Consider the following 113,941-nt stretch of genomic DNA (forward strand, 5'->3'; position numbering starts at 1 on the left):
TGCCATCGTCGCGGAGTCGACGGCGGGTCACTTCGAGGTACGGAACACGCGTATCGGGGTCGACCCCGACGGGGTTCGGGCCGTACTGGGCAAGGAGCCCGACGGCGGCGCGTACGAACCGCCGGCCGAGCCCCACTCGGCCGTCTTCCGGAACGTGAGCATCACCGGCGACGCCAGCAGTAACGGCGCGATCAAACTCGTCGACCGACCGGACTCCCTCGTCGATGGGTGTTGCATCCGTCAGGACGGCTCCGACCGCGATGGGGTCGTCGTCGTGAACTCCGACGGCTGCCGGGTGAGAAACAGCACCATCGACGTGACGAGTCGGCAGGTCGTCGAGGACGGTTCGTCCGTGTCACAATCCAATCTCTCGGACAGCGGTTCGTGCCCGGCACCCAATGACGCTGCAGGTGACGACCTTCCACGCCAGCTCACGTTCACGAGCGACGGCGGCGAGTTCAGCTACTCGTTCACGGTGAGTGGCGACCTCGTGAAGTCCACCGCACGTGGCGCGAGCATCGACCCGAACGACACGGTCTCCGGGAGCAGCGCAACGGGGCAAGGTAACGGCGGCACCGATAGTTACGGTTTCTCGGGCGACCTGCTCGGTATGAACTTCGACGGTGATGCGACGGTCTATCTCGACGGCACCGTTATCGACCCCGACGACTACGCAGCACCTGGTAACGACCTCCCGCACAAACTTTCGTTCGTGAGCGACGGCGGCGAGTTCGAGTACTCGTTCACGGTGAGCGGCGACCTCGGAAAATCCACCGCCCGCGGCGCGACCATCGACGACAAGGACACCATTTCGGGGGACACGGCGACTGGACAAGGGGGTGGCGGGGGCGTCGATAGCTACGGATTCTCGGGCGAGATCGAGTCGCTCGACTTCGAAGGTGACGCCACGGTCTACCTCGACGACGACGTTATCGACCCCGACGGCTTCGCACAGGATACGCTCACCATCGCGAGCAACGGCGGTCGGTTCTCGTACACGGTTTCAGTGAGCGGCGACCTCACGAAATCGAGCGCGAACGGCGCGAGCATCGACCCCAACGACACGATCTCGGGAAGTACGGCGACCGGGCAGGGTGGCGGCGGAGGCGTCGACAGCTACGGGTTCTCGGACGAGATCGAGTCGTTCGATCTCGATGGTGACGCTACCGTTACGTTGAATGGCGACCGGATAAATCCGGCTGATTACCCGGATAAGGTCCTTTCGTTTACCGGAAACGGCGATTTCAACTATAGGGTTTCGGTTAGCGGGAATCTCGCGAAAAGTACAGCTAACGGGGGAAGCATCAACGACGAGGACACCATTTCCGGCAGCACTGCCACTGGCAACGGGATCGAGGACGGTGTCGATAGCTACACCTTTACTGGCGAGATTCGCCGACTCGATCTCGACGGTGACGCTACCATTACACTGAATGGTGAGACCATCGAGCCGGACGAACGCTCACAAAACGTGATTTCGTTCGTGGGGAACGGTGACTTCGAGTATACGCTCGCAACGGGCGGTGCTCTCGAAAAGAGCACAGCAAACGGGGGGAGCATCAACGATGACGACACCATTTCCGGCAGTACTGCCACCGGTAACGGGATCGCGGACGGTGTGGATAGCTACGTTTACTCCGGTGACATCGAAGTCCTCGACCTTGAGGGTGACGCTACCGTCACGTTGAACGGCAACGAGGTCGATCCGGATGCGTATCCGGACAACGTCCTTTCGTTCATTGGGAACGGCGACTTCAACTACGAGGTCTCCGTTGGCGGGAGCCTCGCGAAAAGTACGGCCAATGGAGGGAGCATCAACGACGAGGACACCGTTTCCGGCAGCACTGCTACCGGCAACGGGATCGAAGACGGTGTCGATAGCTACGCTTACTCCGGAGACATCGAAGCCCTCGACCTTGAGGGTGACGCTACCATCACACTGAACGGCGACCGGGTAGACCCGGATGATTACACAGTACCTGGTAATGACCTTTCACATCAACTCTCGATCGTGAGCGAGGGTGGGGAATCCACCTACTCGTTGACTGTGAGTGGTGACCTCGAAAAATCCACGGCACGCGGTGCAAGTATTGATGACAACGATGTCATCTCGGGAAGTACAGCGAATGGACGGACTAACGGGGGAACCGACAGCTACGGATTCTCAGACGAGCTTCTTGTACTATCCGTCGACGGCAATGCCGAGGTCTATCTGGACGGCAACGGTATTGACCCAAGCGACTACACGGACAGTGTAATTTCGTTCGTGGGGAACGGTGACTTCGAGTATACGCTCGCAACGAGCGGCGCTCTCGAAAAGAGCACAGCAAACGGGGGGAGTATCAACGATGACGACATCGTTTCCGGCAGCACTGCCACCGGCAACGGGATCGCGGACGGTGTGGATAGCTACGTTTACTCCGGTGACATCGAAGTCCTCGACCTTGAGGGTGACGCTACCGTCACGTTGAACGGCAGCGAGGTCGATCCGGATGCGTATCCGGACAACGTCCTTTCGTTCATTGGGAACGGCGACTTCAACTACGAGGTCTCCGTTAGCGGGAGCCTCGCGAAAAGTACGGCCAATGGAGGGAGCATCAACGACGAGGACACCGTTTCCGGCAGCACTGCTACCGGCAACGGGATCGAAGACGGTGTCGATAGCTACACCTTTACTGGCGAGATTCGCCGACTTGACCTCGACGGTGACGCCACTGTCTCGATAAACGGCCAACGGCTCAATACGGTTTGATCGCAATATCCGGTCCCGAGCTAGTCCCTGTCGATGTACACGTGTTTGGTGGATGTGTTATACAGAGTCGCTTCGGTGCTTGGAGCCCGCTGGCCTCCAATCTTGCTAGCGATGTTTTAGCTTGACTAGCGACTGGTCCGATACGGTCATACATGAAATATATAAACATGATTCAGATAGCGGCGAACACCTGATTTCAAACGATGCATACCTGATCAAGGCATACAGTGCGTTGTCTAGCTGTATTCCGAGTGCTCAAATACACTAATGAATATCCCGTTTGAGAACGTCTCTGCGCTCGATTCTCTGCAAACCAACCGTCGAATTGATGACACCGTCGCTAAGCCAGTGTTGCAGAGATCTCTGATGTGTTCTTGCCTCCTCACCTATCTAGCTAACCCACGGAGATACTGCTCGTAGAGCCCACCGGCGGCACGGGCGAGTTTGCTGAGGTAACCGATCCCGTAGAGCCCGACCGTCTCACGAGCGGTCGGCGTCGTCGCGTCGGTCAGTCGGCCGTAGAACGTCCGTGGACGGAGCGGGAGGAACTTCCGTGGGTCGAGTGGGTGTGAACTCCCGGCCCGTTCGGGATGGTAGCGCCGTCGCTGGATCGACCCGCGGCCGACCCGGAACTGCTTTCGAAGCCACGCCCCGAGCGTCGTCCGTGCCGGATGGTAGACGGTGATATCCGGCTCGAAGTACTGCGTGAGCCCCGCGTCGTGGACACGCTCGCCGAACTCCCCATCGCCGCCGGAGATCAGGCGCGAGTCGAATCCCCCGACGTGGTCGAAGACGGACCGCCTGACGGTCAAGCAGGCGGTGACGGTGAAGTGCGCCTCTTCGAGGTACCGTCGGACCGTGAACCCCAGGGCGCGGTCGTAGGTCGCCGTCAATGACCCCTCGCCTACGACGTACGTCTCGATGTCACAGCCCATGTAGTCCCAGTCGTTGGCCTCGGCCGAGGCGACGATCGACTCGGCCCAGGTCGGCTCGACGGTCATATCCGCATCGATGAACGAGACGAGGGAGCCACGGACGTGCTCGATGCCTCTGTTTCGAGCGGCGTAGGAACTCTGGATCTCGTCCTCGACCAACAGGGTGACGAGCTCCGGGTACCGCTCACAGTACTCCCGCACGACCGCCCGCGTGTCGTCGTCGGAGCCGTTGTCCACGACGACGACCTCGTAGCGGGCGGTCGGGTAGGTCTGTGCGACCAGTGATTCGAGCGTCGTCCGGATCCCATCCGGGTCGTTGTAGACCGGCACGATGACGGAGAGCCGTGGCGAATCCGCCGTGTGTCGGGACGAGGAAGACATGATATTCGGTTGTCGACCAGGGGCGACTTAAGTGGTCGAGAACGCCACCGGGTTCGAACGGACCGGAGTAGTGGGTCGTGGAATATCGTTCAACACCGCTGAAAATTTATACGATGATTACGTCTCACACTACGGTGTTTAAATAATGGACGATATGGGTGTGCGTGAAAGGGACGAATCCGAGGGGACGGACCAGGTCGTTTCTCGGCATCCGACCAGACGGCGCGAGTACCTGAAGCTAGCAAGCACCGCTGCGGTGTCGGCGGTGGGGCTCGCGGCGACGTCCGGACAGGCCAGCGCCGCGACGACGGTCGGCGGCGTCCGGTTCGGGAACACGGTGAACATGGTGAACGAGGCGGGGTGTAACCCGAACGGGAGGGGGTCGTGCCACGACGAGGTCATGGAGTACGCCGACGACGACACCCTGTTGGTGTTCCCCGAGGGAACCTATCGGCTCGATACGGGGCCGAACACCCGAATCGACCTCCAGGGCTACGACAAGTTCGGCATGATCGGGAAGGGCGGCGGTGCGACGTTCGAGTTCACCAGCAACACCGACGGTTACAAGGACATCAATGTCGACGACGTCGGGCAGTTCGTCCACCGGAACATCGATTGGGACATCACGGCGAACAACTGTGCACCGGGGTTCGCCGTCAGGGCACGCGACCGGCTCTTCATCAAAGATTGGAACGTCAACGGGCGGCAGGACAAGGACGGCGGGTTCACGCTTCAGCCCGGTATCGCGAACCCCGACGGGGTCGGTATCATCAGACAGTTCGATGCGAGGGACGGGTGTGAGATCGGCAGCGTCGAGCGCAACGGCGTGCTCGTGGCGTCCGGACGAAACAACGGCACCCTCCGGTTCATCGACTGCCACCTCGAGGAGTTCTCGAACAACGGGATCTACGCCGCCGCCTCCGGCGGCCCGATCCAGGTCGAAGGCGGCACGTTCCGGAATTCGGAGCCCTCCCAGCTTCGGTTCTCGGGCGAGGGGAGCTACGTCGACGGTGCGACCGTCGAACTCGACATCTCGAAGATGCCACGGGAGTACGGCGAGCAGATCGAGAACGCCCGCGGGATCTGGTGGGAGACCAAGAACACGACGCCCCTCCGCAGCGGCGGCGAGATCCGGAACACGGACGTTATGATGCGAAACGCCGGGCCGCCGCCTCTCGAGGAGACCTCGCCGAACTCCTCGGCAGGCATCCTGATCCCCTCCGGTGGCGTCACCATCAGGGACTCTACGGTTCGGGTGGATATTACGCCCCGTCCGGCGATACACGCCCAGGGACCGCTCCAGTCGAACCTTCCCGAGCCCTATCGGGTCGTGATGGACAACGTGACCGTCGAGGGATCCGCCAACGACTGGGCGGCCGTCCAGATCGAGGAGCGACCGGGGTCGGTGATCCGGGGGTGTGAGTTCGACATCGGCTATCGGAACGGGGTCGTGCTCGCCGAATGCGACGGCTCGACGGTGAAGAACACGACCATCAACTCGCGGTACGGTGGGGGTCGGCCGATAGTGCTCTGGGGCACGGAGGCCAGTATCGATAACGTCTCCACGAATAGCAGCAATCCGCTGCCCAGTGGGGGCGACGGCGACGAGATCTATGGACCGAGTCCAATCAACAATGACTCTGACTCGGACGAAAATCAAAAGAATATGGTCTCAATAGAAGGAAACGGTGACTTCAGCTATCATCTGTCGGTAAGCGATAACCTCGAAAAGAGCACGGCAAATGGGGGAAGTATCAACGACGACGACATCGTCTCTGGCAGCACTGTTACTGGCAACGGTATCGAAGATGGTGTCGATAGTTACACTTTCTCTGGAGGACTCGAATCATTCTCCCTTACTGGTACGGCCACGGTGACGCTGAACGGGAAACAGGTCGATCCGGACGAATACCCAAACAATGTGGTCTCGATCGTTGGGAACGGCGATTTCGAGTATATGCTTGCAACGAGCGCCGACCTCGAGAAGAGTACCGCCAATAGTGGAAGTATCAACGACGGTGATACGATCTCTGGTAGCACTGCTATTGGTGATGGCATCGAAAACGGGGTTGATAGCTACGTTTTCTCTGGCGAGCTCGAAGCCTTCCAAATTCATGGCGACGCTATCGTAATGCTGAATGGTGAGACTATCGACCCGGATGAGTATCCCAGTAACGTAATCTCGATAATTGGGAATGGCGACTTCGACTATCGGCTCTCAGTAAACGGTGCCATCGCAAAGAGCACGGCAAACGGGGGAAGTATCAACGACGAGGACACCATCTCCGGCAGCACTGCTACCGGAAATGGAATCAAGAACGGCGTCGATAGCTACGTTTACTTCGGTGACCTCGAAGCTCTCAATATCAACGGTGCCGCGACTGTCATGAGAAACGGTCGACAGAGAAATGATCGATGAAAACCCAAGCGTCTCATAGACTATACGTGGGATCTCCCTTGCACTGTTCAGATCGCAGTATACATCCCACGCTACTCTCTCCAAGTCAAAAAAGTTCACTGTGCCAGTTTGTAGGCCGTTTGTAACCGTTTCACTTTGCCTGCAAAGACTTGCTTTACGTTATTTCTGGTAGGACTCGATCGTGTTCTCGAACGCTGTTACTATGCTGTCACCAGCAGCCTCGAGACTGAAATTCTGCTGGACCGTTTCCCGAGCACGATGTCCCATGGTCTCTCGCATATCATCATCGGATAATAGCTTCGAAACCCCATCGGCCAAAGCAACGGAATCACGGGGTTCAACAAGCAGTCCGTTCTTTTCGTGTTCGATCAGCTCTGGGATGGCAGATACAGTGGTTGACACACAGGGCGTTTCCATTGCCATTGCCTCTTTAAGAACAACCGGCATCGCGTCCCTGTCCCCATCTGAGGCGATGACGCAAGGAAGAACAAATACTGAAGCCTCATCGAGTTCTTGATGCAGACGGCTATCGTCTACATGTCCAAGAAAGACAACTCGGTCCTCAACCCCTAGATCGCGTACTTGATTTCGGAGTGCTTCTTTTTGCTCACCTGTACCAACGATGTGATATTCGACATCTGGATATGTTTCCGAAAGCTGTCCCAATGCCTCGATAGCATATTCGATCCCCTTTTTTTCCACCAATCGAGCGATAGTCAGGATTCGACCGGGTATCTCTTGGTGCGTTGGGTCGTACTTCGATACACGGGTGGTTGCTGGAACTACCTCAATAGGTAGTTTCACCTGAAGTTGCTTACGAAGGTACTCGCGGTTGTACTGGGAGGGGGCAATAACTCGATCCATCCGGTTGAGAAGGGCGTTGAGTAAACGGATGTCCGGGTTCCTAAATATCTCGTAAGCGTGGGCTGCTACCGTACACGGAATTTCGAAGTACTTTGCTGTATAGGTTGCAGGAAATTTGTTTGGGTGTGCAAAGTGGCAGTGGATTATGTCCGGCTCCCAATCTAAGTTCCTGATGTATTCGATGCACTGTCGGGTCAAATGGAGATATCTCGCGTGATTTTTGGGAGTCGTACGATAGAGTACCTGACGGAGTACACGAGCGTTCAGTATCACAGGGTCCAACAAGTCCGGGAGATCCCTTGGAGTTGGCTGTGCCGCATATCGTACAGGGATCTCAAGTTGGCTATACTCTTGATGCTGAATCTCCTCACCTGGGTTCTGACGAGCAAATACTGCGACATTATGGCCGCGACGGTCGAGTTCAACGATTTCATTCAACACAAAACTCTGTGAGAGCTTGGGATAGTTTTTTAGATAATACAGAATGTTCATACCACCCATCTATCGTCTCCGTGGCCTTGAAACAACCGGATCGGACCTATTCATCTGCATTGCGTTGGTCTCCGGGATGAATGCCTACCTTTACAAAGAAGTTCGCTGCTTGGCAAGTACGACCCGGTTCACGTAATTTCAATGCACTCAGACATAGCTGCTCAACTGAGATGTTCGTCCACGTGTGTTTCGAATGGACCATCCATGCTTCGTACAATGGAGAAAATTGCCACAAATGACGCTATACACTCGTATATACACGCACCTGATGAACTCTGCTCTCCAAGTAGGAGTTGTGTGGTGTCCGAAAAACCAATTTTTGCATATACCCCTGTCACCTAGAGGGAGACCGGATTTTAGCCCAGCAGCATAGCAATCAGATGGAAAAACTCATACTGGTCTCAAAACGACCAATGCTGAATGGCTGACAGACCTGAGTCGGGGATCTCTGCTGCACTTCGGTCGGTTGTACGTGGCGCAGGCGCACAAGTCATTGGGTTAGGTGTCGCGCGAGTTCTTGGATTCATTGCAACATATCTCCTAACCCGTAGTCTGGGAGCAACGGCTTATGGCATCTATTCATACGGAAAAGTATTGCTCTCAATAACGAGCACCATCTCAAATTTTGGAACAGACCAATCGATTGTTCGTTTCGTTCCGAAATACACAAATGACAGAGCAGCACAAAACCGTACGATTGGACTAGCTATTGTCACGTCGCTTGTTGGGGGCATTATTGTTGGACTTACGCTATACTGGGTGGCACCAGTGATCTCGGAGTACACGCTCGATCGTCAATTGTTGGTGTCGATCCTCCGGTTGTTCGCAATCGCTCTTCCTGCAATGACTCTCATTGGCTGTATCTCCAGTGTCTTCCGGAGTTTGGAACTCCCCGGCTACCAGATACTTTCTGGAAATATCATTCGCCTTGTTTTCCGTGTTTTGGCTATTGGAGTAATTGTTGCAATTGGTGCTAGTTTGGTCGGTGTTGTCGTTGCGGAAGTTATTGCAACAGTTCTCGCCCTCCTCTTTGGAATCTATTTATTTGTCAGAAAAACTGATTTTTGGCCCAACCTCCACAGCACCAGCCCTGGATACCGAGAGTTTTACAACTTCTCTGTCCCACTCACGATGACCGACACCGGGCGGTTATTGCAGAGTCGTATTGATATTTTGATGGTCGGTATCTTTCTCCCCGGGAGTGCGGTTGGTATCTATAATCTCTCATCGGTGCTGTCGCAGGTTCTCGACATTCCCTCTGTTGCGCTCAACACAATTTACCCTTCTATCGCTTCCCGAATGTATAGCAATAACGAACGGGGAGCGTTGGAAGCACTATTTACCCGGGTTACTCGTTGGACGTTCACACTAGCGCTTCTACCGGCAGTTGGTCTTTTCATTTATTCGAGTCAAGTTCTTTCGATTTTTGGAGAGGGTTTTAGAGCAGGGATGGCGGTCCTTTCTCTGTTCGTACTTTCGTCACTCTTGAATTCCGCGACCGGGCCTACCGAATACACACTCATGATGACCGACCATCAATACCTATTGCTAGCGAATAGATGGGGTGGGGGAATATCCAACGTCATCCTCAATTATCTATTTATCACCCGATACGGTCTCATTGGTGCCGTGTCCGCTACCGTCATTATCTCCGCCATTGTTGACATCGCCAGCCTTATTGAGGTCTGGTACACCGAAGGACTCTTTCCTTACTCGCTAACGTTTCTTAAGCCGATCACCGCCGGTCTTGCCTGCGGAGCAGCCTTGAAAGGGTGGGAAACACTCTCATTGGTGTCGGGATTCCCGCTTTTAATTATCGGTGCTGTCATTGGTACGGTCACTTATATAATATCCTTGTTGGTATTGGGTATTGAAGAAGAGGACCGTGAGTTCCTCACAGACATACGGTCAAATATAACTTAGCTGCCTATATCGGTATCATAGTGGTATCCATACGGCTGGTAGGAAAAATAATACACATATATGATACGTTGTGGTACTCGGGTGGGGCGTGGCTACCCTAGTCCCAAGATACACCTTCTTCGATGACCCTCGCAGGTGCCCCAGCAACAAGCGTTTTCGGTGGTATGTCTCTGGTAACGACGCTCTCGCTCGCGATAACAGCACCTTCGCCCACTACCACTCCCTTTTTAATACGGGTGCCGGAACCGATCCAAACGTTGTCGTTGATCGTAATCGGGGCTGTTGTTGGTTTCGTTTCTTCGTCCGTAAAGAGGCTATGTCGGTCGGTGTCGCTGAGGGCAACATCCCATGCGATCGAACATCGGTCTCCGATCTCGATACGATCTTCACAGAGCAATCGAAACTCTGAATTAACGAACGAATTGCCAATCGAGAAATCCCCCTCTATTCGCAGCACTGAGCCGTGCCCGATCCTCGGCAGTCCTCCACCAGCGTGTATCGTCGCATCTGATGCAACAGACAGCTTGGTTGGTGAAAAGGCGCGAGATGATGCGGGTTCGATCGAACCTACGAAAAACACGTTATCGATCTCTATATCTGAAGAATCAGCAAGGTCGACAGCCGCTTTCGAATTGAGAATTATCGACAGGGGGTCGTTCCCCGTTCGTTTGGAATAGTAGACGGTCTTTGCGAGCCCAAGAGGACCGATGCGGCGTAGGATATCTGTGTGGGTTCCTACTGTGTTTGGAGGCATGAGTTGCTATGTTCAGAGATATCCAAGAGCTTCGAGCATTTCTTGTTGGCTTTTATCATTCGATTCGACTTCTATATCTGGATGGTGCGATTCTGTGTCCTTCGCTGATGTGACGAGCCATGGGACACGCCGAACCTTCGGGTGCAGCATTCCAACACGGTGCTTATAGCCCTTTTTTCCAAGAAACCGCTCGCCGAATGCCTCACCATGGTCAGCTGTGATCGCGACTTTCTCTGCTTCATAGTTCGACAACAAGGTATCTATGGCATCTATTCCTAACTGTAGTTCTTCGAGGTACCGGTTCCAGAGGTTTCGCCTCGATAGCGTTCCATCTCGAAGCTGATTGAATGGAAACCGCTGCCAGTCCTCTAATTCTGCTTGTTCACCCGACTCAACGGCACTATAGTATGGATAATGGGGTTGAATATAGTGAACGATCATCTTCTCCGGGTTCTCGGTGCGTCCCTGCTGAATAGCCAAATCGGTGACTAATTCTGCAGAAGGGTGAGGTCGGTCAACATGCCCTCCGGAAGGTGTTCTTGCGTCCCGCAGACTTCCTACAGAAACGAATTCGTGGAGTGCCTTTTTCGGAAGGAAATCCCATTTAGTTGGACTCCAGCTAGCGTTATCGACATCCTCTGGCAGCTTTTTTCCGTCGAGCACTTGCTCAACTAATAAATTTCCTGCGATGTAATCTGTTCTGTTGATCTGAGCCGAGTAAGGTGCTCGAAACGTTTGTGCAGTCCATTCGAGAGTTGACCCGCCCACAGACAGACGAGACTGCAAGGAGGCATCTCCCAACCAGCTATACCTATTTCTGTTCCTCATCTCCAACAAACCATCCAGTCGGCAGGTATCCAAAAGTATCAGCAAATCCCAATCGTCGTCGAATACATTATCCCCTATGGGATATCTAGAAAATGCGGCAGCCTCAAACCCGGAAATTAGCGATGGGGCTCTTGATGTGACATATTCCCGAACCATCTCCGGATTGCGTATTCCCTTAGCGATCTTGTGAGATATCGAACTCAACATGGCCACTGACCTCATCTCGCTGCCGCCGCTGATAAAGCTTGATATCAGGTTCGATTGCCAATAGTTCTCTGTTGGATCTCGCATTTGACTTGATGCGAAATAGAAGAACTTTGTTCAGTCACAAATACGACAAATGGTGAGATACAAAGATTGGCATTTTGACAACAGTGAAAAACAAGTAGAAAAAGTGATACGAAGGGGGTAAGGGTGCTCACTCCGATGATTGAAACTGTGTTGAATACTATCTCGAAGGGAAACAGAACGGTGTTCAAGCGATTGTTGCGGACCAACAAGCATGTCTGGGGCTGGTACTGGTGACGACCGGTATCTGGCTCGTCGGCGCGCACGGTAACGTCGCCACGACCGCGATGGTGGGCGCACGCGCCATCGCGCACGGCGTGACCGGCACCGAAGGAATGGTGACCGAGCGCCCGCCGTGCGACGCGCTCGATCTTCCCGATGTGGATTCGTTGGTCTTCGGTGGGCACGACGTCCAGTCCGGGAGCGTCGTCGAGACGGCCGAGGCTCTTCACGAACGGAACGGCGTACCCGGCCGTGCGGCGCTCGACGCGGTTCGCGACGACCTCGCCGCCATCGACGACCGGATCGAGGTCGGGACGGCGCGGAACTGCGGGACGACGGTCGAGCGCCTCGCCGACGAGGCCGCGGACGAGGGGGGTTCTTTGCGAACGGTCACCGAGGAGATCCGGGCCGACTACGAGGCGTTTGCCGAGGCCAACGGGTTCGACCGGGTCGTGGTGGTGAACGTCGCCTCCTCGGAACCGATCCCGCACGACCCCGCACGGTACGACACCGTCGAGGCGATCGAAACCGCCCTCGACGATGACGACCCACTCCCGGCGAGCTCGCTCTACGCCTACGCCGCGCTCAGTGGTGGGTACCCGTTCGTGAACTTCACGCCGAACGCCGCGAACGCGCTCCCCGGGCTCCGCGAACTCGCCAAGCGCGAGAACGTCCCGCACATGGGGCGCGACGGGAAGACCGGCGAGACCCTCATGAAGTCCGCGCTCGCGCCGATGTTCGCCGACCGCAACCTCCGGGTGGAGTCCTGGGAGGGCCACAATATCTTGGGGAACGGCGACGGCGAGGTCCTCGAGGACGAGGAGAACAAGGCCGGAAAGCTCGACAGCAAGGGCGGCGTGCTCGACGGGATCCTCGACGAGGACTTCCACAACCGCGTCCGGATCGACTACACGCCCGCGCTCGCCGACTGGAAAACCGCCTGGGACGACATCCGGTTCCGTGGCTTCCTGGACACACAGATGAAACTCCAGTTCACCTGGGAGGGCTCCGATTCGGCGCTCGCCGCCCCGCTCGTGCTCGACCTCGCACGGCTGGTGGCCTACGCCGATAGGCAGGGTGAGGGGGGGCTCCAGCCCCACCTCGCCTCGTTCTTCAAGGCCCCGCTCGGCGTCGACGAACACCGTCTGGCCGCACAGTTCGACATGCTCGCCGACTACGTGGCGCGCCACACTGCCGAAACTGACGGCGGCGCGGACGCGGAGGGGGGCGTATGACCGACACGGGTCGAGCGGTGGTGCTCGACGTGATCGGGCTCGAACGCGAGCACGTCGACGCGGGGCTCGCACCGAACATCGCCGAGCTGGTTCCCGAGCCCGCGCGTGCGGACCTCGAGATGCCCTTCCCGGCGGTGACCCTGCCAGCCCAGTCGACCCTCGCCACCGGCCGATCTCCGAAAAATCACGGCGACGTCGCGAACGGCGAGTACGACCGCGACACCGACTCGGTGGCGCTCTGGGAACGCGACCGCGAGGGTCGGAACCGGCTCTGGGAGATGGCGAGCGAAGCCGGACTCACCACGGGCGTGTTCTGCTTCCAGCACCTCATCGGGACGAGTGCCGACGTGGCGCTCACGCCGTCGCCGATCGAGGACGAGGACAACAACATCCTCGAGATGAACTGCTGGACGAACCCTGACGGCTTCTACGACGAACTCGAAGCCGAGTACGGCCACTTCCCCCTTCACACCTACTGGGGACCCGGTGCGAACGAGACCTCCTCCGAGTGGATCCTGAACGCCGCCCGTGAGTCGGTCGAACGCTACGACCCCGACCTGCTCTGGGTCTACATCCCCCACCTCGACTACGCCGGCCTCGCCCACGGCCCGAGCAGCGACGAACTGGCGGACGCCATCGGGGTGGTCGACGACCTCGTGGGAGGGTTCCTCGACTCGCTCCGTGGCGACGACCGCTGGGACGAGACCGCGGTCCACGTCGCGAGCGAGTACGGCTTCCACGACGTCGACACCCCGATCTATCCGAACCGTGCGCTCCGCGAGGCAGGGCTTCTAGAAGTCCAAGACGACGGCGAGGGCGGCGAGGAAGTCGACTTGGAGGGATCGAACGCGTTCGCGATGGTCGATCACCAGGTCACACACGTCTACGCCGACGAGGGCGCGGTCGACGACGCCCGTGAGGCCCTCTCGGACCTGGATGGCGTCGAGCACGTGCTCGGCGAGAGTGGTAAAGAGGAGTGGGGCGTCGCCCATCCCAACGCGGGGGATCTCGTGCTCGTCGCCGAACCCTCGGCGTGGTTCCAGTACTACTGGTGGCACGAGGACGAGGACGCGCCGTTCTACGCCCGCGACATGGACATCCACGCGAAACCGGGCTTCGATCCCGTCGAACTCTTCTTCGGCGACGAGGGACTGGTCTCGCTCGACGCCACGAAGGTCGGCGGGTCACACGGCCGCGGGGACGTCGACGGATTCTACGGGATCGGTGGTCCGGCGGCCGACGCGTCGATCCCGGACACCGTCGACGCGCGGGCCGTCACGCCCACGCTTGCCGACCGTCTCGGGGTCGACGTCGAGATGGACTTCGAGCGCGACCCGCTCTGAGCCGGTTTCGATGGGTTACTCGACGGTGTTTGTGAGGGTTCCGACGCCCTCGTAGGTGATCGCGATCTCGTCGCCGGGTTCGATGAGGCCGGGATTCGCCGGGCTGCCGAAGGCTATCACGTCGCCCGGTGCGAAGGTGAACCGCTCCGAGAGGAACGAGACCACCTCGTGGGGGTCGAACAACATCTGCTCCGTCGTGGCCTCCTGGCGCACCTCGTCGTTGATCACGGTCTCCATCTCGATTTCTGAAGGGTCCACATCGGTCTCGATCCACGGGCCGAGCGGCGCGGAGCCGTCGAAGGCCTTCCGCGCGGTGCGGCCGTCCTGGTCGAGCGCGTCGAGGTCGTTCATGACCGTGTAGCCGCGCACCACGTCCGTGACCTCCTCGGGCGTGAGGTTGGTACACGGCTCGTCGATGACGGCCGCGAGTTCGCCCGCGTAGGTGAGTTCGTCCGTGAATTCGGGGTACTCGATCGGACGGTCGGGCGGATGGCGCGAGACGGGCGGTTTGATGAAGAAGTCCGGTCGGTCGGGTTTGTCGTAGCCCATCTGGTCGATCGTGGCCGCGAAGTTCCGGCCCACACAGAAGAAGGCGGACGGCTCGCAGGGGGCGAGGAGTTCGACGTCGGGCGCGTCGAGTGGGTAGCTCGTGCCGTTCGCCATCACTGCGCCGCCGTCGTGTTCGCCGGCGACGACCCCGTCGGTCGTCCGAGCGCGTGCGAGTCGCATAACGGACTCCCCTCACGAGGCGAACATAGCGCTTTCCCTCGCTCGATCCGCGGCTGGGTTCGGAACGGATCAGGCCGGTGCGGGGTCGACGAGGGCGGGCGAATCGTTCGCGGGGTTGTTGACCGCCGTCGAGACGGGGTAGGCGTCCATCGCGCCCTCGTAGGGGTGGAGCACGTCGGTGCCGCCCTCCGCGAGCCACCGCTCCTCGTCCGCCGGGTCGAGCACGACCGCCATCCGGTGATGAAGGTCGCTCACGACCTCGTTCGGCTCGGTGGTGACGATGGTGAACGTCTCGACGGTGTCGGTCTCGCGGCTCGGCTCGTCGTCACCGCCGAACTCCGCGAGCCCGGTCTGTTTCTGCGGGGGCTGCCAGCGCTCGTAGAGGCCCGCCATCGCGAACGGGGCGTCGTCCTCGAGCCGCACGCGGTAGGGCCGTTTGCCGTCGTCGGTTTCCGTCCACTCGTAGAAGCCGTCGGCGAGCACGAGACATCGCCGGGACTTGTAGGCACCACGAAAACTCCGTTTCTCGTCGATCGTCTCGGCCCGGGCGTTGATGAGGCGATTCCCGATCGACTCGTCGTCGGCCCAGCTCGGCACGAGCCCCCAGCGGAACTCCTGGATGGCCTCGGGCGCGTCGTTCGTGACCACGGGCAGGTGCTGGCCGGGTGCGGCGTTGTATCGGGGCTCGGGCGAGCGCTCGAATCGCGCGCCGAAGCGGTCTTCGAGGTCCTCGGGCGGCGTGAAGAGGGTGTAGCGTCCGCACATGGGAGAGAGTGGGTTGCGACGGGAATAACCCCGTCGGCCGTGCCTCTCGGCGATGCAGTAGCGGTCGGTGGTGAGCGTACTACGATCGAAGCTCGAGACGAACGAAGTACGCACCACGAACGCCCGACTGTTTAAATCGGATCGGGACGAAAAAGCGGATATGAGTCTGATCGCCGATGATTTCGCCGAGTTCGTTCCGGACGGGGACGATGACGACGACCGTCCGCTCGGCGACGCCCTCGCGTCCCTCGCGATAGATATCGACCTCGATTCGGTCGAGGTGGTCCGGGACCTCCGCGAGCGACCGTGAACTGTTTCGTCGATACGAACGTCCTCGTTGCCGTCGTGACCGCCGAGGACGGGCGTGCCGAGACCGCAGTCGCGGTGCTGAACGAACACGAAACCTGCACGTCCGTCCTGAACCTCATGGAACTCCGAAGCGTCCTCTCGAAGAAGAAACGCTTCGAGCGCGACCGTATCGAGGCGATCGAAGACCGGATCGTCGACCACGCTACGATCTCGGTTCTCGACGCATCCGACGTCCTCGCTGCAAACCGCCTCCAGCGCGAGACGTATCTCTACCCGATGGATGCACTGATACTCGCTGCAGCCGAGGCCGCCGATGCAACGCTCGTCTCGTTCGATGCGGAGCTGCGGGAACACGGGGCGAAATCACCGGAGACGGTACTGTAACTGGCGGGGACGACGGTGGTCGGGTGACGAACGGATTCACTGATCTCGTCATGGCGACGACCGGGATGGTTCGCTCCCGTCCGTCGTCGGCCAAAGTATAAAGCTCTGAACGCCGTATTTCGGCCCGTCAGTCGCTATGTCCAACGACCCCTCCTTTTCGATCCCTCGTCGTCCGGAACGGCGCTACTCGCGCCACGCGGGGCTCGAATACGAGGGTACCACGGTCTTCTCGCTGTCGCCCGCCGTCGACCACACCGACGACGACCTCGACGGCCTTCTCAGAGGAGTGTTCGACGACGGGCCCTACACCTACGGCGACTGGTTCGACCTCCCGATGGCGCTCTACCTCGTCCACGACACCGAGACGGGCGACGTCTTCCGGGTGTCGGTCCGCGACGGCCGGGTCGAGTTCCACGTCCTCCCCGAGACCGACCCGGCGGGGCTCCGGAACCTCTATCACCGGCTGTGCGAGCGGACGGACCACCGCTGGACCGTCGAGCGCCACGTCGAGGGCTGACCGGACCCACAATCGACTTATTCACCCCCAGGTATGGATGGGTATGACTGTCTCACGCGAGGTCGAGCTCTCGGGGCACATCATCGACTCGGGGATGATGCAGTCCTGTTTCGTCGCGATCATGGATCTCGGTGGATCCTTCGAGGTCGAGGAGTTCCGTGTGGGCCGCACCGAAGTCGAGTCGTCCTACGCCCGGCTGACGGTGCTCGCCGACACGGAGGAGGACCTCCGGTCGATCGTCCACGAACTCCACCAGAACGGCGCGAACCCCTCCCATCCCGTCGACGCGAGCCTCGACCCCGCGCCCGACGACCAGGTCGTCCCCCCCGACTTCTACTCCACCACCAACCACCCGACCGACATCCGCCACGAGGGCGAGTGGGTCACGGTCGAGCGCATCGAGATGGACTGTGCGGTGGTGGTGGAGAACGAGTCGCGGAGCGACTCGACGGCGAGCGGGGAGCGAAGCGAGCCGCGAGCGGCGGACGATTCGGACGGCGTTCGGGCGTACACGAAGGTCCTGAACGCCATCGAGGAGGGAGATCGAGTCGTGACCGGTGAAACCGGTATCAGGGTCCGGCCACCCGAACGACCGCGGGGCAGGGAGGGCGCGTTCGGCTTCATGCAGGGCGGGGTCTCCTCCGAGCGCCCCTCGAAGTCAACCATCAGCAAAGTCGCCGACGCCATCGCCGAGACCAAGCGCGAGGGCGGCTCCGTGCTCGCGGTCTGTGGCCCCGCCCTCATCCACTCCGGAGCTAGAGAAGCGCTCGCACGGCTGGTTCGCGAGGGGTACGTCGACATGCTCTCGGCGGGCAACGGCTTCGCGGTCCACGACCTCGAACGCGACGTCTACGGCACCTCGCTCGGGATGGACACCGAGACCCTCGACCACCCCCGGAAAGGCCACAAACACCACATCTACACCATCAGCCAGGTCATTCGTGCGGGCTCGATCGGTGACGCGGTCGAACAGGGACTGGTCGAATCCGGCGTGATGTACGAGTGCGTGACCAACGACCGGCCGTTCGTGCTCGCGGGCTCGATCCGGGACGACGGCCCGCTTCCCGACACCATGACCGACGCGGTCGAAGCCCAGAACGCGATCCGCGAGCAGGCCCACGAGGCCGACATGGTGTTGATGCTCTCGACCCTGCTCCACTCCGTCGCGGTCGGCAACTGTCTGCCCTCCTCGACCCGGGTGATCTGCGTCGACATCAACCCCGCCACCGTGACCCAGCTCCTCGACCGTGGCTCCGCGCAGGCCGTCGGGATGGTCACCGATGTGGGGACGTTCGTGCCGATCCTCGCCGAACAGCTGCTCGACGAATAGCCCGAATCCGACCCGACGTCGGTTCGCCGGCGTGCGAAAATCCTCGCCGGATAAGATGACGTATGAATTATAATTCTTGCTTAGATGTTACAACGTACAAACACATAAGTCGCTCTCGCCCGAACGGAACACAACGACATGGTTGACGGAACCCAGCTCGCCGAAAGCAAGGCGATCCATCGGCGGACGGGGACGACGTTCTACGTCGCGACGCGGCTCCTCCCCGAGCGCGTTCGCCACGCCACCTACGTCCTCTACGCCTTCTTCCGGGTCGCCGACGAGGTGGTCGACGACCCCGACGGCCCGCCGCCCGACGAACAGCGCGACCGGCTCGAAGCCATCCGCCGTGCCGCGCTCGACGGGGAGACCGACGACAGCGTGCTCGCGGCCTTCAGCGAGCTTCGCGACCGGTACGGCATCCCAGAGGCCGCCGTCGACGAGTTCGTCGACGCGATGGCGACCGACATCACGAAACGCCGCTACGCCGACCACGACGAGCTCGACACCTACATGGGTGGCTCCGCGGCCGCGGTCGGCGAGATGATGACCGCGGTGATGGACCCGGACGACGCCGACACCGCCCGCCCCCACGCCCGCACGCTCGGCGAGGCCTTCCAGCTCACCAACTTCCTGCGCGACGTTCGCGAGGACGTGATCGAGCGCGACCGGATCTACCTTCCGCAGACCGTCCTCGACAAACACGGCGTCACCGAGACCCAGATCGAGCGCTTCGAGATGGACGACGACTTCGCGACGCTGATGGCGAGCGAGCTCCGGCGCACGGAGGAACGCTACCGCGAGGGCGTCGCGGGCATCAAGTACCTCCCGCAGGACTGCCAGTTCCCGGTCCTGCTCGCCGCCGTCCTCTACGCCGACCACCACCGGCTGATCCGCGAGCGCGATTACGACGTGCTCTCGGCGACACCCGAACTGAGCACGGCGCGGAAGCTCTCCTTGCTCGCCCGCACCCGGTGGCACTGGCTCTGGAACAAGGACCCCGACGCCGTCTTCGCGAAGGTCAGCACGGTCGCACACGTCCCGACGCGCCACCACGGACCCGAGGGTGCGGCCCCGATGCGCTGACGACGAGGCTTCGTTTTTCTACCTCCCGGTCCTCGAACGGACCGGAACGTCGAACCGGTCGGTGACCACGAGACCCGCCCCGAGGGCGAGGGCGACCAACAGGGGGACCCAGTTGGCGAAGACGGCGTTGACCGTCCCCCAGAGCACCACGAAGCTCACGAGGTCGTCGAGCATGAACCCACAGTCTTCGAGCCGGCGGGTGAGGCGGGTGCGGTCGAACGAGAGGTCGAGCACGACGACCGAGACCGTCGCCGAGAGCACCCAGCCGAGGTAGTTCGAGACCGGGACGCCGTAGAAGGCCCCGCCGGAGTAGCTCCAGAAGCCGACCGCGACCGCGCCGGGGTCGAGCACCACGTCGACGAGCAGCACCGTGACGATGACCGCGACGAGCCGGACGGCCCGGTTCCGCGCCCGCTCGCCGAGCAGGAGCAGACAGAGGAGGTAGCTGTTGAGCACCAGCGGGAGGAAGAAGACCGGGAGGCCGAGCGGTACCTCCCCGAACAGCATCGGGCCGAGCTCGATCAGGTACTCGAACTCGCCGTAGGGCCAGCCGGTCGTCACGCCGATGAGCTCGATACCGAAGGCGTAGGCCACGAGCACACCGATCCCGACGGCGGCTCGGCGGTCGACCAGCGGCGCGACCCCCGCCACCAGTGGCAAGCGCATCACGACCGTTCCGAGGAGGATGAGGCCGGGGTTGAACTGGAGCGGCGGGCCGACGAGGTCCGCGGCGCTCGCGAGCAGGAGGACCGCGCCGACGGCCGGGAACACCACCGCGATGGTGAACCGGTTCTCGGCCACGAGTCGGTCGAGCCGAGCCTCGATGCGCTCCCGGGTCGTGACCGTCCCGAGGGACGGCTCAGCCACCGACCACCAACACCCAGACGCCGCCGAGGGTCAGTACCATTCCCACTACCGTGTTCACGATCGGATACCACCAGTAGGCGCGTTCGACGTCGACCGCCGAGCGCGCGATGGCGGCCACCAACACGGGATACGCGAGCAGGAGCGCCCCGAGCAGGACGTGGACGACCCCGAACGCGAGCGCCGCCGCGAGCCAGCACGCCCCACAGTAGGCGTAGGTCCGGCGCTCGCCGAGCGCGGTGGCCGTCGTCCGGATCCCCGCTCGTCTGTCCGGTTCGATGTCGGGGATCGCGGAGAAGGTGTGCATCCCCATCGCCCAGAGCCAGCCCCCGAGGATGGCGGCGAGCGGCGGGAGTTCACCCGCGAGTGCGGCGTAGGCCACGACACCGGGCAGGATGTAGAGCCCGTTCGAGACCGAATCGAGCAGCGGCGTCGTCTTGAACCGGAAGGGCGGGGCGCTGTACTCGACCGCGAGGAACGCGAAGCCCGCGAGCGCGACGAGCGCGGGGAAGGGGAGGATGGGCACGAACCCGAGCATCAACAGACCGCTCACCGCGACGGCGGCGAGCACGGTCCGGCTTCCCGTATAGCGCACCTCGCGCCCCTCCTTCTTCGGGTTCTCGGCGTCGATGTCGGCGTCGAAGACGTCGTTGACGCCGTAGAGGAAGACGTTCGCGGGGACCAGGAAGTAGGCGAACAGCGCGAGGGCAGTCGGCGAGAGGAGGTCGGCGGGCGCGGACGCGGCGTAGACCGCGCCGACGGCCACCGGCCCGGCCAGGTAGAGCCAGAAGCGCGGGCGCGAGAGTCGGAGGAGATACCCCACGAACGAGTCGGGTGGCACGGTTCGCCCGAGGCGACTCACCCCCCGGCGGACGCGCTCCGCGACGCTCATCGGGCGTGGTCGTCGATCACGGCCTCGGCGGCGTGCTCGCCGCTCACGAGACACATCGGCACGCCGATCCCCGGCGTCGTGTACCCGCCCGCGAAGTAGAGTCCGGGCACCGCCTCCGACTTGTGGGGCGGGCGGAACAGCGCGGTCTGACGGAGAGTGTGGGCGAGCCCCAGCGCCGTCCCCCGGAGGCTGTTGTAGCGCTCGGCGAAGTCGTCGACCGAGAAGGTCTCCTCGACGACGATCCGGTCAGCGAGCTCGACGCCGGTGTTCTCCGCGATGTCGTCGAGAACCTTCTCGCGGTACTCCTCGCGGATCTCGGGGGTGTCGTCGAGGCCGGGCGCGATCGGGACGAGCGCGAAGAGGTTCGAGTGGCCCTCGGGGGCTACCGTGTCGTCGGTCTGCGATGGGACACAGAGGTAATATGCGGGATCCTCGGGCCACGCCGGTCGCTCGAAGATCTCCTCGAAGTGGCCGTCCCAGTCGGTGGGCAGTACGAGAGTGTGGTGGGCGAGCGGGTCGACGTCGCCCTCGACGCCGAGGTAGAGCAGGAAGGCCGAGGGCGCGAGGGTTCGCTTCTCCCAGTACTCCGCCGAGTACTGGCGCTCGTGCTCGGGGAGGAGGTCCTGTTCGGTGTGGGCGTAGTCGGCGTCCGAGACCACGAGGTCGGTCGCGTGGTCGCCAGCGGCGGTGTCGAGGACGAACCCGTCGCGCTTGCTGGTGATCTCCGCGACCTCCGCACCCGTCTCGAAGGTCACTCCGAGTTCGCGCGCGAGGTCGGTGATGCCGTCCACAACCCCCCCATATCCGCCCTCGGGGTAGTAGACGCCGAGGTTGAAGTCCACGTGGCTCATCATAGTGTAGAGCGCGGGCGTGTTCTTCGGGGACCCACCCAGAAAGACGAGGGTGTACTGGGTGATCTGCTGGAGCTTCGGGTCGTCGAAGTACCGCGAGACGTGGGACTCCATCGAGCGCAGCAGACTCAACCCGATGGGGGCCGAGCGCATCACGTCAGGATCGACCCAGTCGCGCGCCCGAGGGCGGTCGGTGTAGACGAATCGCTCCAGGGCGGTTTCGTAGGTTCGTTCGCTCCGTTCGAGGTAGTCGTCGAAGGCCGCCGCGCCACCCTCCTCGTACGATTCGAAGACCGCCCGGACTTGGTCGCGGTCGGGCGTGAGGTCGACCCGGTCGCCGTCCTTGAAGAAGATACGGTAGTGGGGGTCGAGGCGGGTGAGGCCGTAGTAGTCCGTCGGCTGTTTGCCGAACGCACCGAAGAAGCGCTCGAAGACATCGGGCATCAGGTACCACGAGGGGCCCATGTCGAACCGGAAGCCGTCCCGTTCGAGTTGCGAGGCACGTCCTCCGACCTGGTCGTTCTTTTCGAGCACGGTGACCGCGGCCCCCGCATCGGCGAGGTAGCACGCCGCCGACAGCCCGCCGAACCCACCGCCGACGACTGCGACGTCCCGTCCCGCGAGCGACCGACCCCGCCGCTGCCCCGAAGGCGATTCCATGGACCGAATCGGGTCGCCGTTGGTAAAAACGAACTGACCGGGGACGGCCTACCGAGTGGGAGCCCGCCGTCGACCTCCCGGTTACGCCGCGGTTTCCGCGGCGGCCGTCGCGGTTGCGGTCGCCGTCTCAGTGGCCGTCGCGGTTGCGGTCGCCGTGGCCGTTTCGGTTACGGTCGCCGTAGCGGTCTCGGTGGCCGTCGCGGTTGCGGTCGGCGTCTCGGTGGTGTCCGACACCGCTTCCGCCGAGGCGGCCGCGACGGCGGTCGCCGTCGGTGTCGGTGTCGGTGTCGAGGAGTCGACCGCGACACTCGCTTGCGCGGCTTGCTCCGCCGTTTCGGTCTCGGTGGCCGTTTCGGTCTCAGTAGCCGTTTCGGTTTCCGTTGGCGTCGCGGTCTCGGTTGGGGTGTCGGTCGCCGTGTCCGTGGCCGTCTCGGTCGTCGTCGCGGTGTCGGTATCGGTTGCCGTCGCAGTTTCGGTGTCTGTCTCGGTGGCTGTCGGGGTTGCCGTTTCAGTATCGTCGTCGGTCTCGGTGTCGTCGTCAGCGTCGGCATCGCTATCAGTTTCGGTATCGTCGTCAACCTCGGTATCGGCCTCAGTCTCGTCGTCAGCGTCGGTATTGTCGTCGGCTTCGGTATCGGCATCACCTCCAGTATCGCCCTCCGTATCGGGACCGGCGTCGGCTCCAGTGCCGGAGTCGGTCCCACTATCGGAATCGTCCTCAGTACCTGACTCCGCCCCGGTACTGTCGTCCGCTCCGGTGTCGGAATCGGCCCCAGTGTCGGAACTGGCGTCGGCTCCGGTGCCGGTGTTGTCACCAGCTTCGGTGTCGGCGTCCGCTTCGGTGTTCGCGTCCGCTTCGGTGTTCGCGTCCGCTTCGGTGTTCGCGTCCGCTCCGGTATCGGAGCCGGCGGCTGCTGGGCTATCGGTGGTCGGCTCCGTGGCGTTCGTGGCCTCCGTCGTGGTCGGTGTCGTCGTAGCTGCTGCAGTCGAGTTCCCCGTCGCTGACGTCGTCGCGACCGCCGTCACGGTCTCGTTCGTCGCCACGCCGCGCGTCGTCGGGATATCGCTCGCCGTCGAGGTACCGTTCCCGGCCGCGACACCGACGCCGTTCGACTGGTCGGCACCCGCGCTCGCGGAGTCCTCCCCGAGGTAGTCCGTGAGGAGGAAGCCGACGCTGAACAGGAGGACGAGCACCACGGCGACGCCGACGGCTGGAGCCAGCCACTTCTCGACGGCGGACAACCGCCCGTCGTCGGGAAGAACTGAGTTCGAGTCCGGCTCCGGTTCGATCACGATTGAGGTCCGTACGGTCCGTTGCCTTATCTGTCTTGTCCGGGGGTCGATAGCGAGGCCGGCTAAAATCAACCGTCGGGCGAACGAACGCCCCGACCGACACCTACCGACGGCGACCCGAAGGGATTTGTGGTCCTCGGGGGTACGTGAGCCATGCCCACGGACATCGAGCGGTATCTCAACGTCCGCAGCGCCTACGGCGGGTCGTTCTCGCCCGCGGGCGAACTCGCCTTCCTCCTCGACGCCACCGGCACCCCGCAGGTCTGGTCGCTCCGCAAACCGGGTGCGTGGCCCGAACAGCGTACCTTCTTCGACGAGCGCGTCACGTTCGTCTCACACTCCCCCGAACGCGAGGAACTGGTCTTCGGGATGGACGACGGGGGCAACGAGCGCGCCCAGCTCTTCCTCCTCAACGGCGGCACCGTAACGCCGCTCACCGACACCCCCGCAGCCAAACACCGCTGGGGCGGCTGGAGCCACGACGGCGAGCGGTTCGCCTTCGCGGCGAACCGACGCGACGACTCGGTGTTCGACATCTACGTCCAGGAACGCACCGAGACGGGCGACGAGGCGACCCTCGTCCACGAGGGAGAGGGCTGGCTCACCCTCGGCGGCTTCTCGCCCGACGACGATCGACTGATCGTGAGCCAGGCCCATTCGAGCTTCGACCAGGACCTCTCGGTGCTCGACGTCGAGAGCGGCGGGATCGAACACGTCACACCACACGAGGGCGACGTGCGGTTCCTGAACGCCGCCTGGGGGCCACGGGGCGAGGCGCTCTACGTCGTGACCGACCACGATTCCGACACCCTCTATCTCGCCCGGCTCGACCTCGCGACGCACGGGATCGAGCCGGTGGTCGACGGCGGCGACTGGAACGTCGAGGGGTTCGCGCTTCACGAGGATACGAGAAGAATCGTCTACGCCCGCAACGTCGACGGCTACACCGAGCTCACCGCTGGCCGGCTCGTGGGCGAGACCGAGATCGAGTCCTTCCCCGACCCCGACTTCCCCGACGGCGTCGCGGGCGGGATCGCCTTCGACGACCAGGCGGAGCGGTTCGCGGTGACGGTCACGGGGCCACGCGAGAACACCAACGTCCACGTCGTCGAGGTCGAAACCGGTGCGGCCGAGCGGTGGACCCGCGCCGCGACCGCCGGGTTCGCGCGCGAGGACTTCCGTGAGCCCGACCTCGTTCGGTACGAGACCTTCGACGGCCGGGAGATACCCGCGTTCTTCTCGGTTCCCGTGGACGCGGCCGAGGGCGATACACCTGTCGTGGTCGACATTCACGGCGGGCCCGAAGGCCAGCGCCGGCCGTCGTTCAGCCCGGTCACGCAGTACCTCTGCGAGGCGGGCTACGCGGTGTTCGAACCCAATGTGAGGGGATCGGTGGGCTACGGCAAGGCCTACACCCACCTCGACGACGTGGAGAAACGGATGGACTCGGTGGCCGACATCGAGCGCGGCGCGGCGTGGCTCGCGGACCACCCGCTCGTCGACCCCGACCGGATCGCGGTGATGGGCGGTTCCTACGGCGGGTTCATGATGCTCGCCTCGCTCACCGAGTATCCCGACCTGTGGGCGGCGGGGGTCGACATCGTGGGTATCGCGAGCTTCGTGACCTTCCTCGAGAACACCGGGTCGTGGCGGCGCGCGCTCCGCGAGGCCGAGTACGGCTCGTTGGACGAGGACCGCGAACTCCTCGAATCCATCAGTCCGCTCACGCACATCGAGAACATCGACGCGCCGCTGTTCGTCCTCCACGGCGCGAACGACCCCCGAGTCCCGGTCGGCGAGGCCGACCAGGTCGCCGAGCGCGTCCGTGACCAGGGCGTCCCGGTCGAGAAGCTGGTCTTCGACGATGAAGGTCACGGGATCGTCAAGCGTGACAACCGGATCGAGGCCTACACCCGGATCGCACGATTCCTCGACGAACACGTGTAAATACAGCTCATTTCTTGAGAAAATCCCGGCGTGAAACGTCTGAAAGGATAAAATGGGGTGAATCGGCGGCCGGTCGGCGGTGAACGATACACCGGATTTATACTGTCGACCGATGTGGTGATGCCATGAGCGTTTCCGAGCGGTCGGAGGGCTGGGTCACCGACCAGCTCTCGCGACTGACGGACGAGTACGGCTCCGCGCCGGTCCACCAGGTGAGCTGGTCGGTCTCGGGACCTCGGTACGAGGAGGCCGCCGCGGTCGACACCGCCGAGCACGCCGCGGCGGGCGTGCGGGTCACCAACGACGCCGACGAGACCCTGCTCGTGCGCGACCGCCACAACGAGTGGGCACCGCCCCGCGGTGCGGTCGACGCCGACGAGTCGCTCGAAGCCGGGGCGAGACGGAACGTCCGCGAGGCGACCGGGGTCGACTGCGAGGTCGAGGGCGTCGAACGGATCACGATCGTGAGCATCGGCGACGAGTCCGACCGCGACCGCCCGCCGATCTACTGTCTCGTCGTGTTGTTCGTCGGCTCCTGTGGCTCGGACCAGACCGTCCAGTGCACGGAGAGCCCGGTTCGCTGGCGACACAGCCGACCGGGCGACAGCCTCGACCCGGGCGTTCTCGCCATCTGACACGGTCTTTCCGGCCCGACGGACAGATACATAGCTATCCGACGAGAACCACCGGTAGATGTTTCGCTGGCTCGTCGGTGCGGTCGGCTGGGTCGTCTCGACCGTTCTGCGGCTCGCGTTCGTGGTCTGCGTGGTCGCGCTCGCCGCCGGCTTCGCGTTCGGTGGACTCCCGAGCCAGCCGTCCGACCTCGGTGGGATGGTCGAGAACGCGACCGGCCTCGACCCGTTCGAGGACGTGGACGAACTCGCGGACGTCGGCACGGTCGGTGTGAGCGATGTCGCGGGCGACACCGGATCCGTGGCCGATCCGGGGACGAACGCGTCGGTCCCGAGTTCGAACGCCGGCGAACTCAACGGCACGCGCCTCGAGTATCTCGTCCACGAGGGGATCAACGAACGGCGTGCCGACCGCGGGCTCTCGAACCTCAGCTTCGACACCGGGCTCCGGTCGGTGGCGCGCTATCACAGCGCCGACATGGCGAACCGGAGCTACTTCGCCCACGTCGGCCCCGACGGCGAGACCGTCGCCGACCGCTACGAGAAGTTCGGCTACCAGTGTCGCGTCCCGATGGACGGTCTCCGGTACGCCACCGGCGGCGAGAACATCCTCTACACCTACTACGACGCTCCCGTTCGGATGGAGAACCGAACCGTGGAGTACGACACCCAGGAGGAACTCGCCCGCGGCATCGTCAACGGCTGGATGAACTCGACCGACCACCGCGAGAACCTCCTCAAACCCTACTGGGAGAACGAGGGGATCGGGGTCTACATCCAGGAGGTCGACGGCCAGACCAGGGTGTTCGCGAGCCAGGAGTTCTGCTGACTTCCTCACCCGACCACAAAGGGTATCCGACCGGACCAGCGAGGGCGCGCATGGTCCAAAAGTCCACGCTGTTGATCCTTGCCGGTGTCGTACTGCTCTTCCTCCCGGTTCCGCCGATCATGAGCGCCATCGCGGGTCTCGCGGTGATCGCCCTCGGCGTCGCGCTCCGGTTCGTCGGCGACGACTGACCGCCCCTTCCACGCCGGCACGCACCGGACTGATGACTGATTCGTACGAGCCGATTCGATTTCACAGCTGTGAGCACGAGGGATTCCCGACCGCTCAATAGCGGTCGTTATTCTATGGATATGATACTTCCAGTCGAAACCAGGGGCCGACCGGCCGCCGTGCGTATCGAATGTGACGGGGCTAATTTCTGGATGTGAGAATACGCACAAAGCTTATTGCGAACTGGCATCGAGGATCGGGTAGGACCAGCGGGGGAATCCGTTGCCTGGCATCACTCGTAACTACTCCCCCTCGGTCCTGTCCTTCCCCCGTTTTCGACTCGAAGAGCGCGCCCACCGTCGGTTTTCGCGCTCGTCGGAACCGCGACTACGACCGGTTACCGGTCCCGACAGTGATAACAGATCCCGTCGTTGATGTAGGGGTTCGGCATCCCCTTCCGACACCGCTGGCAGGTTCGTACGTGCCCACTCTCCCGGTCGACTCCGTTGTTCCCTTGCATGGCATCACCCAGCGGGGGACAGTACAGGCACGCACATAAACGTGACCGATCACTCGGATCGGATTCGAGCGAACCGGTTCGGAGGGGGTCGCGCGCTCCATCCGTCGGTCCGGGGGCCACCGGGGATACTCCAAGTGGCCGCGACCGTCGAGAAAACATCAACTGGCCAAAAGGACCATAACGTGCGCACCGAAACGCCCACTCGCCGAGTAGGTTCGATCCAGTCACCCCCCACATCCGTCGTCTGTCGACCCGTTCCCCTGCTCGGCTGGTCACGAGAACGTGGGCCCGGGCCATCCCCCGGCCCGTCGGCCCACGACCGTCTCAGCGGCTGTATCAGTGCTCTCTTCCGTGAAACCCGTCGGTGTGTTCTCTACCCACCGAACTCGGGGTGCTCGGTGCCGAATCGGTCGACGACCGTCTCCACGAACATCGGCGTCAGCGTCACGAACTCCTCGCGCTCGGCGTCGGGGAGGCAGTCGGCGACCGACCGGGGCGCGTCGGGCGTGTAGCGTTCGTCGACGAAGGCCCTGACACCGACCTCCTCGGGGCCGCGGATGACGCGGCCGATGGCCTGGCGCGCCCGCCGGACCGCGGGCACCGTGAGCGCGTACCGGAACGCCTTCGATTCGTCGAAGGCAGCCCCGTAGGCCCGTCGAACCGCCCGGATCCGGGGTGAAGCCACGTTGACGAGCGGCACCCCGACCACCGCACACGTCCCGAGCTTGTCGCCGTCGTAGTCCACGCCCTCCGTGAGGGTTCCCCGCGTCGAGGTCACGAGGACCTTGCCCTCGCCCGCGAAGAACTCGCGTTTGAGTGCCTCGGTCGCCGCGTCGCTCGACGGTTCGTCGACGAGTACGGGTTTGTCGAGCGCCCCCGCGAGGCGCTCGCCCGCCCACGCTGCCTCGCGATAGCTCGGGAGACAGAGCAGGACGTTGCCGGGGTTCCTGGCGAGCTCGCGGAGCGCGTAGGCGTAGGTCTCGCGAACGCCGTTGTCCTCCGCCGGCGGGCCGCGGTTCCGGGCGGTGAACGCCGGCGCGTCGACCACCCAGCTCGCCCGGTTCTCCGGGGGGAACGTCAGGTCGTAGGTCCGCTCGACCACCGGGCGGGGCTCGGCCGCTTCCTCCTCCGTCCCTTCGTCCGCCCCGTCCCCCTCCTCGACCGCGACCCCGTCGAGCCCCACACACTCACGGAAGACGTCGATAGGTTCGAGCGTCGCGCTCATCAGTACGCCCCCCCCGAGGTTCGAAAAGCGCTCCTTCAGGTCCTCGGCGGGCAGACAGTCGTAGCAGAACAGCGCGGCGGTGTAGTGGCGTTCCCACCCCTCCAGATGGTCGCGGTCGGTGCTCGTGAGCGTGACTTCTCTGAAATACGAGGCGTGGTCGCGGGTCCACCACCGCGCGACGAGCCGGCCGACGTCGCCGCAGACGCACGACCGCTCGGGCGCGACGGTTCCCAGAACGTCCTCGACCGCCGCACCGACCGAGTGGAGCGACTTGCAGAACGAGGCCGAGTAACCCGCCTCGCGTGCCCACGCCGAGAACTCGTCGCGTTCCTCGACCTCGGGGTCGCGAAGCGGGATCTCGACCGTCTCGGGGAGGTCGTCGGCCGCTCGGTCGAGATTGCCGAACTCGTTCGCGAGGTAGCGATCGACCCGCGAGTCGACCCAGTCGATGGCCTCGTCGAAGAACTCCTCGACGCGTTCGAGCGAGTCGGTGCCGACCTCGTGGGGGTCGAGCAGCTCGGCCACCTGGGCGCGGTGTTCGCGCGACTGACCCGCCCGCGTACGGAGGTACTGGACGTCGTTGCGCGCCCGCCGGAGCGAGTGGATCCCCACTCGGTCGCTCAGCATCTCCCTGACTCTGCCCTCCAACCTGTGGGCTTCGTCGACGATGACGAAGGTCCGGTCGTCGACCGCGCCGTCGGTGAGCGCCCGGGTCCGAGGATCGAAGAGGTGGGTGTAGTTGCCCACGACGACCTCGGCGTCGTCGAGCAGCGTGCCCATCGACCGATGGGGGCAGGTGCCCGCCGGGACCGACCCCGTGAGGAGCTCGTCGGTCGTGACGACGTTCCCCTCGCCGGCGTCGAAGCTCACGGGGACCGACTTGTCCCGCGCGTACCAGTCGGCCTCGAACGGGCAGAAGGTGGGTGCGTGGTCGCCCTCGGCCAGCGAGTCGGGCGCGGTCGGGCGGGCGGTGGGGTACGGGGCGGTGTGATCCCCCACGGAGAGGTTGTCGTCGAGCGTGTTCCACGAATCGGCGTCGACGCGGGCCGAGGAGACGAGTTCGCCGGCGCGCGCCGAGTCCCACCAGACGTCGCCCTCGCCGCCGCCGTCGCCGTGCGCGACCAGCCCCGAGGTGTGGTCTCGGAGCTCCTCACAGGCCTCCTGTGTACTCTCCTCGAACGCGCCGGCGCGCTCGTAGGGACAGAGGTCGGCCTTGCCGACCAGCGCCAGCCCGTCGAAGGGGTCGTCGATCCGCTCGTTGATGGCTCTGAGGTCCTCGATGAACTGTTGGCGCTGCTGTTTGACCGGCGTCACCACGAGCACGTTGTCGTAGCGGTCGGTCTCGCGGAGCAGGGTGCCCGCGGCCGTGAGCGCCGCCATCGTCTTGCCGGTCCCGCAGGCCCCCTCCATCACGAGGTAGCCGCCCCGTTCGCCCGTCTCGATCGCGGTCTCGATCGCGTCGGCCTGGTTGTCGTAGGGCTCGTCGTAGCCGAACACGTCGCGCCAGTTCGGCGGGGCCGAGTTAGCGTCCGGGCTCTCGCTGGGCTCGCCGGTCGTGGTGGCCGTCTCGCTGCTGGCTCCCTCGCCGCTCATCGTTCGTGTGCTCGGTTCGTGCGCCCTCGGGTATAGGGCTTCGCTCGCGGGGGTCGGTCGGTTCGGTGGCGGTGACCGCCGGGGAATCCCGGTGAGCGGGTCACGCCAGCCCGTAGTGACCGGGTTCGTCGTCGGCGGCGGGGTCGGCGAAGCAGAGTTCCTCGGCGTTCGTCACCATCCACGGGATCGCCCAGTCGAGCAGGACGTCCTCGGTCTCGATGTCGAGTTCGGTCTCGGGGTCGAGCCCCTGGAGCAGCCGAGCGATCTCGTAGACGGTGTACATCGTGTCGTCGTCGAGCACGTCGCTCGGTTCGCGGAACTGGAACGGGCGGAGTCGGTCGAACGAGGACTTCGGTCGGGGCATACGTGGGATAGAGACGACCGAAGTAAATCCTCGGCGGTGTCGTCACGAGGTCCGGAAATATGGTGCGGTATCGGTACGCTATTGACGGTGCGACCGAAGGGGCGAACATGGACTACGAGGACGTTCGGCACACGGACCCGGCGGTCGCGGACGCGCTCGACGGCGAACTCGACCGGCAGCGCTCGACGCTCTCGATGATCGCGAGCGAGAACCACGTCTCCCCTGCAGTCATGGACGCCCAGAGCAGCGCGCTCACCAACAAGTACGCCGAGGGCTACCCCGGCGAGCGCTACTACGGCGGCTGCGAGTACGCCGACGAGGTCGAACAGCTGGCCATCGACCGCGCGAAGGAGCTCTGGGGGGCCGAGTACGTCAACGTCCAGCCCCACTCCGGCTCCCAGGCCAACATGGCGGTCTACCTCGCCGCGCTCGAACCCGGCGACAAGATCCTCTCGATGGACCTCACCAACGGCGGCCACCTCTCGCACGGCTTCAAGGCGAACTTCGCCGGGAAGGTGTACGAGGTCGAACACTACGGGGTCGACCCCGAGAGCGGACGACTCGACTACGAGGCCATCGAGGAACACGCGAACGAGTTCGAGCCCGACATGATCATCTCGGGCTACTCGGCCTACCCGCGCGAGGTCGACTGGGAGCGCTTTCAGGAAATCGCCGAGGGCGTCGACGCCTACCAGCTCGCCGACATCGCTCACATCACGGGCCTCGTCGCGGCGGGTGTCCACTCTTCGCCGGTGGGTATCGCGGACTTCGTCACCGGGAGCACTCACAAGACCATCCGCTCGGGCCGCGGCGGGATGATCCTCTCGGGCGAGGCGCACGCCGACGCCATCGACGCGGCGATCATCCCCGGAATGCAGGGCGGGCCGTTGATGCACAACATCGCCGGGAAGGCGGTGGGCTTCGGCGAGGCGCTCGAACCCGAGTTCGAGGCGTACGCCGAACAGGTGGTCGAGAACGCGACGGCGCTCGGCGACCGAATGCAGGAGCACGGCCTCGGGCTGGTTTCGGGCGGCACGGATACCCACCTCGTGCTCTGTGACCTCCGGGAGTCCCACCCCGATACCACAGGAAAAGAGGTCGAGGAAGCCCTCGAAGGAACGGGTATCGTGCTCAACGCGAACACGGTCCCCGGTGAAACCCGCTCGAACTTCGTCGCCAGCGGGATCCGAGCGGGCACGCCCGCGCTCACGACCCGCGGCTTCGACGCCGATGCCTGCCGCGAGGTCGCCGACTGTATCGCGCGCGTCGTGGACGCCCCCGACGACGGGAGCGTCGTCGAGGAGGTTGCAGCCGACGTCGACGCGCTCTGCGAGCGGTTCCCGCTCTACGAGTAAACTCGGTGGGGTCCGACCACTTCCCGGACCGGGGCATTGATTAGCACGGCTCCCAGTGGTCTCCGTATGACCGACGTCATCGACGGCAACGCCGTCGCCGACGACATCCGCTCGGACCTCGAGGACTGCATCGCGACGTTCGAGGACGCCGGCGTCACGCCCGGCCTGGCCACCGTTCTCGTCGGGGACGACCCCGCGAGCGAGACCTACGTCTCGATGAAACAGCGCGACTGCGAGGAGGTCGGGATCAACGGCGTCCACGTCGAACTCCCCGCCGACGCCTCGCAGGCCGACCTCAACTCGACCATCGACGAACTCAACGACGACCCCGATATTCATGGGTATCTCGTCCAGGACCCGACCCCCGACCAGATCGACTATCGGGAGGTCATCCGCCGGATCGACCCCGCGAAGGACGTCGACGGCTTCCACCCCGAGAACGTCGGCCGCCTCGTCGCGGGCGACGCGCGATTCAAACCCTGTACGCCGCACGGGGTCCAGAAGCTCCTCGCGTCGGCGGCCGTCGACACCGAGGGCAAGGACGTCACCATCGTCGGGCGCTCGCGCATCGTGGGCAAACCGCTCGCGAACCTCCTGCTCCAGAAGGCCGACGACGGCAACGCGACGGTCACCGTCTGTCACTCCCGAACGCAGGACCTGGCCGAGAAGACGCGGAGCGCCGACGTCGTGGTCGCGGCGGTCGGCGCACCCGAACTCCTCGACGGCTCGATGATCGGCGAGGGTGCAGTGGTGATCGACGTCGGGGTCAACCGGGTGGACGCGGACACCGAGAAGGGCTACGAACTCGTCGGCGACGTCGAGTTCGAGTCGGCGAAGGAGAAGGCGAGCGCCATCACGCCCGTCCCGGGTGGTGTCGGCCCGATGACGCGCGCGATGCTGCTCTACAACACCGTGAAAGCCGCGAGCCAGCAGGAGGACGTCGACGTCGAGCTTCCGTGAGTCGGGACGACCGCTTTCTCGCACCCGACGACCTCGCGGCGCGCTACGGAGACGTGCTCCGCCGGTCGGCCACGAGCGACCTGCCCGCCGACGAGTGGGAGGACGCGCGTTCGCGTGCCGCTGAGAGCGCGTGGGGTGTCGGCGGGTTCGTCACGCAGGGTAGTCGAGTGTTGTTGATCCGGCAGGGGCGGCGCTGGAGTGGATCCAAGCCGTGGATCGCGCCCGGCGGGATGCTCGAAGTCGGCGAGACCCACGCGGAGGGTGCGGCCCGCGAAGTCCGGGAGGAGACCGGTCTCGGGGTCGAGATCGACGGGCTCGCGGCGATCCAGGAACGGACCTTCGTTCACGAGGAGGAGAGTCGAGAATTCGAGTTCCGGTTCGCGATGTTCGACGCGACGCCGACGACGGCGGAGCTCGCGACGGACCCGGGATTCGACGACGAGGATATTCTCGCTGTGGAGTGGTTCGAGGCGCTGCCCGAGAAGACCTACGAACGTGACTTGCTCACGGCGCTCAAAAAACGGTGATCGGGAACGCCCTCAGTCGAAACTCGGCAGGACCTCGTTCTCGTAGAGGTCGAGCAGTGCGTCCTGGTCGTCGCCGATCTGGTGCATGTAGACGTGGCTGTAGCCCGCGTCGAACGCGTTCTGGATGTTCTCGATGTGGGCGTCGGCGCTGGGTTCGGTGAGGATCGACCCCTCGCGGATGTCCTCCTTCGTGACCATCTGACTCGCTTGCTCGAAGTGGGTCGTGGTCGGCAGTTCGGCGGCGAGTTCCCCTGGGAGCCCGGAGTTGGGCCAGACGCGGTGGGCGGTCTCGACGGCTTCGTCCTCCGAATCGGCGTAGCAGGCGTGGAGCTGGCAGTACGACGGGTCCGAACCACCGGCCTCCTCGTAGGTATCGAGGAGATCGCCCTGCGGGCCGACACACCAGAAGGCGTCGCCGATCTCGCCCGCGCTGGTCGCGGCGCGCTCGCCGAAGGCCGAGACCACGATCGGCGGGAGCTCGTCGGGGAGGGTGAACAGCCGCGCGTTCTCGACGGTGTAGTGCTTCCCGTAGTGGCTGGTTTGCCCGCCCTCCCAGAGCTTGCGGATGACCTCGACGGCCTCTTCGAGCATTTCGAGCCGTACGGGCTGGGAGGGCCAGTGCTCGCCCACGACGTGTTCGTTGAGGAGTTCGCCGGTGCCGACACCGAAGAAGAAGCGCCCCTCCAGCATCTCGGCGGCGGTCGCGGCGGCGTGGGCCACCACGGCGGGGTGGATCCGCATGATGGGACAGTTGACACCCACACCGACGTCGATCTCGTCGGTGGCCTCGGCGACCCCACCCAGCACGGGCCAGACGAAGGGCGCTTCGCCCTGCTCGCTGGTCCAGGGATGGTAGTGGTCCGAGCTCGACACGAAATCGAAGCCGACCTCCTCGGCGCGCTCGGCCTGGCGGACGAGCTCGTTCGGGCCGAACTCCTCGGTCGAGAGGGTGTAGCCGATATCCGTCATGGGGTCTCACCGGTAGTCGTCGACATACGGCCGGCTTCGACGGTCGGTGGCTAAGGTCTGGTGCCGACGTGTGCCGGGTGTGCCGTGGACCCAGCGGGCGTCTGTCCGTTCTCAGCAACCGTGAAACACTGCCGACCGAGTGATCCGTCGAACGTCACGACGCAAACACGAACGAGAACCGCAGGCCACACCCTCCCCAACCGATTCGCTCCGTTCGTTTCACTCACTTCGCTCATCCCTCGCGCGAGTCGCGCGTCTCCGACGCGCTCCCGCGCGCCCCCGCACGCAGTTCCACGGAACCGTCCCCCCGTTCGCAAGGAGTCGAACCGGTACTCTCGTCGAACTATCCGATTCTGTCGAGGCGGTCGCGTGCGGCCGCCAGCGCGTTCTCGTCGTCCTCGCGGAGGTACGTACCGACGTCGCGCGCGACCCCGAGGAGCCGTTCGGCGTGGGCGGGCGAGACGTCGCCGTCGAGCGCCTCGACCCGCCTGACGTGGTCTTCGAGCGTATCGAGCACCGCCCGTGCCTCGCTGTCGGGGTGGTCGTCGAGGTACGCCGTCGCGTCCCGGCGGTAGACGTCGAGCGCGCTCGCGACCGCCCGACCGCGGGCCGCCCGAAGCGAGTCCGGGACGGTTTCGGGGGGCGGGCGTTCGCCCTCGTCGACCCCACCGAGGAGGTCGATGAAGTACCGCTCCTCCTCGTCGTCCGTCCGCAGCCCGCGCGCGAGTTCGGTGGCGACCTGGCGGAGCTCGCGCGCCCCGACGGCGGTCCCGTCGAGCGGTGCGAGGCTCCCGGCGCGGATGAACCCCTGTCCCCGAACGAACTCGTGGCAGGCCTCGGCGGCGCGTTCGGCCGCGGCGCGGGTGTCGGCGGCCTCGGACCCGAGCAGGCTTCGCGCCTCGGTGAGGTCGAGCGTCGCCGCGGTCGCAGTGTGCTCGGTGCGCTCGTCGCGGCCGACGCTCCGGAGGCTTCCGCAGTTCGGGCAGTCGACGCTCCCGGTCTCGTAGTACGACCACCGCGTGCCGCAGTCCTTGCACTCGCGTTCGCCCCGGATGCGCATACCCTCCCTCGAACCGCGAGCGTGAAAAAGTGGCCGTCGTGTGGGAGCTGAACGCGACCCGGATCACGGACGACAGCCCGGTCCGCACCACCGCCGGGATTTATGTTCGTGCCGCGTCGAGCGGTGGGTATGCCGTCGAGTCCCCGCGCTCGTGGTCGAGAAATTCTCCGGCGATGAGGTATCGGTCCGACGTGATTCGGATCGGGTGACGGTCTCGGTCGCCGGCCGCACACACGAACTGACGAGAGCCGAGGCCCTGTCCCTCCGGGAGTCGCTCGACGACTCGCTCGCACGACATCGCGAGTTCGTCCACACCACCGGTACGCACCGCCCCGACGGGAGCTACGTCGTCGCGCGCCGAGGTGTGGAGTCGGCGGGCCACCGCAAGGTGTTCAACTCGTTCGAGACTCTCCGGGACCTGTTCGACGCGCTTCCGACGTCGTTCACCGCCCAAGACGTCGACTCCCCCGCGCTCTCGGGTCGTCGTCGCCACCTCGTGGTGCGTCACCTCGCGGAACACCCCGATTTCGCGTGCGACCTCGCCGCACGCCAGCCGTTGACGGCCGAAAAGCGCACTTCACCAGAGGTAGCTCCCGAGGAGCTGTAGCAGGAGCGTCTGACCGAACACCGCGCCCGCGAGGAGCCAGCGGTCCCGAAAATTCGGTCGAACCCGGTGGACCGCGGCGGCTACCGGCAGGCAGAGGTAGGGGTAGATGTAGAGCGCGCCACGGGCGGTCTCGCCGGTGTGGTAGACGCCCGCGACGAGCATCGCACAGAACCCGACGACCGCGGCCGCCGCGATCACGAACGGCTCGCGTTCCCGGGTGGCCGCGAGCCACCACCGGCCCTCCGGCCGGAGGTCGCCCCAGAGGTCCCGGAGGCCACGGGCCGCGAGCAGACAGAGGAACGGAGTGAAGAACAGCCCGAGTTCGACGATATCCTCGAAGCGGCTGAAAACGTAGTCCGAGGGGTCGGCGAGCAGCATGAATCCATTGGGATTCTGCTGGTCCGAGGCGATCGAGAGGCTGTGGAGGTAGTCGTAGCCCAGCCCGAACTTCACGACCAGATAGCACGCGACGAGTCCGACCCCGATACCGACGAGCGGGAGCAGCTTCTCGCGCCGGAAGACCGCGATCCCGGCGAGGATCGGGAGGACGAAGACGAACAGGAAGAGCTGACTGGCGGCGACGAGCAGGCAGGCGAGCGTCGCGAGGCTCCACCACCGCGACTCGCGGGTGAAGAAGTACACCGCAGCGAGCAACAGCGTGGCGATGATCGCGTCGATCGTCGCGAGGTAAAATATCTGAACCGAGGGCAGCAGCACGAACAACAGCGTGGTGTACTGGGCGACGGATCTCTCGTAGTAGCTCCCGACGAGCCGGTAGACCAGCACGGCCGAGGTCGGGAGCGAGAGGGCCGCGATGGCGGTCGTAACCAGTGGGCGCGACCCGAAGACCCAATCGAGGAGGGTGAAGGTGAGCACCGTCCCCGGCGGGTGCGTTCGCGCGTGGACCACGTACGAGAGCTGGTTGGCCTCGTAGGTCCGCACGAACGCCAGCGGGTCGACGATCGTCGCGGCGAGCTGGTAGTAGCCCTCGCGGGTCGAGAGCGGGACGACGAACCCGTGGGTGAACCCGTGGAGGAGGTTCGAACAGACCAGCAACACGAACCCCGCGACCACGACCGGCGCGAGACGCGTTCGCTCTTCGCGGAGGTACCACGCCGTCACCGCGAACACCCCGACCGCGGCGACGAGCATCGGGATCGCCCAGTCCAGCCGGAGCCGCCCCAGCCGGAAGACGAAGATGCTGACCGGCCAGTAGACGGGCGTGCCGTAGGGGTTCCCGAGGAGCTGGCGGTTGACGAACTTGATGAAGATATTGAAGAAGACGACGGAGGTGGCGGTCACCCACGCGATGACGGCGAGTTGACGGGCCGAGAACAGCGCCCCCTCGCCTGTGTGGTGCCCACCGGTCATCGAGCGGGGGTGTGACCGGGCGTGGTTAAGCGCTTACGAACCACTTTTTTACTTCGTCGGGTGCGCTCACTGCGTTCGCGCACCACTCCTCGCAAAAACCTGGACTAAAAACTGCCGCTCACTCGGCCTGCGGCCTCGTTCGCGGTACAACCACTAACTCTCCCGCCCCGCTCCTGCAACCACACCGGCCACATTCCTCCCCAACCGACTGCGCTCCTCGCTCGTTCGCTTCACACACTCGCTCCGGTGCTCATCCCTCGCACGGTTTCCGCGACCGGCCCTCACGTTCGTTTGGACCGGTCGCGAGCGCGCGCCACCGCGACCGGATTTGTGACACAGCACGACCGAGTTCCGATAACCGTCCGGTCGGATCGCCGGCACACTGCGGGTCGGTCGGGGGTTCGCTGTGCGATGGTATCCGGAACGACCAAATAGGCGGTGGGACAAGGCTCACTGAACGACATGGCCAGACCAGAGGTGCTCGACCGAATTCAGGGGGCAGAGCGCGAGGCCGAGGAGATAATCGAGGAGGCGGAAGCCGACCGCGAGGAGCGGATCGCCGAGGCCCGCGAGGAGGCCGACGAGATCCGCCAGGAAGCCGAAGCCGAGGCCGACGAACTCGAAGAGGAGCGGCTCGAAACCGCCCGCGCGGAGATCGAATCCGAGCGCGAGGCGGTCCTCGAGGAGGCCGAAGCGGAACGCGAGGAACTCGAATCCAACGCGCGCGAGAACCTCGACGACACCGCCGACTACGTCGTCGAGCGGTTCACCGAGGAGGTTCATGCTCAGACCTGAACGGATGAGCCGGGTGTCGGTCACGGGCGCGAAGCGCGTCCTCACCGACACCATCGAAACCGTCCACCGACTCGATCTCCTCCACGTCACGGGCTACGACGGCGAGTGGGAGGGCTTCGAACCCGGAAACCCGGTCGCGGGGGCCGACGAGGCCGCCGACCGTCTCGTCACCGTCCGCTCGCTCATCTCGCTTCTCGACGTCGACCAGGACCGCGAGACGACCGGTATCGACCTCGACGGGATGGGCGACCGGATCGAGACCGTCCGCACGCGGGCCAACGAACTCGACGACCGGCGCGAGGACCTCGAAGGCCAGCGCGCCGACCTCGCCGACCGGATCGACGCGCTCGAACCACTCACGGCGCTCGGGATCGACCTCGACCTGCTCTCGGGCTACGACTCGCTCGAAACCCGCGTGGGCGAGGCCGACGAGGCGGCGGTTCGCGAGGCGCTCGATAGCTCCGAGCGGATCGACCGCTACGAACTCTTCACCGAGGACCGCGCGGTCGCGGTGTTCGCTGAGCCCGCGCCAGGCGAGACGGCCGTCCTCGACGACGCGCTCACCGGCACCGAGTTCGTCGCGGTCGACGTGCCCGACGCCGAGGGCAGCCCCGAGGACCACCTCGACGACCTCGAGGGCCGCCGCAGCGCGCTCGCCGACGACGTGGAGGACGTCGAAGCCGAGATCCGCGAGGTCCGCGACGAGCACGGGGACTTCCTGCTCGCCGCCGAGGAGGAGCTCGCGATCGAGGTCCAGCGCCGCGAGGCCCCGCTCTCCTTCGCGACGACGAAGAACGCCTTCGTCGCCGAGGGCTGGGTCCCCACCGACCGGTTCGACGACCTCGAATCACGGCTCAGGGAGGCGGTCGGCGACCACGTCGTCGTCGAGGAGCTCGAACAGGCCTCCTACAACAGCGACGGGCACGTGACCGAGCGCGAACCGACCGAATCGGGTGGCGACGGTGGATCGAGCGACGAGACCGAGGCGGAAGTCGCAGCCGACGGCGGCACCGACGTCGCCATCGGCAAGCGCGACCCGCCGGTGGTGCAGGACAACCCGGGTCCGGTGAAACCCTTCGAGTTCCTCGTCAAGACGGTGAGCCGACCGAAGTACTCGGAGATCGACCCGTCGATCGTCCTCTTCCTGACCCTCCCGCTGATGTTCGGGTTCATGATCGGGGACGCCGGCTATGGGCTGGTCTACCTCACCGTGGGGACCCTGCTGTTCAAACGCTTCGAGAGCGACGGGATCCGCGCGCTCGGCGCGATCACGCTGTGGGCGGGTGGGTTCACGTTCCTGTTCGGGATACTCTACGGCGAGATATTCGGGACGGAGTTCATCAAGATGTACCTCTGGGAGGGCGCGCTCGGCCTCGAAAGCCAGCCCCTCCACAAAGGGCTGATGCCGACGTACGGGGCCTACGCGAACGCGTGGCTCCTGATCAGCGTGCTCTTCGGCCTGCTCCACATGACGGTCGGCTACCTCTTCGACTTCGCCGACAACCTCCGGACGAGCTTCAAGACCGCGATGCTCGAGAGCGGCTCGTATCTCATACTGATGCTCGGCGTCTGGGTCTGGCTCATGAGCCGCACCCTGATGGGCGTCAAACCCGAGCTGATGTTCGTGGCCCTCGACGGCCAGCCGTTCGCGCTCGGCTTCGCGGGCTTCTCGCCGACCGTCGGCTGGGCCGGCCTCGGTGTCGGCCTCGTGGTCGGGCTCGGCCTCGTGATCGTCAACGAGGTCAACCACTTCGGGGGCATCGGTATCCTCGTCGGCTTCCTCGAAGGGCTGCTTCGAGCGGCCTTCGTCAACCCCCTCTCGTACACCCGGCTCGCCGCCGAGGTGCTCGCGGAGGTCGGACTGGCGTTCGCGGTCAACCTCCTGGTCTTCGGGGCCTACGAGCACCACGGCGAGTTCCACCTCCTGTTCACCCATGGCCCGGGATACGTCCAGACCCTGGGCGGCGACGCCTCGCTGATGTTCGGTGGCCTCATTCACATGGGCATCGCCGGCGCGGCCTTCGGGATGGTGCTGCTCGTGGTCGGCCACATGCTGGTGCTCGGCGTCGGCGTCATGAGCGCCGGCCTCCAGGCCGTGCGGCTGGAGTACGTCGAGTTCTTCAACCAGTTCTACGAGGGTGGCGGCGACCAGTACGAACCGTTCGGCTACGAACGGACCCACACCCTCGAAGAGTAGGGCGGGTTCGTTTCGAGATCCAGCGGATTTCGAGAACTACTCAAACCACGTATTTGAGCCTGTTCGTTCGGTCTACGGCGAATATTTTGAGAAGTTTTATGTGGCTGGTGCGGGGACTTTAGCCCGTTCGACAATGACCGACGACACACGGAACGGGGACAACTGACGCCATGCTAGAACTCATCAGCGCGCTCGTCGATCCGGGGGTACTGCTACAACAGGGCGGCGGTGGAATGTCGACCGAAGCCGCGGCGGCGCTCGCGAGCGGTCTCGCGGCGATCGGCGTCGGCCTCGCCGGGGTCGGTACCGGGAACGCACAGCGCGGGATCGGTGCCGCGGCCGTCGGTGCGTACTCGGAAGGTTCCATCTCGCTCGGTATCGCCATCTTCCTGACGGTGATCCCTGAAACCGTGATCATCATCGGGTTCGTGGCGTTCTTCCTCGCCGGCTAAGGTGATGGAATGAGTCTCGAAACCGTCGCCGAGGACGTCAAGGAGGAAGCACGCGAACGCGCCGAACGCATCCGCGAGGAGGCCGACGAGCGCGCCGCGGAGATCGTCGAGGAGGCCGAAGCCGACGCCGAGGAGACGGTCTCCGAACGCGAGCGCGAGGTCGAGAATCGGATCGAGCGCGAGCGCGACCAGCGGCTCTCGAGCGTGAAGCTCGAAGCCAAACAGCTCCGGCTCGAAACACGGCGGGAGGTCCTCTCGGACCTCCGCACCGAGGTCGAAGACCGGGTCGCGGGTCTCTCGGGCGACGAGCGTGAGGAGCTCACGCGGGCGCTGCTTGAGGACGCCGCGACGGAGTTCGACGACGGCGCGTCGGTCGGCCTCTACGGTCGAGCCGACGACGCCGACCTACTCACCACGCTCGCCACGGAGTACGACGGCTTCGAGCACGCCGGGGAGTACGACTGTCTCGGCGGTGTGGTCGCCGAGAGCGAGGCCTCGCGGGTTCGGGTCAACAACACGTTCGATTCGGTGCTCGATTCGGTCTGGGACGACGAGCTCAAGGCCGTGAGTTCCAGGCTGTTCGACCAATGAGCACGCGCGCCACCGACTCGAACTACGAGTACGTCACCGCCCGGGTGCGCTCGCGGCGGGCGAACCTGTTCGACGAGGAGGACTACCAACAGCTGGTGCGGATGGAGCCCAGCGGGATCGCGAGGTTCATGGAGGAATCGCAGTACGAAGAGGAGATGAACGCGCTCGGGAGTCGTCACTCGGGCGTGGACCTGGTCGAGCACGCGCTCGCCCGGAACCTCGCGAAGGACTTCGAGGACCTCCTACGGTGGGCGAGCGGCCCGCTCTACGACGACATCGCGCGCTACCTCCGGAAGTTCGACGCGTGGAACATCAAGACGATCCTTCGAGGGATCTACGCCGACACCGGTCGCGAGAGCGTCGAGAACGACCTCGTTCGAACCGGCGAGTTCGACGAGGACCGTCGCGACCGGCTGCTCGAAGCCGACTCGATCGAGGGCGTCGTCGAGGGGCTCTCGGACACCGTCTTCGGGCCGCCCCTGGAGAGCGCGCTCGACGAGTACGAGTCGACCGGTACGCTGGTGCCGCTCGAGAACGCGATCGACCGGGCCTACTACGAGGAGCTGTTGGCGGTGCGGCCCGGCGAGAGCAACGCGCGGCGGCTCTACGTCAAGTTCCTCGAAGCCGAGATCGACTTCCGGAACGCCCGAAACGCGCTCCGGCTGGCGCGCTCGGGCGCGGACACCGACCCCGCGACCTACTTCATCGACGGGGGGCGACTGTTCGACGAATCGGACCTCGCCGGGATCGCGGACAACCCCGACGAGCTCGCCGCCCGACTGGCCGACAGCCGGTACGGCGACGAACTCGACGCGGCGCTCGACGCGCTCGACGACGCGGAGAGCCTGACGGGCTTCGAGCGCGCGCTCGACGCCGCGCTCGCGGAGTACGCCCACCAGCTCGCGAACTGGTACCCGCTCTCGGTCTGTCCGGTGTTCGCCTACGTGCTCGCGAAGGAGCGCGAGGTCGACAACGTTCGGGCGATCGCCCGCGGGCGGGCCGCGGGGCTCGACCCCGAGACGATCGAGGAGGACCTCGTCCTCCGATGAACCGACACGCCGAAACCGCTGGGTCGTCTAACGCGGGGGACGAACACCAATGAGCCAGGAGATCGCGGTCATCGGCACGCCCGAGTTCACCACCGGCTTTCGCCTCGCGGGCGTTCGCGAGATCGAGAACGTCGCGGAGGAGGACAAGAGGGAGGAACTCGACGACGCCGTCGAGCGGGTGTTCGCGAACGACGACGTCGGGATCGTGGTGATGGCCGACGCCGACACCGACCACCTCTCGCGCGGCGTGCGACAGGACGCCGAGACCAGCATCGAACCCACGCTGGTGACGCTCGGCGGCGACGAGGCGGGCAGCGGCGGGCTGCGCGAGCAGATCAAACGCGCCATCGGCATCGACCTGATGGACGACAGCTAAATCATGAGTCAAGCAACAGACGTACAAACGACGGACGACGGCACCATCGCCAGCGTGAGCGGTCCCGTGGTTGTCGCCACGGGCCTCGGCGCGCGGATGAACGACGTGGTCTACGTCGGCGACGAGGGGCTGATGGGCGAAGTGATCGAGATCGAAGGGGATCGCACGACGATCCAGGTCTACGAGGAGACCTCGGGGATCTCGCCGGGCCAACCCGTCGAGAACACCGGCGAACCGCTGTCGGTCGACCTCGGTCCCGGGATGCTCTATTCGATCTACGACGGCGTCCAGCGCCCGCTCGACGTGCTCGAAGACCGGATGGGCGCGTTCCTCGATCGAGGTGTGGACGCCCCCGGGATCGACCTCGACGAGGAGTGGGAGTTTACCCCCACCATCAGCGAGGGCGACGAGCTCGAAGCCGGCGACGTCGTGGGAACGGTCCCCGAGACCGAGAGCATCGAACACCGCGTGATGGTGCCGCCCGACTACGAGGGCGGCGAGGTCACGAACGTCGAGGAGGGGTCGTTCTCGGTAACCGACCCGATCGTCGAACTCGACTCGGGCGAGGAGGTCACGATGCACCAGGAGTGGCCGGTGCGCGAGACCCGCCCGACGGTCGACAAGCAGACCCCGACGACGCCGCTCGTCACGGGCCAGCGGGTCCAGGACGGTCTCTTCCCGCTCGCGAAGGGCGGGACGGCGGCGATCCCGGGGCCGTTCGGCAGCGGGAAGACGGTGACCCAGCAGAGCCTCGCGAAGTTCGCCGACGCCGACATCGTGATCTACATCGGCTGTGGCGAGCGGGGCAACGAGATGACGGAAGTGATCGACGACTTCCCGGACCTCGAGGACCCGAACACGGGGAAACCGCTGATGAGCCGAACATGTTTGATCGCGAACACCTCGAACATGCCGGTGGCGGCGCGTGAGTCCTGTGTCTACACCGGGATCACGATCGCCGAGTATTATCGGGATATGGGCTACGACGTCGCGCTGATGGCCGACTCCACCTCGCGGTGGGCGGAGGCGATGCGCGAGATCAGTTCGCGGCTCGAGGAGATGCCCGGCGAGGAGGGCTACCCCGCCTACCTCGCGGCGCGGCTCTCGGCGTTCTACGAACGCGCGGGCTACTTCGAGAACATCAACGGGACCGAAGGCTCGATCTCGGCGGTCGGTGCGGTCAGCCCGCCGGGCGGCGACTTCTCCGAGCCCGTGACCCAGAACACCCTCCGTATCGTGAAGACGTTCTGGGCGCTCGACTCCGACCTCGCCGAGCGCCGGCACTTCCCGGCGATCGACTGGAACGAGTCGTACTCGCTCTATCGGGACCAGCTGGACCCGTGGTTCGAGGAGAACGTCGCGGCCGACTGGCCGGAGACCCGTCAGTGGGTGATCAACACCCTCGACGAGGAGGCCGAACTCCAGGAGATCGTTCAGCTCGTTGGCGAGGACGCGCTGCCGGACGACCAGCGCCTCACGCTCGACGTGGCGCGCTACCTCCGGGAGGCGTTCCTCCAGCAGAACGCGCTCAACCCGACCGACGCCTACTCCTCGCCGGAGAAGACCTACCGGATGATGGAGGCGATCCAGACCTACAGCGAGGAGGCCTTCGACGCGCTCGAAGCGGGCGTCCCGGTCGAGGAGATCACGAGCATCGACGCCGCACCCCGGCTCAATCGGATCGGGACCACCGAGGAGTACGGCGAGTTCATCGAGGAGATCGAGTCCGACGTCCAGGACCAGCTCCGGGAGAAATACTAACATGAAGGAATACCGAACGATCGAGGAGATAAGCGGGCCGCTGGTGTTCGTCGAGATCGACGAGCCGGTCGGCTACGACGAGATCGTGGAGATCGAACTCCCCGACGGGGAGCGAAAGCGCGGCCAGGTGCTCGAATCCTCGGAGGACTTCGTGTCGATCCAGGTCTTCGAGGGCACCGGCAGCATCAACCGGGACGCCTCGGTGCGCTTCCTCGGCGAGACCATGACGATGCCCGTCACCGAGGACCTCCTCGGGCGGGTGCTCGACGGCTCGGGCCGACCGATCGACGACGGCCCGGAGATCGTCCCCGACAGCCGCGAGAGCATCGTCGGGTCGGCGATCAACCCCACGGCCCGAGAGTACCCCGAGGAGTTCATCCAGACGGGTGTCTCGGCGATCGACGGCATGAACACCCTCGTGCGGGGCCAGAAACTGCCGATCTTCTCGGCTTCGGGGCTGCCGCACAACGAACTCGCCCTCCAGATCGCGCGCCAGGCGACGGTGCCGGAAGAGGACGAGGCCAACGAGGACGGCGAGGGCAGCGAGTTCGCGGTGGTCTTCTGTGCGATGGGTATCACCGCCGAGGAGTCAAACGAGTTCCTCGCCGACTTCGAGCACACGGGCGCGCTCGAACGCTCGGTCGTCTTCTCGAACCTCGCGGACGACCCCGCCGTCGAACGCCAGATCACCCCGCGGCTCGCGCTGACGACCGCGGAGTACCTCGCGTTCGAGCAGGACTACCACGTGCTGGTGATCCTGACGGACATGACCAACTACTGTGAGGCGCTCCGGGAGATCGGCGCGGCGCGCGAGGAGGTCCCGGGTCGCCGGGGCTATCCCGGCTACATGTACACCGACCTGGCGCAGCTCTACGAGCGCGCGGGTCGGATCCGCGGTCGTGACGGCTCGGTGACGCAGATCCCGATCCTCACGATGCCGAGCGAGGACGAGACCCACCCGATCCCCGACCTCACGGGCTACATCACCGAGGGACAGATCATGCTCGACGGCGACCTCAACAGTCAGGGCGTCGAGCCGCCGGTGAACGTGCTACCGAGCCTCTCGCGGCTGATGGACGACGGTATCGGCGAGGGGCTGACCCGCGAGGACCACGGCGACGTCTCCGACCAGCTCTACGCAGCCTACGCGGAGGGCGAGGACCTCCGGGACCTGGTGAACATCGTGGGTCGCGAGGCGCTCTCCGAACGCGACAACCAGTACCTCGACCTCGCCGACCGGTTCGAGGCGGAGTTCGTCGACCAGGGCTACGACACCAACCGCGACGTCGAGGAGACCCTCGACATCGGTTGGGAGCTCCTCTCCGCGCTCCCGAAACAGGAGCTCAACCGGATCGACGAGGAGTACATCGAGCGCTACTACAACGAGGACGCCGACGACGCCCAGGAGAGCGAGGAGTCGAGCGGTGCCGAGGCCGAGGCTTAAGGACCTCGGTGTCATACTACTGACTAACAATGGCCAACGACGTCAAACCGACCCGCAAGGAGCTGATGGGGATCGAGGACCGCATCGACCTCTCCGAGCGGGGTCACGACACGCTCGAACAGAAGCGTGACGGCCTCATCATGGAGTTCATGGACATCCTCGACGAGGCTCAGGACGTGCGCTCGGGGATGGGCGACGACTACGAGCAGGCCCAGGCGAAGATCGACATGGCCCGGGCGGTCGAGGGCGACGTCGCGGTCCGCGGCGCGGCCGCGGCCCTCGAGGACCACCCCGAGATCACGATCCAATCGAAGAACATCATGGGCGTCGTAGTGCCCCAGATCGAGTCCTCGAAGGTCAAGAAGCCGCTCGACCAGCGGGGCTACGGCGTGCTCGGGACGAGCGCCTACATCGACGAGGCCGCCGACGCCTACGAGGACCTCATCGACTCGATCGTGCTCGCCGCCGAGGTCGAGACCGCGATGAAGAAGATGCTGAACGAGATCGAGACCACCAAACGCCGGGTCAACGCCCTCGAATTCAAGCTCCTGCCCGAACTCCGGGAGTCCCAGGAGTACATCGAGCAGAAGCTCGAAGAACAGGAACGCGAGGAGATCTTCCGGATGAAGAAGGTCAAGGACAAGAAAGAGGACCAGGAGCGCGAGGCCCGCAAGGAGTCCGAGGCCGAATCCGCCGAGCCGCCCGAAGGCGAAGTCGCGGCTACCTCATAGAGACCACCTTTTGCTGCGCTCGGCCGCGGAGCGGCCTCGCTGGCAAAATGTGGATCAAAAGCCTGCGTCACCCCCTCGCTCCGCTCGGGGATTCCTTGGCCCGCTCGCTCGTTTCACTCGCTCGCGGGACAACCACTAATCACTACCACGACCGCACAGCACCGCCGAAGCCCTCGCTCACTCCGTTCGCTCGCCCTTCATCCACCAGGACATCAGAACCGCAATCGCACCACCAGCCGCCGCACCGCCACCGGCCCGCGGCCGGTCGACGGCGGCCAGCGTCGCTGTTCCGTTCGGATCGTTTGTCAATGTCGGTAACTATCGGCGGTGCGGTCGGTTTCCGTTCGCGACGAATTCCGACTCAGGCTTCGCGTTCGACCATGAAGCGGGTGAACGCCGCGAGCTGGGTCGCGGACTCCTCGTCGAGGTCGAGCGCCGAGAGGTGGTCGCGGGCCTCGGAGGCGATATCGAGCGCACACTCGCGGGCGTAGGCCACGCTGTCGGTCTCGCGGAGGAGGTCGATGACCTCCCGGACCTCCTCGTCGGTGTTCTCGTCGGCCCAGAGGATCGCCTCCAGTCGGGCGGCGCGTTCGGGGTCGGCGTTGCGCGCGGCGTGGATCGCCATCAGGGTCTTCTTCCCCTCGCGGACGTCGTTGCCGATCCCCTTGCCGAACGCGCCGCCGTCCTCGGTCGCGGTCTCGACGTCGAGGATGTCGTCGCCGATCTGGAAGGAGATGGACATCAGCTCGGCGTAGCGCGCGGCGTGGCGCTCGGCTTCCTCGGACTGCCCGGTGAGGATGGCGGCGAGCCGCGCGACGATCCGGCCGAGACAGCCGGTCTTGCACGCACACATCTCGAGGTACTGGGCCTCGGTCATCCGGATCTCGCGTTCGTTGTGCCACTGGATGTCCATCCCCTGCCCGAGGTGGGTCCGGTTGAGCTCGTGCATCAGCATCTCGTAGAGCGCGAGCCGGGTTTCGGCGTCGAGGTCGCCGGGGTTCCGGGCGACGATCTTGAGCGGGAAGAAGTAGAGCGCGTTGCCCGCGTTGAGCGCGATGTCGGTGCCGAAGTCGTGGTGGAGCGCGGTCTCGCCCCGGCGCATCGTCGCGCCGTCCTCGACGTCGTCGACGATGATGGTTCCGTTGTGGAGGATCTCGGGGATGCAGGCGTAGGGCAGGTAGTCGTGCGGGTCCGCGCCGAACCCCTCGATCAGGAGACAGCAGACCACGGCGCGCCAGCGTTTGCCGCCGCGGTCGAGGAGGTCCCAGGTGAGGTCGGGGAGGGCGCGCTGGATCGCGGTCGAGTCGTACTCGTAGGTCGGCTCGCCGAAGAAGGAAGCGACGTACTCGGCGTCGATCTCGCGCGGGAGCAGCCGCTCGATCTCGGTGTCGATGACCGGTCGCCACGTCGCGAGCACGTCACGCATACGAATACGGGTGGGGGTGACGAGTGAAAAAGTCTCCTCTCCGTCCCCGGTCCCCCCGCGGGCTCTCGAAAACACCTCGTGCGCGGAGCTTTGTCGGTGCCCGCTCTACGGGACCCATGACGGACCCACTGCCCGAGGCGATCGGTCGCCTCTGCCGACGCGCCGCCCCCGAACCCGACGACGTGCTCGACGAGATGGAGACCACCGCCCGCGAGTCGGGCTTTCCCACCATCGGACCGGGAGCGGGCGCGTTCTATCGCCTGTGTACCCGACTGACGGCCGCCTCGTCGGTCTTCGAGTTCGGCTCCGGCTTCGGCTACTCGGCCTACTGGGTGGCCCCGGCGCTCCCGCCCGACGGCCGGGTCGTCCTCACCGAACACGACCCCGACGAACTCGACATGGCCCGCGAGTTCTTCGCACGCGGCGGCTACGACGACCGCGCGGTCTTCGAGGAGGGCGACGCGATCGAGACCGTCGAGCGGTACGATGGCCCCTTCGACCTGGTACTCGTGGACAACGAGGACGACCGCTACGTCGAGGCGTTCGAGGCGGTTCGCGAGAAGGTGGCTCCTGGCGGGATGGTGCTCGCCGACAACGTCATCGCCGCCGGCGACCAGTTCGGCCCCGACGATCTGCTGGACGCGCTCGATGGCGACGCGGCCCCGGCCACCGCCCGGCACATCGCTGACTACTACGAGCGGGTTCGGGCCGACCCCGACTTCGAGACGGCGCTCGTCCCGGTCGGCGAAGGGATCCTCGCGAGCGTGCGGCTGTAGCGGTTCGGGGACCGCCCACCGAATGGGTAGACGTTTAGTTCCGGTTGGCGACGGTCCCCTATGACGGACTGGATCGGCGAGACGTTCACCAGTCGGACGGGATGGGACCACCTCGAAACCCTGGTCGACATCGAGAACGGGAACCGAATGGCGGGTAGCGAGGGCGAGCGCCGCGCCGCCGAGGCGACCCGCGACGCGCTCGCCGAGGTCGGCGCACGAAACGCGCGCCTCGACGAGTTCGGGATTCAGGGCTGGACGCGCGGCGAGAGCGGCGTCGTCGTGGACGGGCTCGAACACGACTCGATCGCGCTCCCGCGAAGCCCGAGCGACGAGGCCACCGGCGAGTTCGTCGACCTGGGCTACGGGCTGCCCGCGGATTTCGAGAACCGTGACATCGAGGGACGGGTCGTGATGGCCGCCAGCGACGTGCCCGACCACCACGACCGGTTCATCCATCGCACCGAGAAGTACCACCGCGCGGTCGCGGGCGGCGCGGCGGCGTTCGTCTTCCGGAACCACGTCCCCGGCCAGCTTCCACCCACGGGTAGCGTGAGCGGTGCGGACGGCCCGATCGGCGAGATCCCCGCCGTCGGCGTCTCGAAGGAGGTCGGGCTCCGGCTTGGACGACGGTTCGCCGGCGAGGCGCACGCCTCGGACCGATCGAGCGGGCGAAGTCCGCGAGACGGCGAACCGGCGACGGTTCGGGTCGAGGCCGACGTTCACGACGCCACCAGTCGGAACGTCCACGCCGAACTCGGTCCGGAGACCGAGACCCGACTCCTCGTGACGAGCCACGTCGACGCCCACGACATCGCCGAGGGGGCGGGCGACAACGGTGCGGGCACGGCGATGGTGGTCGAACTCGCCCGCGCGCTCGCCGGGCGCGAGGACGAGCTCGGTTGTACCGTGGAGTTCGTGGCGTTCGGGGCCGAGGAAGTCGGTCTTCGTGGGTCGGAGTACATGGCCGAAAACGCGAATTCCGAAGCGATCAAAGCCATCCTCAACCTCGACGGGGTCGTCAACGGTCGGACGCTCTCGTTCGTTACCCACGGCTTCGACGAGCTGGGTGCGGCCGCCGAACGCGTCGGCGAGCGGTTCGACCACCCCGTCGAGGTCGTCCCGAAACAGGGTCCCCACAGCGACCACTGGCCGTTCGTCCGCTGGGGCGTGCCGGGCTACCACGTCGGGAGCGACACCGGCCCGGACCGCGGTTGGGGCCACACCGAGGCCGACACCCTCGACAAACTCGAATCCAGAACCTTCCGCGAGCAGGCGGTCCTCCTCACCGCCCTCACTGTGGACCTCGCGAGCGACGACTTCTCGGTGGCTCACAAAGAGTCCGAAGAGATCGCGGCGGCGCTCGAAGCCGAGGACGAGGCCCCGGGCATGAAGGTCACCGGCGACTGGCCGTACTGACCACGATCGATCGCCGCCGGTCGTCCCGATCGACCACGAGAATCCCTGGAGAGAGTGGCTTTCAGCAGGTTCATCCGGTCGGCTGTCGAAACCCAACCATGACCGGCCTGATGGAGACGTTCATCCAGAATCGGACGATGGTCCAACCCCACCACGCCAATAACCTCCAGACCGCCCACGGCGGGAACGTCCTCAAGTGGATGGACGAGGTCGGCGCGATGAGCGCGGCCCGCTTCGCGGGCAACTCCTGCGTGACGGCTCACATCAATCAGGTCGACTTCGAGCGCCCGATCCAGGTCGGCGACACCGCACTCATCGAGGCCTACGTCTACGAGGCGGGCCGAACCAGCGTCCACGTCCGGCTCAAGACCGACCGCGAGGACCTCCGCACCGGCGAACGCGAGACGGCCACCGAATCCTACTTCGTCTACGTCGCCATCGACGACGACCTCAAACCTACGTCCGTGCCGGAGCTCACCGTCGACACCGCAGACGGTGAACGGCTCCACGACGCCGCGGTCGCGGGCAACGGTAGCTCCGCATAAAATAGCTCAGTCGGACGCGTCACCCGTTCAGATGGCCTCCCGGCCGCTGGTCGAGGGGCTCTGCTCCTCCTCGAAACCGAGCGTTTCGTCCGCTTCCATCGCGGTGAGCTCGGTGTAGGCCGACGCGAGCACCGCGACCGAGAAGACGCTCGTGATGGCGCTGCCGACCGCCGCGATGAGCCCACCGAGGAGAGGGCCGGCCACCATGCCGATGCCGAAGACCGCCTGGACGACCACCGTCGCGAGCATCACCGCGACGCCGATCCCGAGGAGGCTGAAACGGTGGCCCTTGGTGAGCCGCCAGCTCCCGCGGAACCCATCGAGGAAGTTCCGGTCCTCGACCGCGACGAAGACGGTCCAGAACGCGAGGGTCACGAGCAGGAAGACCCCCGGGACGACCAGGAGGGCGAACCCGGCCGCCACGGCGATACCGAAGACGACCCCGCCGACGATGGCGTTGAGCACGACCCATCCCATCCGCCGGGTGAAGGCCTCACGGGGCAGCCGTTCGGTCTCGTCGCTGACGAACACCCGGATCGCCGCGATGCTCACTACCAGGCTCGCGAACGCGAGGACGAGCGAGAGCACCCCGGCTCCCACCGCCGGCAACGCGAACAGCGCGTCCGCCGCCGCGTCGGGCGAGGCGAAGCCCTGTTCCGGGACGTACCGCGCGATCCCGGCACCGAGGAGGCTGCTAATAGCCGAGAGCACGAACAGGATCCCGACCAGTAGCAGACCGTTCCGTTCTCGAGTTCTGTCGACACCGCTCCGCAGGATTTGTGTTATCTTTAATGACATAACGTGTCGCTAGAGGCGTTCTCAGAGCATAACGATTTCGTGATAGATATTATCCTTTAGATGGGGCGGGACGGTCGCGGATCCGTCGAGTGCGACGACCGGGGACGGCCGCCTCGTGGTCGGATCCGCCGCCTCGTGCTCGTCCGACAGGGGTAAGAAAGCCGGGTCCATTCACCCGCCAATGAGCGATCCTGCGGCGACCACGGACGCCGAGGGCAGCGTCCGGGTCGTCGGCACGGCCCATGTCTCGCCCGAGAGCGTCGGCGAGGTCGAGGAGACCATCCGCGAGGAGCGCCCCGACGTCGTCGCGGTCGAGCTCGACGAGGGCCGGTTTCGCCAGCTCAAGGGCGAGGAGCCCGACGACCTCGCGGCGGGCGACCTCCTTCGGGGCAACACCGTCTTCCAGTTCCTCGCCTACTGGATGCTCTCCTATGTGCAGACCCGCCTCGGCGACGAGTTCGACATCACCCCCGGTGCCGACATGCTCGCGGGCGTCGAGACCGCCGAGGAGCTCGGGCTCGGGCTCGCGCTGGTCGACCGCGACATCCAGATGACCGTCCAGCGCTTCTGGGCCCGGATGACCGCCGGCGAGAAGTTCAGCATGCTCCTCAGCCTGCCGCTGGCGTTCGCCTCGCCGATCGCGGTCGGGCTCGGTATCGGGCTCTCGCTCGGGGTGATCCTCGGGATCCCGGTCGAAGCCTTCTTCGGCCCGCTCGTCGTGCCCCCGGCGCTCGCGATCCCCGGGCTGGTGGTCTCGGTTCTCGACTACGTGCTCGTGACCATCGTGCTCGGCCTGGGACTCGCGGCGGTGCTTTCCCTCGCCTTCGTCTGGAGCCTCCCCGAGGAGGACGAGGTCGAGGAGTTCGACATCGCGGACATGACCGACACCGACGTGGTGAGCACGATGCTGGAGGAGTTCCGGGGGTTCTCGCCCGGCGGGGCCGAGGCCCTGATCGACGAGCGCGACGCGTTCATCGCCCACCGGCTCGTGGCGCTTCGCGAGGGCGGCCATCGAGTCGTCGCGGTACTCGGCGCGGGTCACATGGAGGGCGTCGAGCGGTACCTCGAAAACCCCGAGACGCTGCCCCCGATGGAGTCGCTCGTGGGTCGCGAGACCGGTCGGCGGTTCTCGGCCTACAAGGTCGTCGGCTACCTCATCACTCTGGGATTCCTCGCCTTCTTCGTCCTGCTCGCGATGGCGGGTGCGCGAAACGAGTTCCTGCTCACCCTCTTCGGCGCGTGGTTCCTGATCAACGGGGTCTTCTCGGCGACCCTCGCGCGGCTCGGCGGGGCCCACTGGACCAGCGCGCTCGTCGGCGGCGCGGTGGCGTGGCTCACGTCCGTCAACCCGCTGCTCGCACCCGGCTGGTTCGCGGGCTACGTCGAGCTCCGCTACCTCGACGTCAACGTCGGCGACGTCGGCACGCTCAACGAGATCCTGAGCGACGAGGAGACCCCGATGGGCGAGCTCTGGACCCAGCTGAAAGCGGTCGGGCTCTTTCGCCTCATCGCGGTGGTCGCACTCACCAACGTCGGCTCCATCGTGGCGAGCTTCCTGTTCGCGGCGGTCGTCCTTCCGATACTGGCCTCCGGGGTCGGGGGCGTCGGCGGCGTCGCCGACCTGATGGTCGAGGGGGCACGCAACAGCGCCGACCTGATCTGGGGGACGGTGACGTGAAGTTCCACGGCCGGGAAGTGTTCGACCTCGCGATCGCCTGGCTCGCGCTCGGCGTCGCGTTCGCGCTGTTCTTCGATTCGTTCCTCGGCATCGACCTCAGAACCGCGCTGCTCGCCGGCGACCCGAGCGCCCTGCTCTCGCCCGCCATCCTCCAGGTGTTCGGGCTGAGCATGCTCACCGCCGGCGTTGGCTTCCTGTTCCACGAACTCGCCCACAAGGTCGTCGCCCAGCGCTTCGGTCAGGTCGCGGCCTTCCGCGCCGACTACGGGATGCTCTTTCTGGCCGTCGCGAGCGCGTTCGCGGGTTTCCTGTTCGCCGCGCCCGGCGCGGTCTACCATCGGGGGCGGATCACGAAGCGCCAGAACGGGCTGATCGCGCTCGCGGGCCCCGTCACGAACCTCCTGCTCGCGGTCGGGTTCGCGGCGCTCGCGCTTGTCGCGCCCGGGTTCCTCGGCGCGGTCGGGGTCTTCGGGGTCGGGATCAACCTCCTCCTTGCGGGCTTCAACATGCTGCCGTTCGGCCCGCTCGACGGCCGAACGGTGTTCGCCTGGAGCAAGACGGTGTTCGCAATCACGTTCGTCGTGAGCGCGGGCTCGGCGGTGTTCGTGCTCCTCCGGTTCGGCTTCGGGCTCTGAACCCGTCGCATCGATGGGCTTTTGCGCGCTTCACTCCCGGGTTTCGCCATGAGCGACGACGAGGAACTCACCTACGCCGACTCGGGCGTCGACATCGAAGCCAGCGAGGCCGCGACGGCAGCCCTGATCGGTGCGGCCGGCGAGGGCGACGGCGACTACGCGGGCCTGGTCGACATCGGCGGGCAGTACCTCGCGCTCGCGACCGACGGCGTGGGCACCAAACTCCTCGTCGCCGAGGCGCTCGACGACTATTCCACCGTTGGCATCGACTGTGTCGCGATGAACGCCAACGACCTCGTGGCCGCCGGGGTCGAACCCGTGGCGTTCGTGGACTACCTCGCCGTGGACGAACCCGACGACGGGACCGCCGCCGACCTCGGGAGGGGACTGGCCGCAGGAGCCGAGCAGGCGGACGTAGCGCTCGTCGGTGGCGAGACCGCGGTGATGCCCGAGGTCATCAAGGGGCTCGACATCGCGGGGACCTGTGCGGGACTGGCGGAAGAGGACGACCTCTTCGGGGAGGCGCGGGCGGGCGACGCGCTCGTGGGCTTCCCCTCGACGGGTATCCACTCGAACGGCCTGACGCTCGCCCGGGAGGCCGCGACCCGTGCCGGCGGCTACGACGAACCGTTCCCCGACGACTCCGAGCGAACCGTCGGCGAGGTCCTGCTGGAGCCGACCCGCATTTACACCGACCTCCTCGACCCGCTCGCCGACCACGCGGCGCACGCCGCCGCCCACGTCACGGGTGGCGGCTGGACCAACCTCGCGCGGATGGGGGCGTTCCGGTACGAGATCACCGACCCGCTCCCGGTCCCGCCGGTCTTCGAGTTCGTCGCCGACACGGGGAACGTCTCGGAGGAAGAACTCTACCGGACCTTCAACATGGGGATGGGGTTCGTCGCGGCGCTCGACCCCGCCGACGCCGAGGACCTGGCCGCGGCGACCGACGGCGCGGTCGTCGGCCACGTCACCGAGGGAGCCGGAGTGGCCGTCGGTGGGCTGGAACTCGACTGAGTTCACACCGCGGGACGCAACGCTTTTGATTACCGCTGGTTATCGTCGTGTATGGAGCTCCCGACGCCGGAGGAGTTACGCGAGCGTCGTCACCGGGTCGACCTCACCCAGAGCGCGCTCGCCGAGCGCGCGGGCGTCTCCCAGCCGCTGGTCGCCCGGATCGAGGGTGGCGACGTCGACCCGCGGCTCTCGACGCTTCGGCGGGTCGTTTCGGCCCTTGACGCCGCCGAGGGGAGCATCCGGCGCGCGCGCGACCTGATGCACGAGTCGGTGGTCGCGGTCGCGCCCGACGACAGCGTCCGGGACGCCATCGACCGGATGCGCGCCGAGGGCTACTCACAGCTTCCGGTTGTCCACGACGGCTATCCGGTAGGCATAATCTCGAACGGCGACGTCCGCCAGGCCGGCATCGACGACGCCGCCTCGCTCCCGGTGGCCGACGTGATGCGCGAGTCGATCACCACGGTGGCCCCCGACGCCGCGCTCGACGCGGTCGACACCCACCTCGACCACCACGACGCCGTGATCGTCGTCGAGGGCGGCCAGTTGCTCGGGATTATCACCGAGGCCGACGTCGCCGCCCACCTCTCCTGACGGGGCTCGGTCCGACCACCAGCCGATCTTCTCCGCTCAGCCCTGCCCCACGAGGCGTTCCTCGCCCTCCCAGTACTCCTGGCGGAGCTGGTACTTTTGGACCTTCCCGGTCGCGGTCTCGGGGAGGTCGTCGACGAACTCGACGCGTTTCGGGACCTGGTACCGCGCGAGGTGCTCGCCGGCGAACTCCCTGATGGCCTCGGCGGTCGGCGACGCACCCGACTTCGCTACCACGAGCGCCGTCACTGCCTCGCCCCACTCGTCGCTCGGGGTCGGGATCACGGCGGCCTTCGCCACTTCGGGGTGGTCGTAGAGCACGTCCTCGACGCCGATCGAGGAGACGTTCTCGCCGCCCGAGATGATGATGTCCTTGCTCCGGTCCTGGATCGCGACCATGCCGTCGTCGTCGATGGTCGCGAGATCCCCTGTATGAAAGTAGCCCGGCAGTTTCGCGTTGAACGCCTCGTGGGTGGCGTCGGGTTTGTTGAGGTAGCGGTCCATCACCTGGTTCCCGCGTACGACGATCTCGCCGATGGTCGCGCCGTCCCGTGGGACGTCGGCTCCGTCGTCGTCGACGACCCGGACGTCGGTGGCGATCATCTCGGACCCCTGATTCACCTTCAGGTCGCGGCCGCGCTGGGCGAGCCGGCGCGGGGAGTGCGAGGTCGTGATCATCGGTGCGGTCTCGGTGAGGCCGTAGAGGTGGATCACGCGCCAGCCGATCTCCTCTTCGACGGTAGAGAGCGTCGCGGTGGCGGGCGCGCTCCCGGCGGTCGAGATCCGGACCTCGCGCGCGCCGGTCGTCACGGCGTCCGGGTGGTCGTCGTAGTAGGCGATGAGCCGGTTCAGGACCGTGGGCGCGCCCGAGAGGTAGGAGACGTCGTGTTCCCTGACCCGGCGAAGCGTCCCCTCGGGGTCGAAGGTGCGCTGGCAGACGTGCGTGCCGCCCATCCCGGTGATGGCGTAGGTGTGGCCCCACCCGTTACAGTGGAACATCGGCAGCGTCCAGAGGTAGGTGTCGTCGTCCGCGACCTCCATGTGCTGGTTCAACACGAGCGCGTGCCAGTGTTCGGTCCGGTGGGTTCTGACCACGCCTTTCGGGTCCCCGGTGGTTCCCGAGGTGTAGTTGATGCTCGCGTCGTCGTCCTCCGCGATCTCCGGCCGGTCGGGCGCGTCCGCCGACGCGTCCGCCAGCCAGTCCTCGTAGTCCTGCCAGTCGCCGTCGATCTCGGCGGCACGGTAGCCCACGAACCCCTCGGCGGGCACCGACTCGCGGACCGCCTCGACCTTCTCGGCGTAGTCGTAGTCGGCGATCACGACGTTCGCCTCGCAGTCGCCGAGGATATACTCGAAGTCCGAGGGCGTGAGCAGGTAGTTCATCGGGACGAAGACCGCCCCCAGCTGGTTCACCCCGTACATGGTCTCGAGGAAGTAGTGGGTGTTCGGCGCGAGCAGCGCCACCCGGTCGCCCTGGCCGACACCCATCCCCGAGAGCGCGTTCGAGACCCGGTTCACCCGTTCGGCGAACTCGGCGTAGGTGTACTCGGTGCCGTCGTGGGCGACGACGCCGACGACGTCGCTGTAGCAATCGACCGCCCGATCGAGGAAGTCCGTGGTGCGCATCTCGACGTTCATGAACTACCGGGATGATTGATCGGGTCGGGACTAAGCTCTTTGCCTCCCCACCTTTTGCTGCGGTCGCTCGCTAGCGCTCGCTCCCTGGCAAAATGTGGATCAAAAGCCTACGTCACCCCACTCGCTCCTTTCAGTCGCTCGGGGGTTCCTTGGCCCGCTCGCTCACTCCGTTCGCTCGCGGTACAATTACTGTCCTCCGCGACCGCTCCACACACCCGCAACTGTCCCCGCACCGCCAAAGCCCTCGCTCACTCCGTTCGCTCGCCCTTCATCCACCAGGAGAACACCGTTCTCCTGAGCCTCGGCTCGCGCCTTCGGCGCTCGCCGAGACACCAGGAACCGCAGCCACGACCACCGCAACCGCACTGCGGCGGCCGCACCGCGACCTCACCGCCCACCGCGACCGCACCGCACCCGCCGCACAGCGGAACCCGCCTCAGCTATCGTTTCCGTCGCGGGTCTTCACCGCGACCCCGGTCTCGAAATCCGCCATCGCCTCGGCCGAGAGTTTCGCCCGACCGACCCCGAGCAAGTCGTCGTCGGGGTCGACGATACAGACCTCGTCACCGGGTCGCACCGCGGGGTCGACGTCCTGTACGAACTTCGCGAAGGCGTTCTTGCCGTCCCGAACGAACGGGTCGCTCTCCTCGCCCACTACGACCCGCGCGGTGGGCGCGGCGAGCCCGAGGAGCCGCCGCCCGCCCGCGATCCCGAGGGTGAATCGACCGTCCGTGTTGTACGAAACCAGCCGTCGCTCGCCGTCGAACACCTGCTGCGGGCGGCCGCTCACCGACCGTCGCACTGCGAGGTCGGCATCGGGGAACAGCGCCGCCCCCGCCCCCGCACCGAACTGGTAGTCGGCGATCGTCCGGAGCCGCGCGGTCTCGTCCTCGTTCATCGGCCGAACCTCGGACGCGGCGGGCAAAAGCCCGGCCATCCGGCTCGACGGCTTCCGAAGCTGTTTATATCGCCCGCGGCCACTGGTTCCCATGGATCAACGCACACAGACCATGGCCGGCGGTGGGATGCTCCTCGTGAGTTCGATCGTCGTCCTGCTGTACGCCCTCCCCACCTTCGACTGGATCCCGGGTCTCGTCGTGGGTATCGCGGCGCTCGTGATGGCCGGCGGTACCCTGCTCCTCGGCGTCTCCGACGGCGGCGTCTAACGACCTACAGCAAAAATCGGTCGGGGCGCTCGGAGAGGTCGGTGAACGAGTCCACGGCCTCGACCATGTCCTCGGAGGTCGACTCGCCGAAGGCCATCCCCTCGACCCGGACCCCTTCGTGGCGGAGATGCGAACAGAGCCTGGAGAAATCGCCGTCGCCGGTACAGATCACGGCGGTGTCGATGTGCGGCGCGAGGGTGACGGCATCGAGGATCATCCCGACGTCCCAGTCGGCCGTCTTCGACCCGTCGGCGTGGGTCTTGAGGTCCTTGATCTTGGTCTCGAAACCGATGTCTTCGAGCGCCTCGAAGAAACTGTCCTCCTTCGGCGAGTCCGCCCGGATGACGTAGGCGATCGCCCGGGTGAGCTGGCGACCGTCGACGGCCTCCTCGAGCAGCTCGGCGTAATCGATGTTGCGCGAGTAGACGCTCTGGGTGGTGTGATAGAAGTTCTGCGCGTCGACCAACACCGCGACGCGCTGGGCCGGATGCACGTTCGACATGCCGGTAGTCGCCCGAGCGCCCGCTAAAACGTTTCGACGACGAGCGTCAGGTGTCGGCCGTCTCGGTGTTCTGCCCCTCGATCTTCGAGAGGAGTTCCTGTTCGGTGCGTTCGAGCAGCCGGCGGTGGTGGACCGCCTCGCCCGAAGCCCGCTCGAAGAGGTAGAAGGTGTCCTTCGGGACGTGGACGAACCACGTCTCGCCCGACTCGATCGGGAGCTGGCCGTCGACCTCGGCGACGAAGGTCTCCTCGCTCTCGCTCTCGCCCTCCGGCCGGGTGAAGTAGACGTACTTCCGGCTCCCCATCGGCTCGACGACGTCCACGACGCACTCGAAGTCGTCGGGCGAGTCGGCCTCCTCGCGGAGTTCGATGTCCTCCGGGCGAACCCCGAACAGCAGCTCCGTCCCGTCGTCGATCCCCTCGGTCGCGTCGGGGTCGACGTCGTAGGAGATGCCGTCGGCCGTCAGTCGGTCGCTGTCGAGCGTGACCTCGAAGAAGTTCATCGACGGGCTGCCGACGAACCCCGCGACGAACGTGTTCGCCGGCCGGTAGAAGCACTCCAGGGGTGTCCCGACCTGCTGGAGCTTGCCGTCGTTGAGGATCGCGAGCCGGTCGCCCATCGTCATCGCCTCGGTCTGGTTGTGGGTGACGTAGACCGTCGTCACCCCGAGTTCGCGCTGGAGGCGCTTGATCTCGGTGCGCATCTCCGCGCGGAGTTTGGCGTCGAGGTTCGAGAGCGGTTCGTCCATCAGGAAGGCGTTCGGGTCGCGGACGGTCGCCCGCCCGATCGCCACGCGCTGTTTCTCCCCGCCCGAGAGCTGGCTGGGGTCGCTGTCGAGCATGTGCCCGATGTTCATGGTCTGGGCGGCGTCCTCGACGCGGGTGTCGATCTCGTCGTCCGAGAGGTCGGTCGACATCTTCAGCCCGAAGCTCATGTTCCCTTTGACGGACATGTTCGGGTAGAGCGCGTAGTTCTGGAACACCATCGCGATGTTGCGCTCGCCGGGTTCGAGGTCGCCGATCGGTTCGCCGTCGATCGTGATCTCGCCCTCGGTCTGTCGTTCGAGCCCCGCGATCATCCTGAGGAGCGTCGACTTCCCGCTCCCCGAGGGACCGACCATGATCAGGAACTCGTCGTCCTCGACCGTGAGGTCGACGTCGTCGACCGCGACGATCTCGTCGCTGCCCTCCGCGAACGTCTTCGTGATACCGTTGAGTTCGATTCGTGCCATTAGTGTGATTCCGTCTGTCGGTTGTCGGTCGTTGCGCGGGTGGGTCGAAGGATCATTCCTTCAACACCACCCCGAAGCTCAGCCCGGAGGCGAGGTAGCGGTTCGCCGCGACCAGGAAGACCAACACAGGGATGATCATCGCCATCGAGGCCGCCGCCAGCATGCTGTACTCGATGTTTCGCGACCCGATGAAGGTGTAGACCTGGAGCGAGACGGTCACCGCCTGGTTGTTGGTGAGCACCAGCGAGAACAGGAGCTCGATCCACGCGAAGATGAAACTGATCACGGCGACCGAGATGATCCCCGGTACCGCCGAGGGCAACACCACCTTCCGGAACGCCTGCGAACGGCTTGCACCGTCGACCATCGCGGCCTCTTCGAGGGATTCGGGGATCCCGTCGAAGAAGGACTTCATCACCCAGACGACCACTGAAATGTTGATGGTGATGTACATGAACACCAGCCCGATCAGGGTGTCGTAGAGGTCGAAGGTCCGGAAGATAACGAAGAAGGGGATCACCACCGCGACCGGCGGCAACATCCGCGAGGAGAGGATCCAGATCAGGACGTCGGGCTTCTTCGGGATGTCGTAGCGCGAGAGCACGTAGGCTCCCGGAACCCCGATCAGAAGCACGAGCACCACGGAGGCGCTCACGCTGATGAGGCTGTTCGCGTAGGCCGAGACGAACGCGGGGTCCCCGATGAGCTGGAGGTAGTTGTAGACCGTCGGCAGGAAGACCCAGTCGGGCGGGAGGTCGATCGCCTCGCCCGGCGGTTTCAGCGACATGAACGCGATCCACGCGAGCGGGAACAGCGCGATGACGGTCCAGAGGAGCAGGACGACGTGCCGGCCGACATCCTTCGCCGTACTGTCCGAGCTGGCGGTCGCCATCAGTCGAGCACCTCCCCGAAGCCGACGACGCGGATCAGGATGTTACAGATGATCAGTACGACCACGAGGTAGACGATCGCGAGCGCGCTCGCCGCCCCGAGGTCGACGTAGGTGAAGCCGGTCTGGAAGATCTGGATCCCGATCAGCATCGTGGCGTTCCCCGGTCCACCCTGGGTGAGGGTGTAGACCAGCCCGAACGACCGGAAGAGGTCGATCAAGCGAATGAGTATCGCCACGAACAGGACGGGTTTGAGGTAGGGGATCACGACGTGGACGTACCGCCGCCACATCGGTGCGCCGTCGATCCGGGCGGCTTCGAGCAACTCGTCGGGCACCGACGAGAGGCCCGCGTAGAAGATCAGGAACATGAACGGCGTCCAGTTCCAGGTGTCGATCAGGATCACCGTGAGCAGCGGGACGTCGGTGAGGAAGGCGGGTGCGACGAACGGGGTGTAGCTGTTGATCAGGTAGGGGATGATACCGAGCTGGGGCTGGAGCATCACCTGGCCGATCGTCGCGAGGCTCACGGGCGCGACCGCCATCGGGAGGATGAACGCCACGCGGTAGAACGACTTCGCCCGCCCGCTCGCGACGTCGTTGACGAGCGCGGCGAGCCCGAACCCGAGCACGGTTTCGAGCACGAGCGCGCTCAGCACGAAGACCGTCGTCACCGTGACCGACTGCCAGACGGTGGGGTCCGTGAAGACCACCGCGAAGTTGTGGAGCCCCGCGAACGTCCCCAACTGGTTCGGGTTGACGTAGGTGTAGTTGACGAGGCTGAGATAGAGGTCGTAGACCCCGGGGAAGATCGTGATCAGGAGGACCACGAGCACCATCGGGGTCGCGAGCCAGACCGGGAGGTAGTCGTTCCAGACGCCCTTGAGCGAGCCGAGCGCGCCGTCGCCCTGGTCCGAGCCGACCGACCGGGTATCCGTACTCATCGGATCACCCGCTCCCCGCCGTGAGCTCGGCCTGCTGGGCGGCCTTCTCGAAGGCCGACTCCACCGACTTGTTGCCGGCGATGGCCTGCTGGAGCTGGATCGAGTACTTCTGGCCCCAGACGGGGTACTGCGGGTCGAACGGCTCGATCTTCGCGCTTTGGAGCGACTGGAGGGAGACGTCGGCGAAGTTCTGGCCGTACTTCTGGCGGTAGGGGTCGGCCTCCCAGATCGACCGCCGGACCGGGAACGAGGCCGAACCCTGAATGGCCATCGCGCGCTGGGTGGGCTTCGCGGTCGCCCAGATCATGAACAGGAACGCGGCCTCGGGGTTGGCGGCCACCGGCGAGGTCGAGAGCTGCCAGACGAACGCACCCGGCACGAACGAGCTGTCCTTCCCCTTCGGCACCGGCATCTTCGCGATCGCGATGTCGTCGGCGACCTGCGAGGAGCTCGGGTCCGAGAGGCTCCCCCAGAACAGGTTGGCGTCGTTCAGGATGTGACCCGCCCCGCCCTGTTGCATCGTCGCGACCACCTGGGACCACTCCATCGTGGCGGCCGAGGCCGAGCCGTACTGCTGGAGGGTGTCGACGTAGAACCGACCCGCCTTCATCGCCGTCTCCGTGTCGAGCCCGGAGTCGTTGGGATAGGACTCCCAGAGCTGCCCACCGAACTCCCGGATCCACGGGTCCATCGTGTAGATGTTCATCCCGTAGCCCTTCTGCCCGCGGTTGACCACACCCACCACGTCGGATTCGTTCGCGTGGATCGCCTTCGCGTTCCGCAGGAACTGGTCGGTGGTCTTCGGGACCGAGAGCCCGTGCTTCTCGTAGAGGTCCTCCCGGTAGAACATCGTCTGGACCTCGACGGTGATCGGGAGCCCGGTCCAGTAGGGCTGGCGACCCGCGCCGTGGGCGGCCTGCCGACAGACCTGGAGGAGGTCCTGGGTGCCGTACCAGTCCTCGTCGAAGAGGGTGTCGCTGTTGAAGTACGGGTCGAGGTTCTTGAGCCAGCCCGCGCGGGCGAACTGGTTGACGACCTGGTCCATGAAGAACAGGTCGAAGTTACCTGCACCCGTGCTCACGTCGGTGAGACGTTTGGTGCGGAACTGCTGTTCGGGAAGGATGCTCCAGACCACGTCGATCCCCGTCAGCTCCTCGAAGACCGATACGTAGGGTCTGATGTTCGTCACCCAGTCGTGCTGGACGGCCCCGAGGTTGATGCTGGTCCCCTCGTGGGCCCGCCAGTCGATGTTCGCGTCCCGATAGGCCGAGGGGTCGAGCCTCGACGACGGGGACGTCGTCGACGAGTTCCCCGACGAATTGCTGCCGGAACTCGTGCCGCCACGGGTGCAGCCTGCGAGGCCGACACCGGTCGCGAGCCCGGCCGTCGTGAGGAATCGACGACGTGTCTGTTTATTAGTCATAGATACGATGTCACCGGTTATTTTCCCACATTTTTATACTTATCGCCGAGGTCTGGATCTAACTCGATGCCATCCTCGCCGGAGTCGTCACGGCTCGTTCCACGTGCGATACGTGCTCCCTACGGGCGTTTCGTCGGCACTGCGTGTCGTCGCTGGTCGTGACGAACCCGTGGTCCGGTCGTCGAACTCTCACCAGAACGACTATTGAAGCCACCGCTGTGTCTACGGGCATGACCGACGCGGCCACCGTCGTCGAGACGTACCGTCCGAAGCTCGAAGCGGTGCTGGAGGAGAACGTCCTCGACTTTTGGTTTCCCCGATGCATCGACGAGGCGGGTGGCTTTCTGACGAGCTACGATAGCGAGGGCGAGTTCGCGGGCAACGGCCACAAACAGGTCGTGACCCAGGCGCGGATGGTCTGGTTCACCGCACGACTCGCGCGCGAGGGCTACGGCGAGGAGTATCAAGAAATCGCCGAGCACGGCCTCGATTTCCTGCTGGGCGAGATGTGGGACGGCCAGGATGGAGGGTTCGTCTGGGAAGTCGAACGCGACGGCACCACCTCGAAACCCAACAAACACTGCTACGGCCAGTCGTTCGGCCTCTACGCCCTCTCGGAGTACCATCGGGCGACCGGCGACGACCGCGCCGCCGAGTACGCCCACGAGCTCGTCGACCTGCTCGACGAGTACGCCAAAGACGAGGTTCACGGGGGCTACGTCGAGTACTTCACGCCCGAGTGGGAGCCGATCCTCGAAGGCAGAACCTACCTCGACAACATCGAGCCCGACTGGTCGCCGAAGGAGTCCGGCGACGACGCGCTCGACGCCTCCCTGAAACTCATGAACACCCACCTCCACCTGATGGAGGCGTTCACGACCTACTACGAGGTGTTCGAAACCGACCGCGGTCGCGAGCGCTTGCACGAACTCCTCGACGTCCTCACGAACACCGTGGTCCGAAAGAAACTGGGTGCGTGTTCGGACAAGTACACAGCCACTTGGAAACCTAAGCTCGACGTCGAGGACCTGCGGGTGGTCTCGTACGGCCACGACATCGAGAACGTCTGGCTCTCGATGGACGCCGCCGACGCCCTCGGACTCTCGAAGGACCTCTACACGGACCTCTACGAGACGCTCTGGGAGTACACCCTCGAATACGGCTACGACGACGACCATGGAGGATTTTACTTCTACGGTGGCTTCGACGAGCCCGCGAGCTTCCGGGTCAAGGCGTGGTGGGTCCAGGCCGAAGGCATGACGAGTGCGCTTCGGATGTACGAACACACTGGCGACGAGCGCTATCTCGACGTCTTCACCGAGACCTACGACTTCCTCGACGAGTACGGTATCGACCACGACGTGGGTGAGTGGCACTCGGGCGTGACCGACGACCTCGAACCCGTCGGGCGGAAGGGGGCGGTCTACAAGGCCGCCTACCACAACGGCCGCGCGCTCCTCGAATCGATCGCGGCGCTCGAACGGCTGTAGGGCGTCCGCTTCTCCCCGCCCACGGGAACGTGACCGGAATCGAGCGATATCGACCCAACCTCGTTCAGCGGTCGTACTGGCTTCTGACGAGGTGTGCGATGCCGCGGTCTTCGAGCCGCTCCATCGGCGCGAGCAGGGTGAGTTGGACGACGCCCGGGAGACGGCCGATCTCCACCCCGCCGGTGAACGTACAGCGCCCACGGACCTCGCCCTCGGACATCCCGAGGAGGGCGGTGGCGCGGTCGAAGGCGTTCTGTGTCGCGGCGTTGATCGTCTCGCCGCTTCCGACGACCTGGATCGGTCCCACGTCGTCGACCAGCTCGACCCCGTACTCCGCTGCGAGCCGTCGTCCGGTTTCGAGTTCCCGGTCCGTGTAGGGCGCGCTGATGTGCGGGAGGTCCGCCTCGTTGGGGAGCAAGATCGGGCCGTCGATGTCGAGCCCCTTGATGACCTCGACGCCGATCTCGGTGCGGCCGCTCACGTCGGTCGTGTGGAGCGAGAGCTCGCCGTCGCCCTGGTTGGCGTGGAGGTCGCCGACGTAGACCCCCGCGCCGTCGGTCTTCACCGGGCAGATCAGCACCGCGCCCTCGCGCACCGCGTTGACGTCCATGTGACCGTCGGTCCGCTGGCCGAGGGCCTCCTCGTCCGGGAGGCCCCAGTCGTGTTCCGCGCCGACGAGGAACTGGCCGAAGTCGCCCGCGTTGTGCGAGTCCGGGAGTTCGATCGGGGGTGTGGTGCCGATGTTCCCCACGAAGGGTCGGAGGTGGCCGAGCGTTCCCGGCATCCCTGAAGGCTTGTAGAGCAGGATCGGGTGCTGGCGGGCGTGTTCGGGGATCGCCATCGCCTCGCGCGCCTCGTTCGCGAGGTCGTCGGCGGCTTCCTCGTCCATCGTCAGTCCGACAGTTCGATCCTCGTCGAACGCGACGGTGTAGCCGAACTCGAAGCCGAACGAGGAGGCGTTCTCGCCGCACTCGGCGCACTTGATCGCGTCCTCGCCCGTCCCCTCGACGACGCTCTCGGGCCACTCGGTGCCACACCCGGGGCAGCGGTGGTCGACGAACGGGTCGTCGCCGAACGCGCCCTCGCGCTCGGCCATGCTGCCGGTGCTCGTCGCGACGCTGGTGACCTCCACCGACCGGATCGTGAGCGCGACCGCGTCGCCGACCGCGGCGTTCTCGACCCGGACCGGTCGGGTGACTTCGTGGCCGCCGCGGAAGTCGGGGGTGATCATCGGTCCCCAGCACGCCGGCGGGGTGTGGGTGTGGATCGTCCCGCCGTCGGCGACGGTGCCCGCCCACTCCTGGTCCGGGCCGACCAGCCCCTTCGTGTACCGGTCGACCGTGATCTCCCGCTGGACTTCGTGTTGTGCCATAGCTTGTTCACGAGTCGTGTCAACATAACTCTATCAACTTGCGGTCGGAGCTCTCGCTGGTCGCGACCGACCCGTTCTGACTCATCGACGCTCTTCGTCCCGCGTTTCGCCCGCACTGGCAGGTTTCGCGCACGTCACAACGCCTAAGTCCTCCGGGTGCCGTGGTCGTGATATGCGACGCGTCACACCCTCACAAAGGCGGTCGACGACCGCCGGGTGTGACGAGTTCGAGGCGGCGACCGGGGCGAAAGCGAAACGCAGTGCGGTCGGTTCGCGGCGGGTGTAGCGTCCCGTCGCGCGCCGTTTTCGTGTATCGACTCCAGAGTCTCCACTCCACCACCACATGACACACCAGATCGACCTCGACGGCGTCTTCCCCGCGATGGCGACGCCGTTCGAGGCGGACGAAAGCATCGATTTCGACGGACTACGAACCGAAGCCCGACGACTCGCGGACGCGGGCGTCGACGGTTTGGTCCCCGTCGGCACCACCGGCGAGAGCGCGACCATGACCCACGACGAGCACGTCGCGGTCGTGGAGACCGTGGCCGAGGCGGTCTCGGTCCCCGTCGTCGCCGGCGCGGGCTCGAACTCGACACGCGAGGCGGTCGAGCTCGCCGAACGAACCCGCGACGCCGGTGCCGACGCCCTGCTCCTGATCTCACCGTACTACAACAAGCCCGAACCCGCCGGGATGGAGACCCACTTCCGGACCGTGGCCGACGCCGTCGACCTCCCGCAGGTCGTCTACAACGTCCCCGGTCGGACGGGCCGCACGATAGAAGTCGACACCGCCGTGACGCTCGCCGAGCACCCGAACGTCGTCGGCTACAAGTCCGCGAGCGGCGACCTCGCCACGGTCAGCGAGGTCATCGAACGAACCCGCGAGACCGACTTCACCGTGCTCTCCGGTGAGGACGCCGTCACGCTCCCGACCCTCGCGGTGGGCGGGCGCGGCACCATCAGCGTCGCGGCGAACGTCGAACCCCAGCGCGTGAGCCGGATGGTTCACGCCGGGCTCGACGGCGACTTCGAGCGCGCTCGCGACCGCCACCACGAGCTCGGGCCGCTGTTCCGTGCGCTGTTCTGGGAGACCAACCCGATCCCGCTGAAGGAGGCGCTCTCGATCCGGGGTCACATGAGTCCGAGAATGCGCTCGCCGCTCTCGCGGCTCTCGGCGAAGCGCCGCGACGCGCTCGCCGAGATCCTCGCCGACCTCGCGACCGACGACCAACGAACCCCCGCGGAGGTCGAACGGTGACGGCGGTCGGCGTCACCGGCGCGACGGGGACGATGGGCCGGGCGGTCCTCGAGACGGCCGCCGAGCGCGACGATACGACGGTCGTCTTCGCGGCGAACCACACCCCGACCGACGAGCGCGTCGCAGGCCACGAGGTACGGTCGACCGACGATCTCCCCGACCTCCTCACCGACCACGCGCCCGACGTCGTGGTGGACTTCACGGGTCCGGACTCCGCCGTCGAGTACGCGACGGCGTGTGCCGGATCGGGTGTCGGGTTCGTCACCGGCACCACGGGCTTCGAGGCGGACCATCGCGACGCGCTCCGCGAGGCCGCCGACCGGATCCCCGTTCTGTGGGCGGCGAACTTCTCGCGCGGGATCCACGCGCTCGGCGACGCGCTCGCCGAGACGGTGGAGACCCTCCCCGGCTCCGACATCGAACTCACCGAGACCCACCACAACCGAAAGCGCGACGCGCCGAGCGGTACGGCGACCACCCTGCTCGACCGGATCGACGACGCGAGCGCGGCGGACCGCGACCGGACCTACGGCCGCGAGGGCGAGCAACCCCGCGACGGAAACGAGGTCGGGGTTCACGTCCGGCGAGCGGGGAACGTCCGCGGCGAACACGAGGTCCTCCTCGCGGGCAACGATGAAGTGCTCACCTTGACGCACCGCGCCGAGAGCCGGGGCGTCTTCGCCGGCGGCGCGCTCGACGCGGCGGTCTGGCTCGCCGGGCGTGATGCGGGTTGGTACGGGTTCGAGGAGGTGCTCGCGTGAGCCTCGAAACCGAGATCGAGGAGCTCTGGGCGCGCGCCGACGAGGGACTGACCGCGAGCGAGGCCGGTGCGGACGAACGCGACACCCTCGACGCGTTCCTCGACGCGCTCGAAGCCGGCGAGGTCAGAGCGGCCGAGAAGCAGGGAAGCGAGTGGGTGGCGAACGAGTGGGTGAAGCAGGGTATCCTCCTGAACTTCAGTCTGCGTGAGACCCAGCGCCGGGAGTACGGCGACGTGGCCTACCACGACGTACTCCCGCTCCGCTCGACCGACGACCTCGGCGAGCGCGGCACCCGGAACACCCCCGACGGAACCGTCGTGCGGCGCGGGGCCTCGATCGGCAGCGATGCCATCCTGATGAGTCCGTGTTTCGTCAACGCGGGCGCGTACGTCGGCGACGGCACGCTCGTCGACTCATGTGATACGGTGGGGTCGTGTGCCCAGGTCGGCGCGGACGTGAAGCTGGGCGCGAACACGCTCCTCGGCGGCGTGCTCGAACCCGTCGAGGACACACCCGTGGTGATCGAGGAGGGCGTCTCGCTCGGTGCGGGCTGTCGCGTGACCTCGGGGTTCGTGGTCGGCCACGACTCGGTCGTGGGCGAGAACACCCTGCTGACGCCCCGGATCCCGGTCTACGACCTCGTCGAGGAGGAAGTCGTCTACGGCGAACTCCCGCCCGAACGCCGGGCGTTCACCCGGTTCGTGGAGTCCTCGATAGGCGAGCACGACCTCTTCGACGGCGGGGCCTACAAGCCCGCCGTGGTCGCCACCGCCGTCGAGAACAGGACGTTGGAGGCCACCGAGCGCGAGGAGGCGCTCCGGTGATGGCGGGAGTCGCGGTAGATACGACGAGCGAGAACCCGGCCGTCCGACGGCTCTCCGATTGGTCGGCGGCGCGGCTGCGCGACCTCGCCGGTGAGTACGAGAGCCCGCTCTACGTGGTCGACCTCGAACGCGTGCGCGAGAACGCGACCCGTCTCCGCGAGGCGTTCCCCGACGCCGCGATCGACTACGCGGTGAAGGCCAACGCCAGGAAGCCAGTGCTCGAAACCCTCGCCGACGAAGGGTTGGGGGCGGAGTGTGCCTCCGCTGGCGAGGTCGTCCGGGCGCACGAGGCGGGTTTCTCGACCCTGCGCTACACCGCCGTCAACCCGCCCGCCCGCGACCTGGACCGAGTGACCGACCTCGCCGCCGAACGCGAGATCACGATCACCGTCGGCGCGCGCGACACGCTGACCCGACTGGCCGACCGGGGCTGGACGGGGCGGGTCTACCTCCGGGCAAACCCCGCCGTGGGCGCGGGCCACCACGAGAAGGTCCGAACCGGCGGCGACCCGACGTTCGGCATCCCGGCCGACCGAGTGGGGGAAGTCGCGACCGATGCCGAAGAGATGGGTTTCGACCTCGTCGGGCTCCACGCCCACGCCGGCAGCGGGATCCTCGACGACCTCGGTCGTCACGAGGCGCTAGTCGAGCGGGTGAGCGAGATCGCGACCGAGCTCGCCGACCACGACCTCGACGCGGTGAGCATCGGCGGTGGGTTCGGGGTCCCCTCCCACGAGACCGAACCCCCGCTCGATCTCCCAACTCTCGCCGAGACGACGCGCGAGGCGTTCGCCGTCGACGCGCGGCTCGGGATCGAACCCGGCCGGTATCTCGTGGCCGACGCGGGCGTCCTCCTCACGCGGGTCAACACCGTCAAGCCGACGCCCGAGACCACCGTTGTGGGTGTCGACGCCGGGATGACGGCTCTGGCCCGCCCCGCGCTCTACGACGCGTTCCACGAACTCCGCTCGCTCGCGGGGGACGCGTCGGATCGCGAGACGGTCGCGGCGACCGTCGCCGGCCCGGTCTGTGAGTCCACCGACACGCTCGCCCGCGACCGACCCCTCTCGGCACCCGAGCGCGGCGACCTCCTGGCCATCGGCAACGCCGGCGCGTACGGCTACGAGATGGCGAGCACCTACAACTCCCGACCCCGACCCGCGGTCTGTGCCCTCGACGGCGACGCGTCGTGGGTCTGCGTGCGGCGCGAGACGGTATCCGACCTCACGAGGCTCGACCAATGATATCATTCGACAAGTTCCACGGCACCGGCAACGACTTCTTCGTCATCGACGCGGCCCAGCCGGTGACGGACCGACGACGACTCGCGATCGACCTCTGTGACCGCGAGAGCGGGGTCGGGGACGGAAACGGCTCCACCGGTGCGGACGGCGTGCTCTACCTCGCGCTCGAAGCCGGCTACGCCTCGCCGCGGGTCGTCATGACGCTGGTCCAGCCCGACGGCTCGACCGCCCCGATGTGTGGCAACGGCGCGCGCTGCGCGGCGGCGTGGGCCACCGAACGAACGGGCGAACGCGTCGTGATGGTCGACACCCAGTCGGGAACCCGGCGCGCGACGGTCGACGAGGAGAGCGTCTCGATCGAGATGGGGCTGCCACGCTTCTCGCCCGAGGCCGTCCCACTGGCGCGTGACGAACCGCTCGTCGAGGAAGCCATCGGCGACCTCGACGTGACCGCGGTCGACATCGGGGTCCCCCACGCGGTGGCGTTCGTCGAGGACGTCTCGACGACCGACCTCGAATCGGTCGCACCGCCGGTCCGCCACGCCGAGGTCTTCCCACACGGGGCGAACGTCACGCTCGCGAGCCCGGACGGCGAAGGCGGGTTCGACCAGCGGACCTACGAGCGCGGCGTCGAGGGCGAAACGAAGTCCTGTGGCACCGGCGCGGTCGCGGTCGCGGCGGTCGCCCGAAAGCTCGGCCGTGCCGAGGACGATTCGGTGACGGTCTCCCCGCCGGGTGGCGACCTCGAAGTCAGCTTTTCGGGCACCGAAGCCATCCTCCGCGGCCCCACCGAGCGCGAGTTCGCGGGCCGGGTCTCGATGGGCGGCTCGCGCTCGGTCGAGATCGACGGCGAAACCGGCGCGACCGCCGACGACTGATGGCCGACTTCGACCCGGTCGCGTTCCTCGAACGCGCGGTCGAGATCCCCTCCCACGAGGACGTCGACGGGATGCGTTCGTTCCTCTGTGAGACGCTCCGCGAGCACGACATCGACCCCACGGTGGACGACGCGGGCAACGTGACCGCGAGCCGAGGCGGCGATCCCGACGGCCCCCACCTCGTCCTCAACACCCACATCGACACGGTCGCGCCCCATATTCCTCCTTCCCGCGACGGCGACACCCTCTCGGGGCGGGGGTCGTGCGACGCGAAGGGACCGCTCGCGGCGATCCTCGCGGCGTTCTTCGACTGCGACCCCGAGGCCGGCCGCGTCACGCTCGTCGTCACCCCCGACGAGGAGGTCTACTCGACGGGGGCGGCGGCGATCGTCCCGGACCTCGACCTCGACCCCGAACGCGGCGACGCGGTCATCGTCGGCGAACCCACGGGCCTCGACGTCTGTACCGCTGCGAAGGGCCGGTTCGAGGGTGTCGTCGAGATCGAGGGCGAGAGCGCCCACGCCGCCGAACCCGAGAGCGGGACGAACGCCATCTCGCTCGCCGCCCGCGCGGTCGAGGCGCTCCCCGGCTTCGACGACCGACCCGACGGGCTCGACGCCCACCCCGACCTCGGCGCGCCGACGCTCACGCCCACCGTGATCGACGGTGGCGACGCCACGAACCAGGTCGCCGGCGCGTGTGAGATCGTCCTCGACCGCCGAAGCGTCCCGCCGGAGACCGCCGACGGCTACGAGACGGGTCTCGACGAGTACCTCCGCGAGCGCCTCGGCTCGCGGGTCTCGTTCGAACTCACCGACCGGAAGACGCCGTTCCTCGAAGCCTTCGAGACGGATGCCGACGCCGGTGTCGTGCAAGCCTTCCGGGAACTCGACTGTGCGACGCGGCCGTTCACCGCCGCGACCGAGGCCTCGTACTTCGCCCGACGTGCGCCTACCGTCGTGTTCGGCCCGGGTGTGCTCGCCGACAGCGAGGGGCCGGTGGCCCACGCCGACCGCGAGTACGTCCGTCTACCGGAGGTCGAACGAGCGGCTGAGACCCTCGAGAACGCCGTCGAAACGTGTCTCCGCGAAAGCCACTCTTAAGTGTTCGACAGCCCTCCGGGGAGACATGAGCACCGAAGGCGACGAGGACGTTCTCGACCTGCTTCACGCCGCACGTAACGACGAGTTCGAGACGGTGATCAACTACCAGACCGACGCCATCGCGATCGAGGGTGTGACGGCCGAGGAGGTCGCCAACGGCCTCCGCGAGGACGTCGAGGAGGAGCTCGGGCACGCCGAGACGCTCGGCGAGCGCATCACCCAGCTCGGCGGCCAGCCGAAGGGCTCGTTCGACCTGGAGATGGGCCAGGAGAGCCTCCAGCCGCCGGAGGATTCGACCGACGTCCTGAGCGTGATCGAGGGCGTCATCGAGGCCGAACAGGGTGCGGTCGAGACCTACCGCGAACTCATCGAGGCCGCCGAGGCGGCCGACGACCCCGTGACCGAGGACCTCGCGACCGAACTCCTCGCCGACGAGGAGGAACACCTCGCGGAGTTCGAGGGCTTCAAGGCCGAGTTCGACGACTGAACCGTCGCTCCCGCTTCGTTCGACCCGACTCGTTTTTCGACCGGTAAGAAGATCTGACACGGCTCGCGCCGTGTTCCGACCGCGTTCGTCCGTCGGAGGGTCGGAAACGAAATCCACATACGACGACGACGACGACTCCCAAACGTACACGACTTCGTATGATCTCTGCATTGCTCGTGGTTGGTCTCTTGGTCGCGGCGTTCGTCGGCTACAACATCGGTGGCTCCTCGACGGGGGTCGCGTTCGGGCCGGCGGTCGGGAGCCGAATCACGGGCAAGACCCTCGCCGCCGGGCTCTTCACCCTCTTCGCGCTGATCGGCGGGTGGACGGTCGGGCGGAAGGTCGTCACGACCATGGGCGGGGAGATCGTGCCGTCGAGCCAGTTCACGCTGGTCGCGAGCACGGTCGTCCTCTTTTTCACCGGTCTCTCGCTGCTGATCTCGAACCTCTACGGTGTGCCCGCCTCGACCTCGATGACCTCCGTCGGCGCGATCGTCGGGCTCGGCTTCGCCAGCAACACCCTCAACGAGACCCTGATGTTCTCGATCGTCTCGGCGTGGATCGTCGCGCCGTTGGTCGCCTTCTGGGCGGGGGTCGTCATCGGGCGATACGTCTACCCCTACCTCGACGCCCGGGTCTCGTTCGCCCGGATCGAAGGCGGCCTGTTCCACCTCGACCGGTCGGGGACGGTTCCGACACCCCGGCTCAACGAGAACGTTGGGCCGCGCGACGTGATGGGGGCGGCGCTGGTGCTCGTGGTGGCCTGTTACAACGCCTTCTCCGCGGGCGCGTCGAACGTCGCCAACGCGGTCGCCCCGCTCGTGGGGAGCGGCCAGATCACGGTCGAGCAAGGCGTCATCCTCGCGGTCGTCGCGATCGGCCTCGGGGCGTTCACGATCGCCCGGCGAACCCTCGATACGGTGGGCGACGGTATCACCGACCTCCCGATCCTCGCCGCGATGCTGGTCTCGCTGGTGGGCGCGACGATCATCACCGTACTCTCGAACATGGGGATCCCGGCGAGCCTCGCGGTCAGCATGACCTCCTGTATCATCGGTCTCGGCTGGGGACGGTCCTCGCGGGCGGTGACGCTCGCCGACGCCGCCGGCTCCGCGATGAGCGGCGAGGGCGGGCCCGACCTCTCCGTGGGCGCGCTCGCCGCCGAGACCACACCCAAGACCGGCGAGTCGCCGCTGCCGCCCGGTCCGACCGTCGGCGACCTCGCGACGGCCAAACCCGCCGAGGAGCCACCGGACACCGACGAACAACCGGCGCAGGTCCCGAAGATCGGCGAGGAGGACCCCGACGAACTCGTCGCCGAGGAACTGTTCGACGCCGCGGCCACCAGCCGGATCGTGATGCTCTGGCTGCTGACGCCGACCATCTCGACCATCGGGTCGTACGTGATCTTCGCGTTCGTCCTCTGACGGGCGATGCCGGACGCCGGATGAGCAACGGATTTGTCGTCACCCGACCAACCGCTCCTCATGAGCGACTCGTCCGCACCGAAACACGTGCTCGTTCCGATCGACGGCTCGCCGCAGTCCGAACGCGCCCTCGACTTCGCGTTGACGTTCGAGGACGCCAAAATCACCCTCCTCACCGTCATCGACCCGGTCGACGTCGACCCCCTCACGAGGGGCTATCAGTCGCCGACGGGCGTTCCGGGCATGGTCGGCTACAGCGAGGAGTGGTACGAAGGCGTACTGAACGACGCCGACGAACTCCACGAACGGCTCCGCGAACGCGCCGACGACCCGGACCGGGTCGAGGGGACCGAGGTCGTCTTCGGTCGGCCGACCCGTCGGATCTGCGGCTACGTCGCCGACCACGACATCGACCACGTCGTGATGGGGGCCCACGGCCGCACAGGGATCACCCGGGTCCTCCTCGGCAACACCGCCGAGTCGGTGGTGCGCCGGTCGCCGGCCAACGTCACCGTGATCCGATGATCTACCGAGCGCGCGCGGACAGCGGCTCCCGTCACTCCCGCGAGTCGGCCAGCCCGTTCGCGACCCCGGTGTAGCTCGCGGGCGTGAGCGCCCGTAGCTCCTCGCGGGTCGTCTCGCTCACGTCGAGGTCGTCGAACAGCTCGTGGAAGTCGTCGAGGCTCGTCCGCCGACCGCGGGTCAGCTCCTTCACCCGCTCGTAGGCGTCCGAGTGCCCCTCGCGCCGGAGGATCGTCTGGACCGCCTCGCCGACGACCTCGGGGTTGTCAGCCAGCTCCTCGCGCATGACCCGCTCGTTCGGGACCACCTTCGAGAGCCCGATGCCCGTTTTTCGATAACCGATGAGACAGTGGGCGAACGCGCTCCCGACGTTTCGCTTCACCGTCGAGTCCGAGAGGTCGCGCTGGAGGCGGGAGGTCGTGACGTAGGAACCCAAAAATTCGAGGTCGGAGTTCGCCTTCTCCAGGTTCCCCTCGCTGTTCTCGAAGTCGATGGGGTTGACCTTGTGGGGCATCGTCGAACTCCCGGTCTCGTCGTTTTCGCTATCCTGGCCGAGATAGCCGTCAGAGACGTAGCGCCACGCGTCGCGGTCGGCGTCGAGCAGGACTCGGTTCGCCCCGCGGAGCGCGTCGAACAGCCGTGCGAGGTCGTCCGAGGGGTTCAACTGCGTCACGGGTTCGACGTGCGCGAGTCCGAGGGAGTCGACGAACTCGGCGGCGAACGCCTGCCAGTCCACTTCGGGGTAGGCGGCGTGGTGGGCGGCGTACGTCCCGCTCGCCCCGGCGAGCTTCCCGGCCAGACCGTCGGCCGCGCGTTCGACCCGGTCGATACCTCTCCGAAGCCGCCCGGCGTAGACCCCCATCTCCTTACCGAACGTGGTGGGTGTGGCGGGCTGACCGTGGGTCCGCGCGAGCATCGGGGTGTCGGCATACGCCGTGGCGAGGTCGGCGAACTTCTCCCGTACTGCTTCGAGCTCGGGGACGAGCACGTCCTCGACCGCGGGTTTCCAGCACACCCGGCGGGCGAGGTTGTTGACGTCCTCGCTGGTGAGGCCGAAGTGGACCCACGAGGCGATAGCGGGGTCGGGGAGGCTGTCGCGGACGAAGTACTCGACGGCCTTCACGTCGTGATTCGTCGCAGGACGGTCGTCGGTCCCCTCGGTTTCGAGCTGCTTCACCCGCTCCGCATCCTCTTCCGAAAACGACTCGTAGACCTCGCGGAGGGTTTCGCGGTCAGTGTCGTCGATGGCGAACGGCGTGGCATCGAGGTCGGCAAGCGCGATCAGGTACTCGATCTCGACCCGGACGCGCGCGCGGATCAACGCGCCTTCGCTCGCGTACTCGACCAGGGGCTCGGTGTAGCTCGCGTAGCGACCGTCGAGCGGTGAGACGGTCGCGAGCGGGCCGCGGGAAGTCATGCGCGATGGTGGGATGCTTTGGATGAAAGAGGTGTCGAACTCGAAGTGGTTTGGTCCTGTGTCGAGAGTCTTCGTTACGATGGGATTCGGTTGAAGGATGCGACGATTCGATTTTGGCAATTCCTGACGACAGTGAGTGACCGCCCCGCGCCACGCCCTCCCCAACCGATTCGCGTCGCTCGTTGCACTCGCTCCGCTCATCCCTCGCACGAGTCGGCCGTCGAAGACGGCCTCCCGCGCGCCACACCATCCGCACCGCCACCGCTCGCCCAATGCTCGGCCCGCGACGGTCCCGGACGGCGGTAACGACACCTCTTTTCGGCGCGGGTTCGGTGGGAGAACATGAACCCGAAACGCGAGCTCACCAGCGTCGACCTCGCGGCGCTCGTGACCGAACTCGGGCGCTACGCCGGCGCGAAACTCGACAAGGCCTACCTCTACGGCGACGATCTGCTTCGATTGAAACTCCGGGACTTCGACCGTGGCCGCGTCGAACTCATGGTCGAGGTCGGCGAGACCAAACGCGCCCACGTCGTCTCGCCCGACCACGTGCCCGACGCGCCCGGTCGGCCACCGGATTTCGCGAAGATGCTCAGAAACCGACTCTCGGGGGCCGACTTCGCCGGGGCCTCGCAGTTCGGCTTCGACCGCGTGCTGACCTTCGAGTTCGAACGCGAGGACCGGGACACGAGGATCGTGGCCGAACTCTTCGGCGAGGGCAACGTCGCGGTGCTCGACTCGACGGGGGAAGTCGTCGACTGTCTCAACACCGTTCGCCTCCAGTCCAGAACCGTGGCCCCCGGCGCACAGTACGAGTTCCCCTCCTCGCGCTTCGACCCGCTCGCAGTCGACTACGAGGGCTTCGCCGCCCGGATGGAGGAGTCGAACACCGACCTCGTGCGGACCCTCGCGACCCAGCTCAACTTCGGTGGGCTCTACGCGGAGGAGATCTGTACCCGTGCCGGCGTCGAGAAGGAGCAGGCCATCGAGGACTCGGGTGAGGAGGAGTACACGGCGCTGTTCGACGCACTCACCCGCCTCGCGGAGCGCCTGTCGAGCGGCGACTTCGACCCGCGGATCTACCGCGAGGACGAGGAACCGGTCGACGTCACACCGTTCCCGCTCGAAGAGAACGACCACCTCGACAGCGAGGGTTTCGAGTCGTTCACCGAGGCGCTCGACGCCTACTTCGTCGACCTCGAGACCACCGAGAACGAGGAGGGCGGCGGGCGCGAGAAACCCGACTTCGAGGAGGAGATCGAACGCCAGCAACGCATCATCGACCAGCAGGAGGGGGCGATCCAGGGCTTCGAGGAACAGGCCGAGACCGAACGCGCGAAGGCCGAATCCCTCTACGCCAACTACGGTCTCGTCGACGAGATCCTTTCAACTGTGCGCACGGCGCGCGAACGCGACACCCCGTGGGAGGAGATCGAGGACCGGTTCGAGGAGGGCAAAGCACAGGGGATCCCGGCGGCGGAGGCCGTCGCGGGCATCGATTCGAGCGAGGGAACGGTCGGGGTGGAGATCGACGGCGAGACGGTCACCCTCGACCCGCGCGAGGGCGTCGAGCAGAACGCCGACCGGCTCTACCGCGAGGCCAAACGCGTCCTCGGCAAGAAGGAGGGTGCGGAGGAGGCGGTCGCCGACACCCGTGCCGAGCTCGAAGCCCTCGAAAAGCGTCGCGAGGAGTGGAATTCAGGCGGCGCGGACGCGACCGACGCCGACGACGACGCCGAGGACATCGACTGGCTCGACCGCCGCTCCATCCCGGTCAGAACGAACGAGCAGTGGTACGAGCGCTTCCGGTGGTTCCACACCTCGGACGGGTTCCTCGTGCTCGGCGGGCGCAACGCCGACCAGAACGAGGACTTGGTCAAGAAATATCTCGACCGCGGCGACCGCTTCTTCCACACCCAGGCCCGTGGTGGGCCCGTCACGATACTCAAGGCCACCGGCCCGAGCGAACCGACCCGCGAGATCGACCTCCCCGAGACGACGCTCGACGAGGCCGCGACGTTCGCCGTCTCGTACTCCTCCGTCTGGAAGGACGGGCGCTTCGCGGGCGACGTCTACATGGCCGAACCCGACCAGGTCTCGAAGACCCCCGAGAGCGGCGAGTACCTCGAAAAGGGCGCGTTCACCGTTCGCGGCGACCGCACCTACTTCAGGGATACGGCCGTGAGCGCGGCGGTCGGTATCACCTGCGAACCCGAGACCCGCGTGGTCGGCGGTCCGCCGTCGGCGATCGAACCCCGAACGGAGACCTCGGTCACGCTCGAACCGGGTCAGTACGCCCAGAACGACGCCGCGAAGCGCCTCTATCGGACCTTCCGCGAGCGGTTTCGGGATACCTCCTTCGTCCGGAAGGTGGCGAGCCCCGACCTCATCGCGGAGTTCCTGCCGCCAGGCGGGAGTCGCGTCGTCGAGGACTGACCCGAGTACTTACCACGAACGTTCGGTTTCCGGCGATTCACGACCCCGGTTTCGGTCGTCGTGTTCGCTTTCGAGCAGCCGTTCGAGCCGGCGTTCGAACTCGTCCTCGCCGATCTCGCCGCGGGCGTATCGGGACCGGAGCGTTGCCAGCGCGTCGTTGTCGGCCACCGTTCCACCCGTCGATTTGCCAGTGCCGGACGTTCGACTCCGCTCGCTCGGTCCGCCGACGAGCTGGTCGGCGACGTCGGCCGCGAGAGGGATCCGGCGGGTTTCACCCCGGTAGGCCGTGATGATAAGGAACACCCAGAGGCCGAGCGTCACGAGCGAGACGAGGCCGCTCAGCGTCGCGCCGACGGAGGAGATCCCGATGGCGGTGAACACTCCGAGAAAGACGTTTACCACCGCGAGCCCACCGAACACCGCGATGCTCTGGGCGGCGTGGAATCGGGAGAACTCGTCGTCCTCAAGCAGGTAGACCGCGATCCCGGAAACGAAACCGAGAACGTAGGCGAGCGCCGCCGTGATGTTCGTCTCTAACCCGAGCGTCGTGTCAGAGCGCTCCGACCCCAGCGTCGACCCCCCGTTGTAGCGGGCGTTGCGGACGCCGCAGTGGGGACAGACCTCGGCCTGGACCGAGATCACCTCCCCACAGTGGCGACAGAACACCTCGTCGGTGTTTCGGCGACGCTTAGAACTCATGATCCTCCCGATTTCGAACACCCGCATCGGCGGTGCGGTACGCGTCGTAGATAGCGTAGCCCCAGATGAGCGGCGTCGTGACGAACCCGATGCCGACGACGATGGATACCGTCGAGACGAACATCAGCGCCATCAGCGCAACACCGCGACCGATGTCGCCGTTGTAGATCTGACCGGCACCCGTCCAGACCGCGGAGAGGAGCGCCGCGACGCCCGGATTCTTCCCGCTCTCGGTCGGCGGCGGTCGCTGTCTGACACCACACTCTGGGCAGATCTCGGCGGCCGCCGCGACGGAGCGGCCACAGTTCCAGCAGTAGACCTCGTCGGTTTCGTGGTGTCGCCTCGTCGTCGATCCCTCGACGGACCGTTCGTGGGACCCCGCCCGCGGTGAGCGCTCGTCGGTCGCATCGACCGTCGCCGTCGGCTCCCGCTGGTCGCTCACGGAGCCCCCACGACGCGTGGATTCGATGGTCGAGTCATCTGTCGTTCGTGAATCAGTTCACGATGGCATAACTCTTGTCTCCCGCTGACTCCGCGATGGAATCGAGCACCAAACGTCGATACATATTCAATCGTGTCGTTCGTTCTCGAATCGATGGATCTCGACTCGTCGCTATCGAGCGGCTCGTCACGACGACCCGGGTACTGGTCGGCTTCGCCGTGTTCGCCTCCGTCCTCGCGATCCCTGTCCTCCTGCTGATCCTGGGCTGACGAGACCCGACCCGAGGACCGCGACGGCCATCCCGTCGTCCCTTCGGACCCACACGGGTCGGTACCGCGAACGACAGCGCACTTAGCCCCACATCCCCGAGGACCACCATGCGCATCAACGGCCGGACGACCGTCGAGGGCGGGCGCGAGCGCTGGACGCTCGTCCCCGAGAGCCTCGACGACCTCTGGCATCTCTCCTACGTTCTCGAACCCGGCGACCTCGTGAGCGGCGACACCACCCGCCGCATCCAGCGCGACGACGACCGGATGCGCGACACCGGCGGCGAGCGCGAACCCATGTCCGTCACCATCAGTGTAGAGGAGAGCGAGTTCCACAAGTTTGCCAACCGCCTCCGGGTTTCCGGGACTATCGAGTGGGCCTCGCGCGAGGATCAAGTCGGTCATCACCACACCCTGAACGTCGAGGAACGCGAGGAGGTCGAGATCGAGAAGCGCTGGCAGCCCGACCAGCGCGAGCGGATCGAGGAGGCCGTCGAGGCCACCGAGAACGCCGAGGTCGCCATCGCCACGGTCGAGGAGGGTGCGGCCTCGATCCACACCGTCGCCCAGTACGGCACCGAGGAGTACGCCTCTCTGACGGGGCCGACAGGAAAGGGCGAGGACGCCCGCGACCGCGAGGAACTCTTCGGGGACCTCGCGAGCGCCCTCTCACACCTCGACGTCGACACCGTCCTGCTGGCCGGGCCGGGATTTACCAAAGAGGACGCCCGGAAGTACATCGAGCGCCACCACTCCGAGGTCGCCGAGAAGTTCGGCGCGACGGTCGACACCAGCGCCGCCGGGGATCGTGGGGTTCACGAGGTCCTGAAACGCGGCGCGGTCGAAGAGGTCCAGGCCGAGACTCGAATTGCAGAAGAGGCCGAGCAGATCGACGAACTCACCGAACGCATCGCCACCGAGGGTGCGGCGACCTACGGTATCGAGGCGGTGGCCGAGGCGGCGGAGTACGGCGCGGTCGAGGAACTGCTGGTGCTCGACGACAAACTCCGCGAGGAGCGTGCCGGCGAGGGCGACTGGGACATCGACGCGAACGAGGTCATCGAGAGCGTCGAACAGCAGGGCGGCTCCGTCACCGTCTTTTCGAGCGAGTTCGCGCCCGGTAATCAACTGGGTGCGCTCGGCGGTATCGCGGCGCTGTTGCGCTACCGGCTGGAGTGATTCGAGCGGAACTCCAGCCCCGCTATCGGTCGAGTTCGTCCGCACTCACGCCGACGTAGGCCTCCTGTTCGGGGTAGGCTCCCCCATCTCTGAGATGGAGTGCGATCGCCACCGCTCGATGATTTCCGTCGGCGAGGTAGGCGTCCTCGTCGGCCTCGTCGGCGACGATCAGCTCCTCCATCTCGATCTCGTCGGGGAACTTCGAGGCGAAGTCCACCACCTGTTCGAGGTCCTTCGGGGTGTCGAGCTCCGCGAGGTCGTCGGCCTCGTGGATGTGGTCGGCGATGCTCGCGATGGTGTTCTCCTCGGTGATCGCCCGCCAGTCCTCGCCGGACTCGCCCTTGATGGTGTGGAGGGCTTCGAGCTCGTCCTCGTGGAGGTCGAGGTGGTGCCATCGGAGGTCGCTGTCGGCGAAGATCGACTCCGCGATGGGTTTCCGCTCGACGAGCTCGTCGAGCAGGCGGTCCTCGTCGTCGATGGCGTCGACAGCGAGGTCGTCGCCGTCGTTCTCGTGGACCTCCTTTTCGAGCCAGTGGCGCAGCATCTCCTCGCGCGGGATCGATTCGACGGTGTCGTCGGTTCGGAGTCGGTCGTTGAAGAGCATCTGTTGTGGGGGATATCAGGGGTTCCCGACACGACGGTCGGGAGTGGATGGTTCGTCCGTGGGTCAGGACGACTGATCGGGATGTTCCGATTCGGTGTGCTGTTCGAGCTCCCGCTCGGTCTCGAAGACGGCCCCGCAGGTCGAACACTCGAACTCGTCGTCGCCGCTCCACTCTCCGGAACTCATATCGACCAACGGCGGGCCGGCGGATTAGGCTCCGGGCCGGCACTCGCAGGCGGCGCGTCGGTCGGTCCGTGGTACCGTCGCGTCGTGGGCACGGGACCTAAGCCCGCTCCGATCGAACTCCCGCCAATGAACTCCGACGAGCTCCGGGCGGTGCTCGAAACGGCCGGGCTCTCGCCCTACCAGGCCGACGCCTACGTCGCGCTCCTCGAACGTGGCTCGGGGTCGGCGAGCGACATCGCCGCCTGGAGCGACGTGCCCCAGCCCCGGGTCTACGACGTGCTCCGCGGGCTGGAGGACGCGGGCTACGTGACGACCTACGACCGCGACCGGCTCTACGCCCGGGCGAACGACCCCGACGAGGCGCTCTCGGGGTTGCGGACCGCCGTCGAGCGGTTCGAGGCCGCCATCGAGGAGGTCGAGACCCGCTATCGCGAGGCGACGGTCGAGGGCGGCGGCGTGAGCATCGTGCGCCGCCGCCGGACCGTGTTCGAACACGCCCGCGAGACGGTCGCGGGGGCGACCGCCCACCTCCAAGTCGCCGCGACGCCCGAGGAGTTTCGCCGGATCGACACCGACCTCCGCGAGGCCTTCGAGCGTGGCGTCCAAATCCAGCTCTCGCTCCACGTCCCGGACGACGACGGGCTCGACGTGTCGGCGTTCGAGGGGGCGTGTACCGAGGTGCGCCATCGGGAGCTTCCGGGGCCGTTCTTGTTGCTGGCCGACCGCCAGCGGGCGTGCTACGCGACCGCCGCGCCACAGTCCGACGGGTACGGCGTGCTCGTCGACGACTACACCACCGCCTACGTCTTCCACTGGTACTTCCTGAGCCGGCTCTGGGAGGTCTACGACGAGGTCTACACCGCGCGGAGCGACGAGCCACCCCACTCGTTCGTCGAGATCACCGACTGCGTCCGGTGGCTCGAACCCGTTCTCGACGGCGGCGCGACCATCTCCGGACGGGTCGAGGGCGAGTTCGTCGGGACGGGGGAGCCGTGTACCCTCGCGGGGGAGTTCGTGGGGGTCGAGTACACCGGCACGACGGACGACGAACCCGCGTCGCTCCCCGAACTCGCCGGCGCGGCTCGGGTGTGTCTCGAAACCGACGACCGCACGTACACGGTCGGTGGGCGGGGTGCCATCACCGAGGACGTCGCGGTGACCCGGCTCGTCGTCGAGCGGGTCGAGTCGGGCTAGTCGTCCCCGCTCGCGCCGACGGAACCGGTGTGGGAACCCCGAGTGACCGTCGGGAGGACGGTCGTCAGCGCCACGATGGCGACCGCGAGCCCGAGCGCCGGGAGGAAGGCCGTCCGGAGCGAGGTAGCGTCGGCGAGCAGCCCGATCAGCACCGGTCCGATCACGAACCCGCCGTACCCCGTCGTCGAGACCGCGGCGACCGCGCGCTCGGCCGGGGTGTCGGGGTCGTGGTTGCCCGCCATGCTCACCGCGACCGGCATCACGCCGGCCAGCCCCGCCCCGAGCACCGCGAAGCCGACGAGCGAGACGACCGGCTGGGCGACCAGCGTCAGGGCGAGTCCCAGCCCCGCGACCGTCGCCGTCAGCCGGAGGAAGCGCCGCGCGCCGAGCCGCGTCACGAGCCGGTCGGAGAGGAATCGCCCGACCATCATCAACAGCGAGAACGCCGCGAAGCCGAGAGTGGCGACCGCGGGCCCCGCACCCGCCGGGCCGTCGAGGAACACCGCGCTCCAGTCGTTGCCGACCCCCTCGATGAACAGCGCACAGAACCCGATCGCACAGAAGCCCGCGAGCTTCCGGGAGGGAAGCGCGAACGCCGTGTCGCTCCCGGTGCTGGGTTCGAAGGGGAGCAGTCGCGTGCTGGCGGCGAGGCCGACGAGGAGCAAGGCCACGCCGACGATGGCGAAGTGTGTCTCGACCGAGAGACCGAGCACGACCGCGACCCCGCCGAAGCCCGACCCCACCAGCCCGCCGCCGCTGAACAGCCCGTGGAAACTCCCCATTATCTGGCCGGCGTAGCCGCGCTCGACACGGATACCCTGCGCGTTCGCGGCCACGTCGACCAACCCCTTGCCGAACCCGAACACCACCAACAGCCCCACGAGGCTCGCGAACTCGCCGGCGAGCCCGACGACGGGGAGCCCGAGGCAGTAGACGAACAGCCCGCCCCGGATCACGCGCCGGCTGCCGTAGCGCGAGACCAGCGCGCTGCTGGTCACCAGACCGAGAATGCTCCCGACCGCGAGGCCGAGCAGCGCCAGCCCGATGGCCCCCGAATCGATCTCCAGAGACCCGCTCACAGCCGGGATCCGGACCGCCCACGTCGCGAACGCCGCCCCGAGCACCCCGAATATCACCGAGTCGGCCACGCGGGCCCGACGTGGCGTGTCGGGGTCCGCCGACCCGGACCGGGGGTCGTCGGTCGCGCCGAACAGGCGTGCGATGCGCCCCGTCGTTCCCGTCCCCGTCTTCATCGCTCGGCGGTCGGCACCGACTACGGATAAGACTTATCAGTATAGTTAACAATTCTCGTTGTAAATCCCGCGTGGTCGCGGGTCGAGGCTCAGTCGAGCGCGTCGAGGTCGAGCGGCGTGGCGTGCTCCCAGTAGGCCGCGTGGGTCTCGCGTGCCCACGCGACCGCCGCCTCGTCGTCGGTGTCGATCCCCGCCCGGAGGAGGCCGCCCTCGTCCCGGAGCATGAGGTGGACCACGTCGTCGGCGAGCGTCACCGCGACCGGGATCGACCCGTCGTAGAGCCGGACCTCGGCGTCGTCGGCCGCGAGCAGGTCCTGGAGCTGGCGGCGGAGCGGGGCGTCGTCGGCCAGCGCCTCGACCGCGGCCGGCGAGAACACCCCCTCGAACCGCCCCTCGTGGTCGGCGATACGGCGCTGGAGCACGTCGAGGCTCCGGCCGTTGAACGCGTGCGAGAAGATCCTGACCTCGCTGGCGTCCCAGAGGAGCTCGAGCGCGCGCTGGACGGGTGCGTCGGGCCGGGTCTGGCTCGGGCGGGTGATCGTCGCGTCCCGGAGCCGCCGGAGGTCGAACGTCATCGTGTCGGTCGGCAGCCACGCCATCACCTCGCGGAGCCGCAGCTCCGTTTCGAGGGTCTCCCGGAGGTCGGTGAACTCCGCCGCGACCATCTCCCCCGTGGCGGTCGTCGTGTAGCGCTCGCCGTCGTGGGTCACCCAGTGGCGCTCGGTGAGGTCCCTGAGGACGCGTCCGAGCGTGGGCTGGGAGGCGTCGGTGCGCTCGGCGAGCTCCCGGCGGGTACACGCGTGCTCGCGCAGCGTCTCGAGCACCGCCACTCGATTCGCCGACAGCGCGAGGAACTCGATCTCTTCGAGCGCCCGGTCCATGTCCTCCCTGACCCCCGCTCGCGTATAGCCGTTTTCGTCCCCTGAAATCCGCTCACGCCGTGAGCCGGCGACGTACCCCGACACTCTTTCATTCTCCGAAAACGTTTCTGAACACATATACAAACCCGGACGACGTATTGAGACTCGATGAACGACGAACTCCCTCCCTTCGCGCGGAACGGTTTCGGAACGACGTCCTCGGTCGGGGGACGTCGGTAGTGTCGGAATCGCGTCGCCTGGTCGGTCTCTTCCTCGCTGCGGGTGTCTTCTTCGGCGGCACGTTCGTGGCCGCGAAGGCCGGCCTCGAGTACTTCCCGCCGCTGCTGTTCGTCGCCACCCGTTTCGACATCGGGGCGCTCGTGCTGGTCGGCTACGCGGTCTATCGGTTCCCGCGCGAGGAACTGCTCCCCCGAACCCGGTCGGACCTCCTCGGGATCGCGGGGGCGGGCGTGTTCGCGATCGGGCTCACGAACGCCTGTATCTTCGTCGGTCAGCAGTTCACTTCCAGCGGCGTCGCGTCGATCGTTTACAGCCTCAACCCGATCCTGACGCCGGTGCTCGCGGCGGTGCTCCTCTCCGACGAACGCCTCTCGCGGGCCGGCGGCGTCGGGATGGCGCTCGGGTTCGTCGGGGTGGCGCTCGTGGTGGGTATCGACCCCGCGAGCCTCCTCGGCGGCGGCCTGCTCGGGAAGGCCCTCATGCTCGCGGCGGCGGTCTTCGGCGCGCTCGGGAGCGTGACGATCCGTCGGGCGGACTCCTCGCTTTCGAGCACCGTCAGAACGGCCTGGGCGCTCCCGGTCGGGGCGCTGGTCTGTCACGGCCTCAGCCTCGCCGCCGGCGAGAGTCCCGCGATGGTGGAGTGGACCTTGCCCGGGGTCGCGGCGCTCGGCTACGTCGGGGTGTTCTCGGGTGCGCTGGCGTTCATCGCCTACTTCGGCCTCCTCGACGAGGTCGGCGCGATCCAGGGCAACCTGATCTTCTACCTCTCGCCCGTGGTGGCCACCCTCGGCGGCTGGGTGCTCCTCGGCGAGTCCGTCTCGACCACGACCCTCGTCGGGTTCGTCGTCATCTTCTGCGGCTTCGCGGTGTTCGGCCGCGACTCGATCGTCGCCGAACTCGCCCGCCTCCGCCGGATGGTCCGCGATCGGACCGAGGCCGAAGCCCGGCCCGTGCGGGACGCGGTCCACGACTCCGCCTGGGGCGACCAGGACTGACTCGGACCGATCGAGACTGACTGGGCCTCGACCCCTCATCGAGTATTCGTACTTCGCTTACGGTGTTCTCACTCCCGGACAGTTCAACATCCGAGGTGAACGGCTCCCCACAGTTCGCCACTGAAACCGCTCGGCGACGACGACGATGCTATCGAAGGCACAACCCACGAAAGGGACGACCGTGTAGATCGAGACACGATGGAGAAACGTGATTACGCGATCCTCACGGTGCTCGCGCTGCTCGCGGTCGCCGTCGGAGCGGTCACGACCCGGGAGCCCCTCGGGTCGTTTCTCGTCGACGGCGCGGCCGAGACCGCGACGACGGCGGTCACGATGGGTTGGATAACGTGGTGGGCGCTGGTGGTCGGCTTCGCGATCGCCGGCGGCGTGGAGGCGTGGGTCCCGAGCGAGAAGGTCTCGGAGCTCCTCGAAGGAAACGGCCCGCGCGAACTCGCCTACGGGACCTTCTTCGGGTTCGTCTCCTCGTCCTGTTCGTACTCGGCGACCGCCACCGCGAAGAACTTCTTCAAGAAGGGCGCGTCGGCGGCCGCCGCGCTCGGCGCGTTCATGTTCGCCTCGACCAACCTCGTGATCGAGATCGGCGCGGTGATCTGGATCCTGCTCGGGTGGCAGTTCCTCGTCGCCGACTTCCTCGGCGGGTTCCTCCTGATCGGCCTGATGGCGCTCGGGTTTCGCTATCTCGTCCCCGACGACGTGATCGAGCGCGCCCGCGAGAACGCCACGTCCGACGACGACCCCACCGCCCGCGACCCGGTCTGTGGGATGGACGTCGATCCCGAAGAGACCGACTACTCCACCGAGCACGACGGCACGACCTACTACTTCTGTTCTGCGAGCTGCATGGAGAGCTTCGACCCCTCGGACGCGAACGACTCGATCCGCGAGCGCGCCACCTCGCTCGACGGCTGGCGCGCGCTCGCCGACAAACAGTGGAAGGAGTGGGGGATGCTCTGGGAGGACATCCTCGTGGGCTTCGTCTTCGCCGGGATCCTCTCCGGGTTCGTGCCCGATTCGGTCTGGACCGGCCTGTTCGCGGGCGAACTCCTCGGCCTCCCGGCGTTCGTCGTCTGGACCACCTTCCTCGGCGCGGTGATCGGTATCGTGACGTTCGTCTGTTCGGTCGGGAACGTCCCGTTCGCCACCATCCTCTGGACGGAGGGGCTCTCGTTCGGCGGCGTGCTGAGTTACATCTACGCCGACCTCATCATCCCGCCGCTGATGGACGCCTACCGTGGCTACTACGGGACGCAGTTCGCGGCGGTCCTCTCGGGGATGATCTTCGTCGCGGCGGTGGTCACGGGACTGGCGGTCCACGCGGTCTTCGCCGGCGTTGGACTCATCCCGCCTCGCGCGGGTACACAGGTCGCCGAGACCTCGATCGAGCTCGACTACAAGGCCGTCCTCAACGTGTTCGCGACGCTCCTGTTCGGCGTGCTCTACTACCTCCACCGCGACTCCTCGATGACGGAGGACTCCCACGGCGGGGCGGGCTCGGCGGCGGATTGAGGCTCAGTCGAACGGGTCCTCGAGGTCGCCGGCGATCGCCTCGAACGCGTCGGTCGTCGTCACGAGCCCGACCACACGGCTTTCGTCGCGCTCGTTCGTTCCCTCGACCAGCGCGAGCTCCTGGTTCTCGGCCTGGAACCGGTCGATGAGCTCGCTGACCGGGAGGTCGTCGGGCACCGTCATCGGCGGGGTGGCGATGGCGTCGAGCGCGAGTTTTCCCTCCCGGAGGGCGTCGATGTTCGCGAGCACCACCGGCGCGTAGACGACCCCGACGAACTCGTCGAGCGACTCGCCGACGAGCGGGAGCCGGGTGTGCTGGCGCTTCCGCATGACTTCAATGTTGTCGGCCACCGAATCGCCCGTCGAGAGCGCCACCACCGCCTCGCGGGGGATCATCACGTCCGCCACGGGCGTCTCGCCGATCTCGAGTGCGTTGAGCACCTCCTCTTCGCGTTCGTCGGGGATCTCCCCACCGAGGATCGACCCCATCCGGCTCTTGAGCTCGCCACGCGAGGCCGGCCGGTCGTCGCCGTCGCCTTCTTCCATCTCCTCGTCGGCCCACGACCGGGTGATCTCGATGCCGACGAGGCCGAGTAACCCCTTCGCCACCCAGTCGGCGAACCGGATCACGGGGCCGAGGAGCGTCGTCCACCAGTAGAGCACCGGCGCGCCGTAGCGCGCCGCGAGCTTCGTCCGTTCGATCCCGAGGTAGGTCGGGGCCTGCTCGGCGACGATGACGTGGAGCAGGTTGACGCTCGCGAGCGCGAGCCCTACCGCGAGCGCGGTGTGGCCCTCCGACCCGCCGAGCACGCCGGCCAGCCCCACCGCCCGCACCGCCGGGTCGAGCACCGCCACGAGCGCCGGTTCGGCCACGATCCCCAGCCCGACGCTCGATATCGTGATCCCGAGCTGACAACCCGAGAGGTAGATCTCGAGCTCCTCGGTCATCTCCCAGGCGCGTTCGAGCCCGCTCCGGCCGCGGAACTCGCTCTCCGAGAACTGTCTCACCCGCGTCAGCGCGAACTCCGTGACGACGAAGAAGCCGTTCGAGAACAGCAATCCGAGACCGCCGAGCAACTGGAGCCCCGTCGCGAACGTCACCATTGCCCTCCCTTTTCAGGCCGGAACCGTGAACGCGTTGACTCGCTCGCGAAGGATCAATCGTCCCGACCCAGCAGCGCCCGCGCCGCACCGACTGCGACCGCGCCGGCCGCCGCGAGCACGCCGAAGCCGGGCCCCGAGCCCTCGGTGGTCCCCTCCGAACTCCCGTTCCCGGTCCCGCCGGCCGAGCCACCCGTTCCGGCTGAACCGCCCTCCGACCCGGCCGTCGTGCCGCCCGTCGTCCCGGCGGTCCCGGTCGCCGTCGCACCCGTCCCGGTGCCCGCTCCGGTTCCGGTCGCCGTCGCGCTCGTTCCGGTTCCGGCGGTTCCGGAGGCGGTCGAGCTGCCGTTCGTGGCGACCGTGGCGTTGCCGGTCGCCGTGGTCGCGTTGCCGGTCGTGGTGGCTTCCTCGTTCTCCGGCGGCAGGATCCGCCGAACCCGGCCGGTCTCGTCCCCGCCGGTGTTGTCCGTCGTCAGGACGTAGAGCTCGCCGTCGTCGTCCCGTCCGAGCGCGAGCACGTAGCCGCCGACGTAGCCGTTCTCGGTGTTCTCGATCTGGAGGTCCTCGAGCTCCCAGAGCCCGTCGCCCTCGGCCGGCGTGGCGGCGAACAGCGACCCCGTCGGGGTCTCGGTCTCCTTCGTCTTCCGGAAGTCGCCGAAGACGTACTTCCCCTGGAGGGCGGGGATGGCGTCGTTCTCGTATATGTAGCCTCCGATCGACGCCGACCCGACCCCGACCCCCTCGTGGGTGTGGGGGTACTCGATGATCGGGTCGACGAGGGGTTCGCCGCCGCGGACGTCCTCGGGGGTGTGGGTGGGACACGACTCCGGCGGATTTCGACTCCCCTCGGGACCGGGGCTGAAGCAGTGGGTCCCCTCGCGGACGTTCCAGCCGTAGTTGGTGCCCTTCTCGATCAGGTCGATCTCCTCGAACATGTTCTGCCCGACGTCGGAGGCGTAGAGGTCGCCCCCCGAAAACCCCATCCGCCAGGGGTTACGGAGGCCCCACGCGTAGTACTCGTCGAGCCCTGCTCCCTCCACCAGCGGGTTGTCGTCGGGGATCCCGTAGGCTTTCTCGCCGTCCTGTGAGTCGACGTCGATCCGGTGGATGCCACCCAGCAGGTTCTCGGAGACGTTCTGGCCGTTGCCGCCCTCGTTCGCCTCGTACCAATCGGAGACGTGGCCCAGGTCGGTGTCGTGGGCCCCGCCGCCGTCGCCCATGCCCATGTAGAGGTAGCCGTCCTCGGGCCCGAAGACGATCGCTCCCGAGTTGTGGGTGTCGTACGGCGAGGGGATCTCCATGACCGTCCGCTCGGAGTCGGGGTCGGCGCTGGTACCGTCGTCGTTCGCCGTGAACTCGGCGAGGACCTCGGTGTGGTCGAACTCCTCCGGGGTTCCCTCCCGGATCGGGGCGCTGTAACGCAGGTAGAACTTCCGGTTCTCCTCGTAGTCGGGGTGGAAGGCCATCCCGAGCAGTCCCATCTCGCCGGTGATCTCGACGATCCGGTCGCTCACGTCGATGAACGGCTCGTCACGGAGGCCGTCGGAATCCCGGAGGTAGACCTGGCCGAACCGGTCCACGATGTACATCGCCGACCCGCCCGGCGGGGTCTCGAAGTCGAGCGGTGCGACGAGACCGCCGTCGGCGACGGTTTCGAGCCGCACCGACGCGCCCTTCGGGACGTACGGTTCGGCGTTCGTGTTCTCCGGTGTCGCGGTCTCGTCGCCGAACAGTATCTCCCCGCGCATCGAGACGGGATGGACGTCGCAGATGTAGGCCGCCATCTCCTCGGTCGCGGTGAACTCGTAGCTCTGGGTCGCGCCCTGTTCCGAGACGATCTCGCTGCGCTCGATGGAGTTGTCGTCGTCGTCGAGGAAGGCGACGTTGTGGGGCTGGCCGTCGGTGTTCTCCCACTCGAACACGTAGGTCGTGCCGGCTTCGAGCCGGAGCGGGGGGTTGGTCTCGTCGGCGACCGAATCGGGCGAGCGCCCGATCCAGCCCCCGACCTCGCCACCGAAACTGAACGTCTCGGGCTCCGACTGTGCGCCGGCGAGGCCCCCGACACCGGCGAGCGCGCCGACCGAGGCCGCCGTCCGGAGGAATCGTCTGCGGGTCGTTCCGTTCGGTGCGAGCCGTTCCGTCGTGGTGGTATCGAAGTTCATTGTCAACTCTCACGCTCCGGCGAGTGGTCCCGTCCGCGTCGCCGTCCGGCCCGGACGGGCGATCCGGCCTCGGTCATTCGTCCCCGCCCCGGGACACCAGTCGGGCGGCGATGCCGACGACGCCCGCCAGCCCCGCGAGCACGCCGAACCCGGGTCCGCTCCCCGGGACGAACCGGCCGACCCCACCGTCCTCGGTTCCGTTCGACGTGTTCGTGGTCGTCGCGCTCTCGGTCGCGGTCGGTGTCGGTTCCTCGGTCGCGGTGGCCGTCTCGGTGGCGGTCGCGGTCGGGGTGGGCTCGGCGGTCGCCGTCGCGGTCGGCGGTCGACCCGGCGTCTCGGTGTCGGCGGCCGTCGTCTCCTCGGCCGCGGGCGGCCGGAGGCGCTGGACGGCCCCGGTCTCGCCCGTCGGGCCGAGTTCGTCGGTCGTCAGCGCGTAGAGTTCGCCGTCGTTGTCCCGACCGACACACAGCAAGAACCCGTTCAGATGACCGTTGTCGGTGTCGGCGAGCGTTATCTCTTCGGTCGACCACTGGCCCTCGTCGGTCGGGGTGGCGGCGAACAGCGACCCCGTCGGTTCGGCCTTCCCCTTCGAGTAGTCGCCGAAGACGTACCGGTCTTCGAGCTCCGGGATGGTCGCGTTCTCGTAGAAGTAGCCGCCGATCACGGAGATGCCGGCCCCGGGGCCGTCCTCGACGTTCGGGTGGGGGTACTCGACGACGGGGTCGATCAGCGGCTCGCCGCCGCGCACCGAGTCGGGGGTGCGGCTCGGACACGACGCCCGCGTGTCGCCCGGGTTGCCGGTCGCGGCGAAACAGTGGGTCCCTTCCTTGATGTTCCACCCGTAGTTGCCGCCCTTCTCGACGACGTCGACCTCCTCGTATCGCGCCTGTCCGACGTCGGCGGCCATCAGCCGACCGCCGGAGAAGTCCATCCGCCAGGGGTTGCGAAAGCCCCAGGCGTAGTGTTCGTCGAGGCCCGCGTCGTCGACCAGCGGGTTGCCGTCGGGGATCCCGTAGGCTTTCCCTCCCTCCTGCGTATCGACGTCGATCCGGAGGATGCTCCCCAGGAGGTTGTGGCCGACGTCCTGGCCGTTCCCGCCCCGGTTCGGGGCGTACCAGTCGTCGACCTGCTTCTCCGACTTCAGCGCGCCGCCCCCGTTGCCGATGCTGATGTAGAGGTAGCCGTCGTCGGGGCCGAACGCGAGCGCGCCGCCGTTGTGGGTGTAGTACGGCGAGGGCATTTCGAGCAGCACGCGCTGGGTTTCGGGTAACGCCGCCGTGCCGTCCGCGTTTGCCTCGTACTCCTCGACCACTTGCGTGTGGGTGTAGTTCGAGGGCGTGCCCTCGCGCCGCGGGGCGCTGTAGGCCACGTAGAACTTGCGGTTCTCGGCGAAGTTCGGGTGGAACGCGAGTCCGAGCAGGCCGCGTTCGTCGATCACCTTCTCGTTCGGGAGGTTCCCGAAGTCGACGAGCTGGTCGCTGAGGTCGAAGAAGGTCTCGCGCTCGCCGGAAGCGGTGTCGTAGACGTAGATCTGGCCCACTTGGTCCACGATGAAGAGGCGGCCGCGCTCGCCAGGCGGCACTGCGAGGTCCAGCGGCGCGGTGAGACCCTCGTCGGCGACCGTCTCGGTTCGTATCTGCGGTCCCTTCTCGAAGTACGACTCGTCCACTTCGACCCCGCTCGTCGTGGTCTCGGTCGCCGGCTCGAAACTGACGTCACCGACCATCGTGGTCGGGTGGACCTCACAGAGGTAGGTCGCCATCTCCTCGGTCGCGGTGAACGCGAGGGTCTGGGTCTTCCCCCTCCCGGAGATGACCTCCGTCCGTTCGAGGACGGTGCCGTTGGCGTCGTGTATCTCGATGTTGTGTGGCGCGCCGTCGGTGTTCGTCCACGTGATCCGGTAGTCGGTACCGGCTTCGAGGTGGAGGGTCGGGTTGGTCGCGCCCTCGATCCGGCCGGGGGCTCGACCGACCCAGCCGGCGGTCGTGCCATCGAGCTCGATCGTCTCGGGCTGTGACTGGGCGGCGGCTCCCGTGAGCCCGCCGACGCTGGCGAGCGTGCCGGCCGCGGCCACAGTCAGAAACCGTCGGCGCGAGGGCAGACCGGACGAACTGGAGGACGCTCCCGTATCTGGTCCCTGTGTCATGTTCTTTGATGAAGGCCGATCCCGGTGCCGGGAGTCGGTTTTAGCTATCTCGAAAACGGTGCGGGATTCACTTAGCGGTTGTGATACCAGCATCGCCGACGGTTCGTCGATAGGTGGATTGCTCGAACCTTCTGGGCCGCGAATCGACCGGTTCAGTCGTGGCGGAAGGCGCGCTGACCGGTGTGGGCCATCGCGAGACCGAGGTCGTCGGCCGCCGCGACCACCTCGTCGTCCCGCATGGAGCCGCCGGGCTGGACCACGGCTTCGACGCCGGCCTCGGCCGCCGCCTCGATGCCGTCGGGGAACGGGAAGAACGCGTCCGACGCCAGCACCGACCCCTCGGGACCCTTCCCCTCGGCGTGTTCGTCGGCCTTCATCGCCGCCAGCCGCACCGCGTCGACCCGCGAGACTTGGCCCATCCCCACCCCGACGGTCTCGGTGCCGTCGGCGAGCAGGATCGCGTTCGACTTGACGTGTTTGATGACCTGCCAGGCGAAACACATCGTCTCCAACTGCTCGTCGGTGGGTTCGCGTTCGGTGACGACCTCCAAGTCGTCGGGCGTGATGACCTGGGCGTCGCGCTCCTGGACGAGCCGACCGCCGGCGAGTGGTTTCTCGCGAAAGCGTGCCTGCGCGCCGAACTCGCCGACGTCGAGCACCCGGAGACTCTCCTTCTCCCGGAGGGTCGAGAGCGCGTCGTCGGTGTAGCCCGGCGCGACGACGACCTCCTTGTAGGAGTCGATGACCTGCTCGGCGGTCGCGGCGTCGCACTCGCGGTTGAGCGCGACGATCCCGCCGAACGCGCTCATCGGATCGGTGGCGAGCGCGTGTTCGTAGGCCGTCGCGAGGTCGTCGGCGGTCGCACAGCCCGCGGGGTTGGTGTGTTTGATCACCGCGGCGGCCGGCTCGTCGAACTCCTCGATCAGCCCGAGCGCGCCGTCGGCGTCGTTGTAGTTGTTGTACGAGAGCGCCTTCGCGTCGGGGTTCAACTGGTCGGCGTCGACCACGCTCGTCGCCTCGCTCGTCGGGTCCGAGTAGACCGCCGCGGCCTGGTGTGGGTTCTCGCCGTACCTGAGCTGTGCCCCGCGCTCCTCGGTGGCCATCCGCCGGCTCGGGAAGTCGTCGGTCGCGTCGCGTTCGACGCGCACCTGCCGGTCGTCGCCCTCACCCTTGATCTCGATCGCGCCCTCGGCGAACCACCGGACGGCACGCGGGTAGGCCACGAACTCGGCCCGCTGGAGCACCCTGGTCTTCAGCGACTCGGCGTCGTCGTTGGCGTACACCGGTACTGCCTCCTGGGTCACGATCGGTCCTTCGTCGACCTCCTCGGTCGCGATGTGGACGGTGCAGCCCGTGACGCTGACGCCCGAATCGAGGACCTGTTCGTGGGCGTCGGCCCCCGGGAAGGCGGGCAGCAGCGACGGGTGGACGTTGAAGGTGAGCGGCGCGTCGTCGAGGTACTCGTCGGTGAGCACGCGCATGTAGCCGTCGAGGCAAACGAGGTCGACGTCGTAGCCGTCGAGCGCGTCGAGCAGCCGGCGCTCGTGGGCCTCACGCGAGTCGTCGCCCTGCTCGACGACTTCGGTGGGAACCCCGCGCTCGGCCGCGCTATCGAGCACCGGCGCGTCGGGGTCGTCGGTGAGGACGACCGCGAGCTCCGCCCCGCCGGGTTCCCGTTCGGCGATCCGCAGCAGGTTCCGGCCCCGGTTCCCCGCCAGCCCCGCGATCCTGGTCATAGTCGTGGTGGGGACGCCAGCCACTTTGTGCGTTCCCATTCGGTACCCGCTCGCCGCGCCCAGGTCGGGTTACTCCCCGCGCTCGCCGAGCCACTCGCCGAACGACGCCAGCGCGCGTCCGCGGTGGGAGACCGCGTTCTTCTCCGCCGTGTCCATCTCCGCGAACGTGGTGCCGTCGTGTTCGAAGATCGGGTCGTAGCCGAACCCGCCGTCGCCGCGCGCCGGGACGATCCGCCCGCGCACCACGCCCTCGAAGAGCTTCACCGGCAGGCCCTCGTTCGACTCGTCGCCCGCCGCGGCCGCGAGCGCGCGGTCGTCCCGGTCGACCGGGTCCGGACTCGCGTCGAACGACCCGCCGTCGCAGTAGGCCAGCACACACCGGAAGGCCGCCCGGGTGTCCTCGGCGGACCCGTCCTCGCCCTCCTGATTGGTCACGAGCCGCCGGACACGCTCGACGCCGAGGGTGTCCTCGACGTACGCGGAGTACGGCCCCGGGAACCCATCGAGGGAGTCGACGAACAGGCCGGCGTCGTCGACGATCACGGGTTCGTCCGCGTGGGTGTAGGCCTCGCGCGCGCCGTGGGCCGCGATCGTCCCGAGGTCGGGGGCCTGCACCTCGGTGTAGTCGTAGTCGAGGGGGTCACAGTCGATGTACGCCCGCGCCTCGCGGACCTTCCCCTCGTTGGTCGTCACGTACCTGAGCATGCCGGGTATGGGGAACTCGCCGAAAAGTAGGCGTCGATTCAGTCGACGATGACTTCGACCGGCTCCTCGTTCTCCTCGTACTCGCTCGTCTCCTCGCCCTTGCTCTCCTGGGCGACCAGGAAGGCGGCGACGCCGAGGACGATCCACGACCGCCAGTTGGCGAGGTTCAGGGTGTAGCCGACCCCGAACGGCTTCTTCACCAGCATCTCCTCGCCGGGCTGCCAGTACGCCGACAGCATCCGACCGAGGCTCGGGCGGTTGAAGTTGTACGGGACGCCGAAGATCTCGCCGGACGGTGGTCGTTCGTCTGCCATGTCCCCCCATTGGGCGGCCCCCGTTAAGTGATTTACTGGTTTTGCCCTACTGGTATCGCCCGCGACCCTCGATCTCCCGGAGGCGGTCGAGCACCGCTCCCTCGCCACGTTCGGCGTAGCGCGCCTCGAAGGCCTCGCGGAGCCGGTCGGGCTCCGTGGCGGTTCCCGAGAGCGACTGTTCGAAGACGTGACAGTCCATCGCGTGGTCCTCGACCGCGTCGGTGTAGTAGCCGAGCCCGAAGTCGATGAGGTATGTTCTGCCGTCGTCGGCCGTCTCCCCACTCACCCGGACGTTTCGGGTCGTCGGGTCGCCGTGGACGATCCCCGAGCCGTGGAGCCTCGCGAGGTGGTCGGCGACCGCACGGACCCGGTTCGTGCCCGCCTCCGCGTCCACCTCCAGCCGGTCGCGGAGGTCGGCGTCGCCGACGCGTTCGAGGACCAACCGCGTCTCGTGGGTGTCGACGTCGTAGACCACCGGCGTCGGCACCCCGAGCCGACGCGCGGCGCTCGTGAGGCGCGCCTCCTCGACGACGCGCTCGCGCCGGAGCCGGTCGTCGAGCGTGGGATGGCGGTAGGATTTGGGGAGACGGCGTTTCACCACCCGGTCGCCCTCGAACTCGACCACCGCCTCCGCGCCCTGGTGGTCGGTCTCGGGGTCGGACTGCCGTGGCGGGTCGGGGTCGCGCCACGTCACCGCGACCTGGTCGGGGCGGAACCCCGAGTCGATCCGCGAGGACTCGACCGGGATGGTCTCCCCGGTCTCGGCCATCCTCGCGCCGAGCACCGCGATCATCCCGGCGTTGTCCTGGAGGAAGCGTGCCTCGGGTGCGAAGAACTCGGTCCCGCGGGCCGCACACATCTCCCCGAGCATCGCTTGGAGCCGCGCGTTCTGCCCAACGCCGCCGCCGAGCACGAGTTCGGTCTTCCCGGTGAGCGCGAGCGCGCGTTCGGCCACCTCGGTGAGCATCGCGAACGTCGTCTCTTGCAGCGAGAAACAGACGTCCTCGACGGGGACCCCGTCGTCGACGGCCTCCTTCGCGGCGCTCATGATCCCGGAAAAGGAGAAATCCATCCCGGTAACGACGTAGGGGAGTTTGGTGTAGCTCCCCTCGCGCGCGGCGCGTTCGACCTTCGGCCCCCCGGGGTGCGACCAGTCGAGGTGGCGGGTGAACTTATCGAGCGCGTTGCCGATCCCGGTGTCCATCGTCTCCCCCAGGATCCGGTACCGGCCGCCGACGAACCCGAGGACGTGGGCGTTCGCGCCGCTGGTGTTGAGACAGATCGGTGAGTCGAAGTTCGATCGGTGGCGACCGATCTCGGCGTGGGCGAGCATGTGGTTCACCCCGACGAGCGGCACGTCGAGCGAGAGCGCGAGCGCGCGGGCGGCGGTGCCCGCGATACGGAGACACGGTCCGAGCCCGGGTCCCTGGGAAAACGCCACCGCGTCGATACCCCCCTCCCCCGCGTCGTCGAGCACCGTCTCGACCACGTCCGGGATCGCCGTGCGCATGTGTTCGGCGGCCTCGCGCGGATGGATCCCGCCGGTCTCGGGTTGATAGGCGTCGCTCTCGATGTATACCTCCTCGATTTCGGGATCGAACAGCGCCGCGCTCGCCGCCCACGCGGTACCCTCGATACCGAGAACGCGCATCCGCCCGCTCACGTCCCCGTCACTCGGTCGTTCACGATGCCCGTGCCCGCCCGACACATCGCCTCAGTTCCACTCGGTGTAGCCACACCGACCGCAGTGCGAGCGGTCGCCGTGGTCGGCGAGGAACGCGTCGCCACACCGGGGACACTGCTCGCGGTCGGTGGTGCCGTCGTCGTTGTAGAGGTCCGAACGGGACATTTAGGCCTCCTCCGCTTCGACGTCGTCCCCGTCGCCCGCGATCTTGTTGCGTTCGAGCATGTAGGCCTGCTCGACTTCGAGGGCGTCGTCGGCGCTGTCGTAGACCTTGGCGTAGCCGAGGGTTCGGCGCATCCCGAACTTGGTGTCGAGTTCGTGGATCACGACCTCGCCCGCGTCCTTGTTGAGCCGCGCGGCGAGGCTGTCGCGAACCGAGAGCCGCGACGGCGTCTCCTGGTCGTGGATGAGCTCGAACCGCACGTCGGTGCGGTGGAGCATCGGGTTCTCCTCCTCCGCAGTGATCTCTATTTCCATTACCCCACCTTCTCCCTGAAACGGCAAAAAGGATTTCGTGTTGGCTTCCGGCTTTCGAGGTGTTCAGCGAACTATTCGACGAACAGCCGGATGTCGTTCAGCACGTCGTTGTTCGGGTCGTCGGGGAGGTCGAGGGTCCCCATCTCACGCCACGACGCACGCCAGTCGTGGCCCCCGTTCGGATCGGTCCCGTCGTCCACCGGCGTCGCGGCGAACACCACGTCGCAGCCGGTCGTCTCCGCGCCCGACTCGGACCGGTAGGTGTGGCGACGGACCCGCCGCACGCCCTCGATCGCGACCTCGACGTCGGTCGAGTCCGCGACCGCCTCGCGCGCGGTCGTCACCCAGTCGTCGCCGGGTTCGGTCCGGCCGTAGGGCAACACCGGGACCGGTGCGTCCTCGCGCTCTAAGAGCAGCAGTCGGCCGCGCCCGTCGGTGACCCCCACGATCGCCATCCCCGCGATGGGTTCGTACAGCTCGAAGTGATCCTGATGCGCTTCCACCGACTCCTCGACGAACTCGACGTCGTCGCGGTCGCGCAGCGTTTCGGGGTCGGTGAGCCCGTCCATCCTCCCGACCTACCACCGATGGTGGACGTGCTCGGCGATCCGGCTCTCGTAGACGTCGCGCGTCGCCCCGTGGCGTTCGTGGCTCAGCGGGTCGACGTCGCTCGCCGCGACGTTCTCGGCGATGTGCTCGGGGCTGGTCGAGCCCGGGATCACCGTCGAGACCGCGTCGAAGTCGAGGATCCACCGGAGCGCGAACTGCGCGAGCGTGAGTTCCTCGGGCACGACTCGTTGAAGGTCTTCGACGGCCGCGACGCCCTCCTCCAGCGGGACGCCCGCGAACGTCTCGCCCACGTCGAACGCCTCGCCCTCGCGGTTGAAGTTGCGGTGGTCGTTCTCCTCGAACTCGGTGTCGGCGTCGATGGCCCCCGTGAGGAGGCCGGAGGCGAGCGGGACGCGTACGATGATCCCCACGTCCGCGCGCTCGGCTTCGGCGAACAGCGCCTCCGCGGGCCGCTGGCGGAACGGGTTGAAGATCACTTGGACCGTCTCGACGCCGGGATACTCGATGGCCTTCAGCCCCTCCTCGATCCGCTCGACGCTGACGCCGTAGTGGTCGATACGGTCCTCCTCGACGAGGACGTCGAGCGCGTCGAACGTCTCGGGCTGGTAGTAGGCCTCGGTCGGCGGGCAGTGGAGCTGGAGCAGGTCGAGGGTCTCCTGACCGAGGTTCTCGCGGCTCCGGTCGACGAACCCACGGAGGTGTTCGAGGTCGTAGTCCTCGGCCTCGTGGGGGTCGAGCCGCCGACCGGCCTTCGTCGCCACGGTCGGGTCCTCGTCCCGGTCGTCGAGCACCTCCCGAAGCAGACGCTCGCTCCGGCCGTCGCCGTAGACGTCGGCGGTGTCGAGAAACGTGACCCCCTCGTCGAGCGCCGCCTCGATGGCCGCGTGGCCCTCTTCGTCCGCGACGTCGCCCCAGCTTCCGCCGATGTTCCAGGTTCCGTACCCGACTTCCGAGACGTCGTGACCGGTCGAACCCAGTGGTCGATGATCCATCACGAACCGTCCGGCCGTCCCCCGTGTAGGTGTGTCGGTCCCGGCGACCCGTTCGTTCCGCCGACTCACGCCGCAGAGCGCTGCCCCCGGACGAACACGACGTCGACGGCGACCGGTTCGCCCGTCTCGTTCGTCAACCGGTCGTCGATGTCCTGGGCGACCCCGGGTGGGATCCGTGCGTTGGGTCCGTGTTCGGCGACGACGGCCACCGTCGCCGGGTTGCCGAGGAGCACGTCGGTGATGGTATAGTCGACGCTCGCGGATTCGAACTGAAGCCCGTCGAACCGGCCGTCATCGAACATCGTTTCGACCTCGCTGTTCGTGGTGTACTCGACCGTCCCGGTTTCGAACGAGGCCACCGTGACGAGCCCGAGCACGACCGAGAGCAGCGCGATCCCGCCCACGACGGCCGCGACGTGGGCCCGGACTCGGCGACGGGTCCGGGCCGCGTACGTCCCGAGCTCCGGGCGGTAGCCGGCGAGCCAGAACAGCACGAGCGCCGAGAGGTTGACCGCGAGCAGGTTCACCAGCACGAGCACGCCCGCGGCGAGCGTGACGCCCGGATAGCCCCACGCGAGCCCGAGCCCCGCGGTGGCAGCCGGCGGGATGAGCGCCACCGCGATCGCGACGCCGACGAGCGCCGACCCGGCCCTCCGAATCAGGCTCACGGCACCCGCGATACCCGAGCCCAGCGCCAGAAACAGCGAGAGGAAGTTCGGCGAGGTGCGTTCGGCGACCTGTGGGATAGTACGAATATCGACCGGCGGCAGGAGGACGGTTTCCTTCAAGAGGAGTCCGAAGAGCGCACCCGTCGCGACCGCGGCGGACAACCCGGTCACCTGAAGCATCAGGCCGCGCGAGGCCATGTCGTCCTTCGCGAGCACCGTGCCGACGCTCGCCGAGATCGCCGGTCCCATGAGCGGGGCGATCACCATCGCGCCGATGATGGTCGCCGTCGAGTCGAGCAGGAGCCCCGCCGTCGCGATGAGCGTGCTCACCACGAGGAAGATGAAGAACGTCGAGGTCTCCGGCGCGAGTTCGGCGGCCCGCGCGACGAGTTCCTCACGCGAGATGCGGAGGTCGGTGTACCGCCCACGAAGGTCGTCTATCCGGCGTGAGACGACCGTCTCCGTGGATTGAACGATCGTGTAGGCGTCCTCCTCCAACCCTTCCTCACGGAGGCGCGAGAGAACCGGCTCGACGCCACCGGTCGGCACCGGAAAGGAGACCACGGCCTCGAAATCGCCGCGCCCGGTCTCCGCCCACATCGCGTAGTCGATCCCCTCGTCGTCGAGCGATCCCACGATCGACTCGCGTGCCCCCTCGGGGATCAGTATCTGAACGAGCCTCATGCCACTCTACTGTTCGTTCGTGAAGATAACTGCGCCGTGCGTTCGACCCGTTCTCGGGGCCAAAAAACGCTATTCGAGGTCGAGCGCGCGCCGCGCTCGGTCGTGGTCGCCGTCCATTCGCGAGAGGAGCCCGCGCGCGTGTTCGCCGATCTCGGTGTCGATCTCGACGTGGACCATCCCCGCACCCGGTTGGCCGTAGACCACGCTCGCCCCCTCGGGGGCGATGGCGAGCACCGGCAGCGCCGCGAGGTCCTCCTCGCCCTCGACCACGACGACGGCGGTCTCGCCCCGCTCGATCCCGTCTTGGAGGGCGTCCAGGAGTTCGTGGGCCAGCCCCGCCGCCGGGTTCTCGACGTCGATCCGGCTGTCGTAGCCCGTGATATCCGGGAGTTTGTCATCCGGGAGCGCCTCACGTTCAGTGACCCAGTCCACGACCGCGAGGTCGGGACGGACGCCCGCCCGTGTGAGGTGGCGGGTCACGACGTCGCCGACGGCGATGACCGGGTCGCCGAGTTCTCCGACGAGTCGGTCGGTATCGGTGAAGACCGGTCCGAACGGTTCCTTGAACGCGCCGCGGAGTTCCTCGGGAAGGGTGAGAACCACGCCCGATTCGTCGGTGTCGCTCTCCTCGTCCGTCCCGTGGTCGGCCACGTCAGCGGACCTTCAGCGCGTAGCGACCGGGTTCGGTGACCTGCATCTCGGCGGCGATCTCGCTGGTCTCGGGGTGGGCGATCACCACGTAGCCCGCCCAGTCCTCGGTGAGGCTCGACGAGCCGCAGGCGGGACAGGTCTGCTGGTCGGGCGAGTCGAGCACCCGGTGGCACTCGCGGCAGACGCGTCTAGTCGCCACGCTCACTCACCCGCCGCGGCGGCCTCGCGCTCCTCGCGGAGCCAGCCGTGTTTGCCGAGTCCGACCTGTTTCGCGGTCAACCCGATCTTCGAGTCGCGTGGGTTGCGCTCGTCGATGCTCTTGGTGACGATCCGGGCCCGAACGGCATCACCGACCCCGAGGGTCTGGTTCGACTCGCGCGAGGCGAGCATCTGACCCTCCTCGTCGTAGGCGAGATATTCGTCCGAGATCTGCGAGACGTGGAGCAGGCCGTCGATGGGGCCGATCCCGACGAACGCGCCGAAGCTCACGATCTCGACGACCTCGCCGTCGATGACCTCCTGCATCTGGGGGTCGAAGGTGATCGCGTCGAACTCGGCCTCGTAGTAGACCGAGCCCTCGTGACCACGCCGACCGGGCAGCACACGGCCATCGCCGATGTCGTGGACCTCGGTGACGCTGACCACGCTGCCGACGTCCTCGTCGAGGCGACCCTCGAGCTTCTCCTGGAGGAGGTGTTTCACCATGGTCGACGAGACGTCGGCGAGCAGGTGTGGCGGTACTTCGATCGTGTCGGTGAGTCTGACTCGTTTGTACATTTATGACTCCGTGATCGCGAGGGTGTTGCCCCGGGCTCCGATGACCGGGACGCCGGTCTCCAGCAGGCGGTCGCGCAGCGGGCGGTCGTTGGTGCAGACGAGGTCGCACCGACGGTCGGTCGCGAGTTCGACGCAGGCGTCGTCGGCGTACTCCTCTCGATGATCGAGCGGCGAACACCGCTCGGCGAGGTCGCGCCCGACGCTCGCCGCGACGGCTTCCTCGCCGTGTGACCCCGCGAGCTCGTCGAGTTCGTCGAGCACGGCACGCGGAACGAGGAGTTCGGGGTTCGTCAGGAGGCGTTCGAGCTCGTCGAACACCCGGACGTCGCACTCGATCGGCATCATCAGCGCGTTGGTGTCCATCAGGACCCTCATCCCGTGAGCGTTCCGATACCGATGAGCCGCCACCGCGCGCCGACCCGGCGGTTGATGGCGATCTGGGTGCCCTCGGCCGCACAGACCGGCCGCTTCAGCGAGACCTCACACTCGTCCTCGCGCGCGCTCGTCACCGCCCCCACCGTGGTCGCGGTGCCGACGGTGAGCATCAGGGGTTCGCCCGTCGAGACGGGCTCGATCGCCTCGTCCTCGCCGACGATCCGGTCGAGCAGCGAGACGTCCATCGTGAAGTCCTCGCGGGTCGGCGGGAGCGAGCCCGGCGGCCCGGCGATCTGGCCCGCCAGCCCGTCGCCCTTCGTGAGGCTCGGGTCGAGGCCCGTCCCGACGCCGAGCAGCCCGCCCGGCGTCACGGTCTCGACGTCCTCGCCACCGGCCTGGAGCGACCGGATGTCGGTGGCGATCGGCTGCCACTCGGTCTCGCCACCGTGTTCGACTTCTCGCCCTGGGCGGAGTTCGAGCTCGTCGTCGACGTTCATCTCGCCCGCGACGAGGCTGCCACCGAGCACCCCGCCCAGCAGCTCGTCGGCGTGCGTTCCTGGCCTGTTGATGTCGAAACTCCGAGCGACGTGGAGGCGGGCGTCCGAATCCGGGTCGCGTTCCGGGGTGGGGATCTCCTCCTCGATCGCCTGGATCAGGATGTCGAGGTTCGCCTCCTGGCCCGCGCTCACGGGAACCACCGGCGCGCCCTCGGCCACGGTGCCGGAGACGAACTCCTGGATCTCCTCGTAGTTCCGGCGCGCGCGGTCGGCATCGACGAGGTCGACCTTGTTCTGGGCGATCACGATGTTGTCGATCCCGATAGAGTCCAGCGCCATCAGGTGTTCCTGGGTCTGGGCCTGTGGCACCGTCTCGGTGGCGCTCACGACCAGCACCGCGCCGTCCATCAGTGACGCGCCCGACAGCATCGTCGCCATCAGTGTCTCGTGGCCCGGGGCGTCGACGAACGAGACGGTACGAATGGGTTCGCTCTCGACCCCGTTCTCGTCGGTCTCGGCCACCGTGTAGCACTCGGGGGCGTCGCGGTCCGGGAAGCGCCGAAAGGTCGCGTCGGCGTAGCCGAGTCTGATGGAGATGCCGCGCTTCATCTCCTCGGAGTGCTGGTCGGTCCACGAGCCCGACAGCGCCTCGACGAGGGTCGTCTTGCCGTGGTCGACGTGGCCGACCAGCCCGATGTTCACCTCCGGTTGTTGGTGGTTCCGTGTCATCTCGAAAGGAATAGGATGGGTACGCCCGAACCGTTGATAAATCTGCTGTTCCGCGCGCGGCGGTCGCGAACCGGCGTCTCACGGGGTGAAAGCTACGCTCGTAGGCCGCGACCGACTCGCCGACGAGCCACCGCAAGAGACGGCTCCCCTACAGCGCGACCGTTAACGGCACCGAGGTTCGCCACGGCAGGAACGTGACGCTCCGTCGCCAGCGGTCGTGACCCTTGACACGAAGACCGTCCGTGGTGCTGCGGTTACGGTGGCGACGATGCGGTTGTGGTGGTTGCTGTTGGCGCGCGCTCGCGGTCGTGCGCGAACGGATGTGAGCGCGCGACCGCGGACACTGTGCGAGGGATGAGTGAGCGACTGAAGGGAGTCGTTCGAAAGGCGCTTCGCGCCTTTCGTGATGACGAAAATCGCTACGCGATTTTCGAACCACGAACGAATCGGTTGGGGAGGCGTGTGGCTGTCGCGGGGCGATGGCGGTTCTCAGTTGCGTCGGGAGTCGTAATCGTGCTCGCTTCACTATCCAGACCGACATCTTACAGAAACACGCTTTCACGGACCAGTAAATCATCCTACAAAAACGTGGTTCAGGCAACGGCTTTGTCAATCGAGTCCGTATGAGGAATCATGAGCGAACGAACGATCCTGGCGTGCGAGGACTGCCTTCCACCGGCGGAGGCGTTCTCGGTGGTCGCCAACGAATCCCGGCTGGCGATCCTCGACGCGCTCTGGCGCGCGCCGGAGACCCCGGTGAGCTTCTCGGAGCTCCGGCGGGCGACCGGGATGGACGACAGCGCGCAGTTCAACTATCACCTGGGAAAGCTCACGGGCCAGTTCGTCCGGAAGGTCGAGGGTGGCTACGAGTTCCGCCACGCCGGCGAGAAGGTCGTCCGGGCGATCCTCGAGGGCTCGTTCACCGAGGACCCCCGCATCGAGTCGTTCGCGGTTGACGGGACCTGCGTCGCCTGCGGGGGCGACCTCCAGGCGCGCTACGCCGACGAGCGCCTCACGGTGGCGTGTCCCGACTGCGGGATGCGCCACGGTCACGCGCCGTTCCCGCCGGGCGGGCTGAACGACCGCACCCACGAGGAGGTCGTGGCGGCGTTCGACCAGCGGGTGCGCCACCTTCACTGTTTGGCGGCCGACGGGGTGTGTCCCGAGTGCGGCGGTCGGATGGAGACCGCGTTCGAGCGCGACGGCGACCGACTCACCGGCGTCGTCCACGAGTGCCGCCAGTGTCACCACGCCATCCGATCGACCGTGGGGCTCCGGCTGCTCGACCACTCGGCGGTCGTCGCGTTCCACCACGACCACGGGGTCGAACTCTGTGCGACGCCGTTCTGGCACCACGCGTGGTGTGTCGACCACGACGCGGTGACGGTCCGCTCGGCCGACCCCTGGGAACTCGACGTCTCGATTCGACTCGACGGCGAGACGCTTCGGGTGACGCTCGACGGCGACCTCGGGGTCGTCGAAACCGACCGTGGCTACGGCGCGCTCGACGGCGGCGAGCGGCCCGCCGGGGCCTCGGGCTCGCCGGCGGGGATGTCCGGCGAGGGTTGAAACGCCGCGACCCACTGGATCGGGCATGAGCTTCGACCCCGATTCGGTGACGACGGTGACCTTCGATTCCTACGGCACGCTGCTCGACGTCGAGGCGGTCGAGCGCGAACTCGCCGACCACGTAGAGGACCCAGAACCCGTCTCGAACCTCTGGCGCTCGCGCTCGCTCGCCTACACCTACGTCGCGAACCACGTCGACGCTTACAAGCCCTTCTACGACATCAACCGCGACGCGCTCGAATACGCGCTCGCCGCCCACGGCGTCGACCTCGACGAGGCCGAACGCGAGGCGATCCTCGAACAGTACCACGACCTCGACGTCTTCGACGACGTCCGCGACGGCATCGAACGCCTCAACGACGCGGGCTACGACTGCTACGTCCTCTCGAACGGGAACCCCGAGATGCTCGACTCGCTCGTGGAGTCGGCGGACATCGGCGAGGTCCTCGAAGACACCATCAGCGCCGACGAGATCTCGACGTTCAAACCCGATTCGGCTATTTATCGCCACGCCGCCGCGAGGACTGGCACGCCGGTCGAGGAGATCGCCCACGTCGCCGGTGGGTGGTTCGACATCCTCGGGTCGATGCACGCCGGCAATCAGGGGGTGTGGGTCGACAGAAAGAACTCGCCCTGGGACGGCTTCGCCGGCGATCCCGACCTCACTATCGAGACGCTCGACGAACTCGCCGAGGAACTCGGGGTCTGACCCCGACGCGTCGCTTTTGCCGCTTGCTCCCGTAGGTCTGCTGTGCGCGAGTTCGCGTTCGAACTGGCGGTCTGTGCCCACCTCGAAGCCGACTTCGACGGGGTCGTGAGCCGCCAGCTCGGAGCCAGCCTCGCGGGAACGCGCGTGATGGACGTCGTCTGTGTCGAACCGGGCCCCGACTTCGAGGACCGAACGCGACTCACCGCGGGGACGGTTCCCGACGCGGCCATCGAGAGTCGCGTGGGGGTCGGCGAGGCGCGCTACTGGAAGGACTGCTTCGACTGCCATCCCGAGCGCGCCCGCGAGGCAACCGACCACGCCGTCGAAAGCGGCTTCTTCGAATCCGAGCGCCGTCGTGGTCGGGAGTACGTCCGGCAAGCGGCGCGCTATCCCGACGACTGGTTCGGGAGACTGGTGGGCATCGAGAACAAACCCGACCTCGACAGGCCAGGCGATCTCGAACGCCAGCTCCGGACCGACGTGAGTCTGGGGATACTCGACGAGGTGGTGCTCGCGACCGCTTCCCACGTCACCGGCGCGCACCTCCACCGCATCCCCGACGAGGTCGGCGTCTGGCGGTTCGACCCGGACGCCGGGATCGACGAGATGATTCGCGAGCCGACCCCGCTCGCGCCCGACGCACCGGGGGTCGAACCGCTCGGCCACGAGGCGATGCGAACCGACGTTCGAATCGTGAGCGCCGCCGAGAAAGCGCGGGCGCGGCGGCGGATCGCCGAACGCGCCTACGGCAAGGGCTGGCGAACCTACGGGTTTCCGGCGTGTACCAACGCCCGGACAGCCGACCACGCGGGCGCACGCGGGTTGCCGTACTGCGAGTGGAAGGGTCGGTTCGTCGACGCGGCGACCGAGTGCGGCCCCGACTGTCCGGGTCACGACCCCGGCGACGCGCTCGACGTGGACCCCGACGCGGAGCGCGACCGCCGAACCCCGTGGGTTCGCGACCCGGTGGGCTATCGCCGCCGACAGGTCGGCCTCGACCGGTTTTGACATATAAACAAGGTCTGTGGGTGGGTATCATGGCCACTACCGCGGCCATGTGGCGCGATCCGAGCGACCGTTTCCGTCACTTTTATGTAGAACTCCAATCAATCGGTAGGTGACTATGGCTCAGCAAATGGGCAACCAGCCCCTCATCGTACTCTCGGACGACTCGCAGCGGACCTCGGGAAAGGACGCGCAGTCGATGAACATCACGGCGGGTCAGGCCGTCGCTGAGGCGGTACGCACCACGCTCGGCCCGAAAGGGATGGACAAGATGCTCGTCTCCGACGCGGGCGACGTCGTCGTCACGAACGACGGTGTCACCATCCTCTCGGAGATGGACATCGAGCACCCCGCCGCGAACATGATCGTCGAGGTCGCCGAGACCCAGGAGGACGAGGTCGGCGACGGGACGACGACCGCCGTCGTCGAGACCGGCGAGCTCCTCGAGAAGGCCGAGGACCTCCTCGACCAGGACATTCACGCCACCACGCTGGCCCAGGGCTACCGAGAGGCGGCCGAAGAGGCCAAGAACATCCTCGAAGAGACCGCGATCGAGGTCGACGAGAACGACACCGAGACACTCGAACACATCGCCGCGACCGCGATGACGGGCAAGGGTGCCGAGAGCGCCCGCGACCTGCTCTCGGAGCTCGTCGTCGAGGCCGTCACCGCGGTGGTCGACGAGGACGGCATCGACACCGACAACGTCTCGATCGAGAAGACCGTCGGCGGCAGCGTCGACGAGTCCGAGCTCGTCGAGGGCGTCATCGTGGACAAGGAGCGCGTCCACGACAACATGCCCTACTTCGTCGAGGACGCCAACGTCGCGCTGCTCGACTCCGCGATGGAGGTCAAGGAGACCGAGATCGACGCCGAGGTCAACGTCACCGACCCCGACCAGCTCCAGCAGTTCATGGACCAGGAGGAGGAGCAGCTGAAGGAGATGGTCGACCAGCTCGTCGACGTCGGCGCTGACGTCGTCTTCTGCCAGCAGGGCATCGACGACATGGCCCAGCACTACCTCGCCCAGGAGGGCATCCTGGCCGTGCGCCGCGCCAAGTCCAGCGACATCACCCGGCTCGCACGCTCGACGGGCGCACGCGTCGTCTCGAACCTCGACGACATCACCGCCGAGGACCTCGGCTACGCCGGCAACGTCGCCGAACGCGACATCGCTGGCGACCAGCGGATCTTCGTCGAGGACGTCGAGGACGCCAAGGCCGTGACCCTCATCCTCCGCGGCGGCACCGAGCACGTCGTCGACGAGGTCGAACGCGCCATCGAGGACTCCCTGGGTGTCGTGCGCGTCACGCTCGAGGACGGGAAGGTCCTCCCCGGCGGCGGCGCGCCCGAGACCGAGCTCTCGCTCGGCCTGCGTGACTACGCCGACTCCGTTGGGGGCCGCGAGCAGCTCGCCGTCGAGGCCTTCGCCGACGCCATCGACATCATCCCCCGGACGCTCGCCGAGAACGCCGGCCTCGACCCGATCGACTCCCTCGTGGACCTCCGGAGTCAGCACGACGCCGGCAACACGACCACCGGCCTCGACGCCTACACCGGTGAGGTCGTCGACATGGAGGCCGACGGCGTCGTCGAGCCCCTCCGCGTCAAGACCCAGGCCATCGAGAGCGCCACCGAGGCCGCCGTGATGATCCTCCGCATCGACGACGTCATCGCTGCGGGTGACCTCAAGGGCGGCCAGACCGGCGACGACGACGACGGCGGCCCGCCCGCGGGCGGCGCACCCGGCGGTATGGGTGGCATGGGCGGGATGGGCGGCATGGGCGGTATGGGTGGCATGGGCGGCATGATGTGACGACCGGGAACTACCACACCCACCCCCGACGCCGCTGACCGCATCGCGCCACGACCGACCGAATTTTTCCAGCGTCGATCCGTTAGCGACAGCCTTCGCCTCGGTTCTCGACCTCGCCGCCGCGTTCTCGGTCGTCCGGAGCGGCCGCTCGGCGTGTGGTGAAATCGTGAAAAGGGTGTTTCGACGGTTCGGTCGGGACGCGAGCGAAGGTCGGCTTACTCTTCGAGGTCGAGTTCGAACTGTTCGTGTTCGCTCACGGCGTTCAGGACCACGCTGGTGTTCGACTCCTTGACGTCGGGTTCGGTGATGAGGCTCTTGATCTGGTCGTTCATGTCGTCGGTGTCCTTGAACTTCCCGACGGCGACGACGTCGTGGTCGCCGGTGACCTCGTAGACCGAGATCATCTGGTGGTGGTCGCGGAGGCGGTCGGTGACCTCGGGGAGCGAACTCCCCTCGACCTTGAGCTGGATCACGGCGGTGACGTCGTAGCCGAGCGCGTCGTAGTCGATCTCGGGCGAGTAGTCCCGGATCACGCCCTCGGATTCGAGGTCCGCGAGGTGGTTCGAGACGGTCGTGACCGAGACGTCGAGCTGGTTGGCGAGGCTCCGGAGGCTCGCGCGGCCGTCGCCCAGCAGTGCGTTGATGAGTTCGGTGTCGAGGTTCTCGTACGTCATATCTACCCGTGATAGGTGTGGATAGTAAAACTTTACGAATATCCAATTCTGAGCCGGCTCTCAATATTTGCGAAGAACAGCAATCCTTTTACTCCGGCCGGTATCCCACCGAGTAGGCACGAAGTATGACAAACGAAACCTCTGTCCCCGACGGTGGCCTCTCGACGGAAGCCCAACACGTTCTCGACCAGATCGACGAGCAGAACGTGGACTTCCTCCGGCTCCAGTTCACCGACATCCTCGGCACGGTGAAGAACGTCTCCATCCCCGCTTCGCAGGCCGAGAAGGCATTCGAGGAGGGGATCTATTTCGACGGCTCCAGTATTGAAGGGTTCGTCCGGATCCAGGAATCGGACATGCGTCTCAAACCCGACCCCTCGACGTTCGCGGTGCTGCCGTGGCGGCGCACCGAGGAGAGCGCGGCCGCGCGCCTCATCTGTGACGTGATGGACACCTCCACCGGCGAACCCTTCGAGGGCGACCCGCGCGGCGTCCTCAAGCGCGCGGTCGACCGCGCCGAGGGGATGGGCTACGACGTGAACTTCGCCCCCGAACCCGAGTTCTTCCTCTTCGAGGAGGACGAGGACGGGCGGGCGACGACGAAGACCAACGACGCGGGTGGCTACTTCGACCTCGCACCGAAGGACCTCGCCCAGGACGTCCGCCGGGACATCATCTTCGGGCTCGAGAGCATGGGTTTCGAGATCGAGGCCTCCCACCACGAGGTCGCCCGCGGCCAGCACGAGATCAACTTCACCTACGACGACGCGGTCTCGACGGCCGACAACGTCGCGACGTTCAGGTCGGTCGTCCGCGCCATTGCGGCCGAACACGAACTTCACGCGACGTTCATGCCCAAACCCATCGCGGGGATCAACGGCTCGGGGATGCACACCCACATGTCGCTGTTCGAGGACGGCGAGAACGCCTTCCACGACGAGGACGACGAGTTCAACCTGAGCGGCACGGCGAAGGAGTTCCTCGCGGGCGTCCTCGAACACGCGCCGGCCATCACGGCGGTCTCGAACCCGACCGTCAACAGCTACAAGCGGCTCGTACCGGGCTACGAGGCTCCCGTCTACGTCGCGTGGTCCGACCGCAACCGCTCCGCGCTCATCCGCAAGCCGGCCGCACGCACCCCGGCCGCCAGCCGCATCGAGGCCCGCTTCCCCGACCCCTCGTGCAACCCGTATCTCGCCTTCGCGGCGCTCATCCACGCCGGTCTCGACGGGATCGACCAGGGCTACGAGGCCCCCGACCCGGTTCGCGAGAACATCTACGACTTCGACGAGGCGAAACGCGAGGAGTACGGTATCGAGACCCTGCCGACCACGCTCGAATCCGCCGTCGAGCAGCTCGAAGCCGACGAGGTCGTCATGGACGCCCTCGGCGAGCACGTCTCCGAGACGTTCCTCGAAGCCAAGAAGGCCGAGGTCACCGACTACCACGTCTCGGTGAGCGAGTGGGAGAAGGAGCGCTACCTCGAAACGTTCTGAATCGGCCAACCACCCTTTTTTATCTCGGTGACGGCGTGACGCGCTCGGCGAGCACCGGCAGCGAGAGCAGTCCGCCGAAGACCGCGGCGGCCGCGACCCCGGTTACGACGAGCGGCGGTTCGAGCACGTAGACCACACCGAAGAGGCCGCCGAGAACGGCGATCCCGACCGCCAGCCCGAGGATCGCAACGGATGGAAGCCGACTCGGAACCCGGGATCCAAGCACTTCCCACGCGCCGAGCGCGCCGAGCGCGCCCCCGAGGATCAACACGTCGTCGAACGTCACCGGACCGGCGAGCACGCAGACGACGGCGGGGACCGCGGCGACCCGGAAGGCGGCTCGGGTCCGGCCGCCCGCCAGCCCGAGCACGACCCCGAGATAGGCCAGCCCGATCGTGACTCCGACGACGACGTCGACGGCGTAGTGAACCCCGAGGACGAGCCGTGCGAGACAGATCACCGCCACGACGCACCCGGCGACCGCCGCGCGGGCCCGCCGGCTGCCGACGGTGAGCGCGCTCGCGAGCCCACCCCAGAAGACCGTCGAGAGGAGGGCGTGGCCGCTCGGGAAGCCGTAGCCGGTCGCGGTCGCCGCCTCGACGTACGCGCCCCGGAGGAGGCCCGGCACGTAGCGAACCCCCGGAACCGAGGCCGGGGCCGGCGGGCGGGGGAAACCGAAGATCGCCTTCAGCGCGGTCGTGAGGGCGATCCCGCCGAGCACGAGGCCGAGCACGAACGCGACCCGTCTCCGCGGCGCGCCGAGAACTGGGAGGCGCTCGCCCGCCGCGTAGAGCAGTACCAGCACGAGGAAGACGAACCAGACGTCGCCGAGCTGGGTGAGGAGCGCGAACACCGGCGCGAGAACGTCGGGCAGCCGCTGGAGGGCCTCGGTGATGCCGACGCCGCGCATCTACGAACGGAAGTCCCGAACCCGGTCGGCGACCCGTCCGGGCGCGCCGAGCGCCGCGACGCCGAAGCCGACCAACACCATCAGGGCGTAGAGCCCGAGCGTCGAGAGCCAGACCACGAGCATGGCGAGGATCGCCCACCCACCCTCGAGGTAGAAGAAGGCCCCGATGGTCATCGCCGTCCCATAAAGAAGGACGAGATACGGCCCCCAGCCGCGGGCGTGGCCGCGGCGCTGGCGGCTACGGACGTAGCCCTTGAGCTCGCTTTCGAGGTCGTTGCGCTTGACGATCCGGTCTTCGACCTCCTCGGCGAACGCCACCACGTCGCTCCGGAGGGTCTCGACGTCGTCGACGGTCGCGGTCCGGTCGCGGCTCGTCGACGTGTCGGCCCCCTCTCGAACGGGGTCGCCGACGTCGGTCGCGTCCGTCGCCTCGGTCTCGTTCTCGGTTCGGGTTTCGTCGTCAGTTTCGGGTTCTCGGCTCATTGTCGACCACCTGTCTTCAACCGCGCCGCG

The 113,941-nt window shown here is 66.6% G+C and carries 109 protein-coding genes (1 of these 109 cut by a window edge); 56 read left to right on the forward strand and 53 right to left on the reverse strand.

Annotated features, from left to right (window positions below):
- Positions 1–748: 748 nt before the first annotated feature.
- Positions 749–2,752, forward strand: a complete 2,004-nt coding sequence (locus GT355_RS00005; RefSeq protein WP_205250423.1) for a hypothetical protein — start codon at positions 749–751, stop codon at positions 2,750–2,752.
- Positions 2,753–3,138: 386 nt separating this feature from the next.
- On the opposite strand, the gene GT355_RS00010 is transcribed toward GT355_RS00005, so the two are convergent.
- Positions 3,139–4,068: a glycosyltransferase family 2 protein gene (locus GT355_RS00010; protein ID WP_160132614.1), complete on the reverse strand. Its 930-nt coding sequence runs from the start codon at positions 4,066–4,068 to the stop codon at positions 3,139–3,141.
- 160 nt (positions 4,069–4,228) lie between these two features.
- Here GT355_RS00010 and GT355_RS00015 point away from each other — a divergent pair, with 160 nt between their 5' ends.
- A complete protein-coding gene (locus GT355_RS00015; RefSeq protein ID WP_240145680.1) occupies positions 4,229–6,487 on the forward strand; it encodes a hypothetical protein in 2,259 nt (752 codons plus the stop codon).
- 159 nt (positions 6,488–6,646) lie between these two features.
- Here GT355_RS00015 and GT355_RS00020 read toward each other — a convergent pair whose 3' ends face one another.
- A complete protein-coding gene (locus GT355_RS00020; protein ID WP_160132615.1) occupies positions 6,647–7,843 on the reverse strand; it encodes a glycosyltransferase family 4 protein in 1,197 nt (398 codons plus the stop codon).
- A 420-nt stretch (positions 7,844–8,263) separates the two neighbouring features.
- Between GT355_RS00020 and GT355_RS00025 the strand changes: the two genes are divergently transcribed.
- Complete coding sequence (locus GT355_RS00025; RefSeq protein ID WP_160132616.1) at positions 8,264–9,766, forward strand: oligosaccharide flippase family protein; 1,503 nt, start codon at positions 8,264–8,266, stop codon at positions 9,764–9,766.
- Positions 9,767–9,863: 97 nt separating this feature from the next.
- Here GT355_RS00025 and GT355_RS00030 read toward each other — a convergent pair whose 3' ends face one another.
- Positions 9,864–10,520 (reverse strand): acyltransferase, encoded by a 657-nt coding sequence (locus GT355_RS00030; RefSeq protein ID WP_160132617.1) that lies wholly within the window; start codon positions 10,518–10,520, stop codon positions 9,864–9,866.
- 12 nt (positions 10,521–10,532) lie between these two features.
- The gene (locus GT355_RS00035) at positions 10,533–11,561 is read right to left on the reverse strand and encodes an alkaline phosphatase family protein (RefSeq protein ID WP_160132618.1); all 1,029 of its coding nucleotides are present in this window, start codon (positions 11,559–11,561) and stop codon (positions 10,533–10,535) included.
- A 308-nt stretch (positions 11,562–11,869) separates the two neighbouring features.
- On the opposite strand from GT355_RS00035, the gene GT355_RS00040 reads away from it, so the two are divergent.
- Both GT355_RS00040 and GT355_RS00045 read left to right on the forward strand, forming a co-directional pair.
- Positions 11,870–13,093, forward strand: coding sequence for an inositol-3-phosphate synthase (locus GT355_RS00040; protein ID WP_160132619.1), 1,224 nt, complete (start codon positions 11,870–11,872; stop codon positions 13,091–13,093).
- Complete coding sequence (locus tag GT355_RS00045; protein ID WP_160132620.1) at positions 13,090–14,436, forward strand: alkaline phosphatase family protein; 1,347 nt, start codon at positions 13,090–13,092, stop codon at positions 14,434–14,436. The genes GT355_RS00040 and GT355_RS00045 overlap by 4 nt, the downstream gene beginning before the upstream one ends.
- Before the next feature lie 15 nt (positions 14,437–14,451).
- On the opposite strand, the gene GT355_RS00050 is transcribed toward GT355_RS00045, so the two are convergent.
- Positions 14,452–15,165, reverse strand: a complete 714-nt coding sequence (locus GT355_RS00050) for a fumarylacetoacetate hydrolase family protein (protein ID WP_160132621.1) — start codon at positions 15,163–15,165, stop codon at positions 14,452–14,454.
- 69 nt (positions 15,166–15,234) lie between these two features.
- Positions 15,235–15,930 carry an SOS response-associated peptidase gene (locus tag GT355_RS00055; protein WP_160132622.1) on the reverse strand — a complete coding sequence of 232 codons (696 nt, stop codon included), beginning with the start codon at positions 15,928–15,930 and terminating at the stop codon, positions 15,235–15,237.
- Between the two features lie 160 nt (positions 15,931–16,090).
- Between GT355_RS00055 and GT355_RS17885 the strand changes: the two genes are divergently transcribed.
- From GT355_RS17885 to GT355_RS00075, 5 genes are all read left to right on the forward strand, one after another.
- Positions 16,091–16,240, forward strand: a complete 150-nt coding sequence (locus tag GT355_RS17885) for a hypothetical protein (protein ID WP_192927930.1) — start codon at positions 16,091–16,093, stop codon at positions 16,238–16,240.
- Positions 16,237–16,623: a PIN domain-containing protein gene (locus tag GT355_RS00060; RefSeq protein WP_160132623.1), complete on the forward strand. Its 387-nt coding sequence runs from the start codon at positions 16,237–16,239 to the stop codon at positions 16,621–16,623. The genes GT355_RS17885 and GT355_RS00060 overlap by 4 nt, the downstream gene beginning before the upstream one ends.
- A gap of 136 nt (positions 16,624–16,759) precedes the next feature.
- Entirely contained in the window at positions 16,760–17,140 is a 381-nt protein-coding gene (locus GT355_RS00065) for a hypothetical protein (protein ID WP_160132624.1), read from the forward strand.
- A gap of 43 nt (positions 17,141–17,183) precedes the next feature.
- Entirely contained in the window at positions 17,184–18,470 is a 1,287-nt protein-coding gene (locus GT355_RS00070) for an ornithine cyclodeaminase family domain (RefSeq protein ID WP_160132625.1), read from the forward strand.
- A gap of 138 nt (positions 18,471–18,608) precedes the next feature.
- Complete coding sequence (locus tag GT355_RS00075; protein ID WP_160132626.1) at positions 18,609–19,553, forward strand: phytoene/squalene synthase family protein; 945 nt, start codon at positions 18,609–18,611, stop codon at positions 19,551–19,553.
- Positions 19,554–19,571: 18 nt separating this feature from the next.
- On the opposite strand, the gene cruF is transcribed toward GT355_RS00075, so the two are convergent.
- The 4 genes from cruF to GT355_RS00095 form a co-directional block, all read right to left on the reverse strand.
- The gene (gene cruF, locus GT355_RS00080; RefSeq protein WP_160132627.1) at positions 19,572–20,420 is read right to left on the reverse strand and encodes a bisanhydrobacterioruberin hydratase; all 849 of its coding nucleotides are present in this window, start codon (positions 20,418–20,420) and stop codon (positions 19,572–19,574) included.
- On the reverse strand, positions 20,413–21,309 hold the full coding sequence (locus GT355_RS00085; RefSeq protein WP_160132628.1) for a prenyltransferase: 897 nt from the start codon (positions 21,307–21,309) through the stop codon (positions 20,413–20,415). Before GT355_RS00085 ends, cruF begins: the two co-directional genes overlap by 8 nt.
- A complete protein-coding gene (locus GT355_RS00090) occupies positions 21,306–22,820 on the reverse strand; it encodes a phytoene desaturase family protein (protein ID WP_160132629.1) in 1,515 nt (504 codons plus the stop codon). Before GT355_RS00090 ends, GT355_RS00085 begins: the two co-directional genes overlap by 4 nt.
- Positions 22,821–22,901: 81 nt before the next feature.
- Complete coding sequence (locus tag GT355_RS00095) at positions 22,902–24,113, reverse strand: AAA family ATPase (RefSeq protein ID WP_160132630.1); 1,212 nt, start codon at positions 24,111–24,113, stop codon at positions 22,902–22,904.
- A gap of 153 nt (positions 24,114–24,266) precedes the next feature.
- Here GT355_RS00095 and GT355_RS00100 point away from each other — a divergent pair, with 153 nt between their 5' ends.
- From GT355_RS00100 to GT355_RS00115, 4 genes are all read left to right on the forward strand, one after another.
- The gene (locus tag GT355_RS00100) at positions 24,267–26,060 is read left to right on the forward strand and encodes a S9 family peptidase (protein WP_160132631.1); all 1,794 of its coding nucleotides are present in this window, start codon (positions 24,267–24,269) and stop codon (positions 26,058–26,060) included.
- Between the two features lie 125 nt (positions 26,061–26,185).
- Entirely contained in the window at positions 26,186–26,695 is a 510-nt protein-coding gene (locus GT355_RS00105; protein ID WP_160132632.1) for an NUDIX domain-containing protein, read from the forward strand.
- Between the two features lie 58 nt (positions 26,696–26,753).
- Complete coding sequence (locus tag GT355_RS00110) at positions 26,754–27,521, forward strand: CAP domain-containing protein (protein WP_160132633.1); 768 nt, start codon at positions 26,754–26,756, stop codon at positions 27,519–27,521.
- Between the two features lie 50 nt (positions 27,522–27,571).
- A complete protein-coding gene (locus tag GT355_RS00115) occupies positions 27,572–27,709 on the forward strand; it encodes a transporter (RefSeq protein ID WP_160132634.1) in 138 nt (45 codons plus the stop codon).
- An 873-nt stretch (positions 27,710–28,582) separates the two neighbouring features.
- Here the strand turns inward: GT355_RS00115 and GT355_RS00120 are convergent.
- Both GT355_RS00120 and GT355_RS00125 read right to left on the reverse strand, forming a co-directional pair.
- Positions 28,583–31,027 carry an ATP-dependent DNA helicase gene (locus tag GT355_RS00120; protein ID WP_160132635.1) on the reverse strand — a complete coding sequence of 815 codons (2,445 nt, stop codon included), beginning with the start codon at positions 31,025–31,027 and terminating at the stop codon, positions 28,583–28,585.
- A 100-nt stretch (positions 31,028–31,127) separates the two neighbouring features.
- Positions 31,128–31,391 carry a DUF5827 family protein gene (locus GT355_RS00125; protein ID WP_160132636.1) on the reverse strand — a complete coding sequence of 88 codons (264 nt, stop codon included), beginning with the start codon at positions 31,389–31,391 and terminating at the stop codon, positions 31,128–31,130.
- 107 nt (positions 31,392–31,498) lie between these two features.
- Here GT355_RS00125 and glyA point away from each other — a divergent pair, with 107 nt between their 5' ends.
- From glyA to GT355_RS00140, 3 genes are all read left to right on the forward strand, one after another.
- Complete coding sequence (gene glyA, locus GT355_RS00130; protein WP_160133958.1) at positions 31,499–32,746, forward strand: serine hydroxymethyltransferase; 1,248 nt, start codon at positions 31,499–31,501, stop codon at positions 32,744–32,746.
- Between the two features lie 66 nt (positions 32,747–32,812).
- Positions 32,813–33,706 (forward strand): tetrahydrofolate dehydrogenase/cyclohydrolase catalytic domain-containing protein, encoded by an 894-nt coding sequence (locus GT355_RS00135; RefSeq protein ID WP_160132637.1) that lies wholly within the window; start codon positions 32,813–32,815, stop codon positions 33,704–33,706.
- Positions 33,703–34,233 (forward strand): NUDIX hydrolase, encoded by a 531-nt coding sequence (locus GT355_RS00140; RefSeq protein WP_160132638.1) that lies wholly within the window; start codon positions 33,703–33,705, stop codon positions 34,231–34,233. The genes GT355_RS00135 and GT355_RS00140 overlap by 4 nt, the downstream gene beginning before the upstream one ends.
- A 12-nt stretch (positions 34,234–34,245) precedes the next feature.
- On the opposite strand, the gene GT355_RS00145 is transcribed toward GT355_RS00140, so the two are convergent.
- Positions 34,246–35,202 carry a TIGR03557 family F420-dependent LLM class oxidoreductase gene (locus GT355_RS00145; RefSeq protein ID WP_160132639.1) on the reverse strand — a complete coding sequence of 319 codons (957 nt, stop codon included), beginning with the start codon at positions 35,200–35,202 and terminating at the stop codon, positions 34,246–34,248.
- 343 nt (positions 35,203–35,545) lie between these two features.
- The gene (locus GT355_RS00150) at positions 35,546–36,262 is read right to left on the reverse strand and encodes a DUF7117 family protein (RefSeq protein WP_160132640.1); all 717 of its coding nucleotides are present in this window, start codon (positions 36,260–36,262) and stop codon (positions 35,546–35,548) included.
- Positions 36,263–36,413: 151 nt separating this feature from the next.
- Between GT355_RS00150 and GT355_RS00155 the strand changes: the two genes are divergently transcribed.
- Positions 36,414–36,869 (forward strand): DUF7528 family protein, encoded by a 456-nt coding sequence (locus GT355_RS00155; RefSeq protein WP_192927931.1) that lies wholly within the window; start codon positions 36,414–36,416, stop codon positions 36,867–36,869.
- Here GT355_RS00155 and GT355_RS00160 read toward each other — a convergent pair.
- Entirely contained in the window at positions 36,840–38,240 is a 1,401-nt protein-coding gene (locus GT355_RS00160; RefSeq protein WP_160132641.1) for a hypothetical protein, read from the reverse strand. The genes GT355_RS00155 and GT355_RS00160 overlap by 30 nt on opposite strands.
- Positions 38,241–38,702: 462 nt before the next feature.
- Between GT355_RS00160 and ahaH the strand changes: the two genes are divergently transcribed.
- The 9 genes from ahaH to GT355_RS00205 all read left to right on the forward strand — a co-directional run bounded on the left by ahaH (position 38,703) and on the right by GT355_RS00205 (position 47,636).
- Positions 38,703–39,035 (forward strand): ATP synthase archaeal subunit H, encoded by a 333-nt coding sequence (gene ahaH, locus GT355_RS00165; protein ID WP_160132642.1) that lies wholly within the window; start codon positions 38,703–38,705, stop codon positions 39,033–39,035.
- Positions 39,022–41,232, forward strand: a complete 2,211-nt coding sequence (locus GT355_RS00170; protein ID WP_192927932.1) for a V-type ATP synthase subunit I — start codon at positions 39,022–39,024, stop codon at positions 41,230–41,232. The genes ahaH and GT355_RS00170 overlap by 14 nt, the downstream gene beginning before the upstream one ends.
- Positions 41,233–41,402: 170 nt before the next feature.
- The gene (locus GT355_RS00175; RefSeq protein WP_160132643.1) at positions 41,403–41,684 is read left to right on the forward strand and encodes a hypothetical protein; all 282 of its coding nucleotides are present in this window, start codon (positions 41,403–41,405) and stop codon (positions 41,682–41,684) included.
- A gap of 9 nt (positions 41,685–41,693) precedes the next feature.
- Positions 41,694–42,275 (forward strand): V-type ATP synthase subunit E, encoded by a 582-nt coding sequence (locus tag GT355_RS00180; RefSeq protein WP_160132644.1) that lies wholly within the window; start codon positions 41,694–41,696, stop codon positions 42,273–42,275.
- Positions 42,272–43,324, forward strand: a complete 1,053-nt coding sequence (locus GT355_RS00185; RefSeq protein WP_160132645.1) for a V-type ATP synthase subunit C — start codon at positions 42,272–42,274, stop codon at positions 43,322–43,324. Before GT355_RS00180 ends, GT355_RS00185 begins: the two co-directional genes overlap by 4 nt.
- Positions 43,325–43,373: 49 nt before the next feature.
- Positions 43,374–43,700 (forward strand): V-type ATP synthase subunit F, encoded by a 327-nt coding sequence (locus GT355_RS00190; RefSeq protein ID WP_160132646.1) that lies wholly within the window; start codon positions 43,374–43,376, stop codon positions 43,698–43,700.
- A gap of 3 nt (positions 43,701–43,703) precedes the next feature.
- Complete coding sequence (locus GT355_RS00195) at positions 43,704–45,461, forward strand: ATP synthase subunit A (RefSeq protein ID WP_160132647.1); 1,758 nt, start codon at positions 43,704–43,706, stop codon at positions 45,459–45,461.
- Position 45,462: 1 nt separating this feature from the next.
- Positions 45,463–46,905 carry a V-type ATP synthase subunit B gene (locus tag GT355_RS00200; protein ID WP_160132648.1) on the forward strand — a complete coding sequence of 481 codons (1,443 nt, stop codon included), beginning with the start codon at positions 45,463–45,465 and terminating at the stop codon, positions 46,903–46,905.
- Positions 46,906–46,934: 29 nt separating this feature from the next.
- A complete protein-coding gene (locus tag GT355_RS00205) occupies positions 46,935–47,636 on the forward strand; it encodes a V-type ATP synthase subunit D (RefSeq protein ID WP_160132649.1) in 702 nt (233 codons plus the stop codon).
- A 361-nt stretch (positions 47,637–47,997) separates the two neighbouring features.
- Here the strand turns inward: GT355_RS00205 and GT355_RS00210 are convergent, their stop codons facing one another.
- The gene (locus GT355_RS00210) at positions 47,998–49,062 is read right to left on the reverse strand and encodes a polyprenyl synthetase family protein (protein ID WP_160132650.1); all 1,065 of its coding nucleotides are present in this window, start codon (positions 49,060–49,062) and stop codon (positions 47,998–48,000) included.
- Positions 49,063–49,178: 116 nt separating this feature from the next.
- Here GT355_RS00210 and GT355_RS00215 point away from each other — a divergent pair, with 116 nt between their 5' ends.
- The 3 genes from GT355_RS00215 (at position 49,179) to GT355_RS00225 (ending at position 51,799) form a co-directional block, all read left to right on the forward strand.
- Entirely contained in the window at positions 49,179–49,838 is a 660-nt protein-coding gene (locus GT355_RS00215) for an O-methyltransferase (protein WP_160132651.1), read from the forward strand.
- Between the two features lie 60 nt (positions 49,839–49,898).
- Positions 49,899–51,254 carry a M28 family peptidase gene (locus GT355_RS00220; protein ID WP_160132652.1) on the forward strand — a complete coding sequence of 452 codons (1,356 nt, stop codon included), beginning with the start codon at positions 49,899–49,901 and terminating at the stop codon, positions 51,252–51,254.
- 98 nt (positions 51,255–51,352) lie between these two features.
- Positions 51,353–51,799 (forward strand): acyl-CoA thioesterase, encoded by a 447-nt coding sequence (locus tag GT355_RS00225; RefSeq protein ID WP_160132653.1) that lies wholly within the window; start codon positions 51,353–51,355, stop codon positions 51,797–51,799.
- 27 nt (positions 51,800–51,826) lie between these two features.
- Here GT355_RS00225 and GT355_RS00230 read toward each other — a convergent pair whose 3' ends face one another.
- The gene (locus tag GT355_RS00230) at positions 51,827–52,597 is read right to left on the reverse strand and encodes a DUF7847 domain-containing protein (RefSeq protein ID WP_240145681.1); all 771 of its coding nucleotides are present in this window, start codon (positions 52,595–52,597) and stop codon (positions 51,827–51,829) included.
- Positions 52,598–52,778: 181 nt separating this feature from the next.
- Between GT355_RS00230 and GT355_RS00235 the strand changes: the two genes are divergently transcribed.
- The 4 genes from GT355_RS00235 to GT355_RS00250 are packed head-to-tail and all read left to right on the forward strand — an operon-like array spanning position 52,779 to position 56,521.
- Positions 52,779–54,275, forward strand: a complete 1,497-nt coding sequence (locus tag GT355_RS00235; RefSeq protein ID WP_160132654.1) for a TraB/GumN family protein — start codon at positions 52,779–52,781, stop codon at positions 54,273–54,275.
- On the forward strand, positions 54,272–54,910 hold the full coding sequence (locus tag GT355_RS00240; protein ID WP_160132655.1) for a zinc metalloprotease: 639 nt from the start codon (positions 54,272–54,274) through the stop codon (positions 54,908–54,910). Before GT355_RS00235 ends, GT355_RS00240 begins: the two co-directional genes overlap by 4 nt.
- A gap of 48 nt (positions 54,911–54,958) precedes the next feature.
- Complete coding sequence (gene purM, locus GT355_RS00245; RefSeq protein ID WP_160132656.1) at positions 54,959–55,927, forward strand: phosphoribosylformylglycinamidine cyclo-ligase; 969 nt, start codon at positions 54,959–54,961, stop codon at positions 55,925–55,927.
- Positions 55,928–55,978: 51 nt separating this feature from the next.
- Complete coding sequence (locus tag GT355_RS00250) at positions 55,979–56,521, forward strand: CBS domain-containing protein (RefSeq protein WP_120073206.1); 543 nt, start codon at positions 55,979–55,981, stop codon at positions 56,519–56,521.
- A 36-nt stretch (positions 56,522–56,557) separates the two neighbouring features.
- On the opposite strand, the gene GT355_RS00255 is transcribed toward GT355_RS00250, so the two are convergent.
- Both GT355_RS00255 and GT355_RS00260 read right to left on the reverse strand, forming a co-directional pair.
- Positions 56,558–58,156, reverse strand: coding sequence for a long-chain-fatty-acid--CoA ligase (locus tag GT355_RS00255; RefSeq protein ID WP_160132657.1), 1,599 nt, complete (start codon positions 58,154–58,156; stop codon positions 56,558–56,560).
- A gap of 436 nt (positions 58,157–58,592) precedes the next feature.
- Positions 58,593–59,054 carry a PUA domain-containing protein gene (locus tag GT355_RS00260; protein WP_192927933.1) on the reverse strand — a complete coding sequence of 154 codons (462 nt, stop codon included), beginning with the start codon at positions 59,052–59,054 and terminating at the stop codon, positions 58,593–58,595.
- A 91-nt stretch (positions 59,055–59,145) separates the two neighbouring features.
- On the opposite strand from GT355_RS00260, the gene GT355_RS17890 reads away from it, so the two are divergent.
- The gene (locus GT355_RS17890; protein ID WP_192927934.1) at positions 59,146–59,322 is read left to right on the forward strand and encodes a hypothetical protein; all 177 of its coding nucleotides are present in this window, start codon (positions 59,146–59,148) and stop codon (positions 59,320–59,322) included.
- Positions 59,323–59,326: 4 nt separating this feature from the next.
- Here the strand turns inward: GT355_RS17890 and GT355_RS00265 are convergent, their stop codons facing one another.
- From GT355_RS00265 to GT355_RS00285, 5 genes are read right to left on the reverse strand one after another with little or no spacing between them, the layout of a single operon-like run.
- Complete coding sequence (locus GT355_RS00265) at positions 59,327–59,824, reverse strand: LabA-like NYN domain-containing protein (RefSeq protein WP_160132659.1); 498 nt, start codon at positions 59,822–59,824, stop codon at positions 59,327–59,329.
- Positions 59,825–59,870: 46 nt separating this feature from the next.
- Positions 59,871–61,055: an ABC transporter ATP-binding protein gene (locus GT355_RS00270; protein ID WP_160132660.1), complete on the reverse strand. Its 1,185-nt coding sequence runs from the start codon at positions 61,053–61,055 to the stop codon at positions 59,871–59,873.
- Between the two features lie 52 nt (positions 61,056–61,107).
- Positions 61,108–61,947 carry a carbohydrate ABC transporter permease gene (locus GT355_RS00275; protein WP_160132661.1) on the reverse strand — a complete coding sequence of 280 codons (840 nt, stop codon included), beginning with the start codon at positions 61,945–61,947 and terminating at the stop codon, positions 61,108–61,110.
- Positions 61,947–62,888, reverse strand: coding sequence for a carbohydrate ABC transporter permease (locus tag GT355_RS00280; RefSeq protein ID WP_160132662.1), 942 nt, complete (start codon positions 62,886–62,888; stop codon positions 61,947–61,949). Before GT355_RS00280 ends, GT355_RS00275 begins: the two co-directional genes overlap by 1 nt.
- Before the next feature lie 4 nt (positions 62,889–62,892).
- A complete protein-coding gene (locus GT355_RS00285) occupies positions 62,893–64,311 on the reverse strand; it encodes an extracellular solute-binding protein (protein ID WP_160132663.1) in 1,419 nt (472 codons plus the stop codon).
- 230 nt (positions 64,312–64,541) lie between these two features.
- Between GT355_RS00285 and GT355_RS00290 the strand changes: the two genes are divergently transcribed.
- Complete coding sequence (locus GT355_RS00290; RefSeq protein ID WP_160132664.1) at positions 64,542–65,801, forward strand: AGE family epimerase/isomerase; 1,260 nt, start codon at positions 64,542–64,544, stop codon at positions 65,799–65,801.
- A gap of 64 nt (positions 65,802–65,865) precedes the next feature.
- Here the strand turns inward: GT355_RS00290 and GT355_RS00295 are convergent, their stop codons facing one another.
- Entirely contained in the window at positions 65,866–67,173 is a 1,308-nt protein-coding gene (locus GT355_RS00295) for an acetamidase/formamidase family protein (protein ID WP_160132665.1), read from the reverse strand.
- Positions 67,174–67,516: 343 nt separating this feature from the next.
- On the opposite strand from GT355_RS00295, the gene dapA reads away from it, so the two are divergent.
- The 9 genes from dapA to GT355_RS00340 all read left to right on the forward strand — a co-directional run bounded on the left by dapA (position 67,517) and on the right by GT355_RS00340 (position 75,683).
- A complete protein-coding gene (dapA, locus tag GT355_RS00300) occupies positions 67,517–68,434 on the forward strand; it encodes a 4-hydroxy-tetrahydrodipicolinate synthase (RefSeq protein WP_160132666.1) in 918 nt (305 codons plus the stop codon).
- 32 nt (positions 68,435–68,466) lie between these two features.
- Complete coding sequence (gene dapB, locus GT355_RS00305; RefSeq protein WP_420825956.1) at positions 68,467–69,195, forward strand: 4-hydroxy-tetrahydrodipicolinate reductase; 729 nt, start codon at positions 68,467–68,469, stop codon at positions 69,193–69,195.
- Positions 69,192–70,019 carry a 2,3,4,5-tetrahydropyridine-2,6-dicarboxylate N-succinyltransferase gene (locus GT355_RS00310; protein ID WP_160132668.1) on the forward strand — a complete coding sequence of 276 codons (828 nt, stop codon included), beginning with the start codon at positions 69,192–69,194 and terminating at the stop codon, positions 70,017–70,019. The genes dapB and GT355_RS00310 overlap by 4 nt, the downstream gene beginning before the upstream one ends.
- A complete protein-coding gene (gene lysA, locus GT355_RS00315; protein ID WP_160132669.1) occupies positions 70,019–71,263 on the forward strand; it encodes a diaminopimelate decarboxylase in 1,245 nt (414 codons plus the stop codon). Before GT355_RS00310 ends, lysA begins: the two co-directional genes overlap by 1 nt.
- The gene (dapF, locus tag GT355_RS00320; protein ID WP_160132670.1) at positions 71,260–72,141 is read left to right on the forward strand and encodes a diaminopimelate epimerase; all 882 of its coding nucleotides are present in this window, start codon (positions 71,260–71,262) and stop codon (positions 72,139–72,141) included. The genes lysA and dapF overlap by 4 nt, the downstream gene beginning before the upstream one ends.
- Positions 72,141–73,244, forward strand: coding sequence for a M20 family metallopeptidase (locus tag GT355_RS00325; RefSeq protein ID WP_160132671.1), 1,104 nt, complete (start codon positions 72,141–72,143; stop codon positions 73,242–73,244). Before dapF ends, GT355_RS00325 begins: the two co-directional genes overlap by 1 nt.
- A 25-nt stretch (positions 73,245–73,269) precedes the next feature.
- Positions 73,270–73,731, forward strand: a complete 462-nt coding sequence (locus tag GT355_RS00330; protein WP_160132672.1) for a ferritin-like domain-containing protein — start codon at positions 73,270–73,272, stop codon at positions 73,729–73,731.
- A 158-nt stretch (positions 73,732–73,889) separates the two neighbouring features.
- On the forward strand, positions 73,890–75,158 hold the full coding sequence (locus tag GT355_RS00335) for an inorganic phosphate transporter (protein WP_160132673.1): 1,269 nt from the start codon (positions 73,890–73,892) through the stop codon (positions 75,156–75,158).
- A 60-nt stretch (positions 75,159–75,218) separates the two neighbouring features.
- Positions 75,219–75,683 (forward strand): universal stress protein, encoded by a 465-nt coding sequence (locus GT355_RS00340; protein WP_160132674.1) that lies wholly within the window; start codon positions 75,219–75,221, stop codon positions 75,681–75,683.
- Between the two features lie 31 nt (positions 75,684–75,714).
- Here the strand turns inward: GT355_RS00340 and purB are convergent, their stop codons facing one another.
- Positions 75,715–77,097 carry an adenylosuccinate lyase gene (gene purB / locus GT355_RS00345; RefSeq protein ID WP_160132675.1) on the reverse strand — a complete coding sequence of 461 codons (1,383 nt, stop codon included), beginning with the start codon at positions 77,095–77,097 and terminating at the stop codon, positions 75,715–75,717.
- Positions 77,098–77,439: 342 nt separating this feature from the next.
- Between purB and rqcH the strand changes: the two genes are divergently transcribed.
- Positions 77,440–79,533, forward strand: a complete 2,094-nt coding sequence (rqcH, locus tag GT355_RS00350; RefSeq protein WP_160132676.1) for a ribosome rescue protein RqcH — start codon at positions 77,440–77,442, stop codon at positions 79,531–79,533.
- Between the two features lie 9 nt (positions 79,534–79,542).
- Here the strand turns inward: rqcH and GT355_RS00355 are convergent, their stop codons facing one another.
- Complete coding sequence (locus tag GT355_RS00355) at positions 79,543–80,232, reverse strand: SHOCT domain-containing protein (protein ID WP_160132677.1); 690 nt, start codon at positions 80,230–80,232, stop codon at positions 79,543–79,545.
- Positions 80,222–80,674 (reverse strand): zinc ribbon domain-containing protein, encoded by a 453-nt coding sequence (locus GT355_RS18120; protein ID WP_205250424.1) that lies wholly within the window; start codon positions 80,672–80,674, stop codon positions 80,222–80,224. Before GT355_RS18120 ends, GT355_RS00355 begins: the two co-directional genes overlap by 11 nt.
- 95 nt (positions 80,675–80,769) lie before the next feature.
- Here GT355_RS18120 and GT355_RS00365 point away from each other — a divergent pair, with 95 nt between their 5' ends.
- Positions 80,770–80,943: a hypothetical protein gene (locus GT355_RS00365; RefSeq protein WP_160132678.1), complete on the forward strand. Its 174-nt coding sequence runs from the start codon at positions 80,770–80,772 to the stop codon at positions 80,941–80,943.
- 108 nt (positions 80,944–81,051) lie between these two features.
- Positions 81,052–82,122 (forward strand): mRNA surveillance protein pelota, encoded by a 1,071-nt coding sequence (locus GT355_RS00370; RefSeq protein WP_160132679.1) that lies wholly within the window; start codon positions 81,052–81,054, stop codon positions 82,120–82,122.
- Positions 82,123–82,144: 22 nt separating this feature from the next.
- On the opposite strand, the gene GT355_RS00375 is transcribed toward GT355_RS00370, so the two are convergent.
- Positions 82,145–82,726: a hypothetical protein gene (locus GT355_RS00375; protein ID WP_160132680.1), complete on the reverse strand. Its 582-nt coding sequence runs from the start codon at positions 82,724–82,726 to the stop codon at positions 82,145–82,147.
- Between the two features lie 63 nt (positions 82,727–82,789).
- A complete protein-coding gene (locus GT355_RS00380) occupies positions 82,790–82,912 on the reverse strand; it encodes a C2H2-type zinc finger protein (protein ID WP_120073251.1) in 123 nt (40 codons plus the stop codon).
- A 126-nt stretch (positions 82,913–83,038) separates the two neighbouring features.
- Here GT355_RS00380 and GT355_RS00385 point away from each other — a divergent pair, with 126 nt between their 5' ends.
- Entirely contained in the window at positions 83,039–84,106 is a 1,068-nt protein-coding gene (locus tag GT355_RS00385; protein WP_160132681.1) for a TrmB family transcriptional regulator, read from the forward strand.
- Here GT355_RS00385 and GT355_RS00390 read toward each other — a convergent pair.
- Together GT355_RS00390 and GT355_RS00395 are read right to left on the reverse strand one after the other, a co-directional pair.
- Positions 84,103–85,359 (reverse strand): MFS transporter, encoded by a 1,257-nt coding sequence (locus GT355_RS00390; RefSeq protein WP_160132682.1) that lies wholly within the window; start codon positions 85,357–85,359, stop codon positions 84,103–84,105. The genes GT355_RS00385 and GT355_RS00390 overlap by 4 nt on opposite strands.
- An 89-nt stretch (positions 85,360–85,448) precedes the next feature.
- Positions 85,449–86,240, reverse strand: coding sequence for a helix-turn-helix transcriptional regulator (locus GT355_RS00395; RefSeq protein ID WP_160132683.1), 792 nt, complete (start codon positions 86,238–86,240; stop codon positions 85,449–85,451).
- A 218-nt stretch (positions 86,241–86,458) separates the two neighbouring features.
- Between GT355_RS00395 and GT355_RS00400 the strand changes: the two genes are divergently transcribed.
- Together GT355_RS00400 and GT355_RS00405 are read left to right on the forward strand one after the other, a co-directional pair.
- Entirely contained in the window at positions 86,459–87,454 is a 996-nt protein-coding gene (locus GT355_RS00400; protein WP_160132684.1) for a DMT family transporter, read from the forward strand.
- A 198-nt stretch (positions 87,455–87,652) separates the two neighbouring features.
- Entirely contained in the window at positions 87,653–88,981 is a 1,329-nt protein-coding gene (locus GT355_RS00405; RefSeq protein WP_160132685.1) for a permease, read from the forward strand.
- A 3-nt stretch (positions 88,982–88,984) separates the two neighbouring features.
- On the opposite strand, the gene GT355_RS00410 is transcribed toward GT355_RS00405, so the two are convergent.
- The 17 genes from GT355_RS00410 to GT355_RS00490 all read right to left on the reverse strand — a co-directional run bounded on the left by GT355_RS00410 (position 88,985) and on the right by GT355_RS00490 (position 105,249).
- A complete protein-coding gene (locus tag GT355_RS00410; protein ID WP_160132686.1) occupies positions 88,985–90,085 on the reverse strand; it encodes a CNNM domain-containing protein in 1,101 nt (366 codons plus the stop codon).
- 53 nt (positions 90,086–90,138) lie between these two features.
- Positions 90,139–92,244, reverse strand: coding sequence for a PQQ-dependent sugar dehydrogenase (locus tag GT355_RS00415; RefSeq protein WP_160132687.1), 2,106 nt, complete (start codon positions 92,242–92,244; stop codon positions 90,139–90,141).
- A gap of 73 nt (positions 92,245–92,317) precedes the next feature.
- The gene (locus GT355_RS00420) at positions 92,318–94,318 is read right to left on the reverse strand and encodes a PQQ-dependent sugar dehydrogenase (RefSeq protein WP_160132688.1); all 2,001 of its coding nucleotides are present in this window, start codon (positions 94,316–94,318) and stop codon (positions 92,318–92,320) included.
- Positions 94,319–94,542: 224 nt separating this feature from the next.
- Entirely contained in the window at positions 94,543–96,126 is a 1,584-nt protein-coding gene (gene purH / locus GT355_RS00425; RefSeq protein WP_160132689.1) for a bifunctional phosphoribosylaminoimidazolecarboxamide formyltransferase/IMP cyclohydrolase, read from the reverse strand.
- A gap of 69 nt (positions 96,127–96,195) precedes the next feature.
- The gene (locus GT355_RS00430; RefSeq protein WP_160132690.1) at positions 96,196–96,831 is read right to left on the reverse strand and encodes a non-canonical purine NTP pyrophosphatase; all 636 of its coding nucleotides are present in this window, start codon (positions 96,829–96,831) and stop codon (positions 96,196–96,198) included.
- 38 nt (positions 96,832–96,869) lie between these two features.
- Positions 96,870–97,145, reverse strand: coding sequence for a DUF5808 domain-containing protein (locus tag GT355_RS00435; protein WP_120073008.1), 276 nt, complete (start codon positions 97,143–97,145; stop codon positions 96,870–96,872).
- Positions 97,146–97,191: 46 nt separating this feature from the next.
- Positions 97,192–98,796, reverse strand: a complete 1,605-nt coding sequence (locus tag GT355_RS00440) for a bifunctional N(6)-L-threonylcarbamoyladenine synthase/serine/threonine protein kinase (protein WP_160133963.1) — start codon at positions 98,794–98,796, stop codon at positions 97,192–97,194.
- 63 nt (positions 98,797–98,859) lie between these two features.
- Entirely contained in the window at positions 98,860–98,994 is a 135-nt protein-coding gene (locus GT355_RS00445) for a 30S ribosomal protein S27ae (protein WP_007695974.1), read from the reverse strand.
- A complete protein-coding gene (locus GT355_RS00450; protein ID WP_120073004.1) occupies positions 98,995–99,306 on the reverse strand; it encodes a 30S ribosomal protein S24e in 312 nt (103 codons plus the stop codon).
- Between the two features lie 71 nt (positions 99,307–99,377).
- Positions 99,378–99,875, reverse strand: coding sequence for an NUDIX domain-containing protein (locus tag GT355_RS00455; RefSeq protein ID WP_160132691.1), 498 nt, complete (start codon positions 99,873–99,875; stop codon positions 99,378–99,380).
- A gap of 9 nt (positions 99,876–99,884) precedes the next feature.
- Positions 99,885–100,868, reverse strand: coding sequence for an aldo/keto reductase (locus tag GT355_RS00460; protein ID WP_160132692.1), 984 nt, complete (start codon positions 100,866–100,868; stop codon positions 99,885–99,887).
- A gap of 65 nt (positions 100,869–100,933) precedes the next feature.
- Positions 100,934–102,220: a TIGR00341 family protein gene (locus GT355_RS00465; RefSeq protein WP_160132693.1), complete on the reverse strand. Its 1,287-nt coding sequence runs from the start codon at positions 102,218–102,220 to the stop codon at positions 100,934–100,936.
- A 69-nt stretch (positions 102,221–102,289) separates the two neighbouring features.
- Entirely contained in the window at positions 102,290–102,871 is a 582-nt protein-coding gene (locus tag GT355_RS00470; RefSeq protein WP_160132694.1) for a GTP-dependent dephospho-CoA kinase family protein, read from the reverse strand.
- Position 102,872: 1 nt separating this feature from the next.
- A complete protein-coding gene (gene spt4 / locus GT355_RS00475) occupies positions 102,873–103,070 on the reverse strand; it encodes a transcription elongation factor subunit Spt4 (protein ID WP_029601774.1) in 198 nt (65 codons plus the stop codon).
- A gap of 2 nt (positions 103,071–103,072) precedes the next feature.
- Complete coding sequence (locus GT355_RS00480; RefSeq protein WP_160132695.1) at positions 103,073–103,648, reverse strand: DNA-directed RNA polymerase; 576 nt, start codon at positions 103,646–103,648, stop codon at positions 103,073–103,075.
- Positions 103,649–104,011 carry a PIN domain-containing protein gene (locus GT355_RS00485; protein ID WP_192927935.1) on the reverse strand — a complete coding sequence of 121 codons (363 nt, stop codon included), beginning with the start codon at positions 104,009–104,011 and terminating at the stop codon, positions 103,649–103,651.
- An 8-nt stretch (positions 104,012–104,019) separates the two neighbouring features.
- Positions 104,020–105,249 (reverse strand): translation initiation factor IF-2 subunit gamma, encoded by a 1,230-nt coding sequence (locus GT355_RS00490; RefSeq protein ID WP_160132696.1) that lies wholly within the window; start codon positions 105,247–105,249, stop codon positions 104,020–104,022.
- A 633-nt stretch (positions 105,250–105,882) separates the two neighbouring features.
- Here GT355_RS00490 and GT355_RS00495 point away from each other — a divergent pair.
- The 4 genes from GT355_RS00495 (at position 105,883) to thsA (ending at position 110,348) form a co-directional block, all read left to right on the forward strand.
- The gene (locus GT355_RS00495) at positions 105,883–106,818 is read left to right on the forward strand and encodes a winged helix-turn-helix domain-containing protein (RefSeq protein WP_160132697.1); all 936 of its coding nucleotides are present in this window, start codon (positions 105,883–105,885) and stop codon (positions 106,816–106,818) included.
- A 25-nt stretch (positions 106,819–106,843) separates the two neighbouring features.
- A complete protein-coding gene (locus GT355_RS00500; RefSeq protein WP_160132698.1) occupies positions 106,844–107,527 on the forward strand; it encodes a haloacid dehalogenase type II in 684 nt (227 codons plus the stop codon).
- A 42-nt stretch (positions 107,528–107,569) separates the two neighbouring features.
- Entirely contained in the window at positions 107,570–108,535 is a 966-nt protein-coding gene (locus GT355_RS00505) for a DUF5787 family protein (protein WP_160132699.1), read from the forward strand.
- A gap of 127 nt (positions 108,536–108,662) precedes the next feature.
- Entirely contained in the window at positions 108,663–110,348 is a 1,686-nt protein-coding gene (gene thsA / locus GT355_RS00510) for a thermosome subunit alpha (protein ID WP_160133964.1), read from the forward strand.
- A gap of 215 nt (positions 110,349–110,563) precedes the next feature.
- Here the strand turns inward: thsA and lrp are convergent, their stop codons facing one another.
- Entirely contained in the window at positions 110,564–111,022 is a 459-nt protein-coding gene (lrp, locus tag GT355_RS00515; RefSeq protein ID WP_007695947.1) for an HTH-type transcriptional regulator Lrp, read from the reverse strand.
- Positions 111,023–111,147: 125 nt separating this feature from the next.
- Between lrp and glnA the strand changes: the two genes are divergently transcribed.
- Positions 111,148–112,518: a type I glutamate--ammonia ligase gene (gene glnA / locus GT355_RS00520; RefSeq protein WP_160132700.1), complete on the forward strand. Its 1,371-nt coding sequence runs from the start codon at positions 111,148–111,150 to the stop codon at positions 112,516–112,518.
- A gap of 19 nt (positions 112,519–112,537) precedes the next feature.
- Here the strand turns inward: glnA and GT355_RS00525 are convergent, their stop codons facing one another.
- The 3 genes in view from GT355_RS00525 to GT355_RS00535 are tightly spaced (each overlapping or abutting the next) and all read right to left on the reverse strand, a layout consistent with a single transcriptional unit that may run on beyond the window.
- Positions 112,538–113,428 carry a phosphatase PAP2 family protein gene (locus tag GT355_RS00525; RefSeq protein ID WP_160132701.1) on the reverse strand — a complete coding sequence of 297 codons (891 nt, stop codon included), beginning with the start codon at positions 113,426–113,428 and terminating at the stop codon, positions 112,538–112,540.
- Complete coding sequence (locus GT355_RS00530; protein WP_160132702.1) at positions 113,429–113,911, reverse strand: ribonuclease BN; 483 nt, start codon at positions 113,909–113,911, stop codon at positions 113,429–113,431. It abuts the gene before it with no gap.
- Positions 113,908–113,941, reverse strand: partial view of a YihY/virulence factor BrkB family protein gene (locus tag GT355_RS00535; RefSeq protein ID WP_160132703.1) — the 3' end only. It continues 827 nt past the right edge of the window; 34 of the gene's 861 nt are visible here — the last part of the coding sequence; its start codon lies off the right edge, out of view — the gene reads right to left on this strand; its stop codon occupies positions 113,908–113,910. The genes GT355_RS00530 and GT355_RS00535 overlap by 4 nt, the downstream gene beginning before the upstream one ends.

This window comes from Halococcus salsus, assembly GCF_009900715.1.
In the GTDB taxonomy this organism is placed as follows: domain Archaea; phylum Halobacteriota; class Halobacteria; order Halobacteriales; family Halococcaceae; genus Halococcus; species Halococcus salsus.

Excerpts from the sequence above, each read along its gene's own strand:
- GT355_RS00435 (WP_120073008.1), bottom strand. The coding sequence starts at position 97,145 with ATGGCAGACGAACGACCACCGTCCGGCGAGATCTTCGGCGTCCCGTAC.
- GT355_RS00290 (WP_160132664.1), top strand. The coding sequence starts at position 64,542 with ATGACCGACGCGGCCACCGTCGTCGAGACGTACCGTCCGAAGCTCGAA.
- GT355_RS00480 (WP_160132695.1), bottom strand. The coding sequence starts at position 103,648 with ATGTACAAACGAGTCAGACTCACCGACACGATCGAAGTACCGCCACAC.
- GT355_RS00405 (WP_160132685.1), top strand. The coding sequence starts at position 87,653 with ATGGAGAAACGTGATTACGCGATCCTCACGGTGCTCGCGCTGCTCGCG.
- GT355_RS00020 (WP_160132615.1), bottom strand. The coding sequence starts at position 7,843 with ATGAACATTCTGTATTATCTAAAAAACTATCCCAAGCTCTCACAGAGT.
- GT355_RS00195 (WP_160132647.1), top strand. The coding sequence starts at position 43,704 with ATGAGTCAAGCAACAGACGTACAAACGACGGACGACGGCACCATCGCC.
- GT355_RS00070 (WP_160132625.1), top strand. The coding sequence starts at position 17,184 with ATGACTGTCTCACGCGAGGTCGAGCTCTCGGGGCACATCATCGACTCG.
- GT355_RS00125 (WP_160132636.1), bottom strand. The coding sequence starts at position 31,391 with ATGCCCCGACCGAAGTCCTCGTTCGACCGACTCCGCCCGTTCCAGTTC.
- GT355_RS00050 (WP_160132621.1), bottom strand. The coding sequence starts at position 15,165 with ATGCGACTCGCACGCGCTCGGACGACCGACGGGGTCGTCGCCGGCGAA.
- GT355_RS00375 (WP_160132680.1), bottom strand. The coding sequence starts at position 82,726 with ATGCTCTTCAACGACCGACTCCGAACCGACGACACCGTCGAATCGATC.
- purB (WP_160132675.1), bottom strand. The coding sequence starts at position 77,097 with ATGACTTCCCGCGGCCCGCTCGCGACCGTCTCACCGCTCGACGGTCGC.
- GT355_RS17890 (WP_192927934.1), top strand. The coding sequence starts at position 59,146 with ATGGATCAACGCACACAGACCATGGCCGGCGGTGGGATGCTCCTCGTG.
- GT355_RS00075 (WP_160132626.1), top strand. The coding sequence starts at position 18,609 with ATGGTTGACGGAACCCAGCTCGCCGAAAGCAAGGCGATCCATCGGCGG.
- GT355_RS00430 (WP_160132690.1), bottom strand. The coding sequence starts at position 96,831 with ATGCTCAGGTACGTGACGACCAACGAGGGGAAGGTCCGCGAGGCGCGG.
- GT355_RS00265 (WP_160132659.1), bottom strand. The coding sequence starts at position 59,824 with ATGTCGAACGTGCATCCGGCCCAGCGCGTCGCGGTGTTGGTCGACGCG.
- GT355_RS00330 (WP_160132672.1), top strand. The coding sequence starts at position 73,270 with ATGAGCACCGAAGGCGACGAGGACGTTCTCGACCTGCTTCACGCCGCA.
- GT355_RS00085 (WP_160132628.1), bottom strand. The coding sequence starts at position 21,309 with ATGAGCGTCGCGGAGCGCGTCCGCCGGGGGGTGAGTCGCCTCGGGCGA.
- purH (WP_160132689.1), bottom strand. The coding sequence starts at position 96,126 with ATGACCAGGATCGCGGGGCTGGCGGGGAACCGGGGCCGGAACCTGCTG.
- GT355_RS00390 (WP_160132682.1), bottom strand. The coding sequence starts at position 85,359 with ATGAAGACGGGGACGGGAACGACGGGGCGCATCGCACGCCTGTTCGGC.
- GT355_RS00030 (WP_160132617.1), bottom strand. The coding sequence starts at position 10,520 with ATGCCTCCAAACACAGTAGGAACCCACACAGATATCCTACGCCGCATC.
- rqcH (WP_160132676.1), top strand. The coding sequence starts at position 77,440 with ATGAACCCGAAACGCGAGCTCACCAGCGTCGACCTCGCGGCGCTCGTG.
- dapA (WP_160132666.1), top strand. The coding sequence starts at position 67,517 with ATGACACACCAGATCGACCTCGACGGCGTCTTCCCCGCGATGGCGACG.
- GT355_RS00465 (WP_160132693.1), bottom strand. The coding sequence starts at position 102,220 with ATGAGGCTCGTTCAGATACTGATCCCCGAGGGGGCACGCGAGTCGATC.
- GT355_RS00355 (WP_160132677.1), bottom strand. The coding sequence starts at position 80,232 with ATGAGTTCTAAGCGTCGCCGAAACACCGACGAGGTGTTCTGTCGCCAC.
- GT355_RS00380 (WP_120073251.1), bottom strand. The coding sequence starts at position 82,912 with ATGAGTTCCGGAGAGTGGAGCGGCGACGACGAGTTCGAGTGTTCGACC.
- GT355_RS00175 (WP_160132643.1), top strand. The coding sequence starts at position 41,403 with ATGCTAGAACTCATCAGCGCGCTCGTCGATCCGGGGGTACTGCTACAA.
- GT355_RS00160 (WP_160132641.1), bottom strand. The coding sequence starts at position 38,240 with ATGACCGGTGGGCACCACACAGGCGAGGGGGCGCTGTTCTCGGCCCGT.
- glnA (WP_160132700.1), top strand. The coding sequence starts at position 111,148 with ATGACAAACGAAACCTCTGTCCCCGACGGTGGCCTCTCGACGGAAGCC.
- GT355_RS00255 (WP_160132657.1), bottom strand. The coding sequence starts at position 58,156 with ATGAACGTCGAGATGCGCACCACGGACTTCCTCGATCGGGCGGTCGAT.
- glyA (WP_160133958.1), top strand. The coding sequence starts at position 31,499 with ATGGACTACGAGGACGTTCGGCACACGGACCCGGCGGTCGCGGACGCG.
- GT355_RS00450 (WP_120073004.1), bottom strand. The coding sequence starts at position 99,306 with ATGGAAATAGAGATCACTGCGGAGGAGGAGAACCCGATGCTCCACCGC.
- GT355_RS00120 (WP_160132635.1), bottom strand. The coding sequence starts at position 31,027 with ATGAGCGGCGAGGGAGCCAGCAGCGAGACGGCCACCACGACCGGCGAG.
- GT355_RS00090 (WP_160132629.1), bottom strand. The coding sequence starts at position 22,820 with ATGGAATCGCCTTCGGGGCAGCGGCGGGGTCGGTCGCTCGCGGGACGG.
- dapB (WP_420825956.1), top strand. The coding sequence starts at position 68,467 with ATGGGCCGGGCGGTCCTCGAGACGGCCGCCGAGCGCGACGATACGACG.
- GT355_RS00230 (WP_240145681.1), bottom strand. The coding sequence starts at position 52,597 with ATGTCATTAAAGATAACACAAATCCTGCGGAGCGGTGTCGACAGAACT.
- GT355_RS00260 (WP_192927933.1), bottom strand. The coding sequence starts at position 59,054 with ATGAACGAGGACGAGACCGCGCGGCTCCGGACGATCGCCGACTACCAG.
- GT355_RS00220 (WP_160132652.1), top strand. The coding sequence starts at position 49,899 with ATGACGGACTGGATCGGCGAGACGTTCACCAGTCGGACGGGATGGGAC.
- GT355_RS00325 (WP_160132671.1), top strand. The coding sequence starts at position 72,141 with ATGGCCGACTTCGACCCGGTCGCGTTCCTCGAACGCGCGGTCGAGATC.
- GT355_RS00285 (WP_160132663.1), bottom strand. The coding sequence starts at position 64,311 with ATGACTAATAAACAGACACGTCGTCGATTCCTCACGACGGCCGGGCTC.
- GT355_RS00410 (WP_160132686.1), bottom strand. The coding sequence starts at position 90,085 with ATGGTGACGTTCGCGACGGGGCTCCAGTTGCTCGGCGGTCTCGGATTG.
- GT355_RS00460 (WP_160132692.1), bottom strand. The coding sequence starts at position 100,868 with ATGGATCATCGACCACTGGGTTCGACCGGTCACGACGTCTCGGAAGTC.
- GT355_RS00055 (WP_160132622.1), bottom strand. The coding sequence starts at position 15,930 with ATGTGCGGACGCTACACCCTCTTCACGCCGCCCGAGGACCTCGAAGAC.
- GT355_RS00525 (WP_160132701.1), bottom strand. The coding sequence starts at position 113,428 with ATGCGCGGCGTCGGCATCACCGAGGCCCTCCAGCGGCTGCCCGACGTT.
- GT355_RS00115 (WP_160132634.1), top strand. The coding sequence starts at position 27,572 with ATGGTCCAAAAGTCCACGCTGTTGATCCTTGCCGGTGTCGTACTGCTC.
- GT355_RS00135 (WP_160132637.1), top strand. The coding sequence starts at position 32,813 with ATGACCGACGTCATCGACGGCAACGCCGTCGCCGACGACATCCGCTCG.
- purM (WP_160132656.1), top strand. The coding sequence starts at position 54,959 with ATGAGCGACGACGAGGAACTCACCTACGCCGACTCGGGCGTCGACATC.
- GT355_RS00340 (WP_160132674.1), top strand. The coding sequence starts at position 75,219 with ATGAGCGACTCGTCCGCACCGAAACACGTGCTCGTTCCGATCGACGGC.
- GT355_RS00275 (WP_160132661.1), bottom strand. The coding sequence starts at position 61,947 with ATGGCGACCGCCAGCTCGGACAGTACGGCGAAGGATGTCGGCCGGCAC.
- GT355_RS17885 (WP_192927930.1), top strand. The coding sequence starts at position 16,091 with ATGAGTCTGATCGCCGATGATTTCGCCGAGTTCGTTCCGGACGGGGAC.
- GT355_RS00365 (WP_160132678.1), top strand. The coding sequence starts at position 80,770 with ATGGAATCGAGCACCAAACGTCGATACATATTCAATCGTGTCGTTCGT.
- GT355_RS00280 (WP_160132662.1), bottom strand. The coding sequence starts at position 62,888 with ATGAGTACGGATACCCGGTCGGTCGGCTCGGACCAGGGCGACGGCGCG.
- GT355_RS00150 (WP_160132640.1), bottom strand. The coding sequence starts at position 36,262 with ATGCGCATCCGGGGCGAACGCGAGTGCAAGGACTGCGGCACGCGGTGG.
- GT355_RS00065 (WP_160132624.1), top strand. The coding sequence starts at position 16,760 with ATGTCCAACGACCCCTCCTTTTCGATCCCTCGTCGTCCGGAACGGCGC.
- GT355_RS00295 (WP_160132665.1), bottom strand. The coding sequence starts at position 67,173 with ATGGCACAACACGAAGTCCAGCGGGAGATCACGGTCGACCGGTACACG.
- GT355_RS00490 (WP_160132696.1), bottom strand. The coding sequence starts at position 105,249 with ATGACACGGAACCACCAACAACCGGAGGTGAACATCGGGCTGGTCGGC.
- GT355_RS00385 (WP_160132681.1), top strand. The coding sequence starts at position 83,039 with ATGAACTCCGACGAGCTCCGGGCGGTGCTCGAAACGGCCGGGCTCTCG.
- GT355_RS00215 (WP_160132651.1), top strand. The coding sequence starts at position 49,179 with ATGACGGACCCACTGCCCGAGGCGATCGGTCGCCTCTGCCGACGCGCC.
- GT355_RS00180 (WP_160132644.1), top strand. The coding sequence starts at position 41,694 with ATGAGTCTCGAAACCGTCGCCGAGGACGTCAAGGAGGAAGCACGCGAA.
- GT355_RS00100 (WP_160132631.1), top strand. The coding sequence starts at position 24,267 with ATGCCCACGGACATCGAGCGGTATCTCAACGTCCGCAGCGCCTACGGC.
- GT355_RS00395 (WP_160132683.1), bottom strand. The coding sequence starts at position 86,240 with ATGGACCGGGCGCTCGAAGAGATCGAGTTCCTCGCGCTGTCGGCGAAT.
- GT355_RS00445 (WP_007695974.1), bottom strand. The coding sequence starts at position 98,994 with ATGTCCCGTTCGGACCTCTACAACGACGACGGCACCACCGACCGCGAG.
- GT355_RS00045 (WP_160132620.1), top strand. The coding sequence starts at position 13,090 with ATGACCGACACGGGTCGAGCGGTGGTGCTCGACGTGATCGGGCTCGAA.
- GT355_RS00335 (WP_160132673.1), top strand. The coding sequence starts at position 73,890 with ATGATCTCTGCATTGCTCGTGGTTGGTCTCTTGGTCGCGGCGTTCGTC.
- GT355_RS00415 (WP_160132687.1), bottom strand. The coding sequence starts at position 92,244 with ATGAACTTCGATACCACCACGACGGAACGGCTCGCACCGAACGGAACG.
- GT355_RS00530 (WP_160132702.1), bottom strand. The coding sequence starts at position 113,911 with ATGAGCCGAGAACCCGAAACTGACGACGAAACCCGAACCGAGAACGAG.
- GT355_RS00270 (WP_160132660.1), bottom strand. The coding sequence starts at position 61,055 with ATGGCACGAATCGAACTCAACGGTATCACGAAGACGTTCGCGGAGGGC.
- GT355_RS00250 (WP_120073206.1), top strand. The coding sequence starts at position 55,979 with ATGGAGCTCCCGACGCCGGAGGAGTTACGCGAGCGTCGTCACCGGGTC.
- GT355_RS00370 (WP_160132679.1), top strand. The coding sequence starts at position 81,052 with ATGCGCATCAACGGCCGGACGACCGTCGAGGGCGGGCGCGAGCGCTGG.
- GT355_RS00170 (WP_192927932.1), top strand. The coding sequence starts at position 39,022 with ATGCTCAGACCTGAACGGATGAGCCGGGTGTCGGTCACGGGCGCGAAG.
- thsA (WP_160133964.1), top strand. The coding sequence starts at position 108,663 with ATGGGCAACCAGCCCCTCATCGTACTCTCGGACGACTCGCAGCGGACC.
- GT355_RS00200 (WP_160132648.1), top strand. The coding sequence starts at position 45,463 with ATGAAGGAATACCGAACGATCGAGGAGATAAGCGGGCCGCTGGTGTTC.
- lrp (WP_007695947.1), bottom strand. The coding sequence starts at position 111,022 with ATGACGTACGAGAACCTCGACACCGAACTCATCAACGCACTGCTGGGC.
- GT355_RS00210 (WP_160132650.1), bottom strand. The coding sequence starts at position 49,062 with ATGCGTGACGTGCTCGCGACGTGGCGACCGGTCATCGACACCGAGATC.
- GT355_RS00440 (WP_160133963.1), bottom strand. The coding sequence starts at position 98,796 with ATGCGCGTTCTCGGTATCGAGGGTACCGCGTGGGCGGCGAGCGCGGCG.
- GT355_RS00500 (WP_160132698.1), top strand. The coding sequence starts at position 106,844 with ATGAGCTTCGACCCCGATTCGGTGACGACGGTGACCTTCGATTCCTAC.
- GT355_RS00205 (WP_160132649.1), top strand. The coding sequence starts at position 46,935 with ATGGCCAACGACGTCAAACCGACCCGCAAGGAGCTGATGGGGATCGAG.
- GT355_RS00225 (WP_160132653.1), top strand. The coding sequence starts at position 51,353 with ATGACCGGCCTGATGGAGACGTTCATCCAGAATCGGACGATGGTCCAA.
- GT355_RS00495 (WP_160132697.1), top strand. The coding sequence starts at position 105,883 with ATGAGCGAACGAACGATCCTGGCGTGCGAGGACTGCCTTCCACCGGCG.
- GT355_RS00110 (WP_160132633.1), top strand. The coding sequence starts at position 26,754 with ATGTTTCGCTGGCTCGTCGGTGCGGTCGGCTGGGTCGTCTCGACCGTT.
- GT355_RS00455 (WP_160132691.1), bottom strand. The coding sequence starts at position 99,875 with ATGGACGGGCTCACCGACCCCGAAACGCTGCGCGACCGCGACGACGTC.
- dapF (WP_160132670.1), top strand. The coding sequence starts at position 71,260 with ATGATATCATTCGACAAGTTCCACGGCACCGGCAACGACTTCTTCGTC.
- GT355_RS00025 (WP_160132616.1), top strand. The coding sequence starts at position 8,264 with ATGGCTGACAGACCTGAGTCGGGGATCTCTGCTGCACTTCGGTCGGTT.
- GT355_RS00185 (WP_160132645.1), top strand. The coding sequence starts at position 42,272 with ATGAGCACGCGCGCCACCGACTCGAACTACGAGTACGTCACCGCCCGG.
- GT355_RS00235 (WP_160132654.1), top strand. The coding sequence starts at position 52,779 with ATGAGCGATCCTGCGGCGACCACGGACGCCGAGGGCAGCGTCCGGGTC.
- GT355_RS00190 (WP_160132646.1), top strand. The coding sequence starts at position 43,374 with ATGAGCCAGGAGATCGCGGTCATCGGCACGCCCGAGTTCACCACCGGC.
- ahaH (WP_160132642.1), top strand. The coding sequence starts at position 38,703 with ATGGCCAGACCAGAGGTGCTCGACCGAATTCAGGGGGCAGAGCGCGAG.
- GT355_RS00145 (WP_160132639.1), bottom strand. The coding sequence starts at position 35,202 with ATGACGGATATCGGCTACACCCTCTCGACCGAGGAGTTCGGCCCGAAC.
- GT355_RS00105 (WP_160132632.1), top strand. The coding sequence starts at position 26,186 with ATGAGCGTTTCCGAGCGGTCGGAGGGCTGGGTCACCGACCAGCTCTCG.
- GT355_RS00010 (WP_160132614.1), bottom strand. The coding sequence starts at position 4,068 with ATGTCTTCCTCGTCCCGACACACGGCGGATTCGCCACGGCTCTCCGTC.
- GT355_RS00485 (WP_192927935.1), bottom strand. The coding sequence starts at position 104,011 with ATGGACACCAACGCGCTGATGATGCCGATCGAGTGCGACGTCCGGGTG.
- lysA (WP_160132669.1), top strand. The coding sequence starts at position 70,019 with ATGGCGGGAGTCGCGGTAGATACGACGAGCGAGAACCCGGCCGTCCGA.